At 71.3% G+C, this 93,485-nt stretch carries 100 protein-coding genes and 1 pseudogene; 52 read left to right on the top strand and 49 right to left on the bottom strand.

The genetic code is table 11. From position 1 onward, the window contains the following. Positions 1 to 294: 294 nt before the first annotated feature. The gene (locus ABD785_RS24060) at positions 295 to 1,365 is read right to left on the bottom strand and encodes a tyrosine-type recombinase/integrase (protein WP_344832258.1); all 1,071 of its coding nucleotides are present in this window, start codon (positions 1,363 to 1,365) and stop codon (positions 295 to 297) included. A gap of 105 nt (positions 1,366 to 1,470) precedes the next feature. Here ABD785_RS24060 and ABD785_RS24055 point away from each other — a divergent pair, with 105 nt between their 5' ends. Continuing rightward, the gene (locus tag ABD785_RS24055; RefSeq protein WP_344832256.1) at positions 1,471 to 1,629 is read left to right on the top strand and encodes a hypothetical protein; all 159 of its coding nucleotides are present in this window, start codon (positions 1,471 to 1,473) and stop codon (positions 1,627 to 1,629) included. A gap of 86 nt (positions 1,630 to 1,715) precedes the next feature. Beyond that, on the top strand, positions 1,716 to 2,600 hold the full coding sequence (locus ABD785_RS24050) for a YxiG-like protein (protein WP_344832254.1): 885 nt from the start codon (positions 1,716 to 1,718) through the stop codon (positions 2,598 to 2,600). Between the two features lie 345 nt (positions 2,601 to 2,945). On the opposite strand, the gene ABD785_RS24045 is transcribed toward ABD785_RS24050, so the two are convergent. Then, positions 2,946 to 3,566, bottom strand: a complete 621-nt coding sequence (locus tag ABD785_RS24045; RefSeq protein ID WP_344832251.1) for a TetR/AcrR family transcriptional regulator — start codon at positions 3,564 to 3,566, stop codon at positions 2,946 to 2,948. 390 nt (positions 3,567 to 3,956) lie between these two features. Between ABD785_RS24045 and ABD785_RS24040 the strand changes: the two genes are divergently transcribed. After that, the gene (locus tag ABD785_RS24040) at positions 3,957 to 5,372 is read left to right on the top strand and encodes an LVIVD repeat-containing protein (RefSeq protein WP_344832249.1); all 1,416 of its coding nucleotides are present in this window, start codon (positions 3,957 to 3,959) and stop codon (positions 5,370 to 5,372) included. Beyond that, complete coding sequence (locus ABD785_RS24035; protein ID WP_344832246.1) at positions 5,369 to 5,986, top strand: DUF305 domain-containing protein; 618 nt, start codon at positions 5,369 to 5,371, stop codon at positions 5,984 to 5,986. The genes ABD785_RS24040 and ABD785_RS24035 overlap by 4 nt, the downstream gene beginning before the upstream one ends. A gap of 87 nt (positions 5,987 to 6,073) precedes the next feature. Here the strand turns inward: ABD785_RS24035 and ABD785_RS24030 are convergent, their stop codons facing one another. Beyond that, positions 6,074 to 6,436: a nuclear transport factor 2 family protein gene (locus ABD785_RS24030; protein WP_344832244.1), complete on the bottom strand. Its 363-nt coding sequence runs from the start codon at positions 6,434 to 6,436 to the stop codon at positions 6,074 to 6,076. A gap of 81 nt (positions 6,437 to 6,517) precedes the next feature. Here ABD785_RS24030 and ABD785_RS24025 point away from each other — a divergent pair, with 81 nt between their 5' ends. Further along, complete coding sequence (locus ABD785_RS24025; RefSeq protein WP_344832243.1) at positions 6,518 to 7,504, top strand: RNA polymerase subunit sigma-70; 987 nt, start codon at positions 6,518 to 6,520, stop codon at positions 7,502 to 7,504. Here the strand turns inward: ABD785_RS24025 and ABD785_RS24020 are convergent. Genes ABD785_RS24020 through ABD785_RS24005 form a run of 4 tightly spaced genes read right to left on the bottom strand, consistent with a single transcriptional unit; the run spans position 7,485 to position 10,691 of the window. Further along, positions 7,485 to 8,153, bottom strand: a complete 669-nt coding sequence (locus ABD785_RS24020) for a response regulator (RefSeq protein ID WP_344832240.1) — start codon at positions 8,151 to 8,153, stop codon at positions 7,485 to 7,487. The two genes, ABD785_RS24025 and ABD785_RS24020, sit on opposite strands and share 20 nt — an antisense overlap. Next, a complete protein-coding gene (locus tag ABD785_RS24015) occupies positions 8,150 to 9,256 on the bottom strand; it encodes a sensor histidine kinase (protein ID WP_344832237.1) in 1,107 nt (368 codons plus the stop codon). The genes ABD785_RS24020 and ABD785_RS24015 overlap by 4 nt, the downstream gene beginning before the upstream one ends. Continuing rightward, on the bottom strand, positions 9,253 to 9,972 hold the full coding sequence (locus tag ABD785_RS24010) for an alpha/beta hydrolase family protein (protein WP_344832233.1): 720 nt from the start codon (positions 9,970 to 9,972) through the stop codon (positions 9,253 to 9,255). Before ABD785_RS24010 ends, ABD785_RS24015 begins: the two co-directional genes overlap by 4 nt. Further along, complete coding sequence (locus ABD785_RS24005; RefSeq protein ID WP_344832230.1) at positions 9,969 to 10,691, bottom strand: ABC transporter ATP-binding protein; 723 nt, start codon at positions 10,689 to 10,691, stop codon at positions 9,969 to 9,971. The genes ABD785_RS24010 and ABD785_RS24005 overlap by 4 nt, the downstream gene beginning before the upstream one ends. Before the next feature lie 151 nt (positions 10,692 to 10,842). Between ABD785_RS24005 and ABD785_RS24000 the strand changes: the two genes are divergently transcribed. Beyond that, positions 10,843 to 11,169 carry a DMT family transporter gene (locus tag ABD785_RS24000; protein WP_344832227.1) on the top strand — a complete coding sequence of 109 codons (327 nt, stop codon included), beginning with the start codon at positions 10,843 to 10,845 and terminating at the stop codon, positions 11,167 to 11,169. 10 nt (positions 11,170 to 11,179) lie between these two features. On the opposite strand, the gene ABD785_RS23995 is transcribed toward ABD785_RS24000, so the two are convergent. Continuing rightward, on the bottom strand, positions 11,180 to 12,232 hold the full coding sequence (locus tag ABD785_RS23995; protein ID WP_344832225.1) for a fatty acid desaturase family protein: 1,053 nt from the start codon (positions 12,230 to 12,232) through the stop codon (positions 11,180 to 11,182). A 154-nt stretch (positions 12,233 to 12,386) separates the two neighbouring features. On the opposite strand from ABD785_RS23995, the gene ABD785_RS23990 reads away from it, so the two are divergent. Then, positions 12,387 to 12,863 carry an RrF2 family transcriptional regulator gene (locus ABD785_RS23990; RefSeq protein ID WP_344832222.1) on the top strand — a complete coding sequence of 159 codons (477 nt, stop codon included), beginning with the start codon at positions 12,387 to 12,389 and terminating at the stop codon, positions 12,861 to 12,863. A gap of 181 nt (positions 12,864 to 13,044) precedes the next feature. Beyond that, complete coding sequence (locus ABD785_RS23985) at positions 13,045 to 14,322, top strand: MFS transporter (protein WP_344832219.1); 1,278 nt, start codon at positions 13,045 to 13,047, stop codon at positions 14,320 to 14,322. On the opposite strand, the gene ABD785_RS23980 is transcribed toward ABD785_RS23985, so the two are convergent. Continuing rightward, positions 14,298 to 15,071 carry a GNAT family N-acetyltransferase gene (locus tag ABD785_RS23980; protein WP_344832216.1) on the bottom strand — a complete coding sequence of 258 codons (774 nt, stop codon included), beginning with the start codon at positions 15,069 to 15,071 and terminating at the stop codon, positions 14,298 to 14,300. The two genes, ABD785_RS23985 and ABD785_RS23980, sit on opposite strands and share 25 nt — an antisense overlap. Before the next feature lie 61 nt (positions 15,072 to 15,132). Between ABD785_RS23980 and ABD785_RS23975 the strand changes: the two genes are divergently transcribed. From ABD785_RS23975 to ABD785_RS23935, 9 genes are all read left to right on the top strand, one after another. After that, positions 15,133 to 15,996: an alanyl-tRNA editing protein gene (locus ABD785_RS23975; RefSeq protein WP_344832213.1), complete on the top strand. Its 864-nt coding sequence runs from the start codon at positions 15,133 to 15,135 to the stop codon at positions 15,994 to 15,996. A gap of 28 nt (positions 15,997 to 16,024) precedes the next feature. Further along, a complete protein-coding gene (locus ABD785_RS23970; RefSeq protein WP_344832211.1) occupies positions 16,025 to 16,807 on the top strand; it encodes an HAD-IIA family hydrolase in 783 nt (260 codons plus the stop codon). Next, the gene (locus ABD785_RS23965; protein ID WP_344832208.1) at positions 16,804 to 17,136 is read left to right on the top strand and encodes a YnfA family protein; all 333 of its coding nucleotides are present in this window, start codon (positions 16,804 to 16,806) and stop codon (positions 17,134 to 17,136) included. The genes ABD785_RS23970 and ABD785_RS23965 overlap by 4 nt, the downstream gene beginning before the upstream one ends. A 32-nt stretch (positions 17,137 to 17,168) precedes the next feature. After that, positions 17,169 to 17,522, top strand: a complete 354-nt coding sequence (locus ABD785_RS23960) for a YciI family protein (RefSeq protein WP_344832260.1) — start codon at positions 17,169 to 17,171, stop codon at positions 17,520 to 17,522. Beyond that, entirely contained in the window at positions 17,523 to 18,743 is a 1,221-nt protein-coding gene (locus tag ABD785_RS23955; RefSeq protein ID WP_344832205.1) for an RNA polymerase sigma factor, read from the top strand. Between the two features lie 111 nt (positions 18,744 to 18,854). Further along, positions 18,855 to 19,235, top strand: a complete 381-nt coding sequence (locus tag ABD785_RS23950; RefSeq protein WP_344832202.1) for a hypothetical protein — start codon at positions 18,855 to 18,857, stop codon at positions 19,233 to 19,235. Positions 19,236 to 19,254: 19 nt separating this feature from the next. Continuing rightward, a complete protein-coding gene (locus ABD785_RS23945; protein ID WP_344832199.1) occupies positions 19,255 to 20,061 on the top strand; it encodes a hypothetical protein in 807 nt (268 codons plus the stop codon). After that, entirely contained in the window at positions 20,058 to 20,489 is a 432-nt protein-coding gene (locus tag ABD785_RS23940) for a roadblock/LC7 domain-containing protein (RefSeq protein WP_344832196.1), read from the top strand. The genes ABD785_RS23945 and ABD785_RS23940 overlap by 4 nt, the downstream gene beginning before the upstream one ends. Then, a complete protein-coding gene (locus ABD785_RS23935; protein WP_344832193.1) occupies positions 20,489 to 20,860 on the top strand; it encodes a hypothetical protein in 372 nt (123 codons plus the stop codon). Before ABD785_RS23940 ends, ABD785_RS23935 begins: the two co-directional genes overlap by 1 nt. A gap of 117 nt (positions 20,861 to 20,977) precedes the next feature. Here the strand turns inward: ABD785_RS23935 and ABD785_RS23930 are convergent, their stop codons facing one another. From ABD785_RS23930 to ABD785_RS23910, 5 genes are read right to left on the bottom strand one after another with little or no spacing between them, the layout of a single operon-like run. After that, positions 20,978 to 21,742 (bottom strand): alpha/beta fold hydrolase, encoded by a 765-nt coding sequence (locus ABD785_RS23930; RefSeq protein WP_344832190.1) that lies wholly within the window; start codon positions 21,740 to 21,742, stop codon positions 20,978 to 20,980. 10 nt (positions 21,743 to 21,752) lie between these two features. After that, positions 21,753 to 22,454 (bottom strand): ABC transporter ATP-binding protein, encoded by a 702-nt coding sequence (locus tag ABD785_RS23925; protein WP_344832187.1) that lies wholly within the window; start codon positions 22,452 to 22,454, stop codon positions 21,753 to 21,755. Then, positions 22,451 to 23,398, bottom strand: a complete 948-nt coding sequence (locus ABD785_RS23920; RefSeq protein WP_344832184.1) for an ABC transporter ATP-binding protein — start codon at positions 23,396 to 23,398, stop codon at positions 22,451 to 22,453. The genes ABD785_RS23925 and ABD785_RS23920 overlap by 4 nt, the downstream gene beginning before the upstream one ends. Further along, positions 23,395 to 25,989 carry an FtsX-like permease family protein gene (locus ABD785_RS23915; RefSeq protein ID WP_344832181.1) on the bottom strand — a complete coding sequence of 865 codons (2,595 nt, stop codon included), beginning with the start codon at positions 25,987 to 25,989 and terminating at the stop codon, positions 23,395 to 23,397. Before ABD785_RS23915 ends, ABD785_RS23920 begins: the two co-directional genes overlap by 4 nt. Next, positions 25,986 to 29,138, bottom strand: coding sequence for an FtsX-like permease family protein (locus tag ABD785_RS23910; RefSeq protein WP_344832178.1), 3,153 nt, complete (start codon positions 29,136 to 29,138; stop codon positions 25,986 to 25,988). The genes ABD785_RS23915 and ABD785_RS23910 overlap by 4 nt, the downstream gene beginning before the upstream one ends. Positions 29,139 to 29,365: 227 nt before the next feature. On the opposite strand from ABD785_RS23910, the gene ABD785_RS23905 reads away from it, so the two are divergent. Beyond that, the gene (locus ABD785_RS23905) at positions 29,366 to 30,610 is read left to right on the top strand and encodes a hypothetical protein (RefSeq protein WP_344832175.1); all 1,245 of its coding nucleotides are present in this window, start codon (positions 29,366 to 29,368) and stop codon (positions 30,608 to 30,610) included. A gap of 89 nt (positions 30,611 to 30,699) precedes the next feature. Here ABD785_RS23905 and ABD785_RS23900 read toward each other — a convergent pair whose 3' ends face one another. The 3 genes from ABD785_RS23900 to ABD785_RS23890 form a co-directional block, all read right to left on the bottom strand. Next, on the bottom strand, positions 30,700 to 31,422 hold the full coding sequence (locus tag ABD785_RS23900; RefSeq protein ID WP_344832172.1) for a zf-HC2 domain-containing protein: 723 nt from the start codon (positions 31,420 to 31,422) through the stop codon (positions 30,700 to 30,702). Next, complete coding sequence (locus tag ABD785_RS23895) at positions 31,419 to 31,931, bottom strand: sigma-70 family RNA polymerase sigma factor (RefSeq protein ID WP_344832169.1); 513 nt, start codon at positions 31,929 to 31,931, stop codon at positions 31,419 to 31,421. Before ABD785_RS23895 ends, ABD785_RS23900 begins: the two co-directional genes overlap by 4 nt. A gap of 114 nt (positions 31,932 to 32,045) precedes the next feature. Continuing rightward, positions 32,046 to 33,785: a cholesterol oxidase substrate-binding domain-containing protein gene (locus ABD785_RS23890; protein ID WP_344832167.1), complete on the bottom strand. Its 1,740-nt coding sequence runs from the start codon at positions 33,783 to 33,785 to the stop codon at positions 32,046 to 32,048. Between the two features lie 159 nt (positions 33,786 to 33,944). Here ABD785_RS23890 and ABD785_RS23885 point away from each other — a divergent pair, with 159 nt between their 5' ends. From ABD785_RS23885 to ABD785_RS23855, 7 genes are all read left to right on the top strand, one after another. Beyond that, on the top strand, positions 33,945 to 34,130 hold the full coding sequence (locus ABD785_RS23885; protein ID WP_344832164.1) for a helix-hairpin-helix domain-containing protein: 186 nt from the start codon (positions 33,945 to 33,947) through the stop codon (positions 34,128 to 34,130). Positions 34,131 to 34,205: 75 nt separating this feature from the next. Further along, a complete protein-coding gene (locus ABD785_RS23880) occupies positions 34,206 to 34,700 on the top strand; it encodes a SigE family RNA polymerase sigma factor (RefSeq protein WP_344832162.1) in 495 nt (164 codons plus the stop codon). A gap of 4 nt (positions 34,701 to 34,704) precedes the next feature. Next, positions 34,705 to 35,511 carry a hypothetical protein gene (locus ABD785_RS23875; RefSeq protein WP_344832159.1) on the top strand — a complete coding sequence of 269 codons (807 nt, stop codon included), beginning with the start codon at positions 34,705 to 34,707 and terminating at the stop codon, positions 35,509 to 35,511. A gap of 83 nt (positions 35,512 to 35,594) precedes the next feature. After that, the gene (locus ABD785_RS23870) at positions 35,595 to 36,170 is read left to right on the top strand and encodes a hypothetical protein (RefSeq protein ID WP_344832156.1); all 576 of its coding nucleotides are present in this window, start codon (positions 35,595 to 35,597) and stop codon (positions 36,168 to 36,170) included. A 93-nt stretch (positions 36,171 to 36,263) separates the two neighbouring features. Further along, on the top strand, positions 36,264 to 37,106 hold the full coding sequence (locus ABD785_RS23865; protein WP_344832154.1) for a HalD/BesD family halogenase: 843 nt from the start codon (positions 36,264 to 36,266) through the stop codon (positions 37,104 to 37,106). A 95-nt stretch (positions 37,107 to 37,201) separates the two neighbouring features. Continuing rightward, on the top strand, positions 37,202 to 38,017 hold the full coding sequence (locus ABD785_RS23860; protein ID WP_344832152.1) for a class I SAM-dependent methyltransferase: 816 nt from the start codon (positions 37,202 to 37,204) through the stop codon (positions 38,015 to 38,017). After that, entirely contained in the window at positions 38,014 to 39,816 is a 1,803-nt protein-coding gene (locus tag ABD785_RS23855) for a choline/carnitine O-acyltransferase (protein ID WP_344832150.1), read from the top strand. Before ABD785_RS23860 ends, ABD785_RS23855 begins: the two co-directional genes overlap by 4 nt. On the opposite strand, the gene ABD785_RS23850 is transcribed toward ABD785_RS23855, so the two are convergent. Both ABD785_RS23850 and ABD785_RS23845 read right to left on the bottom strand, forming a co-directional pair. After that, positions 39,807 to 40,901 carry a DUF5925 domain-containing protein gene (locus ABD785_RS23850; protein ID WP_344832147.1) on the bottom strand — a complete coding sequence of 365 codons (1,095 nt, stop codon included), beginning with the start codon at positions 40,899 to 40,901 and terminating at the stop codon, positions 39,807 to 39,809. The two genes, ABD785_RS23855 and ABD785_RS23850, sit on opposite strands and share 10 nt — an antisense overlap. Before the next feature lie 806 nt (positions 40,902 to 41,707). Beyond that, the gene (locus ABD785_RS23845) at positions 41,708 to 41,881 is read right to left on the bottom strand and encodes a hypothetical protein (protein WP_344832144.1); all 174 of its coding nucleotides are present in this window, start codon (positions 41,879 to 41,881) and stop codon (positions 41,708 to 41,710) included. Positions 41,882 to 42,052: 171 nt separating this feature from the next. Here ABD785_RS23845 and ABD785_RS23840 point away from each other — a divergent pair, with 171 nt between their 5' ends. From ABD785_RS23840 to ABD785_RS23830, 3 genes are all read left to right on the top strand, one after another. Then, positions 42,053 to 42,607, top strand: a complete 555-nt coding sequence (locus tag ABD785_RS23840) for a Fic family protein (RefSeq protein WP_344832143.1) — start codon at positions 42,053 to 42,055, stop codon at positions 42,605 to 42,607. After that, positions 42,525 to 43,163 carry a Fic family protein gene (locus ABD785_RS23835; RefSeq protein WP_344832141.1) on the top strand — a complete coding sequence of 213 codons (639 nt, stop codon included), beginning with the start codon at positions 42,525 to 42,527 and terminating at the stop codon, positions 43,161 to 43,163. Before ABD785_RS23840 ends, ABD785_RS23835 begins: the two co-directional genes overlap by 83 nt. Before the next feature lie 467 nt (positions 43,164 to 43,630). After that, positions 43,631 to 44,245 carry a Uma2 family endonuclease gene (locus ABD785_RS23830; RefSeq protein ID WP_344832138.1) on the top strand — a complete coding sequence of 205 codons (615 nt, stop codon included), beginning with the start codon at positions 43,631 to 43,633 and terminating at the stop codon, positions 44,243 to 44,245. Positions 44,246 to 44,312: 67 nt separating this feature from the next. Here ABD785_RS23830 and ABD785_RS23825 read toward each other — a convergent pair whose 3' ends face one another. Then, positions 44,313 to 45,227 (bottom strand): alpha/beta hydrolase family protein, encoded by a 915-nt coding sequence (locus ABD785_RS23825; protein WP_344832137.1) that lies wholly within the window; start codon positions 45,225 to 45,227, stop codon positions 44,313 to 44,315. 189 nt (positions 45,228 to 45,416) lie between these two features. Between ABD785_RS23825 and ABD785_RS23820 the strand changes: the two genes are divergently transcribed. Further along, positions 45,417 to 46,220: an alpha/beta hydrolase gene (locus tag ABD785_RS23820; protein WP_344832135.1), complete on the top strand. Its 804-nt coding sequence runs from the start codon at positions 45,417 to 45,419 to the stop codon at positions 46,218 to 46,220. On the opposite strand, the gene ABD785_RS23815 is transcribed toward ABD785_RS23820, so the two are convergent. The 3 genes from ABD785_RS23815 to ABD785_RS23805 form a co-directional block, all read right to left on the bottom strand. Beyond that, positions 46,154 to 47,110 (bottom strand): phosphotransferase family protein, encoded by a 957-nt coding sequence (locus ABD785_RS23815; protein WP_344832134.1) that lies wholly within the window; start codon positions 47,108 to 47,110, stop codon positions 46,154 to 46,156. The genes ABD785_RS23820 and ABD785_RS23815 overlap by 67 nt on opposite strands. A 13-nt stretch (positions 47,111 to 47,123) precedes the next feature. Then, positions 47,124 to 48,185, bottom strand: a complete 1,062-nt coding sequence (locus tag ABD785_RS23810; protein WP_344832131.1) for a phosphotransferase — start codon at positions 48,183 to 48,185, stop codon at positions 47,124 to 47,126. A 317-nt stretch (positions 48,186 to 48,502) separates the two neighbouring features. Next, complete coding sequence (locus tag ABD785_RS23805) at positions 48,503 to 49,234, bottom strand: SDR family oxidoreductase (protein WP_344832129.1); 732 nt, start codon at positions 49,232 to 49,234, stop codon at positions 48,503 to 48,505. Positions 49,235 to 49,332: 98 nt separating this feature from the next. On the opposite strand from ABD785_RS23805, the gene ABD785_RS23800 reads away from it, so the two are divergent. After that, a complete protein-coding gene (locus ABD785_RS23800) occupies positions 49,333 to 50,304 on the top strand; it encodes a LysR family transcriptional regulator (RefSeq protein ID WP_344832128.1) in 972 nt (323 codons plus the stop codon). Here the strand turns inward: ABD785_RS23800 and ABD785_RS23795 are convergent. Beyond that, on the bottom strand, positions 50,185 to 50,943 hold the full coding sequence (locus ABD785_RS23795) for a hypothetical protein (protein ID WP_344832126.1): 759 nt from the start codon (positions 50,941 to 50,943) through the stop codon (positions 50,185 to 50,187). The genes ABD785_RS23800 and ABD785_RS23795 overlap by 120 nt on opposite strands. Before the next feature lie 68 nt (positions 50,944 to 51,011). On the opposite strand from ABD785_RS23795, the gene ABD785_RS23790 reads away from it, so the two are divergent. From ABD785_RS23790 to ABD785_RS23780, 3 genes are all read left to right on the top strand, one after another. Continuing rightward, complete coding sequence (locus tag ABD785_RS23790) at positions 51,012 to 52,184, top strand: ribonuclease H family protein (protein WP_344832125.1); 1,173 nt, start codon at positions 51,012 to 51,014, stop codon at positions 52,182 to 52,184. Positions 52,185 to 52,254: 70 nt separating this feature from the next. Beyond that, a complete protein-coding gene (locus ABD785_RS23785) occupies positions 52,255 to 52,677 on the top strand; it encodes a hypothetical protein (RefSeq protein WP_344832124.1) in 423 nt (140 codons plus the stop codon). 129 nt (positions 52,678 to 52,806) lie between these two features. Beyond that, positions 52,807 to 53,502, top strand: coding sequence for a restriction endonuclease (locus ABD785_RS23780; protein WP_344832121.1), 696 nt, complete (start codon positions 52,807 to 52,809; stop codon positions 53,500 to 53,502). A 3-nt stretch (positions 53,503 to 53,505) separates the two neighbouring features. On the opposite strand, the gene ABD785_RS23775 is transcribed toward ABD785_RS23780, so the two are convergent. Continuing rightward, positions 53,506 to 54,075, bottom strand: coding sequence for a hypothetical protein (locus ABD785_RS23775; RefSeq protein WP_344832120.1), 570 nt, complete (start codon positions 54,073 to 54,075; stop codon positions 53,506 to 53,508). 127 nt (positions 54,076 to 54,202) lie between these two features. Here ABD785_RS23775 and ABD785_RS23770 point away from each other — a divergent pair, with 127 nt between their 5' ends. Both ABD785_RS23770 and ABD785_RS23765 read left to right on the top strand, forming a co-directional pair. Further along, positions 54,203 to 54,571: a hypothetical protein gene (locus ABD785_RS23770; protein WP_344832117.1), complete on the top strand. Its 369-nt coding sequence runs from the start codon at positions 54,203 to 54,205 to the stop codon at positions 54,569 to 54,571. Between the two features lie 115 nt (positions 54,572 to 54,686). Beyond that, positions 54,687 to 55,127 carry a DUF6069 family protein gene (locus ABD785_RS23765; RefSeq protein WP_344832116.1) on the top strand — a complete coding sequence of 147 codons (441 nt, stop codon included), beginning with the start codon at positions 54,687 to 54,689 and terminating at the stop codon, positions 55,125 to 55,127. A 223-nt stretch (positions 55,128 to 55,350) separates the two neighbouring features. On the opposite strand, the gene ABD785_RS23760 is transcribed toward ABD785_RS23765, so the two are convergent. Further along, a complete protein-coding gene (locus ABD785_RS23760) occupies positions 55,351 to 55,770 on the bottom strand; it encodes a hypothetical protein (protein ID WP_344832115.1) in 420 nt (139 codons plus the stop codon). A 124-nt stretch (positions 55,771 to 55,894) separates the two neighbouring features. After that, a complete protein-coding gene (locus ABD785_RS23755; RefSeq protein WP_344832113.1) occupies positions 55,895 to 57,403 on the bottom strand; it encodes a M28 family peptidase in 1,509 nt (502 codons plus the stop codon). Between the two features lie 256 nt (positions 57,404 to 57,659). Between ABD785_RS23755 and ABD785_RS23750 the strand changes: the two genes are divergently transcribed. Beyond that, the gene (locus tag ABD785_RS23750) at positions 57,660 to 58,799 is read left to right on the top strand and encodes a serine hydrolase domain-containing protein (protein WP_344832110.1); all 1,140 of its coding nucleotides are present in this window, start codon (positions 57,660 to 57,662) and stop codon (positions 58,797 to 58,799) included. Here the strand turns inward: ABD785_RS23750 and ABD785_RS23745 are convergent. Next, positions 58,792 to 59,379, bottom strand: coding sequence for a QsdR family transcriptional regulator (locus ABD785_RS23745; protein WP_344832108.1), 588 nt, complete (start codon positions 59,377 to 59,379; stop codon positions 58,792 to 58,794). The genes ABD785_RS23750 and ABD785_RS23745 overlap by 8 nt on opposite strands. Positions 59,380 to 59,463: 84 nt before the next feature. Here ABD785_RS23745 and ABD785_RS23740 point away from each other — a divergent pair, with 84 nt between their 5' ends. The 3 genes from ABD785_RS23740 to hpnE all read left to right on the top strand — a co-directional run bounded on the left by ABD785_RS23740 (position 59,464) and on the right by hpnE (position 61,915). Beyond that, a complete protein-coding gene (locus ABD785_RS23740) occupies positions 59,464 to 59,802 on the top strand; it encodes an ArsR/SmtB family transcription factor (RefSeq protein WP_344832105.1) in 339 nt (112 codons plus the stop codon). After that, the gene (locus ABD785_RS23735) at positions 59,799 to 60,428 is read left to right on the top strand and encodes an SRPBCC family protein (RefSeq protein WP_344832102.1); all 630 of its coding nucleotides are present in this window, start codon (positions 59,799 to 59,801) and stop codon (positions 60,426 to 60,428) included. The genes ABD785_RS23740 and ABD785_RS23735 overlap by 4 nt, the downstream gene beginning before the upstream one ends. Before the next feature lie 77 nt (positions 60,429 to 60,505). Then, positions 60,506 to 61,915: a hydroxysqualene dehydroxylase HpnE gene (gene hpnE, locus ABD785_RS23730; protein ID WP_344832099.1), complete on the top strand. Its 1,410-nt coding sequence runs from the start codon at positions 60,506 to 60,508 to the stop codon at positions 61,913 to 61,915. Here hpnE and ABD785_RS23725 read toward each other — a convergent pair. Beyond that, positions 61,902 to 63,536 carry a thiamine pyrophosphate-binding protein gene (locus ABD785_RS23725; RefSeq protein ID WP_344832096.1) on the bottom strand — a complete coding sequence of 545 codons (1,635 nt, stop codon included), beginning with the start codon at positions 63,534 to 63,536 and terminating at the stop codon, positions 61,902 to 61,904. The genes hpnE and ABD785_RS23725 overlap by 14 nt on opposite strands. Continuing rightward, on the bottom strand, positions 63,533 to 64,306 hold the full coding sequence (locus ABD785_RS23720; RefSeq protein WP_344832093.1) for a cyclase family protein: 774 nt from the start codon (positions 64,304 to 64,306) through the stop codon (positions 63,533 to 63,535). The genes ABD785_RS23725 and ABD785_RS23720 overlap by 4 nt, the downstream gene beginning before the upstream one ends. A 108-nt stretch (positions 64,307 to 64,414) precedes the next feature. On the opposite strand from ABD785_RS23720, the gene ABD785_RS41380 reads away from it, so the two are divergent. Both ABD785_RS41380 and ABD785_RS41375 read left to right on the top strand, forming a co-directional pair. Next, entirely contained in the window at positions 64,415 to 65,068 is a 654-nt protein-coding gene (locus ABD785_RS41380) for an alpha/beta fold hydrolase (RefSeq protein WP_425547812.1), read from the top strand. Further along, positions 65,059 to 65,211, top strand: a complete 153-nt coding sequence (locus tag ABD785_RS41375; protein WP_425547811.1) for a hypothetical protein — start codon at positions 65,059 to 65,061, stop codon at positions 65,209 to 65,211. Before ABD785_RS41380 ends, ABD785_RS41375 begins: the two co-directional genes overlap by 10 nt. 8 nt (positions 65,212 to 65,219) lie before the next feature. Here the strand turns inward: ABD785_RS41375 and ABD785_RS23710 are convergent, their stop codons facing one another. After that, positions 65,220 to 65,807 carry a TMEM165/GDT1 family protein gene (locus tag ABD785_RS23710; RefSeq protein WP_344832087.1) on the bottom strand — a complete coding sequence of 196 codons (588 nt, stop codon included), beginning with the start codon at positions 65,805 to 65,807 and terminating at the stop codon, positions 65,220 to 65,222. A 304-nt stretch (positions 65,808 to 66,111) separates the two neighbouring features. Beyond that, the gene (locus ABD785_RS23705) at positions 66,112 to 66,420 is read right to left on the bottom strand and encodes a hypothetical protein (protein WP_344832084.1); all 309 of its coding nucleotides are present in this window, start codon (positions 66,418 to 66,420) and stop codon (positions 66,112 to 66,114) included. Between the two features lie 110 nt (positions 66,421 to 66,530). Here ABD785_RS23705 and ABD785_RS23700 point away from each other — a divergent pair, with 110 nt between their 5' ends. Then, entirely contained in the window at positions 66,531 to 67,172 is a 642-nt protein-coding gene (locus ABD785_RS23700; protein ID WP_344832082.1) for a winged helix-turn-helix transcriptional regulator, read from the top strand. Between the two features lie 3 nt (positions 67,173 to 67,175). On the opposite strand, the gene ABD785_RS23695 is transcribed toward ABD785_RS23700, so the two are convergent. The 3 genes from ABD785_RS23695 to ABD785_RS23685 all read right to left on the bottom strand — a co-directional run bounded on the left by ABD785_RS23695 (position 67,176) and on the right by ABD785_RS23685 (position 70,407). Then, positions 67,176 to 68,735 (bottom strand): adenylate/guanylate cyclase domain-containing protein, encoded by a 1,560-nt coding sequence (locus tag ABD785_RS23695; RefSeq protein WP_344832080.1) that lies wholly within the window; start codon positions 68,733 to 68,735, stop codon positions 67,176 to 67,178. 21 nt (positions 68,736 to 68,756) lie between these two features. Beyond that, entirely contained in the window at positions 68,757 to 69,539 is a 783-nt protein-coding gene (locus ABD785_RS23690; RefSeq protein WP_344832077.1) for an MBL fold metallo-hydrolase, read from the bottom strand. Positions 69,540 to 69,606: 67 nt separating this feature from the next. After that, entirely contained in the window at positions 69,607 to 70,407 is an 801-nt protein-coding gene (locus tag ABD785_RS23685; protein WP_344832075.1) for an alpha/beta hydrolase, read from the bottom strand. Between the two features lie 245 nt (positions 70,408 to 70,652). Here ABD785_RS23685 and ABD785_RS23680 point away from each other — a divergent pair, with 245 nt between their 5' ends. Continuing rightward, complete coding sequence (locus tag ABD785_RS23680; protein ID WP_344832072.1) at positions 70,653 to 71,456, top strand: helix-turn-helix domain-containing protein; 804 nt, start codon at positions 70,653 to 70,655, stop codon at positions 71,454 to 71,456. Here ABD785_RS23680 and ABD785_RS23675 read toward each other — a convergent pair. The 4 genes from ABD785_RS23675 to ABD785_RS23660 form a co-directional block, all read right to left on the bottom strand. Further along, positions 71,449 to 72,414, bottom strand: a complete 966-nt coding sequence (locus tag ABD785_RS23675; RefSeq protein ID WP_344832069.1) for a helix-turn-helix domain-containing protein — start codon at positions 72,412 to 72,414, stop codon at positions 71,449 to 71,451. The two genes, ABD785_RS23680 and ABD785_RS23675, sit on opposite strands and share 8 nt — an antisense overlap. A 97-nt stretch (positions 72,415 to 72,511) precedes the next feature. Continuing rightward, the gene (locus ABD785_RS23670) at positions 72,512 to 73,477 is read right to left on the bottom strand and encodes a helix-turn-helix domain-containing protein (protein ID WP_344832067.1); all 966 of its coding nucleotides are present in this window, start codon (positions 73,475 to 73,477) and stop codon (positions 72,512 to 72,514) included. 90 nt (positions 73,478 to 73,567) lie between these two features. Further along, complete coding sequence (locus ABD785_RS23665) at positions 73,568 to 74,188, bottom strand: alpha/beta hydrolase (RefSeq protein ID WP_344832064.1); 621 nt, start codon at positions 74,186 to 74,188, stop codon at positions 73,568 to 73,570. Positions 74,189 to 74,217: 29 nt separating this feature from the next. Further along, on the bottom strand, positions 74,218 to 74,790 hold the full coding sequence (locus ABD785_RS23660; protein ID WP_344832061.1) for a dihydrofolate reductase family protein: 573 nt from the start codon (positions 74,788 to 74,790) through the stop codon (positions 74,218 to 74,220). A gap of 162 nt (positions 74,791 to 74,952) precedes the next feature. Here ABD785_RS23660 and ABD785_RS23655 point away from each other — a divergent pair, with 162 nt between their 5' ends. Then, positions 74,953 to 75,552 (top strand): ASCH domain-containing protein, encoded by a 600-nt coding sequence (locus ABD785_RS23655; RefSeq protein WP_344832058.1) that lies wholly within the window; start codon positions 74,953 to 74,955, stop codon positions 75,550 to 75,552. Positions 75,553 to 75,565: 13 nt separating this feature from the next. On the opposite strand, the gene ABD785_RS23650 is transcribed toward ABD785_RS23655, so the two are convergent. Further along, positions 75,566 to 75,979 (bottom strand): nuclear transport factor 2 family protein, encoded by a 414-nt coding sequence (locus ABD785_RS23650; protein ID WP_344832055.1) that lies wholly within the window; start codon positions 75,977 to 75,979, stop codon positions 75,566 to 75,568. Between the two features lie 251 nt (positions 75,980 to 76,230). On the opposite strand from ABD785_RS23650, the gene ABD785_RS23645 reads away from it, so the two are divergent. Next, on the top strand, positions 76,231 to 76,671 hold the full coding sequence (locus ABD785_RS23645; protein ID WP_344832052.1) for a MarR family winged helix-turn-helix transcriptional regulator: 441 nt from the start codon (positions 76,231 to 76,233) through the stop codon (positions 76,669 to 76,671). Between the two features lie 156 nt (positions 76,672 to 76,827). Here the strand turns inward: ABD785_RS23645 and ABD785_RS23640 are convergent, their stop codons facing one another. Then, positions 76,828 to 77,409, bottom strand: a complete 582-nt coding sequence (locus ABD785_RS23640; RefSeq protein WP_344832050.1) for a TetR/AcrR family transcriptional regulator — start codon at positions 77,407 to 77,409, stop codon at positions 76,828 to 76,830. A gap of 103 nt (positions 77,410 to 77,512) precedes the next feature. On the opposite strand from ABD785_RS23640, the gene ABD785_RS23635 reads away from it, so the two are divergent. Further along, positions 77,513 to 78,697 (top strand): cytochrome P450, encoded by a 1,185-nt coding sequence (locus ABD785_RS23635; protein ID WP_344832047.1) that lies wholly within the window; start codon positions 77,513 to 77,515, stop codon positions 78,695 to 78,697. A gap of 43 nt (positions 78,698 to 78,740) precedes the next feature. Here the strand turns inward: ABD785_RS23635 and ABD785_RS23630 are convergent, their stop codons facing one another. Both ABD785_RS23630 and ABD785_RS23625 read right to left on the bottom strand, forming a co-directional pair. Further along, the gene (locus tag ABD785_RS23630; protein WP_344832046.1) at positions 78,741 to 79,958 is read right to left on the bottom strand and encodes an ADP-ribosylglycohydrolase family protein; all 1,218 of its coding nucleotides are present in this window, start codon (positions 79,956 to 79,958) and stop codon (positions 78,741 to 78,743) included. 33 nt (positions 79,959 to 79,991) lie between these two features. Further along, entirely contained in the window at positions 79,992 to 81,185 is a 1,194-nt protein-coding gene (locus tag ABD785_RS23625; protein ID WP_344832044.1) for a L,D-transpeptidase, read from the bottom strand. A 194-nt stretch (positions 81,186 to 81,379) separates the two neighbouring features. Here ABD785_RS23625 and ABD785_RS23620 point away from each other — a divergent pair, with 194 nt between their 5' ends. Further along, a complete protein-coding gene (locus ABD785_RS23620; protein ID WP_344832042.1) occupies positions 81,380 to 81,733 on the top strand; it encodes a hypothetical protein in 354 nt (117 codons plus the stop codon). Between the two features lie 155 nt (positions 81,734 to 81,888). Next, positions 81,889 to 82,920: a porin PorA family protein gene (locus ABD785_RS23615; RefSeq protein WP_344832039.1), complete on the top strand. Its 1,032-nt coding sequence runs from the start codon at positions 81,889 to 81,891 to the stop codon at positions 82,918 to 82,920. Between the two features lie 81 nt (positions 82,921 to 83,001). Here the strand turns inward: ABD785_RS23615 and ABD785_RS23610 are convergent, their stop codons facing one another. Next, on the bottom strand, positions 83,002 to 84,828 hold the full coding sequence (locus tag ABD785_RS23610) for a thiamine pyrophosphate-dependent enzyme (protein WP_344832036.1): 1,827 nt from the start codon (positions 84,826 to 84,828) through the stop codon (positions 83,002 to 83,004). Between the two features lie 72 nt (positions 84,829 to 84,900). On the opposite strand from ABD785_RS23610, the gene ABD785_RS23605 reads away from it, so the two are divergent. Continuing rightward, positions 84,901 to 86,370, top strand: a complete 1,470-nt coding sequence (locus ABD785_RS23605) for an FAD-dependent oxidoreductase (RefSeq protein WP_344832033.1) — start codon at positions 84,901 to 84,903, stop codon at positions 86,368 to 86,370. A 69-nt stretch (positions 86,371 to 86,439) separates the two neighbouring features. Here ABD785_RS23605 and ABD785_RS23600 read toward each other — a convergent pair whose 3' ends face one another. After that, entirely contained in the window at positions 86,440 to 86,751 is a 312-nt protein-coding gene (locus ABD785_RS23600; protein ID WP_344832030.1) for a hypothetical protein, read from the bottom strand. Between the two features lie 601 nt (positions 86,752 to 87,352). Beyond that, positions 87,353 to 88,634 (bottom strand): annotated as a pseudogene (locus tag ABD785_RS23595) (transposase). Between the two features lie 100 nt (positions 88,635 to 88,734). Here ABD785_RS23595 and ABD785_RS23590 point away from each other — a divergent pair. Then, positions 88,735 to 89,433 (top strand): hypothetical protein, encoded by a 699-nt coding sequence (locus ABD785_RS23590; protein ID WP_344832027.1) that lies wholly within the window; start codon positions 88,735 to 88,737, stop codon positions 89,431 to 89,433. Between the two features lie 11 nt (positions 89,434 to 89,444). Here the strand turns inward: ABD785_RS23590 and ABD785_RS23585 are convergent, their stop codons facing one another. Continuing rightward, positions 89,445 to 89,933: a MarR family winged helix-turn-helix transcriptional regulator gene (locus tag ABD785_RS23585; protein ID WP_344832024.1), complete on the bottom strand. Its 489-nt coding sequence runs from the start codon at positions 89,931 to 89,933 to the stop codon at positions 89,445 to 89,447. 62 nt (positions 89,934 to 89,995) lie between these two features. Between ABD785_RS23585 and ABD785_RS23580 the strand changes: the two genes are divergently transcribed. Next, complete coding sequence (locus ABD785_RS23580) at positions 89,996 to 90,364, top strand: VOC family protein (protein WP_344832021.1); 369 nt, start codon at positions 89,996 to 89,998, stop codon at positions 90,362 to 90,364. Positions 90,365 to 90,564: 200 nt separating this feature from the next. On the opposite strand, the gene ABD785_RS23575 is transcribed toward ABD785_RS23580, so the two are convergent. Further along, positions 90,565 to 91,326, bottom strand: coding sequence for an enoyl-CoA hydratase/isomerase family protein (locus tag ABD785_RS23575; protein WP_344832019.1), 762 nt, complete (start codon positions 91,324 to 91,326; stop codon positions 90,565 to 90,567). Next, the gene (locus tag ABD785_RS23570; protein ID WP_344832017.1) at positions 91,323 to 92,516 is read right to left on the bottom strand and encodes an amidohydrolase family protein; all 1,194 of its coding nucleotides are present in this window, start codon (positions 92,514 to 92,516) and stop codon (positions 91,323 to 91,325) included. The genes ABD785_RS23575 and ABD785_RS23570 overlap by 4 nt, the downstream gene beginning before the upstream one ends. A gap of 146 nt (positions 92,517 to 92,662) precedes the next feature. Between ABD785_RS23570 and ABD785_RS23565 the strand changes: the two genes are divergently transcribed. After that, positions 92,663 to 93,484, top strand: a complete 822-nt coding sequence (locus ABD785_RS23565; protein WP_344832015.1) for an acyl-CoA thioesterase — start codon at positions 92,663 to 92,665, stop codon at positions 93,482 to 93,484. Position 93,485 lies beyond the last annotated feature (1 nt).

Genomic DNA, 93,485 nt, shown 5'->3' with positions numbered 1-93,485 from the left:
AGCCCGTTCCCGCAGCTCAGGGGCATACTTCCTCGGTGGTGCCATAACTCCTCACCCTTCCAGGTATCGGAGCCTCCAACCAACTCGGGGTGGCCCAGATCGTCTCCCAGTCCCTATCGCGGTGATCGAAGTGGCCGGGGCGACGGCGCAAAGCCATGCCCAGACGTTCCAGCGCGGAGGATTCCTCGGCCGTGAGCTCCGGGCGCCGCAGGTAGCGAGAGAGATCGACCGGCCACCTCCAGGCAGGCCGCTCGGCCTCGGATCGGGAGGCCGCTCGGGATTGCGCCGGCAGGCTCACCGGTGCCCCCGCTGCTGCGATGGTGCCTCTGCGCGGGTGAGCATGTCCACGCGCCAAGCGTGGATCTGTTCCATGCCCTTGCTGAGCTTCTCGGCCAGGTCGCGACCGGACAGGTGAATGTAGCGCAGCGTGGACTCGGTTGACCTGTGGCCGGCGAAGGTGGCGATCGCGTGCAGCTTCCAGCCCATCCGGGCCAGGTCGGTGAGACACAGATGCCGGGTGGTGTGCGTGGAGAAGCGAGACACCCCGGCGTCAACGGCGACCCGGCGCACGACCTTCGACCAGGTCCACAACGTCACCGGCTGGCCGTAGTTGCGGCGCGACTCCGACAGAAACAGGCGTCCTCGGGCCCGGTTGATCGTCGCCCGGTGGGCCAGGTAGTTCGCCAGCAGCACGCCGGTCGGGGCCGAGTACGGGACCACCCGCTCCATCCGGTTCTTGGTGTTCTCCGCCTTGACCCGCAGCGTCCGACGCCCAGGATCAAGGTCATCGGTGTCCAGCGTGCACAATTCCTCCCTGCGCAGGGCCGCGTCGTAGGCCAGGGCGAGCATGAGCCGGTTACGGATCGGCTCCTCAGCCGCGACGGCCAGGACCAGCCGCCACTGCTGCTCATCGGGAATCCAGGGGAGCTTGACCAGCCGCGGGACCAGGCCCCGTTCATGGCCTCCGAAGCGTCGACCGGGCGTGTACCTGCCGCGGCCGACGGGGTTGGACTCGCGTAGGCCCTCCTCGATGAGGTGGTCGTAGAACAGCCGGACCGCTACCAGTCGCTGCTGGATCGTGGCGTTCGACAACCCGGCACCGGAGTCGATCGACACGACGTTGGCTCCGCGCTTGCTCGGCCTGCTCGTGAGTTCACGGACGAACACCGCGACATGCGCCCGGTTCGCCGTGACCGCATCAACACCCTCGCGCTCACAGACCTCGAGGTACTCGGCCAGACCTCGCGCGTAGGCGTCGATGGTCCGGGGAGCCCGCCCCAGATCAGTCCAGATCCGCAGCCACGCAGCCGCCGGACCATGCCGTCCCAGGACCGGCCACTTCTCCACAAGTACAACAGCGCCCACTACGGCTCCTCAGCTACCGGCGAGACCGTACCGAAGCGGAGAGCCCGGCAGGCCTGATTCCAAGTAACTAAGAGCTGGATCGTCGAGTGGACCCTGGGCTGGTTCATGCGCGCCCGCCGCAACTGCCGCGATTACGAACGCCTGCCCGGCCACGCCGAAGCCTTCCTCAACTGGACCACGATCACCCTCATGACCCGGCGCCTCACCCGCAAGCAGCCTGCCGCCCGCACCAGCAGGCCGATCCCGCTGGCCACCGCAGCCTGAATCTTCGACCACGCAGGCCGAGCCGACGCGCCAGACCGGGCACTCGTTCGAACATCGAGCCGGACACTCGTGTACAAACGATCACCATGGACGTCGTCGCGCTGGAACAGGCTCTGGAGGACGTGTTCGACCACGCTGTGATCCACCACGGCTTCGTCGACTACATGCGGGACTACGAGCTCATCGTCTACGCGACGGCGGATCCGAGGACCGGGATCTTGCCAGTGCACCTGCGCTACCTGTTCCGCTACTGCGTCGAGGCCCGGTGCGTCTCCACCATCGCCAAGAGCACGTGGAGGGACTCCCTCGATGAACGGCTCATCGACCACGAGACCGGCCAAGATCTGGACGGATACGTGTGGGGCGTGAAATGGCACGGCCTCTACCCCGGCGCCGCGATCGTCGAGGATTCACCGGCCGCCGCAGCCTGGGCCGAAGAGGTCGGAATCGACTTCCACGAGGTCCGCATCCAGACCAACGCCCACGACCTCACGCTCGTCTTCTCCGACCTCAAGGTCAGTGAACTGCCCTCCGCAGACCCGAGGGTCCGCCACAACGAGGTGACCTGGATCCTCCCCGACGCAGCCTCGGAGCTATGGCCCGTTCGAGCGCGGGCGGGTCGACGCCTGGCCGCCTCCGCGGAGATCCCCGAGGCAGCCCGCGCGCTCGAAGCCCTCCTCCGAGACCCCCAGAACACCGCGGTCGTTCAAGAAACCGCCCACGCACTCCTGGATCGCCAGGACGCGCGCGGACTGCGACTGGTCCTGAAAGCGCTGGCCGACTCCTCCGACTCACACGGCCAAATCCTCTACGACGCCCTCCTCAGCGATCCCCGATGGATGGACGACAACGGACCGGCCCGGCTCCGCACCCAGCTGGAGACGCTCTCAGCCGATACCGAACCGGCAATCCGAGAAGAAGCCAAGCGGCTCCTCTCCACGCCGAACCTCCAACCGCGTTCCGACACCTGAACGCCACCGCTCTGCCGTCACGTCAAGACGTCACACAGGAACGCCTTCAGAACGCGAACGGCTGACCCGAACGCAAACCGACCTGTTGCTCCCGCAACGCCGCCAGCCACTTCGGCACCACCCCGTGACGTTCCCGCCACGCCGCCGACCGGCACCGCGCCGAGCAGTACCTCGCATCCGCCCGCACGCACTGCGGGTTCGCCGGCCGTGCGGCTGGTGCCCGCGACCTTGTGGGGCAGCAGCCTGACTGCGCCCTGAACGACTCGCTCCCGAAGGTGTCTCCCCGCCCGGCAGATGGTTCTGGGTGACGGCGGTGGCGGTGTGGTGTGGTTCGCGGCGGGTGTCTCATGCGAGCTGGTGGATCGTGGCTTGGGCGAGTGCGGCGTGGGCCGTGCCGGTGGGGGTGCCGAGCAGGAGCAGGCAAGTGAGTGCGACGTCGCCGGAGTGTCCGCTCCAGTGGCCTTCCGAGCTCGCCGACAGGAACGTCAGCGCGCTGCCCGCCAGGACCTTCGACAGCACGCCGGGGTCAAGATCATTGCTGAAGACGCCCTGTCGCTGACCGTTGTCGATCAGTTGCGCGACGATCGAGGTGAAGGGCTCCATCGATGCCTGCAGTGCGTCCTCGGCGCCGCGTCGGGCTAGTTCGATCACTGGGGCGAATCGGCGGGCGGCTCCCCATGTTCGCAGCACCATCGTGGCGAGTTCCGTTGCGGGGTCGTCGGTGGTCACGTCGGGTTCGCCCAGGTCGGCGATGAACTCTTCCGCTCCCGCTCGTACGAGGCCTTCGATGAGGTCGAGGCGGGTCGGGAAGTGGCTGTAGACCGTGCGGCGTACCATGCCTGCTTCGGCGGCGATGTCGTCCATGCTGGCGTCGGGGTCGGCGGTCAGTACCTCCCGTGCCGCATCCAGGATCGACAGCCGATTCCGATCCCGAACCCTCAACGCGCGCACCGAGCCGACAGCCATCACACGCCTCCTTCCCTTTGCCTCACTCACTATTGCTCCTGGTGTGCATAAATGCACACCAGGAGTCCCGTGTGCCGGTGATTCCGACACGGTAACAGGCTTACCGATATCGGTCACTGTCGAGTATTCAGGCCTGGACAGGGCGACACTCTTGGTGGCCGCGTGTCACCAAGATTCGCTGTTCTGCTGGCTGATGGCTGAATAAGCTGCTTGGTAACAGTCTTACCCGGATACTTCGTTGAGAATTTTTCGCGGTCAAGGAAAAGTGTGACATCGCGATATTGCCATCTTTGTTTTGATTGATTATCTTGAGCGTCCTCCGGGCTGGAGGGCCGCGGTACAGAGACCGGCCGCATTGCCTGGAGAGATGACCCCCCAAGAGGAGACGTTGTGAGAGATCCTGCTGGGAAAAAGAACGATCGGCGTGCGGGGATTCTCGCCGCCGTCATCCTGCTGACCGCTTCGCTGGCGGCCGGCGCGGGACGGGCCACGGCGGACCCCGTCCCCAGCACGCGGGTGCCCAGGGCGGTGTGCGGGCCAGGGTCGTCGCCGGAGACCGGCCTGCAGGGCCAGGTCCCCCTCGCCGACCGCACGGGCGGGCGAAGCCGGCAGGGCTACTCCTGCAATCTTCAGCTCGCCGGCCGCTTCCAGGGTCAGGGACAGGCCACGCTCGGTGCGTCCTACGGCCACTGCCAGTACCTCGGAACGCTCCTGACCGCCGCGGAGAACGCCGACCGTCCCGGCATCAACGTCGTCGACATGTCCGACCCCGCCCAACCGAGACTGACCGAATCGCTGGTGAGCCCCGCGACGCTCGCAGGAACCTGGGAAACGCTCAAGATCCACCAGGGCCGCGGTCTGCTGGCCGCCGTGTCGGTCGGGGCGGGGGTCGGCGGATTCTTCGTCTCGGTCTACGACGTCAAGACCGACTGCGCCCATCCCCAACTGCTCAACGGCATCCTCGGCACGACCGTGACCCTCCCGGGGAACTTCCCCGGCCACGAGGCGACCTGGTCGGCCGACGGGCTCACCTACTGGACGACCGGCGCCGTCGGCGGCACCATCGCCGCCCTGGACATGACGAAGCCGTCGAACCCCCGAGTGATCTACAACGGCTCGACGGGCCTGCTCAACCACGGCGTCGGGGTGAGCAACGACGGCAACCGGATCTACGTGGCCGACGTCCCGGCCGGGGTCACCACCTTCGACTCCAGTGATATCCAGAAGCGCAGGCTGTTCCCGCAATTGCGCCATGTCTCCGACACGACCTGGAGCGACGGCCTGATCACCCAGCACGCCATCCCGTTCACCGACCACGGCAAGCGCTACCTGGCGGCCGCCGACGAACTCGGCTCGGGCGGCGTCCGGATCATCGACATCTCCGAGGAGAGGCGGCCCACGACCGTCCGTCAGCTCAAACTCGAGATCAACGAGCCCGCCAACGCGGACCTGCTCAAGGCCGACACCGCCGGCAACGGCTTCTTCGGCTACGACTCGCACTACTGCGCCCTCGACCGGCTCACCGATCCCACCGCGCTGGCCTGTGGCTGGGCGCAGTCGGGCATCCGTGTGTTCGACATCCGCGACCTGTCGAACCCGCGCGAGATCGCCTACTTCAATCCACCCGCCCAGGTCGGCAAGCGGCCCCTGCTCGTCAACTCCCTGCACGCCCTCGGCGACGTCGACATGACCACCGACTGGTGCATGTCGCCGCCCCGCTTCGACGGCGACAAGCTCTGGGCGTCCTGCGACGACAACGGGGCACTGCTCCTGAGCTTCACCGACCACGCCTACCCGCTGCAATGAGGGGACGGGTCTTCTCCGCGATCGGCTTCGTCGTGATCGGAGCGGTCCTGGCCCTGCTGCTCACCGGGATCGGATCCGCTCCAGGCGCGGATCCGGCCCCGGCCGCGGCGCCCGCCGCTGGTCCGGTCGACATCGGCTTCGCCCAGGACATGGTCGTGCACCACCAGCAGGCCGTGACGATGGCCCAGGCCGTCATCGGCAGGGCGAGCCCCTCGGTGTCCCGGCTGGCCGTCTCGATCGAGCTCAACCAGCTCAAGCAGATCGGCCAGCTCCAGGGCTGGCTCGATCTCTGGAACGCCCCCCAGGTGCCGTCCGGCCCGCCCATGACCTGGATGGCGGGCCACAAGGGTGGTCACGCCGGGCCTGCCGTCATGCCGGGAACAGCCGCCCAGAAGGACATCGACCGTCTGGGTGAACTGCACGGCAGGGCTCTGGACGCCTGGTTCCTCAAGCTCATGATCCGCCATCACCAGGGTGGCCTGCTCATGACCGCCGCGGCCGCGCAGCACGCGACGATCCCGCAGGTACGCCGGCTGGCGACCGTCATGGGCGTCGCACAGGGCGACGAGACCGCGGTCATGTCGGGCCTTCTCGGAGCCCGGAAGGCAGGCTGATCCGTTCGGCCCGCCGGTGGGGGCCGCGGGGCGCCGACGCCCCGCGGCTTCGGGCCGCGCCCGGATCGGCGGGCGCGGCCGGTGGGCTCAGGTCGCGGAGCGGCGGGCGGCGTCGAACGGGGCGCGATCGAAGAGGAAGACGTTGCGTGTGATCTTGCCGTGGGCGATGGTGAGGTGTTCGGCGCCGGGGGCGTGCGGGACGGGGACGGTCTCGGTGTCGTACATGATCAGTGCGGTCTCGTCGTCGCCGAAGGCGCCGATCATCCGGGTGCCCAGCAGGATCTGGACGAACGGGGCGAGGAAGGCCCGGTAGGCGGCGGCGCCCTCGAGGCGTCCGGCGGGGGCGTCGCAGACGATGTCGTCGGCGACGTAGGTCATGGCCAGGTCCAGGTCCTTGGCGAACCAGGCCTCGTGGTGGGCGAGCGCGATGCGCAGGGCGGTGCCGGTCATAGTGATCATCTCCGTTTCGCAGTGCTTCTGTAGGTAGGGACACCGCGGGGTCGCGGGACGGAACGGTGGGATCATCGAAAGATGACGGAGGAGGCTCTGGCCGGTGCCCGCGATGGCGACGGCGAGGCGTTCGAGCGGCTCGTCGGGCTCTACCGGCACGAGCTGCACCTGCACTGTTACCGGATCCTCGGCTCGACGGCCGATGCCGACGATCTTCTTCAGGAGACGCTGCTGGCGGCCTGGCGGGGCCTGGCGGGTTTCGAGGGGAGGGCGTCCCTGCGCAGCTGGCTGTACCGGATCGCGACCAACCGCTGCCTGAACGCCCTGCGGGACGCGCGGCGCCGGGTCCCGGCGGAGCCCGTCCCGCCGTTCGAGCCGCCCGAACCGACCCGGCGCGGCGAGGTGAGCTGGCTTCAGCCCTACCCCGACGCCCTGCTCACCGCCCTGCCCGATCCCGCTCCGCGCCCCGAGACGCGGTACCAGAGCAAGGAGGCGGTGGAGCTGGCGTTCATCGCCGCCCTTCAGCGGCTGCCGCCCCGCCAGACCGCGACGCTGGTGCTGCGCGACGTCCTCGGCTATTCGGCGGCGGAGGTCGCGGAGATGCTCGGGACCTCCGAGACCGCGGTCAAGGGCGTCCTGCAACGGGCCCGTGCCACGGTCGGCGCGCACCGTCCCGTCGTGGAGCGTCCGGCGCCGGAGGCCGAACGGGAGCTGCCGCGCCGGTTCGCCGAGGCGTTCACCGCCGACGACATCGAGGGCGTCCTGGCCCTGCTCACCGACGACGCCTGGCTGGCGATGCCGCCCGCGCCGCACGAGTACCACGGGAAGGCCGCCATCGGGGCGTTCCTCGAGGCCAGTGCCGCCTGGCGCGACGGCCGCCGCTTCCACCTCGTGCCGACCCGGGCCAACACCCAGCCGGCCTTCACCTGCCATCTCACCGACCGTGACGGCCGGACGCTCCATCCGGTGGGCGTCGTCGTCCTCACCCTCGACGGCGACCGCATCGGCGCGATCACCCGCTTTCTCGACGCGTCGTTGCCTGCGCGTTTCAGGGGGAGCCGGGGGTGACGATGCCGTGTTCGTAGGCGAACACGACGGCCTGGGCGCGGTCGCGGAGGTGGAGTTTGGCGAAGACGGCGCCGATGTGGCTCTTCACGGTCGCCTCGGTGACGACGAGGTGGGCGGCGATCTCGGCGTTGGACAGGCCTCGGGCGACCAGGACGAGCGTCTCGCGTTCGCGGGGGGTGAGACCGGCGAGGAGGCCGTCGGGCGGGGAGAGGGGGCTGGTGCGGGTCGCGAAGTCCTCGATGAGGCGGCGGGTGATGGAGGGGGACAGCAGGGCGTCGCCGGCGTGGACGACCCGGACGGCCTCCAGGAGGCGCTCGCGGGAGGCGTCCTTCAGCAGGAAGCCCGCGGCGCCCGCGCGCAGGGCGCCGAACACGTACTCGTCGAGGTCGAAGGTGGTGAGGATCAGGACGCGGGGCGGCGGGTCGATGCCCGCGGCGGTGAGGCGGGCGGTGGCCTCGACGCCGTCGACGCGGGGCATGCGCACGTCCATGAGGATCACGTCGGGACGGGTGCGGAGCGCGAGGTCGAGGGCCTCGTCGCCGTCGGAGGCCTCGCCGACGACCTCCAGGCCGTCCTGGGTGGTGAGGAACAGGCGCAGGCCCGTCCTGACGAGTTCCTGGTCGTCGACGATCAGCAGCCGGATGGTCATGGGTTCCCGATCGGCAGGGCGGCGGTGACGGTGAAGCCTCCGCCGGTCCGGGGGCCTGTGGTGAGGTCGCCGCCGAGGGCGATGACGCGTTCGCGCATGCCGGTCAGCCCGTGGCCTCCGGGGGTGGCGGGGCGGGACGGGCCGTCGTCGTCGATCGTCACCGTGAGCGTTTCGGGGGTGAAGGCGAGGGTGACGTCCACGCGGGCCGGGCGGGCGTGTTTCAGCACGTTGGTCAGGGCCTCCTCGATGATCCGGTAGACCGACAGCTCGATGCCGCCGGGCAGCGGGCGGCGTTCGCCCGTGACGGTGAGGGTCAGCGGCATTCCGGTGTCACGGTATCCGCTGATCAGGGCGTCGAGGCGGGCGAGGGAGGGCTGGGGGCGGAGCTGGGCGTCCCGGGCGGGGTCGCGGAGCACGGTCAGCATGCGGCGCAGCTCGGCGAGACTGTCCTCGGCGGTGGTCTCGACCCGCCGCAGGGTGTCGGCGGCGATGGCGGGTTCGGTGGGCAGGATGTCGCGTGCCCCGCGCACGCCCAGGAGCATGACGGTCACCGAGTGGGCGACGATGTCGTGCAGTTCCCTGGCGATGGCGGTGCGCTCGTCGCGGGCGGCGATCCGGTCGAGCTGTTCGCGTTCGCGTTCGAGCTGGGCGGCGCGCTCTTCCAGGGCGGCCACGTAGCGGCGCCGGGTCTGGACGTAGGAGCCCAGAGCCCATGCCCCGACGGTGACGGGGACCGAGCTGATGCTCGCGGCCTGGAGGAACACGGCCACCGGGACGGCCGTGACCACCGACACGCGCCGTTCGCGTTCCTCGGCGATCGTGTAGAGGGCGACGAGGACCGGCGCGCCGCCGGGATACTCGCCCAGGGCCGCGCACGCCCACGCCGCGGCGATCGTCACCGCGAGGACGGGCATCGGATGGCGGCGGCGCAGGAGCAGGGCGGCGCCCGCGGCCGCGGTGAGGGCGATCGGCGGCACCCGCAGGGAGTCGACCAGCCCGAACTCCACTGCGGTGGCGACCACGGCCAGCGCGACGTCGAACAGCTCCGCGCGCCTCTCCACCAGCCGGCGGAGCGGCGCGCGGAGCGCTTCCGGGGTTCTCACGCCAGGTCGCGTCGCTGTTCGGAGACGAACGCCACGGCGACGAACGCGGCGGTCCAGGCGAGGAGCACCCAGCCGGCGGCGGCGACCGACAGGGTCGTGTCGTGGGTCATGCGGGCCAGGACTCCCGCAGCGCCGAACGGCGTGAGGTTGGCGAGCGATTCGTGCGAGCCGGCGATCAGCGGGATCACCGCGAAGTTCACGATCAGCAGGATGACCACTCCCGCCACCGGGTTGCGGACGAGGGCCCCGATGGCGGCACCCATGATCGCAGATAGGACGAACGCGGCGAGGTCGCTCGCCGCGATGGCCGTGACGCCGCCCGCGGTCAGCGGGGTGCCGGGGTGGTCTGCCAGCAGCGGCAGGGCGAGCCCCACGGAGATCGCGATCATGAGGCCGCCGATGAGCAGGGCCGTCAGGGCGTAGGCGGCGATCCTGGCCATCAGGGCCGTGGCCCTGCCGTGACGGGCGACGAGCGCGGCGGGTGCGGCGGTGCGGTGCTTGTACTCCCCGGCCGCGCCGACCAGGCCCCACAGCAGGAGCAGGATCGGCAGTCCCGACAGGGCCTCCTCCTTCTCGTGCAGGTCGTCGAGCGTGCCGGAGGCCTTGGTGATCATCAGGACGTTGAGGACGGTGAAGGCGATGCCGCCGAGGGCGAAGGCGAGGGCCGTCCGGGTGGTCACGGTCTTGATCAGTTCGCCTCTGAGGAGGTGGGTCACGGCGCGCTCCGCTCGGTGAGGTCGAAGAAGAGGTCTTCCAGGGAGGTGGCGGGGTCGAGGGCGCTGAGCGGCCCGGCGTGCAGGAGGCGCCCCCGGTCGATGACGACGAGGTCGTCGACGGTGTGGGCGGCCTCGCTGAGCAGGTGGCTGGACAGCAGCACGGTCCCTCCCGCGGCGGCGTGTTCGCGGACGAGGGCGCGCAGCCAGCGGATCCCCTGGGGGTCGAGGCCGTTGGCCGGTTCGTCGAGCACGAGGATGGCGGGGTCGCCGAGGAGGGCGGCGGCCAGGCCGAGCCGCTGCCGCATGCCCATCGAGTAGGCGCCGACGCGGCGTCCCGCGGCCCGGTCGAGTTCGACGAGCTCCAGGACCTCGGCGACCCTGCGGCGGGGGAGCCCGGCCAGGGCGGCCAGGGAGGTCAGGTGGGCGCGGCCGGTGCGGCCGGGGTGGGCGCCGCACGGTTCGATGGCGACGCCGAGGGTGCGGGCGTCGGGTCGTGTGCGTTCCACCGGTGTGCCGTTGACCAGGACGCGTCCGGTGGTCGCCTTCGCCAGGCCGACGATGACCTTGAGGGCGGTGGTCTTGCCCGCTCCGTTGGGGCCGAAGAAGCCCGTGACGGCTCCGGCGCGTGCGGTGAAGGTCAGGTCCGTGACGGCCGGTGTGCCGCCGTAGCTCTTGGTGAGCCCTTCGACCGCGATGGCGGCCGTTCCTTGGTGCGTCATACCGAGAGCATCGGTGCCGGTGCTCTCGCGGTCCTCAGCCTGCGGTCGAGTCTGCGGCTCCGACCTGAGGGGGAGATCCGTTCCCTGGAGCGGACTGTACCGTCCAGCCGGTACAGTCCTGGGACCAGTGACGTTTCGAGGGGAACACACCATGCCGTGGATCATTCTCGCCGGGGCGATCGCCTGCGAGGTCGTCGCGACGCTCACCCTGCGCGGCCTGGCCGACGGGTTCAGGATCGGGCCCACCCTGCTGGTCATCGCGGGCTACGCCATGTCGTTCGTCCTGATGGCGATGGCGCTGCGCAGCCTCAACGTCGGGCTGGTCTACGCGATCTGGTCGGGCGCCGGGACCGCGGCTGTGGCGGGCGTCGCGGCGGTCCTCTATGGCGAGCACCTCAACCTGACCGCGATCACCGGGATGCTGCTGATCGTCGGCGGAGTCGTCGTGCTCGCCTTCTCCGGCGCCGCCGGGCACTAGGTCAGGGGCGTCAGCCGACGACGCCCGTTCCGACGTGGTCGAGGTGGGCGAGGGCCTGGCGGTAGGAGTCGATGACGCCGGTCTCGGTGTAGGGCAGGCCGAGGGCGGCGCAGTGCTCCTGGACCATCGGGCGGATCTTCTTCAGGGCCGGGCGGGGCAGGCCGGGGAACAGGTGGTGCTCGATCTGGTAGTTGAGGCCGCCGAGCATCCAGTCCACGACCGGTCCGCCGCGCACGTTGCGGGAGGTGAGGACCTGCTTGCGCAGGTGGTCCCAGTCGTCGTCCGGGCCGGGCATCGGCATGCCCTTGTGGTTGGGCGCGAACGCGCAGCCCAGGTGGAGGCCGAACAGCCCCTGGTGCAGGGCGATGAAGGCGAGCGCGACGGGCACGGGCAGCAGGGTGAAGGCCAGGGTGAGGTAGGCGAGGAGGTGCAGGACCAGCAGGGCGCCTTCGATGCGACGCTCCTTGGCGGGCCGGTTCTTCAGGTCCTGGAAGCTGGAGAGCTTGAGGGCCAGGCCCTCCAGGGTGAGCATCGGGAAGAACAGCCACGCCTGGTGGCGGGTGATCCAGCCGGTGAGGCCGGTGCGGGCGCGGGCGTCCTCCTCGGTGAAGACCAGGGCGCCGGCGCCGACGTCGGGGTCCTTGCCGGTGTGGTTGGGGTTGGCGTGGTGCTGGTTGTGCTTGGCGTTCCACCAGCCGTGGCTGAGGCCGAGCATCGCGTTGCCGAGCAGCAGGCCGAGCCGGCGGTTGGCCTTGGCCGATCCCGCGATCTGCTTGTGGCCGGCGTCGTGGCCGAGGAAGCCCGTCCGTGTGGACAGCAGCGCGGCGGGGAGGGCGAGGGGCAGCGCCCACCAGGCGCCGATGCCGGCCGCTCCGGTGCCGATGGCCGCGACGCCCGCCCAGACCGCCGCGGTGCCGAGGACGTTGAGGGTGATCGACCGGGTGTAGTGCGCGGTCGCGCGCTCCATCAGCCCGCTCTCCCTGACGCGCCGTGCCAGCGGTGTGAAGTCCGATCCCCTGGTGGTGTCGGAGCCGGTGGCTGGAGCGGTCAGAGTCTGCGTCATCGGTTCTCCCAGGTTGGGCGGCCAGTGCACCCCAACCTAGAAAGGGCCGTTACGGGCTGGGATCACCCGCTGGAGCCAGGCGGCACCTGGCTCTCAGGTCCCTGGCGCGGCTTGCCCGGATGATTCTGGATAAGTAACCTACAGAATTATGCAGATGGGGGAGGGCGTCGAATGGGCGCTGCACAGCTGTCTCAACCTCGGCTGGAACGAGGGTGAGGCCGCCACGGCGGCGCGGCTCGCGGCCTTCTACGATCTCCCGGCCGCCTATCTGAACAAGCAGCTCCAGGCGCTGGCCAGGGCAGGGATCCTCACCTCTGCCCCGGGTCCGCGGGGCGGTTTCCGGCTGGGACGCCCGCTGGAGAAGATCACCCTGCTGGACGTGGTGGTGGCCATCGAGGGCGCCGAGGACGCCTTCCGCTGCCGCCAGATCCTGAAGGACGGTCCCGGCGGCAGCACCGAGGTCGACTACCGCGAGACCTGCGTGCTCAACGGCGCGATGCGGCGGGCCGAACTGGCCTGGCGCCGGGAGCTGGCGGCCCAGACCCTCGCCGAGATCCGGGACACCGTCGAGCGGACCTTCCCCGGCACCCCGGAGCACACGCGAGAGCGCCTTTCCACCCTCCGCAGGTAAAAGAGGTTGGCATCGGACATCGGCGGCACATAGGGTGACCGGCATGACATACATGTTCTCGTAGGAGACCCGTGCGGACGCACGGCGTCGAGCGCTGCCCGGCTTCCGGGCGCGGCTCCGCCGTCCGACGTCCCCCGGTCTCCCTGTACGAGGACTTCTGTCATTCCTGGAGGACGCGCTCATGCGCACCGTTCCGTCACCCTGTCCATCTCCCGAGGCCTCCCGGCCGGGCCTGTGGCACCATTCCGGCTTCCGCATGCTGGCCGCGGCGGACGCCGTCAGCCAGGTCGGCAGCCAGATCACGATGATCGCGCTGCCGCTGGTGGCGCTGCTGGTCCTGCATGCCTCACCGGCCCAGATCGGCCTGCTGACCGCGTTCGAGACGGCCGGGTTCCTGCTGGTCGGGCTTCCGTCGGGGGTGTGGGTCGACCGGATGCGCAAGAAGCCCGTCATGGTGGTGTGCGATCTGGTCCGGGCGGTGGCGCTCGGGTCGGTCCCGCTCGCCTACCTCCTGGACGCCCTGACGCTGCCGCACCTGTACGCGGCGGCGCTGGCCACGGGGATCGCGACGGTGTTCTTCCAGGTCGCCTACCAGTCGTACCTGCCGTTCCTGGTGGACCGCGACCAGCTGATGGAGGGCAACACCAAGCTCCAGGTGATCGCCACCTCGGCCGAGGTGGCGGGCCCGGGCGCGGGCGGCCTGCTGGTGCGGTTCGCCGGGGGGCCGTTCGCGGTCTTCCTGGACGCCCTCAGCTTCGCGGTCTCGGCGGTCTTCCTGTTCTTCATCAAGGCGAAGGAGCCGGAGCCGGAAGCCGCGCGGCGGGGCCTGTGGGTGGAGATGCGCGAGGGCATGGAGTTCCTGCTGCGGCACGCCGTCCTGCGCCTGGTGATCGCTTCCGGGGCGATCGCGAACCTGTTCGGGGTGGCGATGATGGCGATGCTGCCGGTGTTCTTCGTCGACCAGATGGGCATCGACGCGGGCACGTTCGGGATCGTCCTGGGCGCGTCGGGGATCGGTGGCGTGCTGGGGGCGATGACGACCGGGCGTCAGATCCGGCTGCTGGGCGAGGCCCGGATGCTGTGGGTCAACGCGATCGGCGCGGGCCTGGCGTTCCTGCTGGTGCCGATCGCTGCGCCGGGCTGGCGGGTGCTGCCGGCGGCGCTGGGCCTCGGCCTGGACGCCTTCCTCATCGCGGGGTGGGCGGTCGCCTCGGTCAGCCTGCGTCAGCGCCTGACCCCCGACGCCCTGCTCGGCCGGGTGAACGCCACCGCCCGCTTCCTGAACTGGGGGGTCATGCCGATCGGCGCGATCCTGGGCGGTGTGTGCGCCCAGCTGACCGATCCCCGGACGACGCTGCTGATCGCGGGGGTCGGCTATGTGTGCGCGGCGCTGCCGATCCTGCTGTCGCCGCTGCGCGGGATGCGGGATCTGCCTCAGGCTCCGGGCGTCCAGAGGTAAGGGGTCGTGGTCGTGACGGCGTGGAAGCCGAGCCGTTCCAGGATGGGCAGGCTGTCGGGCGAGGCGTCGACCTGAAGGTAGGGGTAGTCGTGCCGCCCGGCGAGCTCGGCCCGGGCGGCGAGGAGGGCGCGGTAGAGGCCGCGGCCGCGCCAGGCGGCCAGGGTCGATCCTCCCCACAGGGTGCAGAACCGGCGGCCCTCGCCCAGGAACGTCCAGGCCGCCGACACGGTCCGGCCCCCGGCCTCCGCGACGAAGATCGCGACCCGGTCGGGGGCGGCGGCCAGATGGGCGGTGAGGTGGGCGGCGATCCAGCTCGCGTCGGTGTCCCACACCTCGGACTGCATCGCGGCGATGCCGGTGAGGGAGCCCGCGTCGGCGACGCGCCGGATCCGTACGCCCGCCGGCGGGTCGCCGGGCCGGGGGAGGTCGCGGACGCGGCCGATGACCACGGTCTCCCGCTCCTCGGGGACGAATCCGGCGGCGGTGAGCCTGGCGGGGAGGTCCTCGGGCAGGTCGTGGCCGCGGACCTTCCACTCCACGACCTCGCCGCGGGCCGCGAACAGGGCCTTCTGGGCCTCGATCAGGGCGTCGACGTCGTGGTCCGACAGGTCGCGGGGGCCGGAGACGAATCCTCGGTGGCCGCCGACGACGCGCACCAGCGGGCCGTCTTGTTCGGCGTGCGATCCGGCGGGCAGGAGACCCGCGCCGCGCAGTTCCCCGTCGTAGGCGGTGAGAAGATCTTCGGTCATCCGCGGCATGGTAGACCCCCTGTGACGTGCACGCGAGGCGATTACGGGCAGACTGGAGACCATGACGCCCGGGGCATCGACGAAGATCACATATCCGCGGGGTGAGGTGGCGGGGGAGGCCGCCGTCGTGCTCACCGACGCCCTGGAGGGCGGTTCGGGGGTGGTGGTGGACTCCACCCCGTTCCATCCGCTGGACCACACCTGGCCCGACCAGCCCGCCGACACCGGCCTGCTGATCGACGGGGAGCGGGTGCTTCCCGTGGTCGGCTGCCTGACCGGGGCGGTGGAGCACGGGGGCGGGCCGCTGTACGTCGGGGAGGCGATCCCGGTGCGGCGCGGCAGCGCGGGCTGGCACTGGCTGGCCGTCCATGTCGTGGAGGAGGCCCCGCCCGCCGAGGGGGCCAGGGTGACCCTGCGGGTCGACGCCGAGCGGCGCGCCGCGCTGTCGGCGGGCCATACCGGCTGCCATCTGGCGGCGCTGGCGCTCAACGAGGCCCTGTCCGGGCGGTGGCGCAAGGAGATCGGGACCGACGCGCTGGGCCGTCCGGACTTCGACCAGGCGGCCATCGCCTCCTCGCGGATCCGGCCGTTCGGCAGCGTGGACGTCTACCGGCTCGGCAAGTCCCTGCGCAAGAAGGGCTTCACCACCGACGGCCTGGCCGGGGAGCTGCCGGAGCTGGCCGCCCGGGTCACGGCGAGGCTGGCGGCCTGGACGGCGGCCGACGCCAAGGTGTGGATCGACGTGCCGGGCCCGGAGCTGACGGCGCGCCGCACCTGGCACTGCGCCCTGCCCGAGGGGGAGGCCTCCATCCCGTGCGGCGGCACCCATCTGGCCTCGACCGGGCCGCTGGCGGTGGCGTCGGTGGCCCTGGCCCTGGACGCCGCGGGCGGCGAGCTGACCATGACCACGACCGTGGCCGGATGATGATCTCCTACCTGGAAGAATGAGCGTCATGGGTGAACGTAAACCGATCGAGTGCTGGCTGTCCGACATGGACGGGGTCCTCATGCACGAAGGCCGTCCCGTACCGGGGGCGGATGTATTCATCAGCCGGGTGATCGCTTCGGGGAAGCGGTTGCTGGTGCTCACCAACAACTCGATCTACACCCCGCGCGACCTGTCGGCCCGGCTGGCGGCGATCGGGCTGAACGTGCCGGCGGAGGCGATCTGGACCTCGGCGCTGGCGACGGCGAAGTTCCTCAACGACCAGCGTCCGCACGGCACGGCCTACGTGATCGGCGAGGCGGGGCTGACGACCGCGCTGCACGAGGTCGGCTATGTGCTGACCGACCTGGCGCCGGAGTACGTGGTGCTGGGGGAGACCCGCAACTACAGCTTCGACCAGATCACCCGGGCGGTGCGGCTGATCGAGGCGGGTGCCCGGTTCATCTGCACCAACCCCGATCCGATCGGCCCCTCCCCGCAGGGGTCGCTGCCGGCGTGCGGCGCCGTCGCCGCGATGATCACCAAGGCGACGGGGGTGGAGCCCTACTTCGTCGGCAAGCCCAACCCGCTGATGATGCGCAGCGCGATCCGCCGGGTCGACGGGCACTCGGAGTCGACGGCGATGATCGGCGACCGGATGGACACCGACGTCGTGGCGGGCATGGAGGCGGGACTGGAGACGATCCTGGTGCTGTCGGGGGTGACCAGGCGCGAGGAGGTGAACCGCTTCCCCTACCGGCCGAACCGGATCGTGGACTCGATCGCCGACCTCCTCGATCTGATCGAGTGACGGTCCTCCGCTCCTCGCTGCTGTTCGCGCTGGCCGCCCTCGCCGAGATCGGCGGGGCGTGGCTGGTGTGGCAGGGCGTGCGCGAGGAGCGCGGCCCGTGGTGGGTGGCGGCGGGGCTGGTGTCGCTGGCCTGCTACGGGTTCGTGGCCACGCTCCAGCCGGAGGCGAACTTCGGGCGGGTGCTGGCGGCCTACGGCGGCGTGTTCGTGGCGGGGTCGCTGGCCTGGGCGATGGTCGCCGACGGCTTCCGTCCCGACCGGTGGGACGTGGGCGGCGCCCTGCTGTGCCTCCTGGGCGTCCTGGCGATCATGTACGGGCCGCGCGGATAGGGCCCAGGGCCTAGGGTTTCACCGTGAAATACATGCTGATGATCTACAACAACGCCGCCGCGCTCGACGAGCTGCCCGACGCGGAGCTTGAGACGATCATGGATGAGGTCGATGCGCTGATGGAGGAACTGCAGGCGTCGGGGGAGCTGGTGGGCGGGCAGGCCCTGGCGGACGCGGCGACGGCCCGGACGGTGCGGGTGCGCGGCGGGGTTCCGGCGGTCACCGACGGGCCGTTCGCGGAGTCCAAGGAGCAGCTGGCGGGGTATCTGATCGTGGACTGCGAGACCGAGGAGCGGGCGGTGGAGATCGCGACCCGCTGGCCGGACGCCCGTTACTGGGCGATGGAGGTCCGGCCGATCATGCACACGTCCGGTACGGAGATGTAGATGCCCGAAGGCGTCCCCGAGGAGGTGCTGCGCGCGGCGGTCCCGAAGGTGCTGGGGGCGCTGGTGCGGCGGTTCGGGCAGTTCGACGAGGCCGAGGACGCGGTGCAGGAGGCGCTGCTGGCGGCCTCGGTGCAGTGGCCGCGTGAGGGGATGCCCGACCATCCCGAGGGGTGGCTGGTGACGGTCGCCTCCCGGCGGATGATCGACCGGTTCCGGGCGGAGTCGGCCCGCCAGCGCCGCGAGGAGGCGCTGGCGGCGATGGAGCCCGTGGCCGTCCCGGGGGCCGATGAGGGCGTCGGGGGCGGTGACGACACCCTCGCCCTGCTGTTCCTGTGCTGCCATCCGGCGCTGTCGGAGCCTTCGCAGGTGGCGTTGACGCTGCGGGCGGTCGGCGGGCTGTCGACGGCCGAGATCGCGGGGGCGTTCCTGGTGCCGGAGGCCACGATGGCGCAGCGGATCAGCCGCGCCAAGCAGAAGATCAAGGACGCGGGGGCCCGGTTCGACCAGCCGGTCACCTCCGAGCGCCTCGGGGTGGTCCTGCACGTGCTGTACCTGGTGTTCAACGAGGGCTACACCGCCAGCGGCGGTCCTGAGCTGCAGCGCGCTGATCTGACGGCGGAGGCGCTGCGCCTGGCCCGGACGGTCCGCGCCCTGCTGCCCGATGACGGCGAGGCGGCGGGCCTGCTGGCCCTGATGCTGCTGACCGATGCCCGGCGGGCGGCCCGCACCGACGCCGAGGGGGCGCTGGTGCCGCTGGCCGAGCAGGACCGGTCCCGCTGGGACGCCGCGATGATCGCCGAGGGGGTGGAGCTGGTGTCCTCGGCGCTGACCTCGGCCGAGCTGGGGCCCTACCAGCTGCAGGCGGCGATCGCGGCGGTCCACGCGGAGGCGCCGGGCGCGGCGGAGACCGACTGGCCGCAGATCGCGGCGCTGTACGCGCTGCTCGAGCGGCTGGCGCCCAATCCGGTGGTGACGCTGAACCGTGCGGTGGCGGTCGCGATGGCCGAGGGGCCGCGGTCGGCCCTGGAACTGCTGGAGCCGCTCGAGGCGGACGGGCGGATCACCCGGCATCACCGGTGGTGGGCGGTGCGGGCGCATCTGCTGGAGCTCGCGGGTGACACCGTGGCCGCAGGTGAGGCCTACCGTGAGGCGGCGCGGCGGACGACGTCGCTGCCCGAACGGCGTTATCTGACCGGCCGGGCGGCCGGCATCTCCGGTTGAAGCGTACTTATTGGTACCTCGTAACGGTTGAAGTGGTTTGCCTAGCTCGTCTGGTTCGTCTCGCTAGCCTCCGGTGACTGAGAGTTTCGATCCGTGCGGTGAGGGGGCGTGATGACCGGGATCGAGGAATGCCTCGCCGAGGCCATGGCGATCCCCGGCGCGCAGGGCGCCACGCTGGTCGACATCCAGGGCGGCCTGCCGATCGCCGCCGCGGGCGGAGACGATCTCACCGACGCGGCCGAGGACGCCGCCGGCACCTCTGACCTGCTACGGGCTGTCCTGGCGAGCCCGGTCCTGTCCTCGGCGTGGACGGGCGACGACATCGAGGAGGTCACCGTCGCGGGCAGCGCCGGCTACCACCTCCTCCTGCTGATCGGCACCTCCGTCGACGCCACCTTGTGCCTGCACGTGCGGCTGGACCGCCGCCGCGGCAACCTCGCCCTGGCCCGCCATCGGCTACGCGCCGTCGTTCGCGCTCTGGCGGAACGATGACCGGCCGCCGGGACGGCACGTGAGGCGGCTGCGGGCGGAACTGGCCCGGCTGAGCGAACGGCAGGCCAACGGGGCCCTGCGGTTCGGCACGGACGGAGCCCTCCACCTGCGCGACGGCGCGATCATCGCCGCCGACGCCCCCGGTGTCCCCGACCTGGAGACGCTGCTGACCGCCTCGGGACGCCTCAGCGCCTCGGCCTGGAAGCGCACCAGGGAGAAGGGCCTGGACGGGGTCGGCCCCGGCGCCTCGACACCGTCCCGGCTGAGCCGTGCCGAGCTGGAGATGTACGCCCTGATCGCGCTGTTCGACGCCGCCCACCATCTCGCGGGGTCGGCCGCCGACCCGACGTTCGTGAAGCGCCGGGAGGCGCACTGGCTGGGCACGCTCACCCCGGTTCCGGCCGGGACGCTCCTGCACGAACTGCGCACCCGCCGCACCCGGCTGACGGCGGCCTGGCCGTCGGACCTGGCCGATGACGCGCCGCTGGTGCCGGTGCGGCGCCTCAACCGTCAGCGGGTGATCCTCACCGGCCTGCAGGCCGAGCTGCTGCTGAACGCCGACGACCAGATGACCCCGGCCGAGCTCGCCCGGAAGCTCGGGCGGACCCGATTCGGATGCACGCTGGCCGTGCGGGGGCTCATCGCCTCCGCGCTGGCCAAGGCCCCGGACGCGCCCGAAGGCGTCCGGGTCCCGCGCCGCCGTACCGGTGGCGCCCCACGCCGCACGATCCGTACCGCAGCGCCGGCCGAGCCGCCCAGGAAGTGGGCTCAGGTCGACACGGCCCTGCTGGCCACGCTGCAAGAAGCGCTGAGGGAGCTCGAATGACCATGCTCGACCCCCATGTCCATGTCCGCCACGTCTCCCATCCGGAGGTGTCGGCGGTGCTGTCCGCGCTGTGCGCGTCCGTCCCGCAGGTGATCGGCGCGCTGGTCGCCTCCTGCGACGGCTTCCTGCTGGCCTGCGACCTGCCCGAGGGGATGGAACCCGAGGGGCTGGCCGCGCTGACGGCCACCGAACTGTCCCTCGCCCACCGGGTGGTCTCGACCGTCGCGGAAGGCGCCTTCGAGGAGGTCGTCATCCGCAACAACGCCGCCCAGGTCGCCATCTACGCCGCCGGACCCCGTGCGGCCCTGTCCGTGCTGGCACGCCCGAACGCCAGCCTGGGCCGTCTCCACCTGGAGGCGCGCCCCGCCGCGAAGATCATCGCGGCTCGGCTCTCCACTCTCACCGCACGCGACGAAAGGAACCTGTGATGTCCAACCTCGACCAGACCCTGAAGGAAATGATGAGCGTCGACGGCGCGCTCGGCGCGGCCGTCGTCGACTACAGCAGCGGCATGGCCCTGGGCGTGCTGGGAAGCTCCAAGTCCCTGGACCTGCAGGTGGCGGCCGCGGGGAACACCGAGGTCGTGCGCGCCAAGATGCGCACCATCGAGCAGCTGGCGCTGAAGGACAACATCGAGGACATCCTCATCACGCTGGCCTCGCAGTACCACATCATCCGTCCGCTGGCCTCGCGCAACGGCCAGGGCCTGTTCCTCTACCTGGCTCTGGACCGGGGCCGCGCCAACCTCGCGCTGGCGCGGCACCACCTCAAGCGCATCGAGGAGACCGTCGAGATCTAGAGCCTGTTCCCGGAACAGGCTCTGACCGGCCCGGACGGGCTGTGAAGGCGGGCGCCCTGCCCAGCGGAGACGGGACGCCCAGTGGGGTTCCGCCGTGCGGCAGGGCACTTGTCCTGCTCAGGGGGCCGTGAGGAAGTCGATGATCGCGGCGGCCAGCTCGGGGCGTGTGACGGCGCTCATGTGGTCGCCGGGGATCGTGGTGAGCCGGGCGTCGGGCAGGGTCTCGGCGAGGTCGCCGGCCGAGCCGTTGTCGCGGTCCTCCTCGCCGGTCACCACCAGGACGGGGACGTCGATGAAGGCCAGGGTCTCCTCCGGGGTGTCGGTGAAGGTCTCCAGGACGTTCAGGAGGGCGGCGGGGTCGCCGCCGACGGTCTTGAGGAACGCCTCGGCCTTCCATTCGGGGGTGCCGCGTTCGAAGGTGCCCAGCCGGGTGAGGATGTCGCGGAAGTGGTCGCTGCGCCCGGCGGTGCGGGTGATGCCCGAAAGTCCCATTCCGGCGACGATCGCCCGGCGCGGAGCGGCGCCGCGGGCGAGCATCCGCACGGTGGTCCGGCCGCCGAGGGAGTATCCGCCGAGGTCGTAGCCGGTCTCGCCGATCCCGAGGTGGTCCAGGAGGGCGAACCCGTCGTCGGCCAGGACGTCGGCGGGGTAGGCGGACCGCTCGTGGGGTGAGGCGCTGTCTCCGTGCCCGCGCAGATCCGGCATGATCACCCGGAATCCGGCCGCGGCGATCTTCTCGGCGTGCCCGTACCGCACCCAGTTGACCTTCGCGGTGGAGAAGTATCCGTGGATCAGGATCAGCGGCCGGCCCTCGCCCAGCTCACGATAGGCCAGGCGCGCGCCGTCACGGCCGGGGAAGGTCTGCACACCAAGCTCGATCATGGCCCCGAGCCTAGCCGCTGACGGCCTCTGCTTCGCCTTGGGTGAGGGCGCCGTCGTGGAGTTCGATGACACGGTCGGCGTGCTGGAGGAGCAGGGGGTCGTGGGTGGCGACAACGGCGGTGACGCCCTCGGCCTCCACGACGGCGTGCAGGAGCCGCATGATGGCCTGGCCGGTCTCGGAGTCGAGCTGTCCGGTCGGCTCGTCGGCGATGAGGACCTTGGGCCGGTTGGCCAGGGCGCGGGCGATCGCCACCCGCTGACGCTGCCCGCCCGACAGCTCATACGGGCGCTGCCCGGCGTGCTCGGACAGGCCCACCAGAGCCAGGAGCAGCTCGACGCGGGCGGCGCGTTCCTTCACCGGGGTGCGGGTCAGTCGCAGGGCGACCTCGATGTTCTCGGCGGCCGACAGCACCGGGACCAGGCCGAAGGACTGGAACACGAACCCCAGGGTGCCTCTGCGCATCTCCAGCAGATCGGCCTCGGGCAGGGCGCCCATCTCCCGGCCGTCCACGACGACCGATCCGCCGTCGGGCCGGTCCAGGCCGCCGATCAGGTTCAGCAGGGTCGTCTTCCCCGACCCCGACCGTCCCTTGACCGCGCACAGCTGCCCGGCGGGGACCTCGAAGGACACCCCGGCCAGAGCACGGACCTCGCCGGCGCCGCTGCGGTAGGTCCGTGACAGGCCCCTGGCGTCGATCATGATGTCGCTCACGCGTCGTTCCCCCGTTCGTCCGGCCACACCCCGATGTGGTCGCTCTCCAAGGCCAGCCGGACCCGGTCGCGCATGCCGAGGGCGCCGGTGAAGTCGCGGGGCAGCTGGAGGCGGCCCGCGCGGTCCAGGACCGCGTACTCCTCGGCGTGGACGATCTCCTCGCCGTGCTCGTTGAGCGCCGTCCTGCGGACGACCTCGCTGGCGGTGCGGCCGTCGCGGATGGCGACGGTCCGGTCGACGTTCTCGGCGACCATCGCGTCATGGGTGACGATCACCGTGGTGACGCCGAGCTCGCGGTTGGCGGAGCGCAGGGCGTCGAAGACCTCTCCAGAGGTCACCGAGTCCAGCTCGCCGGTCGGCTCGTCGGCCAGGATCACCTGGGGGCCGTTGGCGACCGCGACCGCGATCGCGGTGCGCTGCTGCTGCCCGCCGGACATCTCACCGGGCCGCTTGCCCGCGCAGTCGGCGACCCCGAGCAGGTCGAGGAGTTCCGCCGCCCGTCCGGAGCGCCTGCGGCGGGCCAGCCGCATCGGCAACTCGACGTTCTCCGCGGCGGTCAGGTAGGGGAGCAGGTTGCGGGAGGTCTGCTGCCACACGAACCCGACCAGGTCGCGGCGGAACCGCAGCCGCTCGCGCGCCCCCAGGGCCAGCAGGTCGGCGTCGGCGACCCGGGCGACCCCCGCGGTCGGGACGTCCAGCCCCGACAGGATGTTCAGCAGCGTCGACTTGCCCGACCCCGACGCCCCCACGATCCCGATCATCTCGCCCTTGCCGACGAGCAGGTCCAGGCCCTGAAGGGCGACGACCTCCACGCCGTCGGTCTTGTAGATCCGCACGAGGTTGTCGCAGACGATCTGGGCGTCGGCGCCGTAGACCGGGCCGTGGGCGCGGGCCTTGGACTCCAGATCGTGCAGCGCCGTCGACGCTTCGGTGCCGGCCGTCACTGTTCCCCCACTCTCAAGGTGCTGTCGATTCGTCGCCGGGAGGCGAGCGCGCTGTCGGCGAGCACCGCGAGGACGGTGACCGCGGCGACGCCGCCCAGCAGGAGCGCGGTGGCGAGCGGGTCGGGGCCGAGGGCGGCCACCGCCCGTCCGCCGGTGTAGGGAGAGAGGTCCAGGCCGGAGCCCAGGACCTTCGGAAGGACCAGGCCCAGCGCCCACCCGGCCAGGGTCGCGACGAGGAGCAGCGGCCCGAGCTCGGCGAGGGCCAGCCCGCGGGCCTGGCGCCGGGACAGGCCGAGGGTGCGCAGGTAGGCGATGGTCCGGCCGCGGGCGGCGGCGCTGAGGATCAGGGTGAGCAGGACCGCCAGCAGGCCGTAGCCGCCGACCGCGACCGCCCCGGCGGCGAACGCGCCGTGGACCAGGCCGACGAGGTCGGAGCGGGTGAGGGCCCGGTGCTCCCCGGCATAGGTCTGCAAAGTGAGGGTGGGATTGTCGAAGGAGGCCTCGCGGACGGCCGCGGGGTCGGCGTGCGGGCCGCGCACGAACATCCGGTTGGGGAAGGGGCCCGCGGCGTCGAAGGCGGTGTAGGGCACCAGGACCAGGCTCTGCCCCGCGGGAACGCCGGGGAAACCGCCGATGCGGCCCGCCGACCTCACCTGGATCGAGCTGCCGCCGTCCAGCTCGAGGGTTCCGGCGTCGGTCAGGTCCGCGCCGATCAGCGCCTCGCCCTCGCGGGGGGCGCGGGGGAGGTCCAGGCGCAGACCTTCCGCGGTCCTGCGGTAGTCGTCCAAATCGATGATCACGATGGTGACGATGTGGCCGATCGGCTCGCCGGGACCCTGGAGCTTGCCGGTCGAGATCCGGGCCGGGGTCACCCGCTCCACGCCCGGAACCTTGGCGATCGTCTCCTCGATCTTGTGCGGGAACTCGTGGTTGACGACCGAGAGGTCGGCACCGACCGTCCCGGCCGCCGCGGCCGCCTGCGCCGAGCGCAGCCCGGCGTCGACGGTCGTCGCGAACGCCGCCGCCGACACCGCCAGCAGCAGCACCAGCAGCGGCAGCGCCGCCGAGACCCGCTGCCGTGACGCCGCGGCGATCCCCAGGAACACCACCGTGGCGCGCGAGCGGCGGGCCAGGAGGCCGACCGCCCGCAGCGGATAGGGGTAGGCGCGCAGCACGACCAGCCCCGCGGCCAGCACCAGAAGCACCGGGACGGCCGCCAGGAACGGATCGGTGCCCTGCGCGGCGGCGTCGGTGGTCAGGCCGCGCCCGCGCAACGCCACCACACCGGCCGCCGCCACCGTGACGGCCAGCAGCTCCAGCACCAGACGCCGCGGCGACAGTCCGCCGCCCGCAGCATCCGGACGCTCCTCCCGCCCCGTCCCGCGATGGGCCACCACGGCGCCGACGGCGGGGACCACCACCGCGAGCACGGCCACCAGCACCACCCCCCACAGCGACGCCGCCGTCCACGGGCCCTCGGCCAGCAGCCCCAGCGCGAACCCCCCGGCCGCGCCGATCACCACCGCCGGGGCCGTGGCACCCGCGACCAGCCCGGCGAGCTGAGGCAGCGACGCCCCGCGCGCCCGCATCGTCGACAGCGTGATCCGCATCCGGTCCAGCAGCAGCCGGCACGCCATCAACAGCACCCCGGCCGCCGCGGCCGCCAGGCCGCCCAGGGCCAGCGCCAGGATCGCCCGGGTGACGCGCAGCTGGCCCAGATAGGAGCCGAGACCGGCGTCCAGGGCCGAGGACAGCTGCAGCCGCAGATCCTGCGGCTGGTACAGGTCCAGCATGCCGCGGGCACCGTCGAACGCCGACCGGACCCGCACCGCCGTCGCGGCGTCCAGCCGGTCGGCGCGCAGCTCGAACGTCCAGGAGTAGGTGACCGGCAGCGCCGACCGCTGGAGCAGGGTCAACCCGGCGTCGTCGACCAGGCCGGTGCCCAGGGCGAGGGTGTACCCGGCAGGACCCACCTCCGGAGCGGTCAGGAACTCCTGCCGGGTCCGCCACCCCGGCCCCCCGGCCGGGGCGAACACCCCCGCCAGGGTCGCCCGCAGCGGAGCGCCGCCGGGCACGGGCAGGACCAGCACGTCCCCCGCCTCCACCTCCAGCTTGGCCGCGACCGGCTCGGAGAAGGCGAACTCCAGATGCCCGGGACGCGTCACGGGCGCCCTGCCCGAGGTGTACCGCACCCCGTCCGCCGCCACCGGATCCCAGACGAAGGCCACCGTCCGGTTGGCGTCCAGGTCGACCCGGTTGGACCGCAGCCGGTGCTCCTCCGCCCCGAACAGCGAGCGCAACGGCCCGGGAGTGCGCTCCCGCAGCCGGGCCGCCGCCTCCTCCACCGCCGCACGGTCCGCCGGCCCGGCCCGGAACCAGCCACCGGACTCCACATCCTGCACCGCCGGAGGCGCCGCTCCCGAGAACACCAGCTCCGTACCCGCGCCCGCCGTCCTGGCGGCCGCGTCATAACGCGCCTGCAACAGCCGCGGCACCGCCGCGGCCAGCAGCGCCGTCACCAGCACCATGATCCCGAGCGCGGCCAGGATGCCCCGCTCGGCCCGCCACACCCGCCACGCCTGCCCGATCACGCGTCCGCTCCCATCCGGGTCAGCGCACCCGATCCGGCCCGCCGCAACCGCGCCACCAGCGCCGTCAGCACCAACGCCAGCACCGCCAGCGTCCCGCCCAGCAGCGCCAGCACCGGCCCCCACGCCACGACCAGATCGACCTGCGGATAAGGGACCGTCGCCCGCACCGTCAGCACCAGATGCGGCACCGCCAGCGCCGCCACCCCCAGCCCGAGGCCCAGACCGCCCGCCAGACCCAGCAGCACCAGCACCGCCTGCTCGACCGCCAGCATCCCGAACACCTGCCGATGCGAGGCCCCCAGGGCCCGCAGCACCGCGAACTCCGTGGTCCGCTCCCGCGCCGACACCGTCGCGTTGATCGCGAAACCGATCACCGCGAACGCCAGCGCCGCCAGGAACCCCAGGAACAACGCCCCCTGCAACGCCGCCCCGAGCGGCGAGTCCCGGTACTCCCGCCGCAACGCCAGCCGGTCGTGCACCTCACCCCACCCCGAAAGCTCCGCCACCCGCACCCGACCCGACATCCACCACTCCGACGGCGCCATCGCCCCGACCCCGGCCGTCACCGCCCGCTCGTTCAGCGACGCCAGATCGACCAGCACCGCGGGCTCGCCCGGCGCCGTCGCCGGGAACGCCCGCACCACCGCCGCCACCTTCATCTTCACCTCGGTCCCCGCCACCGACAACGCCACCGTGTCCCCGGCCTTGAGGCCCTTGCGCTCGGCCAGCGGCACGGTGATCACACCCGCCAGCGGCTCCGACGGCCCCGGCAGGACCGCACGCGCCACCGCGGGAGGCCGGAACCGGCCCGGCGCCTCCGTCGGACGATCCCCGAACGGGACCCTCAGCACCAGCCCGCCCCCCGACACCGCCACCGACTCCCGGCCCTTGTTCAGCTCACCCGAGAACAGCGCCCGCCACCGTGACGCCTCCTCCAGCCGAGCCTCCCGCCCGTCGGCCACGACCCTCTCCACCCGCAGCTCCATCGCAGAGGAGTCAATCACCTCCTCGGGGAAGGAATAGCCGAACGACCGCACACTGTAGGGATAGGTCGGCCGCCCGCCCGGACCGGCCAGCGCCGCCAGATCCACCCGCACCGTCCGCCGCCGCCCGTCCGCGGGAACCGACCCGACCTCCGCGACGTGCACCAGCCCCGCCCCGTCCACCAGCGTCACCGACAACGGGAAATGCTCCGGCACCTCCCGCACCCAGAACGCCGACGCGCCCGAGGCCACCACCGTGAACTCCACCCACCGCGGCGTCCCCGGCAACGCCCCGGCCACCGCCGGACGGCCCGCCGCCGGACCCGTCAGCGCCCGGCCCGCCCCGGCCTCACCGACCACGATCTTCCCCAGCGCCACCGCGTCCACCGCCAGGAACGCCGCGCCGGCGTCCCCGATCCGGATCTGCGTCCGCGACACCGCCCCCACCCCCGACGCGCCAGAAGACGCCAGCACCCCGCCCTGACCCAGCACCGAAGGCAGCGCCGGGCTCACCGGAGCCGCCACCCGCACATCGGCGCCCGCCTGGAAATCGGCCTGCGCCCGCTGCGAAGCCCGCCAGGTCCCCGACGTCGTCACCGACAAGATCCCGACCGCCACCGCCATCACCAGCAGCAGAGCGGGCCCCGCATACCGCAGCGGACGCCGGCTGATCTGCCGCGCGCCCAGCGCGGGAGCCAGCCCCCGCCCACCCGCCGCCACCCGCTCCGCCAGCCCCGACACCGCCGGAACCAACCGCAGGACCAGCACCCCGCCCGCCAGCAGCGCCAGCGCAGGACCCGCCACGATCACCGGATCCACACCCAGCCCGCCACCCGACGACGTCACCGTCGACCCGTACCGCGTCAGCTGCCACACCCCGAGCCCCGCCACCACCAGCAACGCCAGATCCGCCCCCGCCTTCTGCAGCGGACCCCGCGCCTCACCCCGCCCCCGCCCCGCCTGGGACGCCACATAAGTCCCCTTCGCCGACCGCACCGTCGGCACCGCCAGCGCCACCGCGCACGCCAGCGCCGCCACCGCCGTCACCACCCACGTCGAGACCGCCGGCGGATCCCGCAGCTCCAGCCCCGTCGCCCCCAGCGCGGGAGAGGCCGCCGCCAGCCGCAGCAGCCACGGCGCCAGCAGCGGAGCCGCCACCAGCCCCGGCACCGCCAGCACCAGCCCCTCACCCAGCGCCAGCCCCGCCACCTGCCGCAATGACGCCCCCCGCGCCCGCAGCAGCGACACCTCCGCCCGCCGCTGCTCGGAGATCAACCGCGCCACCAGCAGCAGCGCGTACCCCGCCAGAACGATCAACTGAAGCACCGGGACCAGCATCGTCGACCGCGTCACCAGCAAAGCCGTGTCCAGCTGACGCAGCTCGGCGGCCAGCCCCGACACCGACGAGTACTCCCGTCCCCGCAGCTCCTCCGCCAGCCGGTCCAGCCGCCCCGCCAGCGCGTGCAGGCCCGAGGCGTCCAGATTCTCCGCCGACGGCAGCACCGTCCACCGCGCCTGCACCCCGCGCGGGCTGAACAGCCGCCCGAACGTCGCCGGATCCACCACCAGCGGCCCGATCGTGGTGTAGTCCAGCCGCTCCACGCCCTCGACCGCCAGCCGCTCCCGCGACCAGAACGGATCATCGGCCGACCCCACGGTGAACAGCCCCACGACCGTCACCGACACGGGGGAGTGGTCCAGCCGGTTGACCACCCGCAGCGTGTCGCCGACCTCCGCTTTCATCAGCCGCGCCGCCGGAACCGGAAGCACCGCCTGCACCGGCCCGCCGGCCGACTCCACCGGCCAGGCGCCCTCGGCGAGGGAGGCGTGCCGGTCGATCCCGGAGAACATCGCGAACGTCGTCAGCTCGGGATGCGACAGCTTCTCCTGGCCCGGCAGCGAGAACGACTCGCCTCGCGCGGAGGCCCCGATCTCCAGGGGCACGTCCCGGTAGGCGGCCCTCAGCCGCTGCTCCAGAAAGGCCTGGTCGCCGGCGAACCCGCCCGGCCCGACCTGCTTGCCGATCCGGGTGCCGACCTGGTCGAAGGAGGCGGAGCCGAGCGTCCGGGCGAGGCCCTCCCGGGTGACGGTCGAGGTGTAGGCGGTCAGCGTCGCGAGCATCACCAGCGCGAACAACACCGTCAGCGAGGCCGCCAGAACGAGCATTTTCTCGTTAAGAGCACGCCGGACCACCAGTTTTCCCCCGATCATGGGCCGGAATCCTGGCCTCTCCCGCCGTGAAGAACAAGAGGCCGGTGCGGAAATACCGGCCGAACGGCCGCAAGTTTACTGAAACGTCACCATGGTCGAACACGAGCTCAGCCGCCCCCTCCACGCAATCGCGACCCCGCCCCCCTTGACGAACTGGACACCTGTCCAGCAGATTGCCGGATATGGAACCGGACCAGCTCGACCGCGCCACCCTCGCCGCCCTCGCCCGCGAATGGCTCCTGCACGGCCACCTCCAGGACCGCATCGGCATGCCGCTCCTGCTCGAGACCTGCGACCGGGAGACCATGCAGGAGGTCGCCATCGACACCTGGTCCGCCGTCAGCCCCGTCTACTCCCGCCGCGCCCGCACCGCCCTCAACTTCAGCGGCGACGACGTCTCCGTGATCTTCAAGGGCATGCAGCTCGACATCGGCGCCCCCCACCAGTTCCTCGACTTCCGCTACCGCCTCACCGACGCCGGCCATGGCGAGTTCTTCCTCGCCTCCTGCGGCGCCCTCCTGGACGTCGAACCCCTCGGCGAGGACTTCGTCCACGGCATGTGCCACACCATCGAGGACCCCACCTTCGACGCCACCGCCGGCTCGGTGAACCCCCTCGCCCAGGTCAGGCCCGTCCACCGGCCGCCCCGCGTCCCCGCCGGACGCCTCCCGCACTGCGCCTGGACCGTCGTGGTCGCCGACGGCGCACCCGTCGCCCCCCACCCCAACGAGTCCTCCGTCGCCGCCTCCAACGCCGCGACGATCACCCTGCCCGCCCCACCGCCCGCACCGGCCGAACCCGGCGGCTGGGACGACTACTCCGGCCCCTTCGACCCCGACTTCCAGTTCGAGGACCTCTCCCACCAGGCCCTGCGCTCGGCCCTCGCCGAGATCGCCCTGCAGTCCCACCTGCTCTACCGCGGCTTCCTGCTGTCGGTCATCGACCGCTTCGGCGCCGACCGCGCCTACGCGATCATGCCGCGGATGCTGGCGGGCCTGGCCGGCATCACCTCCGAGCGGCTGTGCCGCGCCCTGCCGCTGGGCGGGGGAGCGGAGGGCGTGGCGGCCCTGCTGGCGGTGCACCCGATGCTGGCGCCCGCTGGCTATCTGGACGTCGGGGTGACGGCGACGGCCTCCGGCGGCCTGCGCCTGGCGATCGCCGACTGCCCGCTGACGGCCGAGCCGGACGGCCTCACCTGGCTGGCCCCCCTCGCCGACGCCCCCGACGGCCTGGCCTCCCTGGTCCGCCCGGCCGCCCCCTACGCCCGCGTCCACCCCGTCGACCCCGCCGAGGGGGAGTGGCGCGCCTTCGAGATCGTCCTGGACCCGTCCGCGGAGCCGCTGCCCGAGGCCCCGGAGGTCGGCCTGGCCCGCTTCAGCACCGGCGCCACCTTCACCTTCGAGCGCCGCCGCCCCGTCCGTACATAAGCCGCAAACGTGTCGATACCGAACAGAAGTTGGATTCTGTTCGGTTAGATTCGCCCCCCTTCGAGGCGCCGTCGATGGGGGATCGTGTCTCAGGTGGGGATCGTGATGAGGGTCCTTCCGTCGGTGGTCACGACCTCGAGGCGGTCCAGATCGGGTCGGAGGATCATGGTGGAGCCCCGGTAGTCCCCATATCCTTCGACCTCGATCTGCCAGCCCGCCGCGGTGTCGCGGCTGCCGTCGCTGCTGACGGCGATCAGGTGGCAGCGGGTGCCGGGCTTGACGCCGGTGAGGTGGATGCTCATCGACGTGCCGCCCTTGCGCGGCCACAGCCCGATCTCGGCCCGCACCTTCGAGCGGGGGTTCTCGGCGATGATCTGCTCGGCGCCCGGCCTGCTGGTGGTCGCGGCGGGGCCGGTGGGCCGCGGCTGGACGATCGTCGTGGTGGTGCCGGGGCCGCGGAGCATGAATCCGAACACGGTGCCCGCCACCAGGACGAGGACGGCGGCGGCCAGGGTGAGGGGGACGAGGACCCGGCGACGGGCGCGGCGGCGGGGAAGCTCGGCCTCGGCCCGGGCCAGCAGCGCGGTGAGGAGTTCGTCGTCGCCGGGCCGTGAGACCTCGACGACCTGGGGTTCGCTGACGCGTCCCAGAAGGGCGGGCAGTGCGGCGAGGGCGGCGAGTTCGTCGCGGCACAGGGCGCAGCCCGACAGATGTGTTTCCAGGGCGGTGCGTTCGCCGGGGTCGATGGCGCCGAGCACGTAGACGCCGAGCGACAGGCGGGCGTCCTGGCAGGCGGGTCCCGTGGTGGTCACGGTGTCACCCCCCGTTCCTCGAGGGCGAGGCGGAGCGCTCGCAGTGCGTAGTAGGTGCGGGATTTGACGGTACCCGCGGGGATGCCGAGGGCCGCGGCGGCTTCTCCGACGGAGCGGCCGCGGTAGAAGGTCTCGACGAGGACGGCCCGGTGGTGGGGGCTGAGGTCGGCGAGTGCCTGGGCGACGGTCCAGGATTCGAGGGCGCGGTCGAGGTCGTCGTGGCCGGCGATGGTGGCGGCGTCGTCGAGGGGGGCGCGGGGTCCGCCGCGGGAGGCCTGGGCGCGGTGGGCGTCGACGACGAGGTTGCGGGCGACGGTGAACAGCCAGGGGCGCAGGGGGCGGTCGCCGTGGATCTCGGGGTGGCGCCAGGCGCGCAGGAGGGTCTCCTGGACGATGTCCTCGGCTTGGTGGCGGTCGCCGCTGGTGAGGCGGAGGACGAATCCGAGCAGGGGTCCGCCGTGTTCGGTGTACAGGCTGCGGAGCAGCTGTTCGTCGGCGGTGTGTCCCACGCATGTGACACGTGCGGGGTGGGCGGCCGGTTCACCGGGTTCGGGGGTTTTTTCGCGGGTGCGGGGGGCGGCTCGAGGCCCCCCGCACGTGCGGGGCGGGTTCTAAGACACGGCTTAAGGGAGCAGGGTGTCGAGGAAGGTGCTGGAGAAGGTCCGGGCGGGGTCGTAGGAGTTGAGGATGGTCCGGGCGGTGTCGTAGTTGGAGGTGGCGGGTTGTCCGGCGTTCATGGCGTTCTTGTAGCCGGTGATGCGGGTGGTGTCGGTCCAGGCTCCGCCGGGGGCGCAGGCCCAGGCTTTGGACCATTCGGGGCGGACGCCGGCGTAGGTGCCGGTGTAGTTGGCGAGGATCCAGGCCTCCATCTCGCTGTAGAAGGCGTCGGATTCGGGGGTGCCGGGGATGGTGCCCATGTCGATCCAGACGCAGACGTTCCATTCGGGGTGGTCGGGGCGGGGGCGCAGGGAGGACAGGAGGGGTGTGGCGGCGCCGGTGATTCCGTCGACTTCGGCGGGCTGGTCGAGGCCGTTGACGCGGATCTCGAAGGGCATGTTCATGGGGTATTTGCCCTGGGCTTTGTAGGCTTCGACGGTGGCGCGGTATTTGACGTAGAACTCGTGGACGACGCGCTGGATGTTGGCGCGTGAGGTGATGACGGCGAAGCCGGTTTCGACGATGCGCAGGGTGGTGCGTTCGACCCACAGCCAGGTGTTCTTGGATTTGCCCCAGATGTCCCAGGTGCCGGTGACGATGAGGCCGGATCCGACGACGGCCATCTGGCTGTTGGTGAAGGTGGAGGTTCCGATGACGTCGCCGTTGACGATGTCGGCGACGAAGTCGGACTGTTCTTCGGAGACGAAGTTGACGAAGGTGTAGTTGTAGGGCGAGGTCACCTTCTTGGAGAGCAGGGGCTTGCTGGGGGCGACGGACCACATCTTGATCCAGGGGACGGTGGTGAAGGGGAACCAGAGGACTTCGACGCGGCCGTATTTGTCGACGAGCTTGCTGAAGGAGTTGGAGCCGGCGCTGGCGGGGGGTGCGAAGACGTCGCCGACCTGGGTGGAGTACCAGGACTGGCAGCGGATGTTCTGGTTGGTGCCGACCTGGAGGGTGACCTCGGTGATGAGGGCGCGGCCGAGGTGGGACAGGAAGGCGCCGATGTGGGGGTCGGTGCGCTGGAAGGTCTTGAGGGTGTAGGCGCTGCCGTTCCAGACGACGGCGGTGAGGGAGCGGATGGTGTTGCTCATGGAGCCGTAGGTCATGCCGCTGGGGCGGGTCTCGCCGGTGGCGGGGACGCTGGAGCCGTGGGCGTTGATGGCCAGGACGCCGCCGATGGTGATGCCGCCGGGGAAGGGGATGGACATGAAGCCGAGGTTGTCGTCCTCGAGGATCTGCATGAGGCGGTCCATCTGGCAGCCGGTCTGGACGGTGACGGTGCGGGGTGTTCCGGTGTTGACGGTGACGGCGGTGAGGTGCTGGGTGGTGTCGAGGAAGATCGTGTGGTCGACGTTCTCGCCGTCGGAGGTCATGAGGGGTGACCAGTTGTGTCCCATGCCGCGGGCGCGGACGCGGTAGCCGTTGGCGTGGGCCCAGTTGGCGATGGTGACGATGTCGGCGGGGGTGGCGGGGGCGCAGGTCCAGGCGGCTTCGATGTGGATCTCGCCGGACCAGTTCTCGAAGGCCTGCTGGTAGAGGGGGATGCCGGCGGGGAAGGCGGGCGGGGTGGGGAGGGCGGCGGCGTGGGCGGCGGGGACGCGGAAGGCGGGGGTCCAGCCGAGGGCGGTGGCGAGGGCCGCGGCGCCCGCGGTGCCGATGACGGTGCGGCGGGTGGGGCGGGGGTGCTGGGTGGGGTCGTTCATGGCGCGTTTCCCTGTTCTCGTGCGGGGTGGCCGTCGCGCCGCATGCCGCCCAGGGGTGGTGTCGTTCCCGGTTATATGACCCACGTCACAGTCGGTCAAGCACTTGCTTGGGCCCAATCGGCGTTCGGGCCGCACCGCCGGTTCGCTACCGTCGAGGGCATGACCGACCTGCCGAAGACCTCCGCCCCCGCTCAGCGCGCCCTGGACGGAGCGGGCGTCCGCACGCTGGAGGACCTCGCCTCCCGCAGCGAGAAGGAGATCGCGGCCCTGCACGGGATGGGCCCCAAGGCCCTGCGCATCCTGCGCGAGGAACTCGCCGGGCTCGGCCTGGCCATGCGCCCCTGAGGACCGTGCAACCCCGGGGAGCGGTCGGGGCGTAGGTAGGACGACCCGCCGTCAACCCCCCAAGAGGAGACGTCCGTGGCGGACAGATCCGACTATCAGGCGTTCGTGGCCTCGCGGTGGCCGCGCCTGCTCCGCCTGGCCTACCTGCTGACCCAGGACTGGCAGAGCGCCGAGGACCTGGTGCAGACAGCGCTGGTCAAGGCATGGTTCGCCTGGCCCCGCGTCACCGGGGATCCCGAACCCTACCTCCGCAAGATCATCGTCAATACGCACAGCTCCTGGTGGCGGCGCGCCTGGCGCAGCCGAGAGATCACCTCCGAGGCCGTCCCCGACCGTCCGGGACCCGACCACACCGCCCACACCGGCGAACGCGACCTGGTGTGGGACGCCCTGGGCCGCCTGCCCGACCGGCAGCGCACCGCCGTCGTCCTGCGCTTCTACGAGGACCTTCCCGAGGCTCAGGTCGCCGAGCTCATGCACTGCTCGGTCGGCACCGTGAAGAGCCAGACCAGCAGGGCCCTGGCCAAGCTCCGCGTCGACCCGGCCGTGCTCACCGCCCAGAAGGGATGAGGAAATGAACACCGAGGAACTGCACGACCTGCTCGAGCAGCGCACCGCGCCCGCCCTGAACCGGCCCCTGCCGCCCGGTTTCCAGCAGCGCCTGCGCCGCGCCCGCCGCACCCGCAAGGCCGCCGTCGCTGGGGCCGGCGCGCTGGCGGTCGCCGGAGCCGCCCTCACCGTCCCCTCCCTCCTGCACGAAGGAGGCGGAAAGGGCACCGAGACGCTGACGGCCGTCAGCCCCACCCCGCCGGTGACCGCGGCGCCGTCCCCCACGGCCGCGGCGACCTCCCCTGAGGAGCTGGAGGAGCGGTACGAGGCCGCGCGGAAGCAGGCCCGCTACTGGTGGAACCGGCTGCCCGGCCCGACGGCCGACATCGCCTGGCCGAAGGAGCGGCGGGCCACGCTCACCTTCACCCCGGCCGACACCACCTCCGCCGTCGGCCTGGCCGCGGTCTGCGACGGCTTCGAGTCCAACGTCAACGTCCAGATGACGCTGAGCAAGGGAGCGACCTGGGCACCGGAGTACGGCGGGCGGCGCACCACCGGCTTCAACTGCTTCTCCGGCTCCCTGTTCGAACTGAAGGTCAAGCCGGGCGTCACCTCCGTCACCGTGACGATCGTCGCCGCGTCCTACGGGACCAAGGCCACCCGCGGCTGGCCCGTCTCCCGCGCCAGGACCTGGAGTTTCGGCTTTTACCAGAGGGCGGAGAAGGTAGCGCCGCAGGAGAAGGAGCAGTCGTGGCAGACGCTGCCCGAACGCCTTCTGGCCGTGGACTCGGTGGAACTGATGAACGTCCTCAACGGCCGTCCCGCTTCCTGAAGGCCGCTCCCCGAAAGATCCGTGTCGTGACGGCCCGCGGGGGCGGGCCGTCGGCACAATGGGCGGTGAACAGGAGGACGCCGGTGACCCAGGGACGGCCCGCCGTGTGCGGCGCGCTGGTGAGCGAGCTGTCGGTGGCGATGACCGCGGCGGGGGAGGGCCTCGTGCACGCACCCCGGCTGCTGCGCCGTGTGCTGGAGGAGACCGCCTGGCGCGAGTTCGTCATCGACGGCTCCCGCGTCGCGCACCGCGACTTCCTGTCCTTCGTGATCGCCTCGCCGCCGCGCGGGCTCGGCGCGACCGTCGGGACGGTGCGGCGCCTGACCGGCGGCGATCCCGTCATCGTCGACCTGCTCGAGCAGGCGCTCCAGCAGTCGACCGCGAGCGCTGTTGATAATATCAACGAGCCGATCCGGCCGACCGGCACCAGCCAGGCCGCCGCCCTGCGCCGCCTGCGCAAGGACGCCCCCACCCTCCACGACCGGGTCCTCACCGGCGAGATGTCCGCGCACGCCGCCATGGTCGAGGCCGGATTCCGGGCCCGCACCGTCACCGTCCCGCTCTCGCGCCCCGAGACCGCCGCCCGCGTCCTGCGCAGCAACCTGACCCCCGACGAGCTCGCCCAGCTCATCACCCTGCTCGCCGCACCCGCCCCCTGAGCCCCAGGGTGAACACGACCGACCCGCAGGTCACCCATCTGTCACCCGGACGGGGGATGGGCGCCCGCGCCCACGGCTGTTAGACCCGTTCTCATGCTTCTTGATCGAACTGTCGACCTACGGCGGTATCCGCTCGAGGCGCCCGGCGGAGCCGCGTGGAACTCCCTCATCGACCGCGTCCGGGCCGACCTCGCCGCCGACGGCTGCAGCGTCCTGCCCGACTTCATCCACCCCGGCGCCCAGGAGCATCTGCGCGACCAGGGCAGCAGCATCGCCCCCCACGCCCACTACGACGTCGAGACCGTCAACGTCTACAACACCGCCCCCGACCCCGCCCTCCCCGAAGACCACCCCGCCCACCACACCTTCCCCCGCGGCAACGCCTTCGTCCCGCGCGACCGCATCCCCGGCGAGCACCTCATCCACCGCCTCTACACCGACCCGGCCTTCCAGCGGTTCGTCGCCGCCTGCTTCGACCTCACCGAACTCCACGAACTCGCCGACCCGCTCGCCGGGCTCTGCCTCAACGTGCTGCGCCCCGGCAACCAGCACCCCTGGCACTTCGACACCAACGAGTTCACCGTCAGCCTGCTCACCCACGCCGCCGAGGAGGGCGGCGTGTTCGAGTACTGCCCCGGCATCCGCACCCCCGAGACGGAGAACCTCGGCGACGTCGCCGCCGTCCTCGAAGGCCGCGCCGGCCACCGCATCCGCCGCCTCACCCTGCGGCCGGGCGACCTCCAGCTCTTCCGGGGCCGCTACTCCCTGCACCGCGTCAGCCCCGTCACCGGAGGCACCGACCGGCACACCGCGATCTTCGCCTACAGCCTGCGGCCCGGAGTCATCGGCAGCCCCGAGCGCACCCGCCAGCTCTTCGGCCGCCTCACCCCCCAGCACCGGGCCACCGCGGTCCGCGCCGACCTCCTGCTCGACTGAACCCCTATCCGACAGAGACCCCTTGGACCAGACCCCTTCCGACTGACCCCACCCCGGCCACATTGCTCACCGGACATCTCGAGAGGAATGCGACCGTGCACGTCGACAGAACCGGAAAAGTCTCACTCGACCACATCTACGACCGGCCCGACCCCCGCGCCTACTTCAACACCCTGCGCGCCTTCGACTACCGCGTCCCCCAATACGCCAAACCCCATTTCGCCGCCCTCATCGCCGAGTACGCTTCCGCCACCGGCAGGCTCCTGCCCCGGGTCCTCGACCTCGGCTGCTCCTACGGCATCAACGCCGCACTGCTCAACCACGACGCCACCATGGACGACCTCTACGACCGCTACGACGGCGCCCCCACCACCCGCGGCGACCTCATCGACCGCGACCGGCGCCTCAGCGAGAAGGCCACCCCCGTCGCCCGCTTCATCGGCCTCGACACCTCCGAACCGGCCCTCACCTACGCCGTCCAGGCCAAACTCCTCAGTAACGCCATCCACGCCGACCTCGAATCCGCCGAACCCACCGAATCCCAGGCGGCCCTGCTCTTCCGCACCGACCTGGTCATCTCCACCGGCTGCCTCGGCTACATCGGCGAGAAGTCCATCTCCCGGCTCCTGACCGCGTTCGGCGGCCGCCGACCCTGGATGGCACACTTCGTCCTGCGGATGTTCCCCTTCACCCCGATCGCCGAACTGCTCACCGACGCCGGCTACCGCACCGTCCGCGCCGCCAGCACCTTCCGCCAACGCCGCTTCGCCACCCCCGAGGAGCAACGCGAGGTCCTGGAGCGCCTCGCCCCCCTCGGCCCCGACCCCCACGAGGCCGACGGCTGGCTGCACGCCGAACTGTTCATCTCCATTCCCGACCATCACCCACGCACCCGGATCGAGGCCCTGTGAACCCCACCCAGCCCGGCACCTTCGACCTCGAGGACACCCTGCCGCGGGTACCCCTGCCCACGCTGGAAGACACCTGCGCCCGCTTCCTCACCTGGTGCGCGCCCCTGCTCACCCCCGACCAGCTCGCCACCACCAGCACCGCCGTCACCGCCTTCCTCAACGGCGAGGGCCCCACCCTCCACGCCGCCCTCGCCGCCTACGACGCCACCCCCGGCGTCCACAGCTGGCTGGACCGCTTCTGGCCCTCCCGCTACCTCGGCCGCCGCGACCGCATCGCCCTCAACGCCAACTTCCTGTTCCTGTTCGCCGAATCACCCCAGAGCCAGACCGAACGCGCCGCCCACCTCATCGCCTCCGCCGTCGACTACAAGCGCCGCCTCGACGAGGAGACCATCCCGCCGCTGCTGCGCCGCGGCCAGCCCCTGGCGATGGACCAGAACAAGTACCTGTTCGCCACCACCCGCATCCCCGGCGCCCACCAGGACACCGTCCGCGCCCCCTACAGCGACGCCCACCCCGGACCGGCCACCGCCCGTCACATCCTGGTCTTCCACCGCCGCCACCTGCACCGCCTCGACGTCCTCGACGCCACCGGCCGCCCCTACTCCGCCGACGACCTCGACGCCGCCCTCCAGCGCATCGTCAAGGACACCACCCACACCGCCCCCGACGACACCGCCGCAGGCCACCTCACCACCAAGGCCCGCGCCGCCTGGGCCGCGACCCGCGACACCCTGCGCGCCCATGACCCCGCCAACGCCGCCACCCTCGAGGACATCGAAACCGCCCTGTTCGCCGTCTGCCTGGAAGACCTCACCCCCGCCGACGACCTCGAAGCCTGCGACCGGCTCCTGCACGGCGACAGCGGCAACCGCTGGTTCGACAAGGCCGTCTCCCTCATCGTCTTCGCCGACGGCACCGCCGGCATCAACGTCGAGCACTGCGGCCTGGACGGCACCACCATCCTGTCGTTCGTCGACGACATCCTCACCACCCCCACCGACCACCCCACCGCGGGAACCCCCGCCACCAGGCCCCTCACCTTCGTCCTGGACGACGCCCTGCGCGCCGACATCGCCGACGCCGCCCGGTCCTTCGCCGACTACGCCGCCGACACCGCCACCACCACCGTGTCGTTCCCCGACTTCGGCGTCGACCGCGCCAAACAGCTCAAGATCTCACCCGACGCGTTCGTCCAGATGGCCTACCAACTCGCCCACCGCCGCGCCAAGGGCCTCACCGGCGCCACCTACGAGTCCATCGCCACCCGCCACTTCCGCGCCGGACGCACCGAAGCCATGCGCGTCGTCACCCCCGAGACGATCACCTTCGTCGACGCCCTGACCAGCACCGACGCCACCGACGCCACCGACAAGGACAAGACCGCGGCCCTGCGAGCCGCCGCCGACGCCCACGTCCAGCGCGCCAAGGACTGCCAGGCCGGCGACGCCCCCGAACAGCACCTGTGGGAACTGCAGCTCATCGCCTCCCGCCAGCCCGAGCTCGGCGTCACCGGCCCGATCGCGCTGTTCGACTCACCCGGATGGACGGTCAGCCGCGACGACTACCTGTCCACCAGCTCGGCGCCCTCGGCCAACATCCGCTACTTCGGATTCGGCATGACCAGCACCAAGTGCATCGGCGTCGCCTACGTGCTGTTGCCCGACCGGTTCAACCTCTACCTGTCGACCCCGCGGCCCGTCGCCGACGCCATGCACACCTTCGCCGCCGAACTGCGTACGGCCGTCACCGAACTCCAGGACCTGCTGGCCGCCGAAGGGGGAGTGGCTCACAGGTAGAAGCCGGTCGCCTCCGCCGGGACGGTCACGGGATCGGCCACGATCCTCTGCCCGGCGGAGGCCAGCGCCGTCAGTTCCGCCAGCGTCATGCCGTCCCGGCCGATCGCCGGCACCTCGGCCCCCGAACGCTCCAGCCACGCCGCCGACTCCGACCGCGACAGCCGGCCGATCTCGAGCTGCGCCAGGCACCGACCGGGCCGGATCACCGCCGGATGCAGCCGCGACAGATCCTCGTTCGTCGTGATCGCCACCAGGACGTCCCTGCCCTGTCCCAGCATCCCGTCGGTCAGGTTCAGCAACCGCGACAGACCCTGCCCCGTGCTCTCCTTCGCCTCACCGCGGATCAGCTCGTCGCAGTCCTCCAGCACCAGCAGCCGCCACCGCCGCACAGCCGAGTCCTCCTGATGTTCGGGCCCGACCGCGACCCCCGTCAGATAGGCCGAGGAGGCGAACAGCCGCTCCGGATCCAGCACGCAGTCGACCTGGCACCATGCGGACCACTCCCGCGCCAGCGCCCGCAACGCCGTCGTCTTGCCCGTCCCCGGCGGCCCGTGCAGCAACAGCAGCCGCCCCGAGAGCTCAGCGGCGTCCAGCGCCATCAGCCGGTCCAGCGCCGAGGCCACCCCCGACGGGTAGTTCCCGCGGATCTCCTCCCACGCCGAGGCACCGATCATGCGCTCCCGCCGCACCGGCCCGTGCGACCCCGCGTGCCAGAACCCGATCTCCACCTGCGTGCCGTCCTCCGGCACCGGCTCCGAGGCGTCCCGCGAGGACTCGGCCAGCACCGACACCGCCAGCTCCGCCGACGTCGCCGTCACCCCGACCTGCGCCGACCCGTCCTTCCACCGCACGACCCGCACGGTGTACCCCTCACCGCAGGCCAGCAGCGCCTCGGTCTCCCCGTCCTCCCAGCAGGTCCGCAGCACCCGGGCGTCCAGCGGCCGCAACGGCGCCTCGGACCTGACCCTCTCCAGCCGCGCCGACCGCGCATGCGGCTGCTCACCCGACACGAACGGATACAGCGCCAGCGCATCGATCACATCCCGCGTCGAATCAGCATCGTCCAGGGACATCACCCACGGCATTTCCCTCACATAAGCCCCACCCATACCCCCGATGATCAGCCACCGCCCCACCACCCGTCCACGCATTTTCCCCTCACCATCCACACCACCAAACCCAGACAAAAACCCCAAAACACAAAACCAGACAAACCGACTGCACTCCGCAATCACCCACCACATCGCACCAAGATCGCCACTCCCGTCCCGCCGGCGGCACCCCCGTCACCCGCTCACGCACGGCACCACCCCAGGGCGCCCACCCCACCGCAAACGCCGACCCGGCCCGACATCCACTCCCCTGGATGACATCCCAGCCAGGCCGATAATGTGCATTATGTTAAGTAGTGTTGATCATGATCTTCGAGGACCGTCCACTCCTTGTCCATTGACCGCCTTTGCCGGGTTGCCGGGTTGCTCACTTCCGATACCGTCCGGCTGACCCCCACTGGTCGCAGGATCGCGAGAGGGAGGCTCAATTGGCACTTCCACCACGACCCCGTCGAACAGCAGATCGTCAACACGGCTGAGCAGTAACACCTGCTCCGCAAACCAGCGTGGCTCACGCTTCTGCGCGTCGCGGTCATGGGGCGGGTCGGCCTGCCAGCGGACGCCTCAACAGACGCAGTGCTCCCCCATCTCGCTATCGGACACCACTCCCCTGGCACCTGGGCCAGTCGCGGGTTCATCGAGTCCCTTCCGTCCGGCCGCCCTCGGTGAATATACGCGCACCATCGAGCACCGCTGGTACCTCACTGGCCTGGGGGAACGTCCCCTTGGCGAGTACCTCCACCACTACCTCCACCGCTACCAGGACGTCGAGGTGCCATTCAGCAGTGAATTCGTCGCGCCAGATAGCCGTTCGGTGCCGCTGACAGGACATCCAGCCGCGGAATGTGGCGGGCTTTCGGATCATTGATTTCAGAAAACTCGGTGGTGCGGCTTGTGTACTTTGTCGTCGTCCAGATGTTGAAATTGCCGGAGATATTTTGCTGGCGGCGCACCGCCTTTGTGGAGGAACTGGGCGTTGCCCGCCACTCCCCCACAGCCGCTGAGCGACACCGCTCTCCTGCAGGGCGTCCAGGGAGAGCTCCTCTTCATCCACGACCAACGAGACCGACCCGCCAACCCTCGACTTGACGGGCTCCCCTGCCCAAGCGGCTTCCCCTCGTAACGTGCAGGCTCCAGTCGCCGAGATCGAGTGGATGCGTGAGGATCTACGCCTGCACGTCCAGCCTCAGGCCCGGTGGACCAAGCAGTTGCGGCGGAGCCTGACCGCTGGAGCGATCGTCGGGTCGAACACGATCGAGGGCTACCCGGCGACGGTTGATGATGTCGAGGCCCTGATGGCCGGGGAAGAGCCGCTGGAGACCAGCGAGGCCACCCGGCGGGAGTTGGAGGCCTACCAGCGCGCCATGACATATATCCAGGCGCTCTCCGACGCCGGCGGGGAGTTCCGCTACGAGGTCGGCCTGCTCAACTCTCTCCATTTCATGATGCAGGAGCCCCACCCCGACAAGCGTCCGGGACGCCTGCGGCGCAGCACCGTCTACCTGTCGAGCCCTGACGATGCGCTGGTCCCCGTTTACACCGGGCCCGACCCGGAACTCGTCCCCGAACTCATGAACGAGCTCGTGGCCTGGCTCAATGACCGGGGACCTCGACGCGCCGGTCGCGGTGCGGGCCTCGATGGCCCACCTCAACCTCGTCAAGATCCATCCCTGGGCTGATGGCAACGGCCGCATGTCCCGCGCCCTGTCAACGCTGGTGTTCTCCCGTGAAGCGCTGATGCCGCCGGAGTTCTCCTCCATTGAGGAATGGCTCGGCCGAGGCCAGAACACTTACGGCTACTACCAAGTGCTGAAGGAAACCGGTGGTGCCGCCTGGAGCCCTCAGGGCGACGCCCACGCGTGGATCCGATTCTGCCTCCGCGCCCATCACCTTCAGGCGCAGCAGGCCAAGCGCCGCGTCGACCTCCTCAGCAGAGCTTGGATCGCGCTGTCGGAGGCCGCAGCAGGCGCCGGCAGGGACGAACGCGTCACCTTCGCGCTCCTTCCCGCGTTCTGGGGATCCCGCGTCCGCCGCACCATCTACCAGCAAGACGCTGAGCTCAGCGACCAGCAATCCATCCGCGACGTCCGCGAGCTCTGCCGGCTCGGCTGGCTCGTCTCCCACGGCCAGGCCCGCGGCCGCTACTACCTCGCCGGGCCCGCAATGCAGCCCGTACTCGACACCGTCAAACGATCCACCACACCCTTCACCGAACCCTACGACCAGCCCACATAACCCCCAACACCTCCATCGGCAGGGCTCCTGCCCGGTGAGCTGCGCCTCCGTAGGCGCATTCCCCACGCTCCGAGCTTCCACTGCACTGGACGCCCCACTTGACACCTAAATATGAATCGCCCTCACCTTTGCTTGGTGAGGAGCCGCAGGCCAGAACGATACGGGACCCGTTTCGAAACGGTGCGACTACCGGCGGACTGGTATCAACTTCGCCTGGACGGGACAGATCCGTAGCCTGCGAGGCCGAACAGGGACGTAGGGACGCCACCGCGATGTTCGCCTTCCTCCTGTCATGCCACCCCGAGAGCGCTGGCTACTGACGCCCACGCGCGCCTGAGGCTTCGGGATTCGGCCTGTCTTCCGGAGACAGTCGCGCTGGTGATTCGAGCGTGGTCCGGGCGGTGGATATCCATAGGATGCCGAGTGAAGGCAAGGATTCGTTCAGCTGAGCCGAGGAAGTCTCGATCATGACCGTGTGGCCCGAGTCACAGCACTCCCCCATCACCTGGGAGCAGTTCCTCGACATCGACGCCGATATCCGGCGCGATCTCGAGATCGTGGACGGGTATGTCATCCCGCGGGAGCAGCGAGGCCGCGACCACCAGAAGGTCGCCACTCGCCTTTCCTTGGCTTTGGAGGGCGCCGCCGTCGCCGAAATGCGTCGCACCGGAAACGCCTCCTGCTACGAGACCAATACCGAGGTCGACGTCCTCCTGTGGGAGGTGCCTCCCACCGCCCGCAAGCCCGACGCGGTCCTGCACCGGTGCCTGCCCGACTACGAGCAGCTCGCCGCCCAGCACGTCCTCATCGTCGCGGAGGTCCTTTCGACCTGGTCCGAGCGGCGTGACCGGGTCCACAAGATGAGCGACTACGCGGACGCCGGTATCCCCCACTACTGGCTCATCACCTTCGACAAGGTCGGTGCCTTGGCCATCGAGCGTTACGCACTCGCTGGGGGCGGCAAGCCCTACACCCATATCGGCACCACCCATCGCGACATGGGCCCCGCTGCCCTCACCCTTACAGATCCCTTCCCCATCGACGTCCTCTGGAAGGATCTCGAGGTCGCACCCCAGGTATGAACGGTGCGGCAGCCCGCCAGCCCTTGACTGGCGGGTGCAGCGTGCATGGTGGCCGGAGTCGTTCGGGTTACTTCACGTAGGTGACGGTGACGGTCTTGTCGACGTAGGGGCCCACGCCGTAGAGCCAGACCTTGGACCAGGGGTCGCCGAGGGCGGTGCGGAGGTACATCGCGCTCCATCGGGCGGTCGAGGCGATGGAGACGTCCTGGGTGATGGTCTGGGGGGACGGGTCGGGGGCGGCGCCGGGCGGGGTCTGGGTGTCGGTGATGCCGTAGTGGTTGGCGCCCAGGAGGGAGACCTGCATCTTGGGCGGGTTCTGGACGGCGTTGTAGGTGGCCAGGCCCGCCGCGGGGGTGGCGACGCCGTCGGCCGTGCCCTGGACGAGCTGGACCGGGACGCCGTTGGCGATGGGGGGTGCGGTGGTGGTGCCGGGGGCGAGGTTGTTGGTGCCGTAGAGGGCGACGCCCTTCAACTGGGCGGGCGGTGGCGTGGGGACGGTGCAGAAGACCGGGGCGCAGGCTCCGGTGACGATGGAGAGGGCGGCCGCTCCCCCGAAGGAATGGCCGAGCAGGACGAGGGAGCCGGTGTCGATGTCGCCGGACAGGGGTGATCCGGTGCGGACGTTCTCCTGTGCGGCCCAGGCGACGGTCGAGGAGGCTTCGGAGGCCTCGGCGTAGAGGCCGGGAGTGCCGAAGACGAAACGCTGGTGGTCGGGGACCACGACGACGAATCCGTAGGACGCCACGGCGGTGGCGAACTTCTTGTAGTTGGCCTTGCCGACGTTGGCGCCCTGGAGGAGCAGGGCGACGGGCAGGTCCTTGTCGCCGGCGGCCGGGGCGTAGACGTCGGCGGGGTCGCCGTTGACGGTGGTGGTGAAGGAGATGACGTCTCCCTCCCCCGCGCTGGCCGGTGCCGTGGCCGAGCCGAGGGCCGCCGCCACCAGGGCAGCGCCCGTTCCCGCTCTCAGGATGGATCTCTTCATGCGCTTCTCCGTTTCCCATGACGAAACACCGTTTCGCAATGAGGATGCGGCTCGAAGATCTTCGGCGTCAAGGGAAACGCTGTTTCCAAAACTGGCCTCGCGGTGCACTTGCGTTCGGGCCGTCTCACCCGGGCGGATTCCGGGTCGGGGACGGGCTCCCTCTAGGCTCGGGCGAGGGAGGGAGCCGTGATGGAGGAGTCCGAAGAGGTGCTGACCAGGGGCGGGCCGGAGCCGGCGGCGACGCTGTCCTATGGCCCGCTGCCCGACCAGGTGGTCGATCTGTGGCTGCCCGGGACGCCGTCCCCTCCGCTGGTGGTGCTGGTCCACGGAGGGTTCTGGAAGGCCGCCTACGATCGCGCCCATCTGCGTCCGATGGCCGGGGGGCTGGTGGCGGCCGGGTATGCGGTGGCGGTTCCGGAGTACCGCCGGGCGGGGCAGCCCGGAGGAGGCTGGCCGGGCACCTTCGACGACGTCGCCGCGGTCTTCGACGCCCTTCCCGCCCTGGTGGAGGGCCACGGTGTCGACACGGGGGCGTCGGTGTGGGCCGGTCATTCGGCCGGGGGGCATCTCGCGCTGTGGGCGTCGCTGCGCAGCCGCCTTCCGGAGGGGTCTCCGTGGCGCAGCGAGAAGGAGCCCTGGGCGCGGAGGATCGTCTCGCTGGCGGGCTGTGCCGATCTCGCTCTGGTGCACCGGCTGAAGCTGGGCGGGGGCGCGGCCGGGGCGCTCATGGGCGGTGGGCCCGAGGAGTGGCCGCAGCGGTGGGCGCAGGCCGATCCGGCGGTGCTGGTGCCGGTCGGGGTGCCGACCGTGCAGGTGTTCGGCGCCGCCGACGAGATCGTTCCGCCCGAGGTCGGCCACGCGTTCGCCGCGCACGCCGCCGGGAGCGGGACGGCCGCCCCCGTGGTCGAGGTGCCCGGGAGCGGGCACTACGGGCTGATCGACCCGCTGTCCTCGGCCTGGCCGGAGGTGCTCCGGGCCCTGGCCGCAGGATAGAGCCACTCGAGTGCGTCCAGGCTCTTGCCGAGATACCTGCGGTGCCCGTCCTGGAGGCCGTAGGCCAGGTCCTCCAGGACGCCGCATCGGGCGTAGAAGCCCGCACGCGCCCTGATCGCCTCGATCCCGTCGAGGTCGGCCGGGTAGCCGGCCAGGGCCCGGTCGAGGGCGGCGGTGCCGAGGTCGCGGTGGATGAGGCCGAAGTCGCAGGCGGGGTCGACGATCGCGGCGTCGCTCCAGTCGATGATCCCGGTGACCGTCCAGGTGGCCGGGTCCACGAGGACGTGCTCGATGCCCAGGTCGTTGTGCGAGAACACCAGGCCGTGCCGGTCGGGTGGCGTGGTGGCCAGGAACCGTTCCACCGCGGCCCGGTGGGCCCGCGGGATCGTCTCGGCGACGTCGGCGTAGGTCCGCGCGGCCTCCTCCAGCCATGCCGTGGCCGGATGGTCGTCGATCTCCACCAGGCCCGTCATCCGGTCGGGCGGCGTGGTGTGCAGGGTCCGGAGCAGTTCGCCGAGCCGGGCGGCGATCGACGGCGCGTGGGACGGCCGTTCGGAGGCGTCCATGTCGATCAGGGGGACCCCGGGGAGCTTGAAGTACCCCAGGCAGCCCAGCTCGGCGATCATGAAGACCGGCTCGGGCACCGGAACCGGTGACAGTTCCGCGACGCCCGCGAGCAGGCGGGCCTCCGCGGACACCCGGGCGGCCCTGGCCTCCGGATCCCGGTCCTTGCCGAACCGGACGATCAGTTCGTCGTTGACCTGGAAGGCGATGTGGTCCTCGCCCTCACCGAGCGGCGTCACCGAGCCGACCCGGTACCCGGGCAGGCCCTCGGCCACCGCGCTGCGGACGGCCGCACGATCGCGATCTTCCCTGCAACCGAAATCCATGACCGGGATGGTGTCAGAGGACGGCGGCGGGGGTGTCGAGGTCGGTGAAGGCATCGGCGTAGCGCTGGGCGAGGGCGAGGGAGATGTCCTCGCGCTGCCAGGCGCTTCCGGTGAGGGTGGCCAGCCACAGGACGAGGCCGTAGACGGCGCTGGCGCGGTAGGCGGTCCAGGCCTGTTCGGCGGTGGGACGTTCGGATTCGGGGACGTCCAGGGCGGTGCGGTAGGTCTCGATCAGCTCGGCCTCATGGGCGCGGCGGTCCTCGGTGGTCACGGCCCCCTGCAGGAAGTAGCCGACGTCCAGGGACCAGTGGCCGCGCCGGAGCATCTGCCAGTCCAGGAAACCGATGTCGTCGCCGGGCAGGACGTAGGTGTTGCCGATGTGGGCGTCACCGTGCAGGAGGGTCTGCGGGCCGGTGGCGAGGGCGTGGATGTAGCCCTTCCACAGGCGGATGAGATCCATCGGCTCGTAGGCGCGCACGAGCGGGGGCAGGGCGTCGCCGGCCATCTCGCGGGCGAGCGGGATGACTCCGGCCATCAGCTCGTCCATCTCCTGCGGCCAGGGAGTGTAGGGCTCGACCCAGGACAGTGCCTGCCGGCCGGTGAGACGGGCGTTCCAGAAGGCGCTGTGCAGCCGCGCCAGCGCACGCATTCCGCCGGCGGCCTGGGCGGGGGTGAGGGGACGGGTGGAGTCGCGGGGATCGGCGCCCCGCGCCGACAGGTCCTCCATCACCATGATGAAGTTCTGGCCGGGTTCGTCGATCAGCGACAGGTGGACAGCCGGGTGGTCGACCGGCAGCTCCACCTCCGACAGGAACAGGCGTGGCTCGTGGAACAGGCCGCTGGTCGCGGCGGTGAGCTCGGCGTGGGCGGGGTCGACCGCTTTCACGAACACCGTCTCCGGCCCCTGCCCGGCCGCGTAGCTCAGCCCCAGGCGGGCCCGCCGGTTGGTGCCGTCATCGCGCAGCGCCACCTTCACCTCCGACACCACCGCCCCCGGATGGGAGGCCGCCAGCGCCGCCGTCATCCACTCGGCCGTGATCAGGTCCAGGTCCTCCGGAATGCCCTGCCCGCCCAACGCGTCCTCCTCGAAACCGACCGGACCCGCACCTTAGCAAGTAAGCGCTCACTCAACAACGCCCATCGCTGGAGGCGCCGCCCGTGCGGGCGGTGTCCCGCGCTGGGCGGGGCGGGCACACCGGACGGCGGCGGACGCATCCTGGCCTCCCCGGACCCGTGAAGACAGCCGCCCCTCCCCCGCCGTCCGCTGACTTCCCGCCCGGCCGGTGGTGAGCAGAACGGCAGCGAGATGCTCGGCACGCGCAGCCCCGAGCTCGCCGCCGTCCTCGGCCTGTCCCCACCCGACTCTCCCGCGCGCGAGCCCGTTCAGACTCCTCACCAGGGGATCGGGCCCGCGTCGTCGAAAAAGCCGCCACTGGGACCGTTGTCGGGGAGGGTGGCCAGGTGGAGGGCGATGGCGGCGCCCTGCTCGGGGGTGCGGAAGCCGCTGAAGCCGTTCAGGTCGGTGGCCACGTAGCCGGGGCAGGCGGCGTTGATCAGGATGCCGGTGCCGTGCAGTTCCTTCGCGTACTGGATCGTGACGGCGTTGAGGAAGGACTTGGACGGGGAGTAGGCGGCCGACAGCGGGCCCGTGGTCTCCGGCCCTGCGGCGGAGGTCTGGTGGGTGAGGGAGCCGACGGTGCTGGACATGTTCACGATCCGGGGCGACGGCGAGCGGCGCAGCAGGGGCAGCATCGCGTTGGTGACCCGGATGACGCCGATCACGTTGGTCTCCACGGCGGTCCGCAGGGTGGCGATGCCGACCGTGGTGGGATTCTGCGGCATGCCACCGGTCACCCCGGCGTTGTTGACCAGGACGTCCAGTCGGCCGTGGCGCTCCTCGATCAGGGCGGCCGCCGCTGTCACGCTCGCGTCGTCGGTCACGTCGAGGGGCACGGCGAACGCGTCGGCGCCGCCCGCCCGGAGCTTGTCCACGGCGGCCTCCCCGCGTCCGGTGTCCCGGGCGCCGACGCCCACGCTCCATCCGAGGGCGCCGAGCCCGGCCGCGATCTCGAACCCGATCCCCTTGTTCGCGCCTGTCACCAGTGCGATCTTCTGTTCGCTCATGTCCCGATCCTGGCCCGGCCCGCGCCGGAACCTCCAACACCGATCGGGTGGCCGCCGATACCTCACGGGTATCGATCCGGGCGGATACCGTGAGGGGCATGGAAACGCGGGAGTTGCGGTACTTCGTCGCCGTCGCCGAGGAGCTGCACTTCGGCCGGGCCGCGCAACGTCTCGGGATCGCGCAGCCTCCGCTGTCGCGGGCGATCCAGCAGCTCGAACGCCGCCTGGGCGTGACCCTGCTGGACCGGGCCGGCCGCACCGTCTCGCTCACCGAGGCCGGATCGGTCCTGCTCGTCGAGGGCCGGGCCGCCCTCGACGCGGTCGACGCCGCGGGGCGCCGTACCCGCCGTGCCGCGAAGGACCGTCCCGGCCTGGTCCTCGTCACCAAGGCGGGGGCGGCCGGCGAACTGCTGGCCGGGCTTCTGGCCGCCTACGCCGCCGCCCCCGGCGCTGTCCCCGTCGACGTGCGGCTCTGCGGCATCGGCGAACAGGAGTACATGCTCCGCGACGGCCTCGCCGACGTCGCGCTCCTGCACCGGCCGTTCGACTCGACGGCCGGATTCGACACCGAGGAACTCCACACCGAGAGCCAGGTCGCCGTGGTCCCGGCCGGCCATCCCCTGGCCTCCCGCGACCACGTCACGATGGCCGACGTCACCGGCCTGCCCGGCCTCCCGATGCCCCGCTGGCCCCGCCGCGACGGCACCTACCCCGACGGCCCCGGCCCCGAGGCCCACGACACCGCCCAGCTCTACCAGCTGATCGCCCTCGGCCGCGCCACGGCCGTCCTGCCGGAATCCTGCCGCACGCACCTGCGCGGCGACCTGGACACCGTCCCCGTCCTGGACGCCCCCAGCATCACGACGGTGATCGCCTGGCCGTCGCACAGCCGATCACGAGCCGTCGCCGCCCTCGTCCGCACCGCCACCCTCTTGAAAGAGACGGATCCCCTACGCCCCGGCTTCGAAGGGGGTGCCGAGCCGGACGATGGCGAACTCGACCTGGCTCTGGCCCTCTTCCCAGTTGGCGATGAGGGTGGCGCCGGGCGCGGGGACGAGGGCGCCGCCTGAACGTTCGGTGCCCAGGTACATCAGGCCCTCTTCGCCGTCGGTGCAGAAGAAGGACAGATGGGCGCGGAGTTCGGGTGAGGGGAGGGCGGAGAGGGCGTCCTGCCATTCCTCCGACGCTTCGGCCTCGAGGTTCAGGAGGCTGGCGGGGTCGTCGCCGAGGGCGGTCGCGGCGCGGAAGGCGTCGAAGAGCGTGCCGTCGGTGAGCAGGCGCGGGTGGCAGACCGTCCACGCGTCGGCCAGGGCGGCCAGGTCGTGACGGGCGGCCAGCGGGGCCAGATCGGCGCCCAGGAGGAGGCGGCCGTCGAAGAAGACCTGGGCGAGGTCGGCTTCCAGGGCGGCGGGGAGGTCGCGCTTGTCGAACTCGAAGACCGAGCGGCAGGCGTCGAAGCGCAGGAGCGGCTCGTCGAGGTCGAAGATCGGGCAGTCCCAGATGACCGGTTCGGCGCCGGTGAGCGCGGCGGGCGTCACCCAGGCGGGGTCGCGGGCGAAGCCGAGTTCGCGGAAGAGGTTGCCGCCGAAGATCGTCGCGTAGTCGGCGGCAGGGTCGAAGCTCGCCAGGGGGCGGCCGAGGAAGATCTCGAACGCGGCGGTGAGCTGGTGACGCCAGGCGTCAGAGGTCGTCTGCGGAGCGGAGGTCATGGCCGGACTCTAGTGATCACCGCCGACATTCCATGAGAGAACCGGTTTTGTCACTACGATCGGCCGGAATGCCGCTGAGCCGATCGGAGGGCGCGAACGTGATCGAGGAGCCGGAGCCCGGGATCGTGCGCCTGATGGCCGCGGGCCTCGGGGAGAGCACCGCGGGGCCCGGCGGGTGGGGCGCGCTGCTGAGGTACGGCGACCACGCCAGGGAGCTCAGCGGCCATGCCCAGGAGACGACCGGCGAGCTCATGACGTTCACGGCCGTGGTCGAGGGGCTGGAGCGGCTGACCCGGCCGGTGCGCGTCAGGGTCTGGTGCGGCGGAGAGGGCGTGCCCAGGCCGGGGACGGAACCGGAGCGCGTCCCGGACGCGGATCTGTACCGGCGGCTCATGGCGATGGCCGGGACGCACCGGATCGAGTGGGCCGAGGAGTTCGGTGATCTGGCCGAGGACGACGAGGACGACGCGTACTTCATCGACCCGTTCGAGGACCTGGAGGACGACCACCCCTACGAACGCCTCCAGGACCTGGCCTACGACGCGCTCGTCGAGGCCGAAGCCCTCGCGCGGGACGGCGTGGAGCCGGCCGGGCGGGCGAAGACGTCCCTGGAGGAGGCGCTGCGACGGTTCCTGTCCGGCGAGCGCGCTCGTCTCCCCCGGCGTGACTTCGAGGCGGTCGAGGACGTCGTCGGCATCCTGCGCTTCAGCATCGGCTGGTACGGCGACGAGAAGCCGGGCACGGTCCGCGCGAGCAGCATCGCCGACCACCTTCCCGATTTCTGCTACGTGGTCGTGCACAAGAGGTTCGCGAGCCCGGCCGAGCTGGAGACCATCCGTGAGGTGATGCACGCCCTCCTGGACCACCTGAGGGACACCGGCCAGATCGGCGCCGGAACCGCGAAGTCCCTCGCCGGTGAGCTCACCGAGAGGTTCGGCGGCTTCACGGCCGTCCGGACGTTCGTGAACGCCCTCAAGGACCACATCGAGGACGAGGCCCCCGACGTCGACCACGGCGAACTCGCCTCCGAGGACTGGATCGCCGACCAGTACGCCGAGATCGTGAAGATCACGGAAGGCTCGATCACGTTCAGGGAGGACGGTCTCGACACCGAGATCGGACCGATCTCCCTCCCACCCAGGATCTGCGCCATGGCGAAGCCCGGCTGGCGCATCCTCCTGACCGCCGCCCGCCTCGACGGCCGCTGGACCCTCCTCCAGGCCGTCAACGGCGATGCCTAGCAGCTCGACCTGGCACCTCGACGTGGCGTCGGCGGCCGGATGCCGTACAGACGAGAAGGGGCCGATGGCCATGAGCGGTGGAAGATCGATCAGCATCGGCGCCGCGGTCCTCCTCGCGCTGACGTCGTGCTCGGCCGGCCCGCAGCCCTTTCAGCAGGCCGACGTGGAGGGGTATGTGCCGGATCAGAGCGGCTCGGCCGGAACGCTGATCTTCTGGGCCGGGTCGTGCGACGAAGAGGTGAGGGTGACGCTGTCGGCTGCGGGCGATCGCATCACCGTCGGTGCCGAGACGAGGTCGGCGGGGAAGGGGAACTGCGCCGGGACCGAGCAGCTGACCAAGGCGACCATCAGGTTCAGGGACCAGGTCGGCGTCAAGAGGCTCCTCGACACATCGGGAAGCCCGATCGACGCGCTGAGGGCCGGGGACGGGCTCCTGAGCCAGGTCGGCACGTTTCCCGAACTGACCACCGTTGATGTGAGGTACGAGCCCTAGGTACGCCGGGCTCACCTCGGGTGGACATCTGTCTTACCTGGGTGGTGGTCGGGCGGTTTTCCGTCGGTGGGGCGTGTTTCCATCGGGTGGCGTGGCTTGTCAGCGTGGCCGGCCGGACCGGGAGGCTCCGTGGGCGTCGGGTTCGAGGAGGAGTGGCGGCCCTGGTGGGTGCCGGGGTGGCTCTGGCTGCCGTCCAGGCCGCGGAGCGGGGAGGGCTGGTTCGCCTGGGTTGTGGGGCTGGCGGCTGGGGGGTGGCTGCTGCACGCCGGGTGGAGGCTGGCGGTCGACCGCTGGTATCTGGCGCTGCCTCTGCTGGCGCTGGCGGCTGTCGGAGCCGACCGGTACTGGCGGTCGCTGTGGGCGGCCGAGCAGGAGCGCCGTGGGCGGATGGCCTCCTACAGCCTGACGTTCGAGGAGATGGAGGCGATGCACTGGCGGGAGTTCGAGATCGCCGTCATGCGCCTGCTGCGCCGCGACGGGGTCGACGCGCAGCACACGGGACGGGCCGGGGACTTCTCCGGTGACGTCGTCGGCCATGACCCGGTCCTGGGCGGGATCTGGATGGTCCAGGTGAAGCACTACGCGCACGGCAACCGGGTCGGCTCCCATGACGTGCAGAAGGTCGCGGGGGCGGCCTGGCCGATCTACCAGGCCCGGCTCAAGCTCGTCGTCACCACCAGCGGCTACACCCGGGACGCCCTCGCCTTCTCCGAGAAGGCCGATATCCATCTCATCGACAGGGCCGCGCTCATCCGCTGGGCCACCGACGGCGTCCACCTGCACGACGTTCTGGGCCTGTCCCCCGGGCGGCACGAGCCCGGCTGAACGTCAGTAGAGGGTGGTGACGACGCACTTCACCGAGCCGGTGCCGCGTTTGGCCCTGGCCATCCAGTGCTCTCCGGGACGGACGAGGGCGCCGATGAAGGAGGTGGTCTCGGCGGAGACGTCCAGCTCGCCGTAGCTCTTGGCCGGCGGGTCGTCGTCGCCGATGAGCAGGGAGACACGGTCGGTGCGCCCGCCCACGAAATAGACGGCGATGTAGGAGGGGACCTCCGCCCGGTAGACGACGTTGAAGCGCGCGTTGGTCCGCCACGGCGGCGGATCACCGCCACCGGACAGGCGGGCGGTCAGCGCCTCCTGAGCCTTCTGGAGCGCGCCGGTGCCCTCCCGCAGCCGGGCCGCCTCGGCGATGGTCTGCTCCAGTTCGCGGCGGACGCCCTCGGCCGCGTAAGTGACCAGTGCCCGTGTCCGTTCCTCCGGATCGACGTCCAGGATCTCCCGCAGTTCCCCGATCCGCCGGTCGACCAGCTCCCGGAGCTCCCGTCCGAGGTCGTCGACCCGGTCGGTCATCCGCTCCTCCAGCGCCGACAGCCGCTCCTGGAGATCGTTCTCACTCACACCGAACACCACCGGATCATGGCATCGACCTCCCGTGCCCCGCCACCTGGACGGCGGAGGGGTTTGAATCGGGCCCGCCGAGGTAGGGCGAGACCTTCGGCCGCGGTGTTCGAGGGAGCTGGTGTCGGTGGAGCGTTTCCTGTTCGAGGTGCAGACGGGCTGGGAGAGTGATCACTGGTCGCCGGTGAACGTCGCCGAGGCCGGGCTCGTCGCGGTGGAAGCGCTCTCCGGCCGGGAGATGAGCGCCCGCCGGTTCGCCCGCTCCGTCATGGAGCGGTATCTGCTGGTCCTCGCCGCGGACCCCCGCCAGGAGCACGCGCGCCGGCCGCCGGGCGACGCCCACATCAGGGTGAAGGTGTGGGAAGCCGGCCCGGACACGGACGGTTCGGGGTCCCGGGGCGAACCGGACGCCGTCTACCTCCTCGACGGCCGTACCGTCCGGTCGGCCCTGGACCACCTCGCCGGCGCCCGGTGCTCCCGGTCCCTGGCCGCCTGACCCGGCCGCCGCGTTCTCCGCGACCGCCCGCTTGGTGAACAGCGGACGGTCCGCTGGCCTTCGCCTGGGTGAGGCACGGGCAGACCCCGGGAGAGACCGTGCGGAGCGAGGTGCCATGACGAATCCCTGGCAGGGCCCTGCCGAACCACCCCCTGCCCGGCGTTCTTTCAGCCCGGGCCGGCTGTGGGCGGCCGGGGCGGGGACGGCGGTCGTGGTCGCGCTGGTCGTGGTCGTGGGCGTCATCGTCATCCGGCTGTTCGTCAAGAGCGACCTTCTCGCCCCGGTCGACTCGGGGTCCTACGGCGACGGTTCCACCACGTCCTACGCGCTCGCCGCCGCGGGTGCGGCACTGGCCGCCACCGCTCTCCTGCACGTGCTGCTGCTGGCCATGCCGAGCCCGCTGCGGTTCTTCTCCTGGATCGTCGGGCTGCTGACCGCGGCCGCCACCCTGCTGCCGTTCACCTTCGGCGGATCCTTCGGCCACATGCTGGCCGTGGCCGCCATCAACCTGGTCGTGGGCCTGGCGATCCTCACCATCCTGCCCTCGAGCCTCTGACCGGATCGCCAAGCCCCGACCAAGGCAGATGGTGGAAGGCAAAGCGGCCCGTGCCCACCCCTTCACCCGGCTTCGCGGAGCTATGGGCGTTCTGTCGGATCTCCGAGCGGCAACGCTGTGACCTGGGCAAAGGCTCGGTGCTCCACCGGCGGGTCAGCGGCGCTCCCCGGCCGGACGCTCGGGGCGCGCTCCTTGGTGTTCTTTGCCCGCCCGGGACCGTTCCTCAGGAGCCATGCCGGTAGCCGTCCCATCGCGCTCTGAGCTCCAGCGCCTGGGCGAGGAGCGCGCGCAGTTCCTCCCCCTCGACGAGCTCGCTGAGGGCGGTCCGCCGCTCGCGGGAGAACAGGACGAGCGCCCAGGTCTCCTCGTCAGGGGTGAAGGTCAGATGCCTCCAGCCGGGCGGGAGACCGCCGATCAGGTACTCGTCCGGAAGGTCGTCGCGCGACAGCATCCGGTAGGCGGCGAACGTGTCGGGGACGGCCAGCCCCGGCCCGCCGGGGGCGAACCGTCCGGCCAGTTCCTCCCGGAGCGGCGGCCCGCACGGGTAGGGGCTCAGCGCGCAGCCCAGGAAGCCGACGATCACGCCCTGCGCGTCACCGGTCACCTCGAACATGCCCCGGCCGTTCACCGACACCCGCCGCATCCCGTCCCCTCCCCCGGCCCACGGTGCCGTATCGGCGGCCGCCGCGCCTGAGCCGGATGTCCCGTCCGTGTCCCGTGTCGTGCGGGTGCCCGGGCGGCCCCGGCGGGGGCCGCCCGGGACCGGTCTACTGGCGGGTGATGGTGACGTCGTCCACGCCGGCCTCGAGAAGGCTGCCGGTGGAGGCGTCGGTGGCCTCGATGAGGATGCGGATGGTCTGGCCCGCGTAGGGGGTCAGGTTCACGGTCGCGGGGGCGAAGGCGCCGTTGCGGTTGGCGGCCGCGCCGAGCTGCTGCTGGACGGTCGTCGTGGTCGCGCCGACGATCTTCACCCGGAAGGAGTCGGCGGTGGAGGAGTTGCTGCCGTGGGCGAGGTACCAGGAGTAGGCGAGGGTGAGGGTCCCGGTGGCGGGCAGGGTGATGGGCGGTGACTGGACGCTCGTCACTCCCCCGTCGACGTCGTGGGTTCCGGCGTCGGTGCCGGCCAGGCGGCCGGTGACGAGGTCGTTGACGCCGCTGGGGGTGGTGCCGACCTGCTTGGTGCCGGAGGAGGTGGTGGCGGCGGGGTCGCCGCGCTCCCACTGGCCGGTGGTGGCGGTGTCGGTGCCGGCGGGGTCGGTGGTCCAGCCGGTGGAGGTCTCGAAGGAGTCCGACCAGACGGTGGTGGGCACGGCCGCGGTACCGAGGGTCCAGACGGTGTAGGCGATGGCGTCGGCGTTGCGGTCCAGGGCGGTGTCGTTGATGTTGGCGGAGGTGTCGCAGGCGCGGTGGTAGCAGGCGTCGAACGCCTGGCCGGAGGTGCCGCCCCACAGGGTGGCCTGGGCGGCGGTCTTGACGCCCTCGGCGCCGGTGAAGGTGCCTCCGGCGGGGATGCCCTGGGCGATGAACGGGCCGTAGTCGGAGCGTCCGTCGAAGTCGGTGCCGCGGGTCGCGACGCCGATGGAGGTGAAGTAGGCGGCCAGGGTCGCCTCGATCTGGGCCGATCCGGACGGGCCGGGGCCCGAGCCGACGCCGTCGGAGTTGTCGCCGTCGTAGAGGAAGTAGCCGGGGTTGGGCGAGCCGATCATGTCGAAGTTCAGATAGCCCTTGATCTTGGCGCGTTCGGTGGCCGTCAGGGAGGAGACGTAGGCGGTGGAGCCGCGCAGGCCGAGTTCTTCGGCGCCCCACCAGCCGAACCGCAGGTGCTTGGTCGGGGCGAGGGCCTGCCGGGAGACCTCCAGGGCGGTCTCCAGCACGCCGGCGCTGCCGGATCCGTTGTCGTTGATGCCCGGGCCGGCGGTGACGCTGTCGAGGTGGGAGCCGGTCATGAGGACGTCGTTGGGGTCGCCGCCGGGCCAGTCGGCGATGAGGTTGTAGCCGGTGGCGCCGTTGTAGGTGAAGGACTGGACGGTGGTGGTGTACCCGGCGGCGTCGAGCAGGCCCTTGGCGTAGTTGACCGAGGCGAGGTAGCCCGGACGGCCGTGGGCGCGGTTGCCGCCGTTGGCGGTGGCGATCGACTGCAGCTGCGTCAGATGCGCCTTGACGTTGGCGAGTGAGATGTTCGGCGGCGCCGCGTGCGCGGCCTGTGCCGTGAGGATCTGGACGGCTGGAACGACGAGCGCGAGCGCTGCCAGCGCCCGCCGGAGACGAAACCGCATGGGCCTACTCCCAGAACCGGTCTTGCTCGGTCCCCCGAAGGACGCCCGCACCATAACCCGCCCTCTGACTCGGCGAAACGGCCTAGTTGATTCTTGCCCGCACCGTGATCGTTCCCTCACATCCGGCCCTCCCTCGCCCCGGCGGGCGGGCGCCGCGCGGTGCGTCCGCACAAGACCCCGCCCGCTCCGTTGATTGCTGCAACATCTCGCTATACGTTGCAGGCGTCGCCGCCCCCGCCGGTCGAGAGGAACCCCGATGGCCGAGGACGTCCAAGGAACCCACGAGCCCCGCTTCGAGGAACTGCGCGAGGTGTTCGCCGAGCGGCTGGCCGCCGACGAGCTGGGCGCCGCGATCGCGGTCGACGTCGACGGGCGGACCGTCGTCGACCTGTGGGGCGGATACGCCGACGCGGCCCGGACCCGGCCCTGGCGCGAGGACACGATCGTCAACGTCTGGTCCTCGACCAAGACCGTCACGGCGCTGGCCGCGCTCGTCCTGGTCGAACGCGGGCTGCTCGACGTGTTCGCGCCCGTCGCCGACTACTGGCCGGAGTTCGCCGCCGCGGGGAAGGGCGCCGTCGAGGTCCGTCACCTGCTCGCCCACACCTCCGGGGTGTCGGGCTGGGACCAGCCGTTCGCGCTGGAGGACATGTTCGACACCGAGGCCGCCGCCGCGCGGCTCGCCGCCCAGGCGCCCTGGTGGGAGCCGGGAACGGCGTCGGGCTACCACGCCGCCGCTCAGGGCCACCTGATCGGGGAGCTCGTCCGCCGCATCACCGGGCGGACGCTGAAGGACTTCGTCCGCGAGGAGATCGCCGGGCCGCTGGGGGCCGACTTCCAGATCGGCGCGCTCCCCGGTGACGCCGCCCGCGTCGCCGAGATCCTCCCCCCGCCGCCGCTGGAGCTGGATCTGGGCGCCCTCGACCCCGCCCTGCCGGTGATCAGGACCTTCACCGGCCCGGTCCTGGACGCCGCCCGCGCCAACGACGCCGCCTGGCGGGCGGCCGAGCTCGGCGCGCTCAACGGCCACGCCACCGCCCGCGGCCTGGCCCGGATGCTGTCCCCCGTCACCCTCGGCGGCACCGCGGGCGGCGTCACCCTGCTCAGCCCCTCGACGATCGATCTGATCTTCCAGGAGCAGGCCCGGGGCGCCGACCTCGTCCTGGGCGTCCCGCTGCGCTGGGGCATCGGCTTCGGCCTGCCCGAACCGGCCACCCTGCCCTACCTGCCCGAGGGGCGGATCGCCTTCTGGGGCGGCTGGGGCGGCTCGATGATCATCTGTGATCTGGAGCGGCGTCTCACCGTCGCCTACGTCATGAACAGGATGGCGCCGGGCATCATCGGCTCCGATCGTTCGGCGGCCTACCTCACGGCCGTGTACAAGGCGCTCACCTGACGGGCGCGCGGCCGGTACCGTGCAGCAGCGCCCCGATCGCGGCCTCGACCTTGGCCGCGTCGGGGTCGTCGCCGGTGATGGAGTCGGCGTAGATGAACGACTCGATGATCCGCACCACGAGGTAGGCCAGGTCGGGGACGGCCATCGGCGGGTCGAGGCGGCCCCGGTCGCGCTCCTCCTGGACGAGCCGGGCGAAGGACGCCACGACCTGCTGCTGGAGCGGGCTGGCCTTGGTCGTGATCAGCCTGAGCGCCCGCTCGGCCTCGCGCCGCAGGAAGATCCGGTAGTAGGGGGCGTCGATCAGCATCCGGGCGTAGCCGCCCGCGATCCGCGCGATGCGCTCGCCGCCCGTCCCGGGAGCCTGCTCGGCCGCCGCGCGCAGGGTGGGTTCGTTCAGCGAGGTGAGAACGGCCACCAGGAGCTGGTCGCGGTTGCCGACCCACCGGAACAGGGTCGAGCGGTCCACTCCGAGAGCGGCCGCGAGCTGCTGCATGTCGATCCGCTCACCGGCCATGAACGTGCGCCGGGCCAGCCGGAACGCCTCCTGCGCGTCGGGGCGTGCCGGGCCGGTTGCGCTCACGCCCACGATCCTAGGCCGCCCCGCCCCCTCCCCCGGGCGAGCTTAAGGTTTGGCTTATATAAGCTGAGCCTGTAGCTTGGGGGTGTGCACGCATTCGACGTCCTGGGAGATCCGGTGCGGCGGCGGATTCTGGAGCTGCTGGCCGGCGGAGAGCTGAGCTCGGGAGAGGTCAGCGAGGTCGTGCGGCGGGAGTTCGGGATCACCCAGCCCGCCGTGTCGCAGCACCTCAAGGTGCTGCGGGAGCACGGGTTCGCCAGCGTCCGGGCGGTGGGTACACGACGGATGTACGCCGTGGACCCCGCGCCGCTGCGCGAGGTGGACGAGTGGATCGGGCGTTTCCGCCGGTTCTGGACGCCTCACCTGGACGCGCTGGCCACCGAGATCGCCCGTGGGAAGAAAGAACGCAGAGGAGAGACGACATGATCGACGTCACCCATCAGATCAGCGCGGTCAGCCGCACCGTGGGGTCCCGGACCCTGGAGGCGGGCGAGGCCCGTGTGATCACCGTCAGCCGGGTCTACCCCACCTCCCAGGACGACCTCTGGGAGGCCTGCACCAGCGCCGAGCGGATCCCGCGCTGGTTCCTGCCGATCTCCGGCGACCTCAAGGAGGGCGGCCGCTTCCAGTTCGAGAACCACGCGGGCGGCCTCATCGAGTCCTGCGACCGTCCGCACAGGATCGAGGCGACCTGGGAGTTCGGCGGCGAGATCAGCTGGATCACCCTCACGCTCGTCCCTGTCGAGGAGGACCACACCCGGTTCCAGCTGGAGCACGTCGCGCACGTCGATGACGAGCGGTGGGCCGAGTTCGGGCCCGGCGCGGTCGGCATCGGCTGGGACTCCGGCTTCCTCGGTCTGGCCCTGCACCTCACCGACGGCACCTTCAACGCCGCCGACATGATGCCCTGGACCGTCTCCCCCGAGGGCGTCTCCTTCATGACCCAGGCGGGCGAGGCCTGGTACGCCGCCGACGTCGCCTCCGGCCGCGACCCCTCCGCCGCCCGCGCCGCGGCCGACCGGTGCATCGCCGCCTACACCGCCACCGGGTGACACCTTCCGGCGGCCGATCAGCGCGACCGCGTGGTAGAGGTGGGTGGAGGACACCCGCACCGAGGTGACCCCGGCCGATGGTCCCCCCGCGAGCGTGGCCCGGCGAGGTGCGGGGGCTCGACAGCCGGGAGGTGGCCGTGCGCAGGGTCGTGGTGATCGGTGGAGGGCTGGCGGGGCTGGCCTCGGCGGTGTGGCTGGCCGAGCAGGGCGACCGGGTGACGCTGGTCGAGCGCAGGGGACGGCTCGGCGGGCGGACGCTGGGCTTTCCGCTGGCCGAGGCGGGTGGCGAGATGGTGGACAACGGGCAGCACGTCATCGCCGGGTCCTACCGCCACCTGCTGCGGTACCTCGGCTCGGTCGGGACGCGCGAGCACGTGGAGTTCCCGCGTTCCTTCGGGGTCAGGGCGGCCGGCGCCCCGCCCGCGACCCTGGGGACCGGTGTCCGCGACATGCTCGGTCTCTGGACGGGCGGGGTTCCCGGCATCGGGTTCGGTGACCTGGCCCGGAGCGTGGTCCCCCATCTGCGGATGCTGGTCGCGGCGGTCCGGCCCGGGGCCCGGCTGGATGAGATGACCGTCGAGGAGTGGCTGGAGCGGATCGGCATGCCGCAGGCGCTGCGCCGGATGCTGTGGCGTCCGGCCGCCCTGGGCGTGCTCAACGAGGAGCCGGGACGGGCGTCGGCGCACGCGCTGGCGTCCGCGCTGGCCGTGGGGTGCAGGAGGGCGCTGCGGCAGGGACGGCGGGCGTTCGCCATCGGATATCCGACCGTCGACCTGCGGACCCTGTATGTCACCGGGGCCGAGAAGGTGTTCGCCGAGCGGGATGTGGAGGTGCGGCTGCGGGCCCGGGCCGTGCGCGTGGAGGTGCGGGGCGGCAGGGCGCGCGGGGTGGGCCTGGCCGACGGTGAGGTGATCCCGGCCGACGCGGTGATCGTCGCGGTGCCGGCCTGGGACGCCGGCGGGCTCCTCGATCTCCTGCCCGGAGCGGCGGAGATCGGTGCGGCGGCGCGGGAGCTGGTCCCGATCCCGATCGTGTCGGTGAACCTCTACCTCGACCGGCCGATCGGCATGACCCATCCGTGGGAGACCCTGCTCGACGGCGACGTCCACTGGGTGTTCGACCGGACCCGCATGCACGGGCGCCGGAGCGAAGCCGGACATCTCTACGCGCTCACCACCTGCGCGGCCTACGACCTGATCGGGCTGCGCGCCCCCGAGGTGGTGGAGCGCTGCGTGGCCTCGCTGCGGGCCCTGTATCCGGAGGCCCGGGACGCCCGTGTGGTGCACGCCCATGTCGTCCCGTGGCGGAAGGCCACGTTCTCCTCGCGTCCGGGGACCGGTGCCGTCCGTCCCGGCCAGCGGACGGCCGTCGAGGGCCTCGCCCTGGCCGGCGACTGGACCCGCAACGACTGGCCCACCACGATGGAGGGCGCCGTGCAGAGCGCCGCGCTCGCCATCCGGGCGCTGCGCGGGGTCAGTGGCCCCTGAACGCCTCCGCCAGCCACCAGGAACCGCCGTCGTCGGCGATCTTGGCGTCGGCGACCAGGACGCCCTCGGGGGCGGCGGACCAGGCGGCGACCTCGGCCAGGTCCGCGACGGTGCGGACGGTCACGCCGCGGGCGCCGTAGCCTCGGGCGAGCGCGGCCAGGTCGGAGTCGGGGAAGGTGACGGCCGAAAGGTCCGCCTCGGGACCGAAGTGGTGGATCTCCGCTCCGTAGGCGGCGTCGTTGTAGACCACGACGAGCAGGGGGCGGCCGAGGCGGACGGCGGTCTCCAGCTCCGAGACGCTCATGAGGAAGCCGCCGTCGCCGGTCGCGACCACGCCGAGGCGGCCGGGGCGGGCGAGGGCGGCGCCGATGCCGCTGGACAGGCCCAGGCCGATCGACTGGAACGCCTGGGTGAAGCAGAAGCCGTTCTCGTCGGGGACGCGCAGGTAGGCGCTGGGGTAGCCCATGAAGTTGCCCGAGTCGACCGCGACGACGCGTTCGGCGGGCAGGATCCGGTCGAGTTCGGAGCTGAGGACACGCGGGTCGATCCGGCCGCTCCCGGACAGGTCGGGGGTGGGCGTCTGGTTCCACCAGCGGCGCCGCGTGAGCCGTTCGGCGACGTCGGGCCGCCGCAGCCCGGTGGCCGTCCCGGCGCCGAGCGCGTCCAGGACGTCGGTGGCGGTGGCCGCGCAGTCGCCGTGGACGCCGAGATCGGCGGGGCGGTGGGCGCCGAGCGCGGCCGCGTCGTCGTCGACCTGGACGACCGTGGCGTCCGGGCCGATGAGGGCGCCGTGCCGCATCGTCCACATGTTCAGGGCGCAGCCCCAGCCGACCACGAGATCGGCGCCGCCGATCAGCTCGGCGGCCAGCGGCGAGGAGAACCCGCCGGAGATCCCGAGATCGAACTCCTCCCCCGCGAACAGGCCGTTGGCGACCGCGGACGTGGCCAGCAGGGCGCCCGTCCTGGCGGCCAGCGCCGAGATCACCGGGCCCGCGCCGCGGGCGCCCCTCCCGGCGACGAACACCGGCCGTTCGGCGGCGGCCAGCAGCGCGGCGAACGCCTCGACCGCGGCGGAGCCGGGCCTGACCGGCTCGGGCGGCACCGGAGCGGTCCACCGTGCGGCGGTGACGGTCTGCCCCTGGACGTCCAGGGGCAGGCTGACGACGACGGTCCGCCGCCCGTGGACGGCCGTCCGGTAGGCGCGCAGGAGATCGGCGACCACGGAGGAGGCTGCGTGGACGCGTTCGGGCACCGCTCCGACGCTCGCGGCCAGCGCGTCCTGGTCGATCCGGAAGTTCGAGCGGACGGCGGAGGCCGCGGTGTCGGCCGTCAGCACGAGCAGCGGGGTGCGGCTCTTGGCGGCCTCGGCGATCCCGGTGACGGCGTTGGTGAGCCCGCAGCCCTGATGAGTGGTGAGGACGGCGGGCAGCGCGCTGAGCCTGCCGAACCCGTCGGCCATGCTCGCCGCGCCGCCCTCGTGCCGGGCGGCGGTGAACGGGACGCCGTGCGCGCGCAGCGCGTTGACCAGCGCGAAGTTGCCGCTGCCGACCACTCCGAAGGCATGCCCGACGCCCAGGTCGGCGAGCAGCCTGCCGGTGAGCTCGGCGACGGTCTCGCTCATGCCCGTGGCACCAGCGCGAAGACCCGGGCCGGGCTGCCGGTGCCGCCGACGATCGGCAGCGGAGCCACGATGATCATCGCTCCGGAGGTGGGCAGCAGGTCGAGGTTGCGCAGCTGGGTCAGCCCGTACTTGTCGGCGCCGAGCAGGTGGTAGTGGACGGGGAAGGCGGGTTCCATGCCGCCGGCCTGCCCGGCGTCGATGCCCACGGTCTCCACGCCGAACCCGCTGATGGGCGAGGCGGCCAGCCATTCCGCCCCCGCCACGGACACCCCGGGGGTGTGCGGGCCGTTCTCGTCGGCGTTGGCGAAGGCCTCGGGGTCGTCGGAGCGGGCGCTCCAGCCGGTGCGGAACAGCAGCCAGGCGCCCTGCGGGAGCGGCCCGTGCTCGGCCGTCCACGCCTCGAGGTGGCCGGGGCCGAGCAGGAAGTCGGGGTCGTCGGCGGCCTCGGCGGTGCAGTCGACGACGATGGCGGGGCCGGTGAGGCGCGAGGGCGGGATCCGGTCGACGCTGAGGCCGTCCTTGCCGCTGGCCCAGTGGACCGGCGCGTCGAGGTGGGTTCCGGTGTGCTCGCCGGTGTGGATGTTGTTCCAGCTCCAGTAGGGCCCGTCGGCGTCGAAGTCGCTGACCTTCTCCAGCGACAGCGGGATCGTGTTCGCGAACGGCTCGGGCAGCCGCAGCACCGGCGTGTGCGGACTCAGCGGCGCCGTGAGGTCCACGATCTCCACCGCTCCCCCGGCCAGCCCCGCCATCACTCCTGCGACCACGTCCACGTGCGCCCCTTCCCTTCCACCGGTGTCCAGGACGCTCAGTGTGGCCCCTTCGGCCCCCTCCCCGCCAGCGGGTGGTGAAGGTGGGGCCGGGCGGGGTAGGGCGGGGCGATGGAAGAGATTCACCTGACGCGCTGGGGCGTCCACGGAGACGCCGTTTTGATGATTCACGGCTCGGTGGCCTGGGGGGACGATCCGGTCCTGGGGTTCGGTGCCCAGCGGCCGCTGTCGGAGCGGCATCGGCTGCTGCTGATGGACCGGCGGGGCCATGGGGACAGTCCGGACATCGTCCGGGGTGATGTGACCGTGGACGCGCTCGACGTGATCTCCCTGCTGGACGTCCATGGGCCGCTGCACGTGGTCGGGCACGGGTCCGGTGGGGTGGTGGCGCTGCTGGCCGCCGCGGCCCGTCCGGAGATGATCCGGTCGCTGGCGCTGATCGAGCCGGACTGTTACCAGCTCGCGATGGACGATCCGGTCGTCGCCGATGCGTCCGGGCGCGTGAGGAGATGCTGGCGGGGATGCCCGCCGATCTCACCCCGCGGCGGTATCTGCTGGGGGCGGCGGAGTCGGCGGGGACCGTCCCGCTGGAGCCGTCGCCCGCCCGGTTGCGCGCCGCGGCGACGGCCCTGCGGGCGCGGCCGTGCTGGGAGGCCGGGATCCCGCTGGAGCACCTGGCCGGGGCCGCCTTCCCGAGGCTGGTGGTCTCCGGGACCTGGGAGGACGCCCATCCCCAGCACCGCCAGCGCGACGGGGTGCCCCTGATGATGTGCGCCTCGCTGACGGCGGGACGCCTGGGAGCCGCCCACATGACGGTCATGGGCGCCGCCCACCATCCCCATGTCGACCGCGCCGACGTGGTCAACTCGGCGCTGGAGGACCTGTTCGCCGCGGCCTACGCGGCCTGAACGGCGCCTCAGCCGGTGAAGACCTCGATCAGGGTCCACAGGGCGAGCCCGGCCATGCACAGGCCGCCGACGCGCTGGATGAGATGGAGCGGGACGCGCTTGGCGAGGAAACGCCCGGCGAGCAGGGCGAGGGCGGAGACGGTCATGAGGGCCAGGGCCGAGCCGACGGCGGTGGGCAGGGCACCGTTGGTCGCGGCGAGGTTGGCGGTGGTGATCTGGGTCAGGTCTCCCCACTCGCTGATGAACACGGCCATGAACGCGGTCGTGTAGACGGGCCAGAAACCCTTGATGATCTTGCCTGCCTCGTCGGCGTCGTCCTCGCCGGGGCCCTCGCCGCGCAGCAGCATGAAGGCGCCGAAGGCGAACAGGGCGGCCGAGACCAGCTTGACCAGGGTTCCGGGCAGCAGCGACAGGACGCTGCCGGCGCTGACGGCCAGGACGACGTGGACGATGAAGGCCGAGGAGGTTCCGAACCACACGTACAGGGGCCGCATCCGGGTGCCCATGGCCAGTGAGGCGAACATGGTCTTGTCGGGGAGCTCGGCGAGGAAGATGAGCCCGAAGGCGGTGAGGACGGCGACCGGGTCGAAGGACATCGCATGGGTCTTTCTGCTGGGGTCCGGGCTCCGCGATCCTCAGCAGCCATCCGGGCGGCAGGGGTACCGTTCGGCCCGGCACGTCGAACCGGGCCCATGGGTAGGGGCCCGGCGGTGCCTTGGCCGAAGGTCTCGTCCACCCCTGGCGGGGCCCGGTGGCCGGGTCATCCGAGGATGACCAGCATGTCGACCGACCGGTATCGCGGGACTACTCCCCTTCGCTGCGGAAAGTCTACCCGATCGCGCCGGCGGCGGGCGCCGTCCCCTCGCCGGGACGGCGCCCGGGTGTTCTGGGCGGCGTGATCTAGGCGGCGGACTTGATCTCGACGAGGACCACGTCCACCTCGCCGGCCAGGAGTTCCCAGGAGTGGTCGAAGGACTCCTCCTGCCAGACGACCGCGCCGGGGTTCAGGTCGACGATCTGGGTCGTGCCGTCGGGCCAGGTCACCTTCTGGCGGCCGGTGCCGAGGTTGACCACGACCATCGGCGGGTGGGAGTGCATGGCACTCGCCCATCCTCGGGAGGCGCGGGCCTGGACGACCCGGACGTGGTCGTTCTCGAACAGGACGTGGTGGGCGTCGGGGTCGACGATCGTGGCGTGCGAACTGGTCATGCCGTGCTCCTGTCTTCTTGCTGTCGCTGAAAACAAACCATGTCCAGTTGTAAAAAACAACCTATGTGAGAAGTAATCTAGGATCGAGGTCGATCTGAGGGGGTGGGGCCATGCCGACCAGCCGGAGCTACCGGGACTCGTGCGGGATCGCCCGGGCGCTGGACGTCGTCGGGGAGCGGTGGGCGCTGCTGGTCGTCCGGGAGCTGCTCCTGGCGCCGCAGCGCTTCTCCGAGCTGCGGCTCTCCCTGCCGAACGCCAGCTCCAACCTGCTCGCCGACCGGCTGAGGGAGCTCGAGCTGCACGGGGTGGTCGGCCGCCGCAGGCTCGCGGGGGCGTCCGGCCCGCACGTCTATGAGCTGACGGAGTGGGGGCGGGGCCTGGAGCCGATCGTCCTGGCCCTGGGCGAGTGGGGGATCGACGCGCCTCGGCCCGCGGAGCCCGCCTCGCTGAGCGCGACCTCGGTGCTGATCTTCCTGCGCGGGGGCGTGCCGCGCGATCCGGCGGCGCCGCCGTTCGTCTGCCGCCTCGACCTCGGGGGGACGCCCTGGACGGTCCGCGTCGAGGCGGGCGGCGTCCAGGTGCTCAGCGGTGAGCCCGCCACCGCCGACATCGCCCTGCGCACCGATCCCCGGACGCTCGGCGCGCTCCTGGCCGATCCCGCCGCGCTGGCCCCCGCCCTGGCCGAGGGGAGCGCGGCCCTCGTCGGCGGCCTTCCCACGCTGCACCGCCTCCTGTACGGGGACGGCGGGTGATCGTCAGGATGCGGCGGGTTCGGTGCGGGGGGCGGCGGTGCGGGTGGGGGTGGTCCGGCCGCGGACGGTGACCTCGCCGGTGAGGGTCCAGCACGCGGATTCGGCGGGGGCGGCGGCGTCCAGGACGGCCGCCGAGGCCAGCAGGAGGCCGGGGGTGGTCTTGGCGAGGTCGGTGAGGCGGGCGGCCTCGTTGACCGGGTCGCCGATGACGGTGTATTCGAAGCGGTTGACGGCTCCGACGTGGCCCGCGACGGCCTGCCCGCCGGAGACGCCGACGGCAGCGGCCATCTCCGGGACCTCCGCGGCGAGGCGGGCGGCCAGTTCACGGGCCGCCGCCAGGGTGCGGGTGGGGGCGTCGTCCAGGTCGACGGGCGCACCGAAGATCGCCAGTGCGGCGTCGCCCTCGAACTTGTTGATCCAGCCGCCGTGCGCCTCGATGACCTCGACGACGACGCCGAAGAACCGGTTGAGCAGCGTGACGACCTCGATCGGAGGCCGGGTCGCGGCCAGGCGCGTCGATCCGATCACGTCGACGAAGATGACGTGGACGTGGCGGAGCTCGCCGCCCAGTTCCACTCCCCGCTCCAGGGCGATCCTGGCGACGTCCTCGCCGACCTGCCGGCCGAACAGGTCCTGGAGCAGCTCGCGTTCGCGCAGTCCGGCGACCATGTGGTTGAACCCGGCCTGGAGCTGGCCGATCTGGCTGCCGTCGTAGACGGGCACCTGGGCGGTCAGGTCGTTGCGCTCGACCCGGACGATCGCCTCCCGCACCGAGTCGACCGGGGCGGCGACGGCGTGCGCGGACAGGTAGGTGACGGCCAGGCCCACCGCCAGGGCGGTGCCGCCGAGCGCGAGCGTCGCCCAGGCCAGTTCCCCGACGGTGATGGTGTCGCGCAGGAGCGCGGCCGCGCCGATGAGGATCTGCCCCAGGACCGGGGTGGCGGTCCCCAGCATCCAGGCCAGGACGAGCTTGCCGACCACCCCGGGCACGCCGGGGTCCTGCGGGATCTCGGTGCTGAGGGCCTGGGTGGTGGCGGTGCGGAACAGCCGTTCGGTGAGCAGGTAGATGATCGTGCAGGTGGTCAGCCCGCCGAGCGCGCAGGTGAGGCCGAGCTTGAGCGCCAGCAGCGGGGAGAACGCGACGTTGATCAGCGCCCATCCGGCGCTCGCCAGCCCCCACAGGGCCCCGTGGACGCGCATCATGCGCAGCGGGCCGCGCAGCACCAGCCGCTGTTCGCGTTCCTCCAGCGGGCGGTCGGTCAGGAACAGGGCCCGGATCGGCCGGAAGGACCGCAGTCCCACCGCCACGCCGACCGCGATCGCCAGGACCAGGTAGACGAGCAGGACGGCGGTGTTGAACCGGCGCAGGGCTTCGAGGTCGTCGAGGTCGGCCGGGTCGGGCAGCACCCCGATGGCCAGCGCCAGCACCACCAGTGCGCCGCCGACGTTCGCGACGACCACGCTCGACAGCACCAGCCATCGGGTGCGCCGTTCGACCTGCTCCCGGGATGCCCCGGGACGCCCATCGAGCACCTGCCCCAACAACCGCCCGATCCGCCTCATAGCCGCCCAACCTACTGGAGCTCAGACGGTGATCGTCTGCTGTCGGCCGGGTGGCAGCCAGGTGAAGGGCGGGCCGCCGGTCGCATCGAGGGCGGCGGTGATGGCGTCGCGGTTCTCGGTGAAGTGCTGCCAGCCCTCGTAGTGGACGGGCAGGACGGTCGCGGGGGCCAGGCCGTCCAGGAGGGAGAGGGCGTCGCGGGTGTTCATGGTGTAGCGCAGCGGGCCGGTGGAGGGGAAGCGGACGGCGCCGAGGTGGAGCAGGACGGTGCCGGGCCGCAGGGCCCGGGCGGCTGTCCGGGCGGCCCGGTGGTTCACGGTGTCACCGGTGATCCACAGCGGTCCGTGGACCTGCCCGGGCCAGGTGAGGGCGAAGCCGATGACGTCGCCGGTGATGGGGTGGCTGAGCGGCGGGCCGTGGCGGGCGGGGGTGGCGGTCACGGTGAGGGCGGGCCTGCCGGGCGCCTGGAGGAGGTGGGTCTGCCCGGGCCGCAGGCCGTGGGCGCCTCCGCCGAGCCGCCGGGCCCCTGACACCGTCGTGAGGACGGTTCCGGCGGCGGGCAGGAGCGCCCGGCCCGCGGTGTCGAGGTTGTCGCCGTGGTGGTCGTGGGTGAGCAGGATCGCGTCGATCGGCGGCAGGTCGGCCGCGGCGATCGAGGGGCCGGTGAGCTTGCGGGAGGAGGTGCCCCAGCCGAAGGCGTAGGTGCGGCCGGGCGGGTCGAAGGTGGGGTCGGTGAGGATCCGCCAGCCGGCGTGCTCGATGAGGACGGTGGGACCGCCGATGTGGGTGAAGCCGACGCCGGTCATGGCGGTCTCCGATCGGTTGTGCGGGAGGCCCGGCCGCGCCGGTGCGGGCACGGCCGGGCCGCGGCGCTCAGGAGTGGTCGAGGGCCCAGGTGAGGGCGTGGTTGGCGACCTCCTGCCAGCCGTCCTCGGCGGGCATCAGGTGGGCGCGGCCGGGGTAGGTGAACTGCTCGGTCACGGTGCCGGGCGCCTTGTAGTGCTTGGCGTTGGAGATCTGGACCTTGGGCGGCATGAGGTGGTCGTTCTCGCCGGACAGGAACAGCAGCGGGCGCCGTTCGGGGTTGCGGTAGTCGACGTAGGAGTCGGTGTGGCCGGGGTGGATGTTGGCCAGGGCGCTGCCCCAGAACACGTGGCCGGAGGCGGGGACGTGGTAGCGCTCGTAGGTGGCCTTGGCCTGGTCTTCGGGGAAGGTGTTGGTGAAGGCGTAGCGCCACTGGTCGTAGGTGAGGCCGACGGCCTTGTGCCGGTTGGCGGGGTTCTTCAGCACGGGGAACGCGGCGCGGATCTGCGACAGCGGGGTGACCGCGACGCCCTCGGTGGGGGCGGAGTTGATCGCCACGCCCGCGGCGCCGTAGCCGTGGTCGAGGAGGATCTGGGTGAACACGCCCCCGGCGGAGTGGCCGATGAGGATCGGCGGGGTCTCCAGGTCGCGGATGGTCTCCTTGAGCCTGCTGATGATCGCCGGGACCTCGAGGCGCTCGATGGGGGTGGTGTCGGCGTTGAGGGCCTCGACCTCGACGTCGAAGCCGGGGTAGGCGGGGGCCAGCACGCGGAACCCCTTGGCCTTGTAGTGGTCGATCCAGCCCTCCCAGCTGCGCGGGGTGACCCAGAAGCCGTGGATGAGGACGATGGTGTCGGGTCGGTCGGTCATGTCGGTGCTCCTCAGCGGGTTGCTGTCGAACCGTTCTCCAGATTGATCATCATCCGGTCGCGGCCCGCGCGTTTGACTGTCAGCGCCGCCCTCTGCGCCGTGCGTGCCAGAACGGCCGCCCGTGCGCTCCCGGCAGCGTGGATCAGGGGAGTCGCGGCCGTCCGGCCTGCTTCCGGCGCTGTTTTCGTGATATCCACGGAAGCGCGCGCTGTGCCGTCGCGACCCCGCCGACTCTGGGACCTGACATGCTCCTGCTGGACACCGACGATCTGCCGCCCGGCGAGCGGGTCGAGGCCTACCGCGCCTTCGCCACCGCCGAGACCGGCGCCTGCGGGGTCGAGCACGAGCTCGGCGCCGACGGGGAGTTCCACAGCCGTCTGCACGCCTGGCACTTCGGTCCGGTGACGCTCTTCCGCACGCAGGGTTCGGGCATGCGCTACTGGCAGAGCCCGCGGCATGTGAGCAGGGACCCCTGGAACACCGTCTCGGTCATGACCCAGTCCGCCGGCAGGGCGGGATTCGCCTGCGGGGGCCGTCAGCGTCGTCTGGGGTCTCCCGATCTGGCGCTGGCGGGCCGGGCGGCGGGCGCCTGGGAGTGGAACTGGTCGGGTACCGGTGAGAGCCTCGCGCTGATGATGGACGTCGAGGAGCTCGGCCTGCCCGACGCCATGATCCGTGCCGCGGTCCCGCTGGCCGCGCACAGCGATGTCACGTTCCTGCTGCTCACCCAGCTCACCGCGATCAACGCCGACGCCGACCGGCTCGCCGCCGAACCCGGGTCGGGTGGCGTGGGCGCCGCCGTCGTCGCTCTCGTGCGCGCTTTCGTCGCCTCCGCGGTCGGCGGGCCCGCCGTGCGTGAGGTCGCCGAGCAGACCCGGCTGCCCCGGATCCTGGCCTACGTCCGCGCCCATGCCGCCGAACCCGGTCTCACGCCGGAGCGGATCGCCGCCGCCCACAACCTCACGCCGGCCGCCCTGCACCGCCTGTGCGAGGAAGAGGGCCTCGACCTCCACGCGTGGCGGCGCCGGGACGCGACGGGCCTCAACTGAGCGTCCGCCGGCCGGCCTGGCTCCTGCGCCACTCGCGCGGTGCCATCCCGTAGACGGCGCGGAAGCGGCGGGAGAAGTGGGCGGGGTGGGTGAAGCCCCAGGAGCGGGCGATGGAGTCGATGGCGCGGTGGGCGTGCTCGGGGGCGGCGAGGTCGCGTCGGGCGCCGTCGAGACGGCGGTGGATGATCCACTGTTCGAGGCTGATTCCGCCTTCTTCGCAGATCCGGTAGAGGGTGCGCAGGGAGATCGCGTGGGCGTGGGCGATGCGCTGCGGGGTGAGGTGGGGGTCGGCCAGGTGGGTGCGGACGTGGGCGAGGATCCGGGTGAGCGCGGTCTCCTCGGCGATGCCGCGCCGGGTCGCTCCCCGGGTGCCGACCGAGGCGACCAGGGCGCGGGTGAGGGCGAGGGTCGCGTCGCCGATGGCGTCGGCGCCCTCGTCGGCGCTGAGCCGGTCGGCGTCGCGGTGCAGGGCGCGCAGGTGGCTCAGCAGGAGGGGGGTGATGCTGCTCGTGGACAGCAGGGGGATGGCGGTGCGGACCATGTGCTCGGGGAGCCCGAGCCGTTCGGCGTCGACCATGAAGGCCAGGGACAGTCCCGAGCCGGACCAGCCGTACTCGTATCCGGCGGTCTTGTGGGCGAGGGCCAGGGAGCCGGTGGCGACGTGCTGCTGGTGGCCGTTCCAGGAGAAGGCGCCGGTGCCGCTGCTCTGGGTGATGACCGAGACGGTGTTGGAGGAGTCGGAGCGGGCGTGCCGGGGGGTGCGCCAGATGCGCATGCCCGATCCCTCGGTGGCGAACATGGTGATGGGCCCGAAATGCCACAGCTCCAGCCGTTTCCACAGCTGGTCGCCGTAGGTCTCCTGCTCGACGGAGCAGCTTCCGCTCTCCCCCGCCGCGGCGGCGTGGTAGGCCTCGGCGCGTTCGGCCGCCGGCAGGTCGGCGGTGTCCAGAACCAGCACGAACGCTCCCCAAGGCGATGCCGACCGTCAGAACTGATCATGACATCGGTGCCGGGGGGGTGGCCGGAAAGTGTGCACGCACAGCAAAGAACCGGGGTCAGGCGGGAGGGTGTGCGGCCGTTTTCAGGGCGCGGTACTCCCGGGGGCTCATCCCGAACTCGCGGCGGAACCGCCGGTTGAAGTGGGTGATGTTGCGGAATCCCCAGCCGCGGGCGATCGCCTCGATGGACCGCGGGGCGGCCGTCGGCCGCGACAGGTCGGCGCGCACGCCTTGCAGGCGGCGCTGGATGATGTGCTGCTCCAGGCTGATGCCGGCCTGGGCGCACAGCGAGTACAGCCGCCGCCGGGAGATGTTGTGGGCGGCGGCGATCGACGCCGCGTCCAGGTGGGGGTCGTGCAGGTTCTGCCGCACGTGCTCGCGGACGCGGGCCAGGAGGGTCTGCTCGGCGGCCTCTTTGCGGGTGGCCCCGTCGGAGGCCAGTGATCCGATCAGGGCGCGGGCGAGGTCGACGCCCGCCTCGGCGATGTGGGCGGCCAGGGGGTGCGCGCTCACGGCGTCGGCGTTGTCGAACAGCTCGGTGATGTGGCGGGACACCAGGCCGTACAGAGGGCTGTGCGCCAGCCGCGGCACCGCGTGCCGCATCAGGTCGGCCGGGACGTCGAGCTGTTCCAGCGGCATCATCAGCGCCCGTGAGGCGCCCTGGCCCGACCAGGAGAACTCGAACGGCTCGGTCATGTCCATGCCCATCAGCCCGCCGGTCCGGACCCTGCGCGGCGGCCCGAACTGCCGGTGCAGCCCCTCACCGTGTTCCTGCACCGCCAGGGCCAGGAGGGGGACGGGCTCACGTCGCGCCTGCCGCTCGGTCCGGAACATCCGCACGGGCGACGTCGCGGCCCGGAAGAGGTAGCTGTCGCCGAGCTGCCACACGTCCAGCCGGGCGCTGACCCGGTCCCTGGCTCCGAGGAGCGCCACCGAGGACACGCTCGTCTCGGCCAGCGCCGCCCGCATGAGGTCCGCCCGCTCCGCCACGGGGACGGCGGAGCTGTCGAACATCGCGACCATGAACGCCCCAAACCACCGCGAAAGTGCCCAATGTGATGCCGGTCAGTTTAGGCCCGGCGGGCGTCCGCGCTCCAGGCGCCGCACTCCTGGTCAGAGGGTGGTGTGCTCGTGGTCGAAGGCTCGGGCGATCGAGGGCGGGGGCGTGGTGAGGCAGGACAGGGCGAAGTCGGCGGCCAGGCGGTGCCACAGGGCGGCGCGGCGCAGCATGGCGTGGTCGGCACCGGTGAGGGAGATCGTCGCGACCTCGGTCAGGCGGCGTGCCCTGGCGGCGTAGGCGAGGGTGTCGGCGGGGCTGGTCACGGTGTCGGCGGTTCCGTGCACCAGGAGGACGCGGCGTCCGGTGAGCTGGTCGACCGGTTCGCCCGGCGGCGTCCAGGGGGCGAGGCCGGCCACGCCCGTCACCCGGGGGTCTGCGGCCACGCGCAGGGCGGCGCGGGCGCCCATCGAGTGGCCGATGAGGACCAGGGGCAGGTCGGGCAGGCCGTCGAGGATCGCGGTGAGGTCGGCGACGGGTGAGGCCTCGGCGCCGTTCCATCCCCGCAGGCGCAGGCGCGGGCGGATGACCTTCACCGCCGGTCCCGCCGCCCGCCGCACGGCCGCCGCCAGCGGGATCATCCGGACCACCGCCGGCTGCACCGGTGAGGTGGGCTCCCTGCTCTGCGAGCGTCCTCCGTGCACGACCACGACGAGACCGGTGACGGTGTTGCGCATGCGACCGCTTTCCTGGGATCGGGGTGCGTTCAGCGGACGACGTCGAAGACGTTCTTCTGCAGGCCGTTGGCGTAGACCTCGTGCTCGACGAGCTTGAGCTTCTGGGTGTCCTTGTCGGTGGTGCTGAACAGGCGCTTGCCGGCGCCGAGCAGGAGCGGGTAGACGAGCAGGTGGTAGCGGTCGATGAGGCCGGCGTCCGACAGGCTGTGGTTCAGGTCGGCGCTGCCGTGCATGATGATCGGGCCGCCCTCGGTCCGCTTCAGCGCGGCGACGTCGTCGAGGGTGCGCAGGATGGTGGTATCGCCCCAGTTCGTGACGAGGTCGGCGTCGGTGAGGGTGGTGGAGACGACGTACTTGGGCATCTCCTTGTAGGTGGCGAACTCCTCCATGCCGGGCCAGACCGGGCTGAACACCTCGTAGCTGACCCTGCCGAGGAGCATCGCGGTGGACTCCTCCTGCTCCCGGCCCTTGATCTCGTAGGCCTCGGGCAGGAAGTCGACGTCCTTGAAGGTCCAGCCGGAGTTGCGGTAGCCGGGCTCTCCGCCGGGTCCCTCGACGACGCCGTCGAGGGAGACGAAGGCGGTGCTGATCAGGGTGCGCATCGTGACTCCTCGGGGTTCTCGCGGCCGGGGTTCCCGGCCGGGCACCGCCCAGTCTGCTACCGAACAATTTTTTTGTCAAGGATTGATTCTTTGTCGGGGTGTCGCCGGGTGGCCGTCCGCCCCGGGGGAAGGCCAGGATGGGGTGGTTGCAAAGGAGGGGCGATGCTGTTCAGGCGCGAGGTGCTCGAGGGGATCGCGGGCGGGCGGATCGACCGGGTGTTCCGGGTCTGGCGGGAGCCGCGGGTGCGGGCGGGGAGCACGCAGCGCACATGGGCGGGGATCGTCGTCATCGACTCGGTCACGGCCGTCACCGCCGAGGAGATCACCGAGCAGGACGCGCTGCGCTCGGGGTTCGCCGACCGCGCCGCCCTGCTCACCGCCCTGTCCAAGAGCACCAAGGAGGGCGGCTACCACCGGGTGATGCTCCATCTCGGCGGGTCCGACCCTCGGGCGGAGCTGGCCGGGGCCGCCGATCTGACGGGGCGTGAGCTGGCCGGGATCCGGGATCTCCTGGACGGGGTGGACGCGCGCAGCCGCCGGGGCCCGTGGACCCGGGACGTCCTGCGGCTCATCGAGGAGCGTCCCGGGCTGCGCGCCCTGGATCTCGCCGCGATCCTGGGACGGGAGAAGCTGCCGTTCAAGGCCGATGTGCGCCGTCTCAAGGAGCTGGGTCTCACCGAGAGCCTCGAGACGGGCTACCGCCTCTCTCCCAGAGGGCGGGCGTTGATGGACTTCCTGAGGGCCGGACCCGGGCCGGGTTGAGGACGGCGGCGTCTCAGGTCTCGTGCGTCCAGGCGAGGGTGATCCGGGCCTCGCCGAGCCGCCAGCCGCCGGGGGTGCGGACTGCGGTGCAGTTCAGCCGCAGCCCGCTGGTCCGGTGGGGCGGGCGGCCGTCGCGGAAGAAGTAGACGAGGGAGTTCGCCGAGGCGGACGCCCGGTCACCGTCGATCCCCACCAGCAGGTCGGTGGTGAGGTGCTGGGTGGCGACGCCCTCGATCTCGGACCCGCGCATGTGCTCGACGAGGTCGGCGACGCCGCGCACCTCTCCCCCGAGCGGCGAACCCACCACCACGTCCTCGGCGAACACGGTGCCGGCGTCGTCCCAGCGCCTCTCGTCGAGCAGCAGGGCGAAGCGGGTGAACAGATCGGCGATCTCCAGACGATCGGCGACCAGGCTCTCCGGCGACATGAAGGCTCCTTTCATTGGTGCTTCCAACATTGGTCTCGCCAACTATACGACCGGGATCCGGCGCTCAGCGCAAGGCCTGGAAGGTGGAGAACTCCATGCCGAGCAGGTTCCGGAAACCGCAGGGCCACTGCGCGTCGTCCCAGGGCGACGATAGACGGCCGCGGTTGCGGCTGAAGAGGAGACGAACGATCAAACGGCCGGGGTTCCCCGCTCACGCTGGTCGGCACGGCCGGAAATGTAGGCTGGCCGACGTGGAAGAGACTCCCGTGCGCCTGGCCGCGAAGCCGAGCTGGCTGCTCACCCAGCTCGCGGTGCACGCCCACCGGCTGGCCTCCGAGGGCTTCGGTGAGGTGGGCGGTCGCGGCTACCACTACCGGATCCTGGCCGCCCTGGCGGAGTCGGGCGCGGCCAGCCAGGCCGAGCTCGGCCGCCGCTGCACGATGGACCGCAGCGACGTGGTCGCGGCGCTCAACGAGCTCGCGGCGGATGATCTCGTCGAGCGCGCCACCGATCCCCACGACCGGCGCCGCAACATCGTCACCATCACCCCGGCGGGCCGGCGACGCCTGCGCCTCATGGAACAGGCCCTCGACCGAGTCCAGGACGATCTCCTGGAGCCGCTCCCCCTTGAAGACCGTCGCACCCTGACCCTCCTGCTCACCCGGCTGCTCACCCACCACCAGCGCACCTGAGCCGGGCCGGGCCCGTGGCGAACGGCGAAGATCCAACAGAAATGGCTGTGACCTGGGGGTCAGCGTCAGCTACAGGTTGCCTCAACGCGGGCGGCTTGCATGCGGTGCGCCGTCGGGTCGCGCGCGTGGCGGCCTTTCACCAGGTCCGGACGCCGGTCAGGCGGGGCCCATGCGGGTGAGGAGGTCCTCGACGAGGGTGCGGGTCTCCTCGTGGCCGCAGGTCAGGCCCATCTCCTCCTCCATGACGAGGACTCGGGACAGGGCGGTGGAGATGACGACCGCGGCCATCGGTGTGGCGCCGTGGAGGTCGAGGCGTCCCTCGTCCTGGGCGCGGGTCAGGGATTCGAGCTGGGCGCGCCGGTAGCGTTCGGCCTGGGCGGTGATCTCGGCGCGGATCGCCTTGCGGTGGTTGCCGAGCGCCATGAACTCCTCGGTGATCCTGGCGGCGCCGCGGCGGCCGGCCAGTCCCCACAGTGCCCGGAGGGGGTCGGCGTCGTCGGCGATCGCGCGCTGCCGTGCCAGTTCCTCCTCGGCGCCGCGCCGCAGGACGGCGATGAACAGGTCGTCGAGGGTACGGAAGTAGTAGAGCACCAGGGCCGGGGCGACGTCGGCCTCCCGGGCGACCCGCCGGATCCCGACCGCCGCGTACCCCTCCTCCATCATCAGCCGTTCGGTGAGCTCGATCAGGCGCTGACGGGTCTCGGTGTTCTCGGTGCCCATGCGGCGGGAGGCGCTCATGCCGCCCATTGTCCTTGACCTGCCGCTCCGGCGGATGTTAAACACTCGTTCAGCGGTTAAACGATTGTTCAGCACCGTCGTGCTTCCCTCCGGAGGAGAACTCGTGACCGATCTGTACTGGGATCCGTGGGACCCCGCCTTCACACGCGACCCCTACCCCCTGTTCAACCGGATGCGGGAGGAATCGCCGCTCTACTACAACGACCGGCACGACTTCTACGCCGTCACCCGGCACGCCGACGTCCAGCAGGGTCTCTCCGACTGGCGGACCTTCTCCTCCGCCCGCGGCGACATCCTGGAGATCATCCAGGCGGGCATCGACTTCCCTCCCGGAACCCTGATCTTCGAAGATCCCCCCGTGCACGACGTCCACCGCAGGCTGCTGGCCCGTGTCTTCACCCCGCGCCGCATCGCCTCCCTCGAACCGCAGGTGCGGGCCTTCTGCAAGCGGGCGCTGGAGCCGGTGCTGGGCGCCGACCGGTTCGACCTCGTGGAGGCCGTCGGCGCCGAGATGCCGATGCGGGTGATCGGCATGCTGCTGGGCATCCCCGAGGCCGACCAGCCGCGGATCCGCGACCGCACCGACGCCACCTTGAACACCGAGGACGGCGGCAAGATCGACACCGAGGTGATCCTCAACACCGACGCGTTCGGCGCCTATCTCCAGTGGCGCAAGACCCACCCCTCCGACGACCTCATGACCGAGCTGATGACCACCCGGTTCGAGGACGAGCAGGGCGTCACCCGCACCCTCACCGATGAGGAGGTCCTCACCTACTGCACGGTCGTGGCGGGGGCGGGCAACGAGACCACCGGCCGTCTCATCGGCTGGTTCGGCGCGCTCATGGCCCGCCACCCCGGGCAGCGCCGCGAGCTGGCCGCCGACCACTCCCTCATCCCGAACGCGATCGAGGAGATCCTGCGGTTCGAGCCCACCGGCCCGTTCACCGGCCGCCATGTCACCACCGACGTCGACTTCCACGGCACGACCGTCCCGGCGGGCAGCGCGATCCTGTTCATCCAGGCCGCCGCCAACCGCGATCCGCGGCGCTTCCCCGATCCCGACCGGTTCGACGTCCACCGGGTGGGCCAGCACATGACCTTCGGCATCGGAGCCCATTACTGCCTCGGCGCCGCGCTCGCCCGCCTCGAAGGACGCGTGGCCGCCGAGGAGATCCTCGAGCACGTTCCCGGCTGGGAGGTGGACTGGGACGCCGCCGAACTCGCCCAGACCTCCACCGTCCGCGGCTGGAAGACCCTCCCGCTGCTGGTCGGGGCGGCCCCGTGAGCGGCGCGGAGAGGACCGCCGGCCGGCGAGCGTGAGTCCGGGTTCAGTGCCGGGTGCCGCGGGCGAGGAGGAGGGGCAGGAGGCGGTCGCGCCAGGTCGGCAGGTGGACATGGCCGCTGGACATGCCGCCGTGGGCGAACTCCTCGCGGTACACGTGCTCGCCGGTGGCGGTGCGGGGATCGACGCCGACGACGTCCAGGAACGTCGCGGCCAGCAGGTCCTCCAGCCGGGCGGGATCCTCCGGGACGGGCATGGCGTTCAGGCGTTCGCGCAGGGCGGCCCAGGCGTGGGGGTCGCCGCGCAGGCCCCACTGGGCGGGCGGCTCGGCGAACAGCTCGTCCATGGTCATGCCGCCGTCCCGCTGCCCGGGCGGGCCGATCCAGGAGGGCAGGGGTTCGAGGTGGGGCAGCCAGGCGGCGGGGATCCGTGTGCCGGGACGGGCGGCGAGGATGCCGCCGACGATCGCGCAGGTGGTGTCGATGTCGCCGCCGGCCGAGGCCGTCGCCCAGAATCCGGCCTCGAAGCCGTCGCGTTCGCAACCGTCGAGGTGGCGGGCCGCGGCCCACAGGCAGAACGGGACGGTGTCGTGCGCGGCGACCTGGCGGCCGTTGCCGAGCGCGGCGGCGGCCGAGGCGGGGTCGCCGATGGTCAGCAGGGTGCGGGCCTGCCGGATGCCGTCGCGGACGGTCCCCTCCGGGACGTGGGCGAGGATCCGGTCGAGGAAGGGGCCGGGCTTCCCCGGGCCGGTGGCGGCCAGCGCCGCGGCCACGGCGACCGCGATCGCCCCGGCGACGGCCTCGGGATGGGCATGGGTGACCTCGGCGGACAGCCGGGCCTGCTCGGCGGCGAGGTCGAGGTCGCCGGCGAACCACACGCCCAGCGGCGCGACGCGCATGGCCGCGCCGTTGCCCCACGAGCCCCGCCCGTCGAACACCCCCGAGGCCAGGGTGCGCCAGTCGCCGCCCTCCCTGACCAGCCGCAGCAGCCGGTTGGTGGACGGCCCGTAGCCGCGGTCGAAGTCATGGTGCTCGGCGAAGACGGCGGCCAGCAGGTCCTGGTCGATCCGGCCCGTCCGCGCCAGGACCTTCCAGATGCCGCAGGCCATCTCGGTGTCGTCGGTCCACTGCCACGGCCCGGGCGGCAGCGTGCGGGCCTCGAACGCGGCGCGGTGGGCCGGGACGAAGAACTGCGAGCCCAGGGCGTCGCCCGCCGCGAGGCCGAGCAGCGACGTCCACGCACGGCCACGAAGATCGATTGCCATCGGCAGGAGCCTACGCCCTTCCGGAGACGCGGGTCAGCCGGTCGCCGGAGCCGGGGTCGAAGGGACGCCCGCCGGCTGTTCCATCGCGCTGTCGGCCGACCACTCCGCCCAGGGGACCTGCCAGAACCCCCAGCCGTTGTTCCATTCCAGCTCCCGGTCGGTACCGGTGACGATCACGATGTTGCCCGGAACGCTCTGGTCGTAGAACCAGCGGGCGTCGGCGTCACTGGCGTTGACGCAGCCGTGGCTGACGTTGGCGTTGCCCTGCGAACCGACCGACCAGGGCGCGGCGTGCACGTACTCGCCGCTGTTGGAGATCCGCACCGCCCACTTCAGGTCGAGCCGGTAGTACTCCGGGTCGCCCTTGGGGATGCCGACGGTCGCGGAGTCGGCGACGACCCGCTCGGCCCGCTCCATCGTCAGGTGGATGCCGTTGGTGGTGGTGTAGGCGCGTTTGGTCGCCCGTCCGGCGCTGATCGGGATCTTCCTGACGATCTTTCCGTTGCGCCGGACCGTCATCGTGTGGGTCCTGGTGTCCACGGTGCTGACCACCGCGTCCCCGACGGTGAAACCGTAGCTCAGGTCGCGGGTGCCGTAGGTGTCCTTGGCCGCCCGCACGCCCTTCAGATGAGCGACCAGCTTGATCTTCTGCCCGCTCGGCCAGTACGCGCGGGGCCGGTAGACCAGCTGCTGGCGCGACACCCACCGCCACGCGCCCTCGACCTGCTCCGACATCTTCAGGTCGAGGGCCTTGAGCACCTCGTCCTGGTTGTAGACCGGGGTGTTGAAGTTCAGGATGATCGGCATTCCGACGCCCGCGGTCCCGCCGTCCTCGGGGCCCACGATCGAGGTGCCGATGGTCTTGGCCGGCTTCAGCGTGGTGAAGGCGGAGGTGACGCTCGTGCCCTTCTCGGTCCTGGCGACGACCTGGTAGCGGGTGCCGGGGGCGAGCGTCCAGCGGGTCCGCCAGCTCTTCGCGTCGGCGCTGAGGTCCCCCTCGGCCTTCTCCCCGTCCGCCGTCACCGCCACCTCGGTGATCTTCTCGCCGTCCGCGGTCACGACGACGGGCTGGTCGGGGCGCACGTCCCCGGCTCCGTCCGCCGGCACGACCGACAGCGCGGCGCCCTTGCCGTCGTCCTTCCCGCCGTCGCCGCCACCGCTCTGGCAGCCGGCCACCGCCAGCAGCCCGGCCAGCGCCAGCGCGGCCCTCCGGTCCCCCACCCTCATCACTTCCGCCTTCCACACCGTCCGCCAGGGAAGAAAACCCCCTACCCACCTGTGGGACGCCCAGACCGGGCGTCCGGTTCTCCCGCCCTCCCGGCCGCCGGTGATCTTCTGGATCGCCTGCGTAGCCGAAGTCACAGCCCCGCTGGGACGTCCGTCACTGCGTTCTTCCGGGCCTCCCGTGCAGTCTTTGAGCCATGACGAACACCAGCGCCCAGCAGGGGCAGAAGCGACCCGTCGGCATCGTCGTGCGGAAGCACGGCGCGGTCTCCGACGACCAGATCACCCAGGCCCGCGAACTCCTCGAGACGATGCTGGCCGAGGTCGGCGAGCCCGTCCTCGGCGTCGAGATGGCCCTCACCCTCCTGCGCGAGCCCGCCCCGCCCAAGCCCGCCCTCGCCCAGGTCACCGTCGCGCTGAAGGGCCGTCTCGTGCGCGCCCGCGCCGCCGGGACGACGCCCGAGCAGGCCGCCTCCCTCCTGCGCGACCGCCTCGCCCTGCGGGTCGGCCGCCCCTGGGGCCGGGACGGAGACCTCGCCGCGACGGGCTGAGGCCCACGCGGCCGCTCACGTCATCCAAAAGTAACGATCATGGATTCGCCGGTCCGATTGACCCGGTGGTTCAGCTGTCGATATGGTCCACGTCACACGGGAGAATATGTAACTTTCCTCACATTCTTTGCGCTCCCGAAAGGATCCCCTCCCCCATGCGCCTTTCCCGCATCGCACTGCCCGCAGGTTCTGTGGTCCTCTTCGCGGCCGCCGCGGTCCTGTCCTTCTCGATCGAGCCGGGCCTGCACAAGGTCCCCTCCGACCAGGACTCCACCTCGAACTACGTCGGCACCGCGACCCTGCTCAACGCCCCCGCCATCGCCACCGGTGACATCCAGAACCTGTTCCTCAAGGATCTGCCGGTCAAGGCCTCCCAGCGGATGAAGGCCGTCAAGACCTCCGGCTCGACCGTGGTCCTGCAGGAGACCGACATCCTCACCGGCCCCGACGGCAAGGACCTCCAGAACTCCCAGTACACCTACGCGGTCGACAGCAAGACCCTCGCCGGACGCCCCGCCCCCGCCGGCACCAAGGCGACCACCATCCAGGGCAGCCTCGGCCCCGAGGTCACCCCCAAGAAGTCCGGCTACCAGATGTGGGACTCCACCACCCAGCAGGCCTTCCCCGCCACCTACGTCCGCACCGAGAAGCGCGAGGGCCGCACCACCTACGTCTACAACTCCAAGGGCACCGCACCGGTCAAGGACCCCACCACCCTCGCGAGCATGCCGCAGTCCCTGCCCAAGACCGCCCTCAAGCTCGTCGCCGCCGCCCTCCCGGCCGACCAGCAGAAACTCCTCGCCGGCGCGCTCCCCCAGCTGCCCGACCCGCTCCCCCTGACCTACCTCAACACCCTCGACGTCACCCTCTGGGTCGACGCCGCCACCGGCAACACCCTCGACACGACCAAGGACCAGACCATCGTCGCCGCGATGCCGGGCGCCTCCGCCCCGACACCCCTGGCCGCGGTCACCTCAGTCAAGATCAAGGTCGCTCCCGAGCAGGTCAAGAAGAACGCCGCCGCCGCGGCCGACGACGCCAAGGCCCTCACCCTCATCGGCACGGTCATCCCCATCGCCCTGACCGTCGTCGGCCTGGCCCTGCTCGCCCTCGCCTTCTGGCTGCCGCGCCGCCGCCGCGGCGCCACCCCCGAGGAGACCCCGGTCGAGGAGACCGCCACCGTCTGACCCCCACCGTCTGGATCCCCACGGTGAACATGCTGGGGGCACCGAGCCCGACGGCCGGTGCCCCCAGACCGTTCCCCGAGATCAGCCTTTGTCCCCAGGGCTCGTCACCGACTCCTTCAGCTTCGCGATCGCGAACCCCCACGCGTCCGAAGCCGTCGCCTTCGGCGGCAGCGAGATCTCCTCCGGATTCGTCAGGACGTCCACCAGCACCGGCCCCGGTGTCGCCAGCGCCTTCCCGATCGCACCCGGAAGATCACGCGGATCGCTCACCCGGATCCCCGTCAGCCCCATCGCCGTCGCGACCGCTGCCAGATCCGGATTGCCCAGCACCGTCCCGAACTCCGGCAACCCACCCTGCTCCTGCTCCAGCTTCACCATGCCGAGCCGCCCGTTGTCGAACACGATCAGCTTCACCGGCAGGTCATAGGCCACCGCCGTCAGAAGATCCCCCAGCAGCATCGTCAACCCGCCGTCACCGCAGAACGCGACGACCTGCCGGCCCCGGTCGACCGCCGAGGCCCCCAGCGCCTGCGGCATCGCATTGGCCATCGACCCCAGATTGTAGGAACCGAGCATCCGGCGGTCCCCGCGCATCGTGACGAACCGCGACATCCACACCGTCGACATCCCGGTATCGGTCGTGAAGACCGCGTCATCGGCGGCGAGCTCGTCCACCACCGCCGCCAGCGCCTCCGGCCTGATCCTCGCCTCGGTGTTGTCGAACCGCGCCCGGATCTTCCCGATCATGCCCTTGTCGTGCTCGGGATCCACCAGCTTCCGCTGCCGCTCGTTCCACGAGGCATAGGCCGCACGCGCCCCGTCCAGATGCGCCCGGTCCTTCTTCGCCGCCAGCCCGCCGAGCAGCGCCCGCAGCCCGGCCGCGGCGTCCCCGACCACCCCCGCCTCCACCGGAACGCGCCGGCCGATGTTCTCCGCCCGCAGATCCAGCTGGACGACCGGAACCCCCTCCGGCAGCCACTGCGGATAGGGGAAGTCCGTACCCACCATGAGCAGCAGATCCGCCGCGTCGAACGCCTTCTTCGTCGCCGGATTACCGATCAGGCCGCTCTGGCCGATCTGGTAAGGATTGTCATGCTCCAGGCCCTCCTTGCCCTTCAACGTCAGCACCATCGGAGCGTTCAACCGCTCCGCGACCGCCAGCACCTCCGCCCGAGCCTCCCTCGCCCCCATCCCCACCAGCATCGTCACCGAACCCGCCGCATTGATCAGCTTCGCCGCCCGCTCCAGCTCCTCCTCCTGCGGCACCGGAACAGGACGACGCGTCGTCAGCCGCGCCCTCGTCCCCGCCGGAGCCTCCATCGAACCGACATCACCCGGCAGCGTCAGCACCGCCACCCCGGGCCCCGCATAAGCCGCCTGGATCGCCTGCTCCAGCAGCCGCGGCATCTGCTCCGGCGACGTGATCGTCCGGCAGAACTCCGCCACGTCACCGAACAGCGCGTCGTTGTCGACCTCCTGGAAGTAGTCCGAACCCAGCTCCGGCAGCGGCACCTGACCACAGATCGCCAGCACCGGCGTCCGCGACTTCTTCGCGTCGTACAACCCGTTCAGAAGATGGATCGCCCCCGGGCCCACCGTCCCCATGCAGACCCCGAGCACGCCCGTCAGCTGCGACTGCGCCCCCGCCGCGAACGCCGCCGCCTCCTCATGCCGCGTTCCCACCCAGCCCACGCGCTCCTCCCGCCGGATCGCGTCCGTCACCGGGTTCAGGGCGTCGCCCACGACCCCCCATACGGTGCGCACCCCCAGATCGGCGAGTGTGGCGACGATCTGCTCCGCGATGGTGGTCATGGCTCCGGCTCTGCTCGGCTGAGACGAATAACCCTGCCCATCCCCGACAAACCGCCCCCCACTCACCGCGGCCGCCGACCAGGCGAAAACCGGCACTGATCTTTACCGATAGAACACGTTATTGTTTCGCGGAAGGAAGCCGCACACCCAGTGAGGACGCACAAGAACATGTCACAACCCCACGACATCCGGCCCCGCACCACCACCCCCGACACCCACTGGGACCTCCACGCCGACGTCGTCATCGCCGGATACGGCATCGCCGGCGTCACCGCCGCCATCGAAGCCGCACGCGCCGGCGCCGACGTCCTCGTCCTCGAACGCACCAGCGGATGGGGCGGAGCCGCCACCATGGCCGGCGGCTTCATCTACCTCGGCGGCGGCACCCCCCTCCAACACGCCCTCGGCTTCGAAGACACCCCCGACAACATGGAACGCTTCATGACCGCGGCCCTCGGCCCCGGCGTCGACAAAGCCAAGATCGCCGACTACTGCGCCGGCAGCGTCGAACACTACGCATGGCTCGTCGACTGCGGCGTCCGCTTCAAAGAGGAATTCTGGGGCGAACCCGGCTGGGAACCACCCCACGACGAAGGACTCATGTACACCGGCGGCGAGGACTCCGCCCCCTTCAACGAGATCGCCGTCCCCGCACCCCGCGGCCACGTCCCCCAGATGGACGGCAAACAGATCGGCGTCCGCGGCGGCGGCTACATGCTCATGAAACCCCTCGTCGAACTCGCCGAACGACTCGGCGTCCGCGTCCAGTACGACGTCCGCTGCCGATCCCTCGCCACCGACGACACCGGCCGCGTCACCGGCATCATCGCCGCACGCTACGGCGACGAACTCACCGTCCGCGCCGACCGCGGCGTCGTCCTCGCCACCGGCAGCTTCGCCTACAACGACCGCATGGTCGAAAGACACGCGCCCCGCCTGCTCGGCCGCCCCGCCGCCGCCATCGAGGAACACGACGGCCGGGCCATCCTCATGGCCCAGGCGCTCGGCGCCGACGTCGCCCACATGGACGCCACCGAAGCCGTCATCTTCGCCGACCCCCAGATGCTCGCCCGCGGCATCCTCGTCAACGGCCGCGGCCAGCGCTACGTCCCCGAGGACACCTACGGCGGCCGCATCGCCCAGCTCACCCTCCTCCAGCAGGACGACCAGGCCTACCTGATCCTCGACGAGACCGCCTACGAGGAGGCCATGACCACCGAGACCGCCACCCCCTTCTTCCGCCGCCGCCCCAAATGGGTCGCCGAGACCGCGGAAGAGCTCGAAGCCGAGATCGGCCTGCCCGCCCACTCGCTCCGCACCACCCTCGACCTCTACAACCTCCACGCCGCCAACGGCACCGACCCCGTCCTCGGCAAGAAACCCCGCTGGCTCAGGCCCATCGGCCTCCCCGTCGCCGCCTACGACCTCCGCGGCTGCACCGCCGGCTTCACCCTCGGCGGCCTCCGCACCGACCTGCGATCCCGCGTCCTGCACCTGTCCGGCGACCCCATCCCCGGCCTCTACGCCGCAGGCCGCTGCACCTCCGGAGTCTGCGCCGGCGGCTACGCCAGCGGCACCTCACTGGGCGACGGCAGCTTCTACGGCCGCCGAGCAGGCCAAACCGCCGCCCGCCCCTGAACCACGACACTCCCGCTCGGACCCACAGGGCTTCATGCTCATGCCGTGGCGGGCTGTCGAGCGGCAGGGTCAGCGGGGGTCCAGCCGCAGGGTCGCCGAGCGGGACTGACCGGGGAGCACAGGGCGCCGTCCGAGCGCATCGATTCCAGGTCGAGTTCGTCGGCGCGGTCGATGGCGGCGGCGTTCTCTTCCAGGCGGGGTGACGCGCTTGGTGCCCGGGATGGGGACGATATCGTCGCCGCGGGTCAGCAGCCAGGCCAGGGCGACCTGGCCGGGGCTGGCTCCGGCTTCGGCGGCGACCGCTTCGACCTCTTGGACGCTGCGCGGGTTGCCGTTCCGTAACTCGCCGTCGGCGAGCTGGTCGGCGAACTCTCCACCCACAGCGAGACCTTCCGCCGGCGCTGGGCCAACCACAACTTCCGCCACCCCCGGAACCCCAGCGCCGACGGCCTCCGCCTGCTGGCCACCTGGGTCGCCACCCCACGACCCTCCGACTCGGACCGCTCTGATTGATGAGTCTTTAGTCCTTATAAGAATGAAGGTGGGGTGCCTACAACACACACCCGGGGCCTTTACGCAGTAAGGTAGTTCTAGGAGAAGCGGCCAGAGCGTCGACAAAAACCTCGCTCGCCTCGCTGGGCCGGAGCTACAGGCTTGCATGGCGATCGTCGATCTGACTCCCCCACTCTTTGGGCCATGGCCTCCTCGCTGCCCTGACCTTGGTCCGATCCGACGCCTACTCCCCCAACCTCGAAAGAGATCAGGGGCAGGAGTTCAGTTCGTTCGTGAACGCTCGGTCACCGCCGCGATCGCCCGGCAGGGCCGCGAGGTCCAGGCGCGTGTCCTGCCCGGCCACCAGCAGATCGTCGCGCAGAGCATGTTCTCAGGCCTCGACGACCTGACCCCTCCGCCGTTGTTTATCCTTTGATCTTCGCGTAAGCCTCGAACGTGCAGGAACTGGATGGTTGCGGAGTGTGATTTCTTAAGCTCCGCGGCGGAGCTTCGTGCCCTTCTTGTGGTGCGCTGGACGTGCGTAGGCTTCGCCGATGACCAGGGCCAGTCCGACGTTATGGCGTGACGCTTTGTGCTTGTTCTTGGAGCCGGGTGGTCGCCCTGGTCCTGGTCGTCCGGGCTTGGGAACACCGGTCGGGAGTGGGCACTTCTGAAGGATGAGCCAGGTCCACCGGTCGGCGGCCTGCGGGGAGCGCAGCTTGGGCCGGGTCCAGCCGAGGGTCTGCTTCAGCATCCGGAACGTATGTTCAAGATCGAATCTTCGGAGGAAGGCCTGCCAGAGACGATCGACATCGGCCTCGGCACCGGTGCCGGACCACCACAGCCAGACCGGCTTGGGGTCGCCGCCGGAGGGTAGGTGGTCGACCTGCAGCCGGATCACGGCCCCCTCGATGAGGGGCAGCTCGTCGGGGAAGTCGATCCAGGCCGCGCGGCGGGTCAGCCGGGGATGCAGCCGGTCCCACGCGGTGGCGACCGCGGTGCCGTAGCGGGTTGTCTCGGTGACCGTCGCAGCGTGCGGAACACCCCAGGTCGAGGGGTCCCCATAGACGAACTCACTGCCGTGCTTGGGGTAGCGGCCGCCGAGGGGATGGGCCAGGTCGAATTCCTCGCGGGAGGGTGCGGGACGGCGCATGACCCGGTCCGAGCGGGTCCGGGCAAGTACCTCGACGGGCAGATCGGCGAGGAGGACCGCCAGCCGGTGGACGTCGTAGCCGGCGTCGAACACGATCATGATCGGCGGATCGCCGGCCTCGTGCTGCCCGGCCTTGGCGAGCCGTTCGACCACATCGCGGACCTGCACCGCTGTCACCGCGATGACGTCGGCGCCTGGAGCCAGACGGACGGCGTCCTGCAACGCGGTCCACGACGTCCGGCCGGTCTCCAGCGCGGCAAATAACGAGTACGGCCAGCCCGGGATCATCAGATGCTGGTTCTTTCCACTGCCGTAGGTATGACAGAACGCCCGGTCAGGGCTCGTGTCGGCGTCCGGCCGCAACCACGGCGAGACGTCCACCGCCCAGTACGATCCGGCCGTTGTTCAACGCGTCATACATCGCGCCATGACCACGACGATGCTCGGGCGCCAAAGATAGGTCCACCAGCGTCTTCACCGGACCGTCGGTGCACAACACCGCCTCGGTCAGCTCGAACAACGCATCAGCTCTGGCTGTCAGGCACCGATAGAGATCGGTGCGGAAGGCCGAAAGCACATCAAGAGGGTCGACAGAAGCTGACGTGAGCAGGAAACTCATCCCCGCGAGGTCTCGGCTGTGATCACGATGTACCCACGCATGATCACGCCGGTGCCACCTGGATGTCCGGCGAGTTCCCAATTCGAGACGGAGCGCATCGTTGAGCCTGCGGTTCCCTGCTACGTGGTACGCGACTGATCTGGGCATTCATCGGCCGTGTCATGGGACCTACGAGCGCTATCCCTATGAGAGCCTGCCGCGCCTCGACGCCTCGATGTTCACGGGCTCCTTCTCATGGTTCGGCGACCCTGGCCCCGTCCTGGACGAGCAAGTCGCCGCGATGGACAGGCACAAAGGGGATCTGGCGCAGCATGGTCTCGCGCTGCCGCACGACTTCGTGGCCTTCCAGAGCCACGCCAAGCTGAGCCGCATGCTCGACGAAGTCTCGGTCACCTGCTGCTGGAGCAACCTGTCCTCGCCGATGGCCAGCCCCATCGAACCGGGCGCCTATCTTGTCCGTTTCCTGCGCGACCAACAGGACTGCGCCTTCTGGTACCTCTACCTACGGCCTTCGGCCCGGCCATTCGTCGTGCATTCCTCCGAACTCGCCTACCACCTCGACTACCTCGACCCGGACGAAGGCTTCGACTTCGACGACGAAGCCTCTCCCGAACTCGACGCCGCTGACCTGGCCACCGAGATCCACTGGTGCGCCCCGACCTTCGAACAGTTCGCCTACCGCTTCTGGATCGAAAACCGCCTCTGGCGGAAACTCCATCACGAACCCGACGCCGAGCCGAACCCCGCAGAACGTCACTACCTCAACCACTACAGCGCTCGAAAGCAGGCCCGAGGTTAAACACGGCAAGCTCACCCGCGGCTGGGCCGTTCGGATTGTGCTGCGCCCTCATCGCTGGTGTCGCTCAGGGAATGAATCATGCTCCGCAGGAGCCGGAACGCATCGGACTGCTCGGCCTCGGTCATGCCGGCCAGCATTCTGATCTCGACGTCGCGGACCGCCTTACTGGCTTTCTCGAGGCGCTGCCGGCCGCGGGACGTGAGCCGTGCGGGAAGAGCCTTCCCCACGGGCGCCGACGCGGGCCTGGTCACATAACCATCTCGCTCCAAGGCCTGGAGCAGGGTGTTCATCGACTGCCGCGTCACGAACGCGCCACGCGCCAGCTCGGAGTTCGACAGGCCCGGCCGCTGGGCCAGCAGCTCGAGGCAGGAGTAGTGCGTCACGCTCATCCCGAGGGGCCGCAGTACCTCCTCCATCGCGGTGCGCAAGGCGCTGGAGGCCTCTTTCAGCAGGTAGCCCAGCGACTTGTCGAGCTCAATACCGGCACCCTCTTCGACCATGTCAGTATTCTGACATACTATGGCCATGTCAGGAACCTGACATCATACGAAGGAGTATCACCATGCCCGTCACCGGCCCCGACTTCATCTCGCTCCAGGCACGCGACCTCGCCGCCTCACAGGCGTTCTACGAGACCTACCTCGGCCTTGTCCGCTCGCCTGCCGGGCCCCCGCACGCCGTGGTCTTCGAGACGAAGCCGATCGCGTTCGCGCTCCGCGACGTCGTTCCCGGCACCGATCTCGCATCCGTCGCCCAGCCCGGCATCGGCGCCGCCATCTGGCTCCATGCCACCGATGTCCAGGCCGTCCACGACACTCTCGTCGCCGACGGCCACACCATCGTCTCCGCACCGATCGACGGCCCCTTCGGCCGGACCTTCACCTTCGCCGACCCCGACGGCTACCACATCACTCTCCACGACCGCGCCTGAGCTTGCCCAGCCCCGTCCCCGGATCGGCGCGGGTGAAGACGTAGCGGCCCAGGAAGCCGATGCGCCTGAACGATCGGCGACAGCCTGCCGCGCATCTCCTGCGGAACCGTTCCGATGACGTCGCCGGCCGCTTGAATGACACTGTTGGTCCCAGACCGCATTCAGCCGATGCCTTTACACAGTAAGGTTACTGGTGGGACTCAGGCTCTCATCGCGGCTTGGTGTTCGGGGTCGTCGAAGCTCGCGGACTCCTGGCGGAGGCCCTCATCGAGGATCGGGTCCAGCAGGTGGCGTAGGTGCATCTGCAGGATGCGCTTGGTGGTCGTCAGGGCATGGCGGGGTTGTGCGGCGAGCCGGGTGGCGAGTGTCAGCGCCTCGGCGAGGAGCCGGTCGGCGGGGACGACGTGGTTGGCGAGGCCCAGTTCGACGGCGCGGTGAGCGTCGATGGCGTCGCCGGTGAAAAGGAACTCCTTCGCCTGGTGGAGGCCCATGAAAGAGGGCCACAGCAGGGCGCCGCCGTCGGCCGCGGTGAGGCCTATCGACACGTGCGGGTCGGCGAGGTAGGCGGTGTCGGCCAGCAGGACGATGTCGCTGAGCGCGGCGAGGGTGGCGCCCAGGCCGACCGCGGCGCCGTTGACGGCCGCGACGACCGGGAGGGGGAAGTCGAGCATCTCCCGGACGAGCCCGGCCGCCATCCGAAGATCGTGCTCGCGCAGGGCCCGGTCGGTGCGCATCCGCCGCAGGTGGTCCAGGTCGCCGCCCGCGCAGAACGCCGTGCCCGCCCCGGTCAGCACGACCGCCCGCGCCTCCTCGTCCCTGCCCAAGTGCTCCCACACCTCGACGAGGGCGTCGTGCAGGTCACCGTCGGCCGCGTTGAGGCGGCCGGGACGGTTCAGAGTGAGCAGGCGCACCGGGCCCCTGTTCTCGACGAGCAGCGCCGGTGCGAACGGGCCCGAGGTCATCCGGCGTGGTCCCCGACCTTGAGCAGCCGCATCATGTTGCCGCCCATGATCTTCGCGATGTCGTCCGCGGGCAGTCCCGCGAGGTCGTCGACGTAGGAGATGGGGTCGGCGAGGCCCTCGGGGTGCGGCCAGTCCGAGCCGAAGACCACCCGGTCGGCGCCGACGAGCCCGGCCAGCTCCTTGAAGTTCTCCTCCCAGAACGGACTGACGTAGACGCACCGCTTGAACGCCTCGATCGGGTCCTCGAGGAACTCCGCCGGCATCTTGGCGTAGGTATCGGACAGGGCGTGGAAGACGTGGGGGATCCAGTCCGCGCCGTTCTCGATCGACAGGATCCTCAGGTCGGGATTGCGCGACAGAGCGCCGTGGCAGGTCAGCGCGTAGATCGTGTCCTCGATCGGGCGCTTGCCCAGCGCGGTCAGGCGGAAGGCGGTGGGCCGGAAGGGGGTGAACTCCCCCGACGGCTCCCATGCCGACAGGAACTCGTTGTAGCCGCTGTCGGAGGCGTGCATCGACACGGGGATCCCGGCCTGCACGCAGGCGTCCCAGAACGGGTCGAACTCCGGCAGGCCGAACGACCGCGAGCCTCGGTAGCCCGGGACCGGCGCCGGCCGCACCAGGACGGTGCGGGCGCCGCGCTCCAGGCACCACTCGAGCTCCTCCAGGGCCCGGTCGACGATGGGGAGGGTGATGACCGGGGTGGCGAAGATGCGGCCCTCGTAGTCGAACGACCAGGTCTCGTGCATCCACTGGTTGAGGGCGTGAATGACGTCGTGGATGAGGTCGGGATCGTCCTTCATCCGCTCCTCGACGAGGCTGGCCAGGGTCGGGAACATCAGCGAGTAGTCCAGGCCCAGGTCGTCCATGACCTTGAGACGGGCGGCGGGCTCGCGGAAGGCCGGGATCGACTTCATCGGGTCGCCCATGATCTCCCGGTAGGTCTTGCCCTCGGGGTTGCCGTTGCGGAAGTAGTCCTCCTGGGCCCCCGGACGGGCGACGACGTCGAACGTCGGGTTGGGGATGTAGTCGCTGATGTGCCCCCGTACGACGATCTTCGTGCGGCCCTTGACCTCGATGTAGTCGATGGCGCCCTTGGCCCGGTCGGGCAGGAACTTGGTCAGCGCCTCCCGCGACTCGTACAGGTGGTTGTCGGCGTCGAACACCGGGAAGGCGAGCTCACGAGACGGCATGTCACTTCTCCTCGGGATTGGGTAATGATCTGACCCGTAGCGGTAATGACATTACCAGCCTGCTCGTTCGAGCGGAAGTCTTTTTATTCGCGAAGGGCCCGGATACGCTGCCTGCGGCTTCGACACCAGAAACGAAAGGGCCGATCATGGCACTCGAACTGGCACATCTTCTCGACCACATCGCCCCCAAAAACGCAGGTGAGAGCCGCTTCATAGGCAACAACCTCCCGCTCGAATACAACCGTGTATTCGGCGGTCAGATTCTCGCGCAGAGCATCATGGCCCTGTCCGCCATCAGCGATGGAAAAGAGCTGAAGTCCTTTACGCAGCACTTTCCGCGGGAGGGCGATGTGGCCCTTCCGATGGAATACGAGACGACCGTCCACCAGGCCGGGCGGACCTTCGCCTCCGCCGGGGTCCGCGCCACCCAGGCGGGCCGGCTCGTCAGCCTCACCAGTGCCTCGCTCCACCGTCCCGAACCCGGCATCGAGCGCTCGGACCCCGCGCCCGACGCCGGTGCGCCCCTCGACGCGACCCGCGTCGACCTGCCGATGATCCCCTGGGAGATCCGCGTGGCCGGCGGCACCGACATCAGCGCCCGCGACGTGCGCCCCGCCCGCTACCGCTTCTGGACGCGCGTCCCGGAGACCGCCTCCCTTCCCGAGAACCCCTGGCTCCACCAGGCCCTGCTGGCCCATGCCACGGACCTCACCGTCATCGGCACGGCGCTGCTGCCGGTCGAGGGCCTGTCCCAGGACGACACCGGCACCGCCTTCCACTCGGCGGTGACCTCGCACTCCATGTGGTTCCACCAGAGGTTCCGGATCGACGACTGGCTGCTCGTCGACCAATCGGCGCCGGTCATGTCCGCGGGACGGGCCTTCGGCGGCGGCCATGTCTGGACCGCCGACGGGCGGCTCGTGGCGTCCTTCGCCCAGGAGTCCATGGTCAGGCCGATCACCGGCTGAG

It is taken from the genome of Actinocorallia longicatena (assembly GCF_039534125.1).
Taxonomy (GTDB): domain Bacteria; phylum Actinomycetota; class Actinomycetes; order Streptosporangiales; family Streptosporangiaceae; genus Actinocorallia; species Actinocorallia longicatena.
This window is presented reverse-complemented; position numbering and strand designations above follow the sequence as displayed.

Bases quoted from the DNA above. Each gene is read 5' to 3' on its own strand.
- ABD785_RS24035 (WP_344832246.1), top strand. From the start codon at position 5,369: ATGAGGGGACGGGTCTTCTCCGCGATCGGCTTCGTCGTGATCGGAGCG.
- ABD785_RS23830 (WP_344832138.1), top strand. From the start codon at position 43,631: ATGACCGTGTGGCCCGAGTCACAGCACTCCCCCATCACCTGGGAGCAG.
- ABD785_RS23815 (WP_344832134.1), bottom strand. From the start codon at position 47,110: ATGGATTTCGGTTGCAGGGAAGATCGCGATCGTGCGGCCGTCCGCAGC.
- ABD785_RS23805 (WP_344832129.1), bottom strand. From the start codon at position 49,234: ATGAGCGAACAGAAGATCGCACTGGTGACAGGCGCGAACAAGGGGATC.
- ABD785_RS24005 (WP_344832230.1), bottom strand. From the start codon at position 10,691: ATGACGCACCAAGGAACGGCCGCCATCGCGGTCGAAGGGCTCACCAAG.
- ABD785_RS23755 (WP_344832113.1), bottom strand. From the start codon at position 57,403: ATGCGGTTTCGTCTCCGGCGGGCGCTGGCAGCGCTCGCGCTCGTCGTT.
- ABD785_RS23585 (WP_344832024.1), bottom strand. From the start codon at position 89,933: ATGGTCGAAGAGGGTGCCGGTATTGAGCTCGACAAGTCGCTGGGCTAC.
- ABD785_RS23940 (WP_344832196.1), top strand. From the start codon at position 20,058: ATGACCATGCTCGACCCCCATGTCCATGTCCGCCACGTCTCCCATCCG.
- ABD785_RS24055 (WP_344832256.1), top strand. From the start codon at position 1,471: ATGCGCGCCCGCCGCAACTGCCGCGATTACGAACGCCTGCCCGGCCAC.
- ABD785_RS23935 (WP_344832193.1), top strand. From the start codon at position 20,489: ATGTCCAACCTCGACCAGACCCTGAAGGAAATGATGAGCGTCGACGGC.
- ABD785_RS23685 (WP_344832075.1), bottom strand. From the start codon at position 70,407: ATGACCGACCGACCCGACACCATCGTCCTCATCCACGGCTTCTGGGTC.
- ABD785_RS23735 (WP_344832102.1), top strand. From the start codon at position 59,799: ATGATCGACGTCACCCATCAGATCAGCGCGGTCAGCCGCACCGTGGGG.
- hpnE (WP_344832099.1), top strand. From the start codon at position 60,506: ATGGTCCCCCCGCGAGCGTGGCCCGGCGAGGTGCGGGGGCTCGACAGC.
- ABD785_RS23955 (WP_344832205.1), top strand. From the start codon at position 17,523: ATGCCCGAAGGCGTCCCCGAGGAGGTGCTGCGCGCGGCGGTCCCGAAG.
- ABD785_RS23660 (WP_344832061.1), bottom strand. From the start codon at position 74,790: ATGCGCACCCTGATCAGCACCGCCTTCGTCTCCCTCGACGGCGTCGTC.
- ABD785_RS23765 (WP_344832116.1), top strand. From the start codon at position 54,687: ATGACGAATCCCTGGCAGGGCCCTGCCGAACCACCCCCTGCCCGGCGT.
- ABD785_RS23785 (WP_344832124.1), top strand. From the start codon at position 52,255: ATGAGCGGTGGAAGATCGATCAGCATCGGCGCCGCGGTCCTCCTCGCG.
- ABD785_RS23990 (WP_344832222.1), top strand. From the start codon at position 12,387: ATGGGGGAGGGCGTCGAATGGGCGCTGCACAGCTGTCTCAACCTCGGC.
- ABD785_RS23615 (WP_344832039.1), top strand. From the start codon at position 81,889: ATGCGCCTTTCCCGCATCGCACTGCCCGCAGGTTCTGTGGTCCTCTTC.
- ABD785_RS23695 (WP_344832080.1), bottom strand. From the start codon at position 68,735: ATGAGGCGGATCGGGCGGTTGTTGGGGCAGGTGCTCGATGGGCGTCCC.
- ABD785_RS23800 (WP_344832128.1), top strand. From the start codon at position 49,333: ATGGAAACGCGGGAGTTGCGGTACTTCGTCGCCGTCGCCGAGGAGCTG.
- ABD785_RS23950 (WP_344832202.1), top strand. From the start codon at position 18,855: ATGACCGGGATCGAGGAATGCCTCGCCGAGGCCATGGCGATCCCCGGC.
- ABD785_RS23725 (WP_344832096.1), bottom strand. From the start codon at position 63,536: ATGAGCGAGACCGTCGCCGAGCTCACCGGCAGGCTGCTCGCCGACCTG.
- ABD785_RS23850 (WP_344832147.1), bottom strand. From the start codon at position 40,901: ATGCCGTGGGTGATGTCCCTGGACGATGCTGATTCGACGCGGGATGTG.
- ABD785_RS23790 (WP_344832125.1), top strand. From the start codon at position 51,012: ATGCCGCTGAGCCGATCGGAGGGCGCGAACGTGATCGAGGAGCCGGAG.
- ABD785_RS23910 (WP_344832178.1), bottom strand. From the start codon at position 29,138: ATGCTCGTTCTGGCGGCCTCGCTGACGGTGTTGTTCGCGCTGGTGATG.
- ABD785_RS23750 (WP_344832110.1), top strand. From the start codon at position 57,660: ATGGCCGAGGACGTCCAAGGAACCCACGAGCCCCGCTTCGAGGAACTG.
- ABD785_RS24025 (WP_344832243.1), top strand. From the start codon at position 6,518: ATGACGGAGGAGGCTCTGGCCGGTGCCCGCGATGGCGACGGCGAGGCG.
- ABD785_RS23605 (WP_344832033.1), top strand. From the start codon at position 84,901: ATGTCACAACCCCACGACATCCGGCCCCGCACCACCACCCCCGACACC.
- ABD785_RS23710 (WP_344832087.1), bottom strand. From the start codon at position 65,807: ATGTCCTTCGACCCGGTCGCCGTCCTCACCGCCTTCGGGCTCATCTTC.
- ABD785_RS23980 (WP_344832216.1), bottom strand. From the start codon at position 15,071: ATGACCGAAGATCTTCTCACCGCCTACGACGGGGAACTGCGCGGCGCG.
- ABD785_RS24020 (WP_344832240.1), bottom strand. From the start codon at position 8,153: ATGACCATCCGGCTGCTGATCGTCGACGACCAGGAACTCGTCAGGACG.
- ABD785_RS23565 (WP_344832015.1), top strand. From the start codon at position 92,663: ATGGCACTCGAACTGGCACATCTTCTCGACCACATCGCCCCCAAAAAC.
- ABD785_RS23905 (WP_344832175.1), top strand. From the start codon at position 29,366: ATGGAACCGGACCAGCTCGACCGCGCCACCCTCGCCGCCCTCGCCCGC.
- ABD785_RS23960 (WP_344832260.1), top strand. From the start codon at position 17,169: ATGCTGATGATCTACAACAACGCCGCCGCGCTCGACGAGCTGCCCGAC.
- ABD785_RS23620 (WP_344832042.1), top strand. From the start codon at position 81,380: ATGACGAACACCAGCGCCCAGCAGGGGCAGAAGCGACCCGTCGGCATC.
- ABD785_RS23825 (WP_344832137.1), bottom strand. From the start codon at position 45,227: ATGAAGAGATCCATCCTGAGAGCGGGAACGGGCGCTGCCCTGGTGGCG.
- ABD785_RS23835 (WP_344832141.1), top strand. From the start codon at position 42,525: ATGACCGGGGACCTCGACGCGCCGGTCGCGGTGCGGGCCTCGATGGCC.
- ABD785_RS23700 (WP_344832082.1), top strand. From the start codon at position 66,531: ATGCCGACCAGCCGGAGCTACCGGGACTCGTGCGGGATCGCCCGGGCG.
- ABD785_RS24000 (WP_344832227.1), top strand. From the start codon at position 10,843: ATGCCGTGGATCATTCTCGCCGGGGCGATCGCCTGCGAGGTCGTCGCG.
- ABD785_RS23930 (WP_344832190.1), bottom strand. From the start codon at position 21,742: ATGATCGAGCTTGGTGTGCAGACCTTCCCCGGCCGTGACGGCGCGCGC.
- ABD785_RS23665 (WP_344832064.1), bottom strand. From the start codon at position 74,188: ATGCGCAACACCGTCACCGGTCTCGTCGTGGTCGTGCACGGAGGACGC.
- ABD785_RS23570 (WP_344832017.1), bottom strand. From the start codon at position 92,516: ATGCCGTCTCGTGAGCTCGCCTTCCCGGTGTTCGACGCCGACAACCAC.
- ABD785_RS24050 (WP_344832254.1), top strand. From the start codon at position 1,716: ATGGACGTCGTCGCGCTGGAACAGGCTCTGGAGGACGTGTTCGACCAC.
- ABD785_RS23670 (WP_344832067.1), bottom strand. From the start codon at position 73,477: ATGGTCGCGATGTTCGACAGCTCCGCCGTCCCCGTGGCGGAGCGGGCG.
- ABD785_RS23970 (WP_344832211.1), top strand. From the start codon at position 16,025: ATGGGTGAACGTAAACCGATCGAGTGCTGGCTGTCCGACATGGACGGG.
- ABD785_RS23630 (WP_344832046.1), bottom strand. From the start codon at position 79,958: ATGGCAATCGATCTTCGTGGCCGTGCGTGGACGTCGCTGCTCGGCCTC.
- ABD785_RS23875 (WP_344832159.1), top strand. From the start codon at position 34,705: ATGAACACCGAGGAACTGCACGACCTGCTCGAGCAGCGCACCGCGCCC.
- ABD785_RS23655 (WP_344832058.1), top strand. From the start codon at position 74,953: ATGCTGTTCAGGCGCGAGGTGCTCGAGGGGATCGCGGGCGGGCGGATC.
- ABD785_RS23640 (WP_344832050.1), bottom strand. From the start codon at position 77,409: ATGAGCGCCTCCCGCCGCATGGGCACCGAGAACACCGAGACCCGTCAG.
- ABD785_RS23580 (WP_344832021.1), top strand. From the start codon at position 89,996: ATGCCCGTCACCGGCCCCGACTTCATCTCGCTCCAGGCACGCGACCTC.
- ABD785_RS23650 (WP_344832055.1), bottom strand. From the start codon at position 75,979: ATGTCGCCGGAGAGCCTGGTCGCCGATCGTCTGGAGATCGCCGATCTG.
- ABD785_RS23680 (WP_344832072.1), top strand. From the start codon at position 70,653: ATGCTCCTGCTGGACACCGACGATCTGCCGCCCGGCGAGCGGGTCGAG.
- ABD785_RS23690 (WP_344832077.1), bottom strand. From the start codon at position 69,539: ATGACCGGCGTCGGCTTCACCCACATCGGCGGTCCCACCGTCCTCATC.
- ABD785_RS23795 (WP_344832126.1), bottom strand. From the start codon at position 50,943: ATGACCTCCGCTCCGCAGACGACCTCTGACGCCTGGCGTCACCAGCTC.
- ABD785_RS23625 (WP_344832044.1), bottom strand. From the start codon at position 81,185: ATGAGGGTGGGGGACCGGAGGGCCGCGCTGGCGCTGGCCGGGCTGCTG.
- ABD785_RS24045 (WP_344832251.1), bottom strand. From the start codon at position 3,566: ATGGCTGTCGGCTCGGTGCGCGCGTTGAGGGTTCGGGATCGGAATCGG.
- ABD785_RS23975 (WP_344832213.1), top strand. From the start codon at position 15,133: ATGACGCCCGGGGCATCGACGAAGATCACATATCCGCGGGGTGAGGTG.
- ABD785_RS41380 (WP_425547812.1), top strand. From the start codon at position 64,415: ATGGAAGAGATTCACCTGACGCGCTGGGGCGTCCACGGAGACGCCGTT.
- ABD785_RS23820 (WP_344832135.1), top strand. From the start codon at position 45,417: ATGGAGGAGTCCGAAGAGGTGCTGACCAGGGGCGGGCCGGAGCCGGCG.
- ABD785_RS23885 (WP_344832164.1), top strand. From the start codon at position 33,945: ATGACCGACCTGCCGAAGACCTCCGCCCCCGCTCAGCGCGCCCTGGAC.
- ABD785_RS23705 (WP_344832084.1), bottom strand. From the start codon at position 66,420: ATGACCAGTTCGCACGCCACGATCGTCGACCCCGACGCCCACCACGTC.
- ABD785_RS24030 (WP_344832244.1), bottom strand. From the start codon at position 6,436: ATGACCGGCACCGCCCTGCGCATCGCGCTCGCCCACCACGAGGCCTGG.
- ABD785_RS23995 (WP_344832225.1), bottom strand. From the start codon at position 12,232: ATGACGCAGACTCTGACCGCTCCAGCCACCGGCTCCGACACCACCAGG.
- ABD785_RS23865 (WP_344832154.1), top strand. From the start codon at position 36,264: ATGCTTCTTGATCGAACTGTCGACCTACGGCGGTATCCGCTCGAGGCG.
- ABD785_RS23890 (WP_344832167.1), bottom strand. From the start codon at position 33,785: ATGAACGACCCCACCCAGCACCCCCGCCCCACCCGCCGCACCGTCATC.
- ABD785_RS23985 (WP_344832219.1), top strand. From the start codon at position 13,045: ATGCGCACCGTTCCGTCACCCTGTCCATCTCCCGAGGCCTCCCGGCCG.
- ABD785_RS23760 (WP_344832115.1), bottom strand. From the start codon at position 55,770: ATGCGGCGGGTGTCGGTGAACGGCCGGGGCATGTTCGAGGTGACCGGT.
- ABD785_RS23575 (WP_344832019.1), bottom strand. From the start codon at position 91,326: ATGACCTCGGGCCCGTTCGCACCGGCGCTGCTCGTCGAGAACAGGGGC.